This window comes from Mesorhizobium sp. f-mel (assembly GCF_053850215.1).
In genome coordinates, this window is record NZ_JBSPTO010000001.1 from 1 (window position 1) to 113399 (window position 113399).

The following is a 113399-nucleotide window of genomic DNA, read 5'->3' on the forward strand; positions in this document are numbered from 1 at the left end:
CCCACTGGAATGCCGAAACTACATCGAAAACGCCGGATACAAGTCAACCTAAATGCGAAAGGCTCTAAGAGCCGTCGAACTAATAAGTTCGTTAGCGGTATTGATTTCCTTTGACGCTCTCTCCTCAAGGTGCTGCGAATAGACTTCTGCGTAAAACTCTTCATATGAAGTCGATATTGATCCCGTCACAATTTCCGTCACATCCAGTTTTGGACGATCACTGTGACGAGTACCCACAACAGTCATGGACGGGCTAATCGGTAGATAAACCTCATACCAATCACTGGATATCCCGATCAACGGACAAATAGAACCCGACGAAGTAACAGCAAAGGTACCAGCGTCGCCCAGAACAAAATTGCGCTCGTCGCTTGGAACGACATGCCAATGGGCTGGCCTGATACTGTCCGGGCAGTGACCTCCTGAGTCGAGAAACCCACGCAACCCTTCATTGTGACCTTCATCGAATGCTGTGGTATTTTCCACAAACTCCGCCATCCGCTCAAGAGTTACGTTTGCAAGCTGCAGTGCGAAACAACGGGAGTATGCTCGAACCGGCAAGCAACGAGCCTTGGGTGTATGGATCGGCCGGCCACGCGTTGAGTTAAATGCAGCAACCTCGACGCCGTTGGTTTCAACATCGATAGGGGGCATCCACCTTCGCCAACATGTATTCAGCCAGAAGCGTTAGGCCTGCGACAGCAGCCAAGCCCAATGCTGAGCCGATATCGTCAGCGGACACCGAACAGCTTGCTGAGCCACGCCATCTGTTCGCGCTCCTGGTAGCCTTGCCCGCCTTCGTGGTTGTTGAATTCGTATTCGACCATGGTCTTGTCGCCCGCATAAGCGTTAAACGCGCCATAAACCGTAGAGGGCGGGCACACTTCGTCCATCAGGGCCACCGAAAACAGCGCTGCCGCCTTGGACTGCCGGGCGAAATTGACGCAGTCGAAATAGTTGAGCGTCTCAAAGACCTTCGCCTTCTTTTCACGATGCTGGGCCAGAAAACGAACGATTTCCAAATAGGGATCGCGCAGGGCAGTCTGCACGGCGCGCGGAAAGTCACACAGAAACGGCACGTCAGGCATTACGGCCTTGACGCGCGGGTCGATGCCGCCAACGGCGAGCGAAATACCGCCGCCCTGACTGTCTCCGCAAACCGCGATGCGTTCCGGGTCGACGAAGTCCTCCCCTGCGAGAGAATCTATCGCCCGCACTGCGTCGGTGAACAGGCGCCGGTAATAGTAGTCATTCTTATCCAGTACGCCACGCGTCATGAAGCCGGGAGCGGAAGAGGTCGAGCCGACCGGATCGGCGGTCTCGCCCACGCTCCAGTCGCCTCCCTGCCCGCGCGTATCCATTCGGAAGTATGCAAACCCTGACGCCGCCCAATGCAGCTGCTCATGCGCCAAACCGCGGCCGCCGCCATAGCCGATATACTGCACGACGAGAGGCAGCCGCCCCTTGTGATGCGTCGGCAAGATCAGCCATCCTTTGATCGGATGACCGCCAAATCCCGGAAACGTGACGTCGAAGGACTGGATCGCCTTGAGCGTTGTCTGCGCCTGCACGATGCTGACCTCGCCGCCGACCTGGCGGGCCTCGGCGATCGTCGATGTCCAAAACTGGGCAAAGTCGCCCGGCATGGCGACACTGCTGACATAAGCGCCCAATTCGGGCTGGATCAGATCTTGGAACGGCATTGTCCCTCCAGGTGTGAATCAGAAGCAATGCTGGCAATCTACTGTGCGGCGCCCGATTACACGCGCGGCACCCTTGGATCGGGCGGTAGCGGCCACATAGCTGTCCCGCTCAGCTGCCCGTCTTGATCCTGGTCCAGAGGCGGGTGAGGACGCGCTGCTCCTTGTGCCCGTATGGTGAAGTCGTAAACAGCTTTTCGAGCGTTTCCTCGTCCGGATAGACGGATGGGTTCTTGAACACCGCATCGTCGAGCAATTTCTGGGAGGCCAGATTGCCGTTGGCCGTATGCACATAGTTGGACGATTTGGCGATGACCTCCGGCTTCATCAGGTAATTGATGAACGCGTGCGCCTCCTCGACATTCTTTGCATCCGCCGGAATGGCAAGATTGTCGAGCCACATTAAGGTGCCTTCCTTCGGGATCAGATAGTTGATCGTGATTCCGTTATTTGCCTCCTCGGCGCGGTTCTTCGCTTGCAGTATGTCGCCTGACCAGCCGATGGTGATGCAGATGTCGCCATTGGCGAGGCCTTCGATATAGGCCGACGAATTGAAGGTTCGGACATAGGGGCGGATCTTCGCGTAGACCTCGCCGCCGGCCTCTAGGTCTTCGATTTTCTTGCTGTCACCGTCCTTGCCGAGGTAGTTCATGGCGATCGCGAAGAGTTCGTCAGGGGCATCGACGATATTGATGCCGCAGCTTTCCAGTTTGGCTGCATTCTCGGGGTTGAAGAGCACGTCCCAGCTGTCGATCGGCACATCGCCAAGCGCTGCCTTTACCTTGTCGACATTATAGCCAATGCCAGTGGTGCCCCACATATAGTTGACGGCATGTTCGTTGCCGGGATCGTACTTCGCCAGTTGTTTCATGACTTCGGGCCACATGTTCCCAAGGTTCGGCAGCTTGGACTTGTCGAGCTTCTGGAACACGCCGGCTTGAACCTGGCGGGCCAAGAATGGTCCGGCGGGAACCACCACGTCATAGCCGGATCCGCCGGTTAGCAGCTTGGTCTCAAGAATCTCATTCGAATCGAAGACGTCGTAGACGACCTTGATACCGGTCTCCTTGGTGAAATCATCGAGGATGGAAGTGTCGATATAATCGGACCAATTGTAGATGTTTACGACCTTGTTCTGCGCCAACGAGATGCCAGTGGAAATCAGCGCGGCCGTCATCGTGACAGCCAGTCCGAAAAGCTGTTTCTTCATGAAGTTTCTCCTGTCTTGGTTCAGCCTGCCATTCTGCCGGCAGGTCAGGTGTTCCTCTCGAGATCATTCCAGGTGGGACCCGGCAGGGTTCATTGCTGCCTTCCCAAGCTGCCGTCAAAAGCGCTGACAAAAATGTCGACCTCGTTTCGCGACCAGATCAGTGGCGGGCGCAGCTTGAGGGTGTTGGGCGTCGCTTTCCCTATGAGGATGTTTCGGCCAAGCATGTCTTCGATGAGCCGATCCGTCTGCTGAATTGCCGGCTCTTTGGTGAGGCGATCGGTCACCAGCTCGACGCCGGTCATCATCCCACGGCCGCGTATGTCGCCGATGATTTTGTGCCGTTCAGCCAGGCGACGCAGTTCTTGCCGCAGATACTCGCCTGTCTCGGCGCTCCGCCCGATCAGTTTTTCTCGCTCGATGACATCAAGCACGGCCATGCCGGCCGCGCATGCGACGGTGTTGCCGCCAAAGGTGCTGAACAACAGCGGAAAAGTGCCATTGAGGAACTGCTTCATGAGCGCCGAGCCGAGAATGACGACGCCCAGAGGGTGGCCGTTTCCGACCGGTTTACCCATCGTTATGAAGTCAATATTTTCGTCGTTGAGCCCATTTGCCCTGAACCCCCAAAAGGTTCCCATGCGGCCACACCCGGCCTGCACCTCGTCCGCGATGACGAAGCCGCCCGCTGAACGAACCTTTTCCGCAACGAGATTGAAATAGTTTTCAGGCGCCCGCAGCACCCCGCTCGAGCACAAGGCGGTGTCCACCATGAATGCCGCCGGCCTATGGCCTCTTTCGCGTAAGGCGGCTATCGCCCGGTCGGCGTCGGCCGCATATTTCTCTGCTGCTTGAGCGTCGTTGGCGTAAGGGCCGCTGTACATGTCCGGGGCCATCAGAGTTTCGATCCGGTTGGGATGCTCGGGAGGGGGAAGGTGACGCCAGCTTTCATTGGAAAGCGCCGTCGTCAGTTCGGTGCAGCCATGATAGGCCTGGTCGATGATCAGGCCGCCATCGTGCCGGCTGAGCGACATGGCTATCTGCATCGCCAGATCGTTGGCTTCGCTGCCCGAGTTGACGAAGATGCAGGTGTCGAGATGATTGGGCAGGTCGGCGGTAAGGCGCGCTGCGTACTCGACCGCCACGTCGCACATGTACCGCGTATTGGTGTTCAACGCGCTGGCCTGGCGCCAGATCGCCTTCGCCACATGCGGATGGCAATGTCCGATCTGGGGGACGTTGTTGTAGACATCCAGGTACGGAGTGCCATCGGCGGCATACATCCAGGCGCCGCGAGCGCGCGTGATGTGCAGCGGCTTGCTGTAGAAATGCCAGATCGGTCCCAGGTGGGCTTCGCGCTCATGCCTGAGCGCGTCATAGTCCTCCGCGAGACGCTCGCCATCGTTGCGCATGGCGCCATACACCGGAAACCGGCATGCGTGACGCAGCCGGCGGATTGCCTGTGCGCGACCTTGCCGGCTCAGCAACTCCATCATTCGAGGATAATGGCTGGCGTCTTCGATGTGCGCGATGCCGGATTCATCAGTAGCTTCTCTCGCTTCGACGATGACAGTGGCCATCGCGAGACGCAGAAGCATCGCATCGAAGATGAGATCGATCTCATTTTCTTCAAGCGGGCATGTCGAATCGAAGCCTGATGTCACGTCGCAAAGGTAGGCGATCGGATCGTCATCGAATTTCGAGAATGTCTCGGACGCGGTCACAATGTCCGCAACGATGGAATTGTAACCCATATCGCCAAAATCGATGATACCGACCGGCGATGTACTGTCACTTGGATCGACAAGGATATTGCCGCCATGCGAATCCTGATGCACGACTTGCCGTCGTGTCCTCAGCAACTGCGGAACGGTAAAGCGCTCGGCGCGATCGAAAATCGCCTCGCACAAATGCCGAAGCCTGACGTCGGAGATCTTTGCTATCTGCGGGCGCAAGGTGAGGGCACGTGAAATGTCCCAGAGGTGCACATTGCTGCCAGCGTATGGATGAAAGAAATCGCGAAGCGCGTAGGCGAGTCGCCCTACGAGCGCCCCTATGTTGAACCGAGTCCGGGCGGAAAACGCTTCCTCGACCCGCTCCATGACTTCGCCTGAAAGGAACGTAAGCACGCGGATCATATGCCGGGAGCCGTGCTCGTCCTCGATCCATTCATAGGCAGCACCCGCGAGCGAAGGAACAACACGAGGCACCGGAAGAGCCGGATCGCGCTCGGAGATATGGGTCAGGGCTTTGACCTGCATATCCACGACGCCTTCAGGCTCGCTTGCATTCGATATCTTGACGACGACGGCGCGACCATCGGTGCCCTCGATCCGCCACGATAGATCGCGCTCGGAAGCGAGTTGCCTGTACGTCCCCTCGATCCCATAACGGCTTTCGACCACGCGCCTTGTCGCTTCGAGCGAAAAATCGGGAAGGTTGCGAAGCAGCAGAGTATCTGCGCTCATTCCACACCCCTGAAGCCAAGGTCAGACCGCTCGACGCGGAGGCCAAGTCGCTGCTGCACATCCGGCAGGGGCGCCATTTTTGTCCTGCGCATCGCAAGCCGTGCTAGAGCCTAGACCCCCGCCGGCGCGGCAAGAATATCATTCAGAGAACCGATACATTGATTTTTACAAATGCATCCGGTGTGCCTTGATGATCGTGTCGCGGACATAGGCGACGTTGGCAGCCTGTTCACCTGCGCGCGTGGCGACCTCAATGTCGGCGAAATAGGCCTCATCGGCTATGGGAAGTCGACGCAGACGCCGCTGCTGTTCGAACAAACTCGCATAATGTGTCGGCAGAACCCCCAGGTAGGCACCCGACAGAACCATCAAAAGCTGCGCCTCGATATCAGACGTCACGCGGTTTGCCGCAGAGTTGTCGAGACGGCGGCGCCGAATCCCGTGCCAATAGCCTCTATGAACCCAGGGGTAGCCGTAACATTCGGCACTCGTAATCGCCCCTTCTTCTCGGTGAAACAACGGATGCGTTGCTCCGCAAAACACCAAATGTTCCTCCCGATACAGGATCTGATATTGCAGGCTCGCAACTTTGATGTCGGAACCGCCTATTCCGATGTCTATGTCGTTTTCCGCCACTGCCTTTGTTATGGTGTTCGGCCGCATGATCTTGAGATCCAGCTCGATTTCCGGCGCAGCTTTGGAAAGCTCGGAAATTGCGTCAGCAATCCGGAAACTTGGATCGGTCGCCAAGCAGTCGACAACCCCGACGCCGACCTTTCCCGCCAAAGCGCTTCTAACACGCGAAAGCCGGGCCGAACCGGCGTCCAGCATCCCGGTGATTTCCGTACAGATTTCGTAAACCCGCCGCCCCTCCTCCGTCAGCGAAAACCCGCGGCGTCCCCGTTCACACAACTTCACGCCAAGCCGTTGCTCAAGCGCGGTCAGATGGTTGGAGATCGTAGGCTGGCTAAGCGACAGCTCCATCTGTGCTGCGGATATGCCGCCATTGCGCGCCACGCTTTCAAAGACACGAAACAGATGGAGATCGGACCCCGATATCTTCATGCGTGCAGATTGCACCAAACGCACTGGATCGCAAATTCCTGGAGACGTCCGCAGGTAATGGAACTTCGGCGCAAGCCGTCATCCCGGCACGGAGACGGGATCGAGCCAGATTGTCCGGCTAACCTCGATGGAAGCAATACGGCTGAAACAGTGCCCATCCTTGCAGCCGATGATCAGCGACAACACCTTCCGCGCTTCCCATCAATGGACCAAGAACCTCGCATTTGCCACCGCAACTGCGGTGCGACCACGATCACGGCTGCCCGACAATGTTCAAACCATCCAGATCACGAAATGATTGCAAACTCGCGAGCTGGAGGCCGCCGATCCGGCGTTCCTGCCGGCTGCGAACTCGGTTTCACGATATCGATATCGACGGAATGATTCAGGCGGCGCCACGACCGATACTGGCAACCGACCATAACATATGACGGCGGTATTGACGCAGCGTCGAGCTTGGGAATAGATACGTGGATACAAAAATGCATAGGCCACATGCCAGCAGCCTTTTCGTCAGAACCGCGCCCATCCGTCACAGCCGAGGAGGAGGCGTACCGGCATATTCAGCAGGCCCTCCGCCTCGGTCGCTACAAACCGGGCGACAGGCTCATTCCAGAGGAGATTGCAGCCGAGATCGGCATGAGCCGCATGCCAGTGCGAGAAGCCTTTCGGCGCCTGGCCTCCGACGGGCTGGTGGTTCTGCGCCCCAATAGGGGATGTGTCGTCGCGGGCCTGACGGTTGATGAGCTTTACGAGATTTTCGAGATCCGTTCTGTCTTGGAAGGACTCGCCGTCAGACTGGCTATGCCGCGGATCGACGAGGATGAGCTTGAGGACCTCGAGCGCCTGCTCGATCGTATGGAGCGCGCCGGCCGGAGCGGCAGCAGCGACTGGGTAGTCCGCCATCAGGAATTCCATGGCCGCATCTGTGCGCTGAGCCGGAGGCCCAAGCTCATCCACCAGATTTCGGCGCTGCATGTCGCGATCGAGCCTTACATGCGCATCTGGTTCGATGACGTCGAAAAGCCGCTCTCCGCGCGCGAGGAGCATGCGACGGTGATCGCAGCATTGCGTTCGGGCGAGCCTCACCATGCGGAACAGGTGATGCAGGAACACATTCTCGGCACGGCACCTATGCTGGCCGAGTTCGTCACTCCGAGCCGGTGATCAACGCCGGCCGGACCGGAATGGCCTCGAACCGGCGAAGAGACTGGGTGCAGGTCGCAGGAACAACCAGCCATGAAAAGGGGAACCATATGAAAATTCGTCGTTTGGCCGCACTCGCGGCCGCATTCAGCATGTTCGGCTTGATGCACGCCGCACAGGCACAAGAGGCGCCAAAGGCCATCACCATCGCGAGTGAGGGGGCCTACGCTCCCTGGAACTTCACCACCGCCGACGGCAAGCTCGACGGTTTTGAGATCGAACTCGCCAACGATCTGTGCGCCCGGATGAAGGTCGAGTGTACCTTCGTCGCCCAGGACTGGGACGGGCTCATCCCTTCGCTGCAGGTCGGCAAGTTCGACGTGATCATGGCCGGCATGTTCATAACACCGAAGCGGCTAGAGGTCATCGACTTCACGCAGCCTTATGCGATCGATCCGGGCGGGTTTGCGGTCGCCAAGGACAGCGAGCTCGGGAAACTCGGTGTTTCGACTGAAAAATTCAAACTGGACGACGAAGCTGCGTCCAAGGCCGCGATCGACAAGTTGAAGCCGCTGCTGAAGGGCAAGGTGGTCGGCGTCCAGGCGGCGACGAAAATGCTCGATTTCCTGAAGACCTACTTCGCCGACACAGTAGAAATCCGCGAGTACAAGACGACCGAGCAGCATGACCTTGACCTGGCGGCCGGCCGAATCGATGCACTGTTCGCACAGCAGACAGCGCTCGCCGCGACGCTCGCAAAGCCTGAATTCGCCGATTTCACACTTGCCGGGCCGGGCTTCGTCGGCGGCCTGTTCGGCTCCGGAACTGGCGCGGGACTGCGCAAGGAAGACACCAAGCTCAAGGAGATGATGAACGTCGCGATCGACGGGGCAATCTCCGACGGCACCGTCAAGCGCCTGTCGGAAAAATGGCTGAAGGCGGATGTGACACCGGTCAAATAGGTGCATCGGACCTGCCGGCGGAACGGTGCGGGCCGTTTGCGCCGACAGCGCTCTGAAAGGCTTCAGTTCATACTATGGACATCACGCAAATTCTTGCACTGGCGCAGGGAGGCTGGGGGGCCGCCCTGCTCGTCGCATCCGGTGTCACGCTTGCGTTGTCGGTCCTCGGTTTTCTCCTCGGCGCCGTTTTCGGCGCGCTGGCGGCCGTTGGCCGGCTGTCGTCGCGCCGGATCCCCTCCTGGCTCGCGAGCGCCTACGGCACGGTGTTTCGAGGAGTGCCCGATCTACTGACGATCTATCTGCTCTACTACGGCGGCAGCATTGCGCTAACCCAGCTCGGCGAATTCTTCGGCGGCGCGGGCTTCATCGGACTGCCGACTTTTGCAACGGGTGTCCTGGCGCTCGGTATTATTTCCGGCGCGTATCAGGCCGAAGTCTATCGCGGCGCCTACCAGGCCGTGGATAGCGGCCAGTTTGATGCGTCGAAGGCGCTTGGCCTGTCCCGATTTCAATCCATGTACTTCGTCATCATGCCGCAATTGATGCGCCATGCGCTGCCGGGGCTCGGAAATGTCTGGCAGCTGGTGCTCAAGGATTCCGCACTGATTTCGGTCATTGGCCTCGTCGAGCTGATGCGGCAAGCTCAAATCGGCGCCGGATCTACACGAGAGCCGTTCATCTTCTACATAGCTGCTGGGGGGCTCTATTTCGTGATTGCGGCCATGACCGCCTCGGTCTTCCGCTACAGCGAGGCCCGGGCGTGGCGGGGCATGGTCCGCGCGTGATTGACTTCGCCTTCTTTCTGGAGATTGTTCCCACCCTTCTTTCCGGCCTGCCACTGACTTTGCAGCTTGCGGCGTCCTCGATCAGCATCGGCTTCGTCATGGCGCTGCTGCTCGCGCTTGCGCAGCAGAGAAATCACTCGGTCCTGGTCTGGCCTATCCGCGCCTTCGTAGCCGTCTTTCGCGGCACGCCTCTGCTCGTGCAGATTTTCCTTATCTATTACGGCCTCGGCCAGTTCCGTCCGTCGCTCCAGTCGGTCGGGCTCTGGTGGCTATTCCGCGAACCCTATTGGTGCGCGATCCTCGCACTCAGCCTCAATACCGCGGCCTATGGAAGCGAGATCCTGCGCGGCGCGATACAGGGCGTTCCGCGCGGCCTTGTCGAGGCCGCATCGGCTTTCGGCATGTCGCGGCTGCTCACTCTGCGCCTGGTCGTGCTGCCTCTGGCCTTGCGCCAGGCAATCCCAAGCTACAGCAACGAGATCATTCTGATGATCAAGGGCACGTCGCTTGCTTCGATCATCACGCTGCTGGAGGTCACCGGCATCGCGCAGGGGCTCATTTCCCAGACCTATCGCGCCGTCGAGGTCTTCGTGGCCGCCGGCGCGATCTATCTCACGCTCAATTTCACAATCATCTCGGTACTGAACGCGCTGGAAACCTGGCTCACACCCTACCGGGCGCGGGGCTGAGACACGCCTTTCGGCAAGACGAAGAGAATGAACCAATGCGCAACTTCGAGAAGCCAACACGATCCGTGGCCGTGTCGCGCCATACGATGGCGGCGACCTCCCACCCTTCGGCCACTCTCACTGCGCTGCAGATAATGGAAGCCGGCGGCAACGCAATGGATGCGGCCATTGCCGCCTGCGCGGTGCAGTGCGTCGTAGAACCCGGTTCGACCGGCATCGGTGGCGACTGTTTCGCGCTCTATGCGCCCGATGGCTCCGACAAGGTCATCGCCTATAACGGGTCCGGCCGGACGCCGTCGGCACTCACCGCCGACTGGTTCGATGAGCGAGGGCTGGCGGAGGTGCCGCGCCAGTCGCCAGCTGCGGTAACGATTCCCGGAGCGATCGACGCTTGGACACAGCTCCACGCTGATCATGGCCAACTCCCCTTCGCCGAGCTGTTCGTGCCCGCAATCCGCTTTGCCGACGAGGGGTACGCGATCACGCCGCGCGTCCACCGCGACTGGTCCCTCGAACAAGAACTCCTCGCCGCCGACGCCACGGCAGCGCGAATCTTCCTTCCCGGCGGACGGACGCCGAAGATCGGTGAGGTTCACCGGCAGCCGGAGTTGGCGGAAACGCTGAAACGTATTGCTGCCGAGGGACGTAGTGCCTTCTACGAAGGACCGGTCGCCGAGGACATGGTGTCCTATTTGAATTCGCACGGCGGCCTCCACACGCTGGAAGACTTCGCGAGTGCGCGCGGCGAATACGTGGCGCCGGTGACCACCAATTTTCGTGGCTACAGAATCCATGAATGTCCGCCGAACGGCCAGGGAATTATCGCCCTTCTGATCCTCAACATCCTGAGCCGCTTCGAAGCCAAGGGGGATCCGCAATCGCCGGACCGGCTGCATGTAGAGATCGAGGCGACGCGCCTTGCCTATGCCGCCCGTGACGCCTGGATTGCCGATCCGGACAAGGCGAATGTACCGGCGGATGAGTTGCTGTCGAACGCGCTGGCCGACAGGCTTGCCGCGATGATCGATCTGGAGAAGGCCCTGATCGATCTGCCTCCCTTCGAGATGCCCCTTCATCGCGACACCGTCTATATCTCGGTCGTCGACCGAAATCGAAATGCGGTAAGCTTCATCAACTCTATCTTCGACAGTTTCGGCGCCGGCCTCGTCTCGCCTCGCTCGGGCGTCGTGCTGCATAACCGCGGCCAGAGCTTCTCGCTCAAGCCCGGCCATCCGAATCTGATCGGACCGTTGAAGCGCCCGCTTCACACGATCATTCCAGGCATGGTGACGCGCAACGGCAGGGTGGAAATGCCGTTCGGCGTCATGGGCGGCTACTATCAGGCGCTCGGCCATGCCCATCTGATCTCCAAGGTCCTCGACTACGGAATGGACCTGCAGGAGGCGATCGATCTACCGCGCGTGATGCCGGCATCCGACGGAACGACAGTGGAGGCGGAGCACACGTTGGACAGCTCGACGAGAGCTGAGCTCGAGCGGCGAGGCTTCACCGTTTCTCCGGCACAGGATCCTATCGGTGGCGCGCAAGCGATTCGCATTGACTGGGAGAACGGCACTCTGACTGGTGCATCGGAACCAAGGAAAGATGGCGTTGCCCTCGGAGTCTAAGGGGCTTCCGACCCCCAGCAAGGACGGAGTTGCCTCAGCTCATTAGGAGGGAAATGGCATGGCGCGCGCAATCCTCGAGATCGATGTCCAGAAAGTCTATACCGACCCAGCTTCGCTCTTGCATTGTGTCGGCAATGCCGAAGCGATCGCCAACATCAATGCGATCGCGTCCGCGGCGCACGCAGCCGGTGATCTCGTGGTTCATGTATGCCGCGTACACCACGTACACCGTGCTGATGGCTCGGATGCCGGCCGCATGTTCGATTTCAGCGGCGAGGCCGGCGAGCTAGGGTTCGTCGCCGGCACCGAAGAGGTCGAGGACGACGCGAGACTCAAGATACCTGCCGGCGCCCTGACTATCAGCAAGCAGCGCTATTCCTGCTTCGTGGGCACGGGTCTGGAACAGATGCTGCGGGAAAGGTCGATAGACCGGATCGTCGTGACCGGGTTCATGACCAATTTCTGCTGCGAAGCCACCGCGAGGCATGCTCACGATCTCGACTTCTTCGTCGACTTCCCAGTCGATGCCACCGGATGCCCCGACCTGTCGGACACGGCGACGCAGGAAGCGGTCAAGGCGGGGACAGCGGCGACACTTGCGGCCGGCTTCGCAAGGGTCATGACAACCGCAGAATGGCTGGCGGGCTCCTGAGCTCGATTGCCCGCCATCTGAACGCAGGGCTCGCCCCGCGACAGTCACTTCCAATCCAAACGCCTGAGGGTTCGGCCACCATGCTGCTGAGGACTATTAGGGCCGGGCTGAAGCGCGTCGGCCTGGATCGCTACCTGCTCATTCTGATCTTGACGGTGGCCCTTGCCGCACTTGTTCCCGCGCAAGGCGGATTTGCGACGGCGCTTTCAAAGGTGACTTTCTGGGCGGTAGCCTTGCTGTTCTTCCTGTACGGCGCCAGACTGTCGCTGTCCGCAGCGCTCGCCGGCCTGACGAACTGGAAGCTTCAGGCAGCCTGCCGGGCCGCCACCTATATCCTCTTCCCCGTGCTTGCCCTGGGTCTTTTCGGTCTTTCGCATGACTGGTTCCCGGCCGCCGTCGGGCTCGGCTTCATGTATCTCGGTTGCCTGCCGTCCACGGTGCAGAGTTCCATTGCGTTCACATCGTAGCTGGAGGCAATGTTGCCGGGGCAGTGTGCGCGGCTTCACTATCGAATTTGATCGGCGTAGTGATTTGTCCGCTCCTGCTCGCGATAGTGCTCCATACCAGCGCGAGCGAAGGCGAGCCATTAGACGCGGTCTGGAAGATCGCGCAGCAGATTCTCCTGCCCTTCGTGATAGGCCACCTGTTGCGGCCGTTATTGGCGGACTTCCTGAACCGGAATAAGCAGGCGACCATGATCGTCGATCGCGGATCGATCCTGCTGATTGTCTATTCGGCCTTCTCCGCAGGCGTTGTCGCTGGGATCTGGCGCCGCCTTTCCTGGTCCGACATTACCCTCCTGGCCGTTCTTTGTTTTCTGCTGCTCGGTGTCGTGATGGCAGTCGTCTTCATCGTGAGCCGATTTTGCAAGCATCCCGAAGGGCGATCGTCTAGCGCTTCTTTTTTGCGGTTCGACCAAGAGCCTTGCGACAGGCCTGCCTATGGCCGGCATCTTGTTCGACCCAGCTCAAATCGCGCTCATTGTTCTGCCGCTAATTTTGTTTCACCTGATCCAGTTGTCGGTGCTGGCCGTCGTCTCCCAGCGCAGTGTCATCCGCCCCTAGGAAAACCAGGCCTTGCTACCCCATGTAGTGGCAACATCCAGCAGGCGCTTGCGCCCGACAGCGCAACCTGATCGAGCGCTTCTTCTGCAAGCTCAAGCACTTCCGACGGATTGCCACCCGCTTTGATAAGCCGGCTCGAAAACTTCCTAGCCGCCGTTCTGCTTGCCTCAACGCGCCTCTGAATCAGAACTAGACTAAGACTAGAGGAATCGCGACGCAGATTGTTCGCTGTAGTTCTCCTCGCCGCGCGGATATATCTGCTCGTGCAAAAACCGTTTCAAAAACCGTTTCAGATCACCAAATTGAAACGGTGCAGATTAGCTAAGTGTTTGAGATTGTTGGCGCGCCCGAAGAGATTCGAACTCCTGACCCCCAGATTCGTAGTCTAAGGGGAGGGTGCTGGCGGTCGGACGCGAGCCGACAAATCCGTAAGGACCGCGGATTCTAGGTCCGCTGCGGCAAACGGACCGACGAGCGCCACCGTCGTCTTCGGCAATCCGTACTCCAATCGGGCGCGTCGCCCACGCCGAATCGCGATTGGCGCGGAGCGTCGAGGCCAGGAACGCCGCCGCTGCTCGCCATCCGTATCCGGTAGCCAGCATTTTTCTGGAGACAACGCGGAGACAAAGGCGTGGCGCAAAGCGATGTCTCCAACTCGATCGCCCGGACAGATGGATCTATACCCTTGATTTTCCTGAGAAAAATTGGTGCCGCTTGCGTGACTCGAACACGCGACCCCATCATTACGAATGATGTGCTCTACCAACGGAGCTAAAGCGCCGGGGAAGCCAAGTCTTCCCAGATGCGCTGGTGATAGACGCAACGCTACGGAATGCAGTGCTTCTCGATGTCGCGGGCCGTGAACTCTGCTGCGCGTCGCCACGCTTCGTCGGTATCCCCGCGGTAGGTCAGGTATCGATCGCAGACAGGTTTGTTGTCGTTCAAATCCAGCACTGCGAACTTCACCCAGCCAACTAGCGTGCTCATCTTGTGCACCTGACCGATCAGGAGATATTTCGCGCTGACTGTTCTTGCCCGCTTGGAGAGATCGACAAGGCCGGGGTCCTTAATGGTGCACTGTTCTGCCTGACAGGGTAGTGCGACGAGGTCGATCTTCTGGTTGCCCGAAAGACCATCCTGCAACGCAACGCCAAATGCCTTCAGTCGCGCCTCGTGTTCGGCGGTCTGGTCCCTGACTTCGCCGGATGTATCCTTGAACTCGAAATCCGCGACGGCGAGGATCGTGGGCTCGGCATCGGCAAAGGCGGCCGACGCAAGCACGCCAGCGCCGATCAGCGTCAGGAAAAATCGTCCGCACTCAAAAAGTCGAAATCGAACCTCTGCGCATTGCACCTTGAGCATCTCGTTCTCCGAGGTTGGGACGATAGTCATCCCTTTGGCGGTGCCGATTGTCTCGTCGCGTTGTTGGAGGACGCGGAAAGCAAGCGCAAGGCTATCCGGTTACGTCGCAACGTCAACTTTCCGCCCGTTACTGGGTGGACTCCACCTTGGCGACAACGAGCCTGCCTTGGGCGCGCGAGATTTCGAGTGCCTGGCCGGCCCCTGCCAACTCGCCCGGGACCGAGATCACGAACGCCTGGCCCTCAGTGAGCGTCGCGACGAAGCGTACTGGCAAACTTTCTTCGCCCGCCGCCATCGTGGTGACCACCCGGTAGCCGTCAGCCGCCTCCGTGTAGTAGACGACGCCGTGAAAGTTGCCGAGATCGACGCTCCCACCCTGACGGGCCGTGAGTTCGCCGGCAGAAGCGGAACCTGCCACAACGCAAAGCGCTGCAAGAGCTGTGTATCTGAACATCGTTTTCTCCTCTATTTATGATTTGCCGTTCGGCTGGATGGTCGCCTTCGGCTGCATCCAATAAAATCACGCTGCGAGCTGATCCTCGCGGGCAGCCGCGATCATCACATTCGCGAGCAACCCGTAGGCTGCCTCCCAAGCGTCGCGAACAGCCGGTGTAAAAGCCGGACCGAGGCCGACTGCCAGCGTCTCGATGAGCGCTTGCCCGACGATCGGGTAATGACGCTCCTCGACGCCGTAGGTCACGTGACGCTTGGCGAGCACGCGCACCGTCGGGAGGACGGTGTCGGCACGGTCCAATCCGTGCACGACGAAGCCCAAGCTCGCCATCAGCTTGGCGCCTTGCTTGGTCATGTCTCTCACCGGAAACAGCGCGCGAAGGTCCGCGTCGATCGCGAACAGGCGGTCATAGAACAGCGCGGCGGCGGCCACGCGAATCGGGACGACCTCGCGAAAACTGTCCTGGACAAGTCTAATCTGGTCGGGTGTCATCGGCGACGCTCCTGCGTTCCTGGCTTGGGGTGACCATCGCCCCAAAGCGTTTCGCGTGCATGTCGCCTGCGCGCAGATGTGTTTCAGTTGTGCCTCGATGGTTTTTCAGTTCGCGCTCATTTGGCTTTAGGTAGATCGTACTGAGGGTGCCACAGGCCCCGTGCTCATCTCGCTCGATCCGGACCTGGTCACAGTTGAAAACCTAGGCGCGCGCGCCAGCTTGGAACTGCATCGGCAGTCGGTCATTATATCGGGGAGCCGGCGGCTCCTCCCCTATGCCCCCGTTCGGATGGAGAAATCATGCTGCGGATATTCATTGCTTCGTCGTTTCTTCTTGCCTTCGGTGCGCCCTCGACCACGCTCGCGCAGGACGGCAGCATCGAGAGCGAGACCGGCCGCATTGCGGTCGAGACCTTTGCCGAAGGGCTCGAACATCCCTGGGGCGCGACCTACCTGCCCGACGGCGCAATGCTGGTCACCGAGCGTCCGGGGCGCCTGCGGCTCGTCTCGACCGAGGGGGCCGTTTCCGATCCGATCGACGGTGTGCCGGACGTCCTCGCCAGCGGACAAGGTGGTCTGCTGGATGTGGCGCTCGATCCGGACTTTGCCAACAACCGGACGGTTTATCTCTCCTACTCGGAGGAACGCGGCGGCGGCGCGGCCACCTCCGTCGGCCGTGGACGTCTGGATAAGAACGGCAGCGCGCTTTCGAACTTCGAAGTGATCTTCCGGCAGGAACCAGCCGTGTCCAGCCGGCACCACTACGGCTCCCGCCTGGTATTCGCGCCGGACGGCAAGCTCTTCGTCACGCTCGGCGATCGCGGCAAGGCGCAACAGGCTCAGGACGCGAACAATCATCTCGGCACGGTCGTCCGCATCAATCCCGATGGTTCTGTGCCTGACGACAATCCTTTCGTCGGCAAGGACGGCGCCGATGAGATATGGTCCTACGGGCATCGCAATGTGCAAAGCGCAGCGATCCATCCCGAAACCCGCGTGCTCTGGACGGCGGAAATGGGACCGCGCGGCGGCGATGAGCTGAACATTCCGCAAGCGGGCAGGAATCACGGCTGGCCCGCGGTCAGCTGGGGCCGGCATTATTCGGGCGAACGCATCCCCGATCCTTCGACCCGGCCGGAGTTTGCCGACTCCATCCATAGCTGGACGCCGGTCATCTCGCCTTCCGGCATGACCTTCTACACCGGCGACATGTTTGCCGATTGGCGAGGCGACCTCCTGATTGGCGGACTTTCGGCGGAAGGCATCGTTCGTGTCAGGATCGACGGAAAGCAGGTCGCCGGCGAGGAAGTCCTCGCTCTCGGGAGGCGTATCCGAGACGTGGTGCAGGCTCCCGACGGCGCGGTAATGGCGTTGACCGACGAGCCAGCGGGAAGGATATTGCGACTGGCGCCGGCAACATCGCAGTGAGCCCATGCGGGGCGTGACAGACCTCCGATGGAAAGAAGCGCAAAGCCTTGAAAAATGAAATAGTGGTGCCGCTTAGGTGACTCGAACACCTGACCCCATCATTACGAATGATGTGCTCTACCAACTGAGCTAAAGCGGCCCGGGAAGCCGAGGCCTCCAAGATGCGCTGGGTGATAGACGCAACCCATCATAAATTCAAGATGGGTCTTGGCATTTCGTGTGGGCTCATGCCGCGCCTCAAGCGGCGGCCGCGCCGATCCACCATTCGGTGGCGCGATGCCGTACCGGCGGGTTGCGGGACGTCGCGTCGCCGCTGCATCGGGAAATCGGCGAAAAATGTTGATTCCTTTACCGAAAACCGCCGAAATGGGCTTTGGATGCCTCGCCGAGGCAGAATGCGGCCGCTGGCCCGTTGATTGATTGATCGCCTACGGCTAACGATCATGACAATGTGACCGTACGTGCAGAGGGGTCCCGTTTGGACGCGATCGAAAAAGCGATCCGGAATGCCTTCGAGAAAGGCAATGCCGAAGACCGCGCGTTTCGCGAGCGGGTCTATCGATCGGCCTTCGCCGCACTTGACCGTGCCCTGCAGGCCAACCCGGGCGTGACGGTGGAAGTCGCCATCAAGCGCCGCAAGGCGGTGCAAGCCAAGATCACCGAAATCGAATCCGAGTTCCTGCCGGCGGTTTCCGGCGTGGGCCGGCCGACCGATGATGACGCTGCCGCACCGGCGGTGAAGCAGCCGGCTGACAGCGAAGCCGAAGCCGAAGCCGAGGCCGAAGCGGAAACGGATGCCGGCGCCGATGCTGAACCCGCGTCCCCGCCTGACGTCGTTATCGACGGTCCGGTGAAGCCTCCTGCATCCGAAGCGCCCCCTGCATCCTACACGCCCCCTGCTTCCGACGCTCCGCGCTCGCGCGTCTTGCCGGTCGTTCCCGATATCATGCCCGAAGCGGCTTTTCCCGGTGCGCCGGAGATCGACTTGTCGTCCCCTCCATCGACCGGAGACGATGACGCAGAGGTGATGCCCGACCGCGACGACAGGCGGGTGCGAGGCCCCCGCCTGCCTCTCACCGCGATCTTCCTCGGCGTGACGCTGCTCGCAGCTGTCGGTATCGGTCTCTATTTCGCTGCGCAGACCGGCGTCTTCAAGTCAGCGGCCGAACTCGACACGGCCCCGCCGCAAACGGCTCCGACTGTGGAAGACGATGATTTCACGCCACCAGGCGACACGGCCTCGCCGCTGAACCCCGGCGATGTGGAGCGCGACTGGATCAATGTGTTTTCGCCGAGCGACCCGACGCTTGTCAGTGCGCCTTCGGATGCCAAGGCCGAAGTCATGCAGGACGACAGCGGTTCCTTCCTGCGCATCCGGTCGGGCGCCTCCGGTTCGGCGATCAGCTTCGACGTCGGGCAAGGCGTTTTGGAAAAACTCGCCGGCAAGCACGCCACGTTCGACATCATCGCCCGCTCCGAGGAGGGCAAGGAGACGCAGATCTCCGTCGACTGCAATTTCGGCGAACTCGGCGACTGCGGCCGCAAGCGCTATGCGGTCAGCCACGAGCGCAACGAATATCTGTTCGACGTGCGGTTTCCCGACAAGCGTCCGGGTGCTGCCGGCACCATCGCCATCAATTCCGACTTTGACAAACAGGGCAAGTCGGTCGACATCTACGAGATCCGCGTTTCGATTGTTCCGTAGAGCATCGGACCCAAAAGCATGCCCACGGCTGACCCGGGGTGGAAACCGGTTTTGGGAAAATCCGATGCTCAAAACAAAAATTTAACTGTCAAGCAGCGCCTGCAGCGTCTCGATGCGGTCGGCCTCGGCCGCCGGCTTGTCCCAGCGCAGCCGTGAAATGCGGGGAAAGCGCATGGCGACGCCGGATTTGTGCCGTGTCGAGCGGTTGAGCCCTTCGAACGCCACCTCCAGCACGAGGCCTTGTCTGCGGTCGGCCCGCACCGAGCGGACCGGGCCGAAACGCTCGATCGTGTTGTCGCGGACATATTTGTCGATCTGCCTCAGTTCCTCGTCGGTGAAGCCGAAATAGGCTTTCCCCACCGGCACCAGTTCCTCCGATCCTTCCGGGCCGGACCAGACACCGAACGTGTAATCGGAATAGAAACTCGAACGCTTGCCGTGGCCGCGCTGGGCATACATCAGCACGGCGTCGACCGTGTGCGGATCGCGCTTCCATTTGAACCATGGACCTTTGGGCCGGCCGGTGAGATAGGGCGAATCCCAGCGCTTCAGCATTACGCCTTCGATGACCGGATGCAGCGGCTTGCGGCGCAATTCCTCCAACGCCTGCCAGTCGGTGAATTCGACCAGCGGCGAAAGATCGAAGCGGCTCGGATCGAGCGTCTGCACGAAGGCTTCGAGGCGACCGCGCCGCTCGCGGAAAGAGCACGCGCGCAAGTCCTCGTCGCCGATCTGAAGCACGTCGTAGCAGCGCATGAAGGCTGGGTATTGCTGCTGGATCTTCGGTGTCACGCTCTTGCGGTTCAGCCGCTGCTGCAGGTCCGAGAACGAACCGGTCGCCTGCAGGGGATCGCCGACCAGAAGCTCGCCGTCGAGGGTGGCGGAAAAATCCATCGCCTCTGCGAGGTCCGGAAAGGCCCCGGAGACGTCGTCGCCGGTGCGCGAATAGAGCCGGCGAATGCCGCCTTCCGATACGGCCTGGACGCGGATGCCGTCCCATTTCCATTCGGCGGCGTAGTCGGCCGGGTCGAGCTTTTCGAGATCGCCGTCACCGATCGGGTTTGACAGCATCACCGGCCGGAACAGCGCAAGAGCCGTCTTTCTGGGTTTTTCTGCCTTGCCTTCCAGCCAGGCGAACAGCTCGGCATAGGGCGGCGTCAGCCCATGCCAGAGTTCTTCGATTTCGGCGATGTCGACCTTGCCGAGATCGGCCAGCGCCTGCTTGGCCAATCGCGCCGAGACGCCGATGCGCAGCCCGCCGGTGACCAGCTTGATGATGGCGAAACGCGCCGAGATGCTGGCGCTGTCGAGCAGTCTGGCCAGCACCTTCGGCCCGTCGGAACGGCTCGCCGCCTGCAGCTTTGCGACGACCTCGGCGAGCGTCGTCTCATGGTTGGCGATATCTGCGGGCGATTGCGGCCAGACCAGCGACACGGTCTCTGCCAGGTCGCCCACATAATCGTAGGAATAGCCGAACAGCACCGGATCCATGCGCTCCATCACCAGCATGCGAAGCATAGCCGGCTTGACCGCCGCGATGGTCAGGTCGCCGGTGATGGCAGCCAGCGCCAGGCCGCGATCCGGATCCTCGACGCTGCGGAAATAATCGCTCAGCAGCGTCAGCTTGCCGTTACGCGACGGAGTCAGGACAAGGCGATCGAGGAGTTCGGCGAAGCGATTCATGGCGGTGAGAACCGCGTCAGCGCTGCGTTGACGATTGTTCCTTCCATCAGCTCAATCGCCCTCATCCTCGTAGCCGACGAGATGCAGCGGCCGCGCGGCGATGCCTTCGAGTTCGCACCAGCGCACCAGGGCCTCCTCGCGGCCATGCGTCACCCAGATTTCTCCGGCGCCGGTCTCCCTGATCGTGGCGGTCAGCTCGTCCCAGTCGGCGTGGTCGGAAATGATCAGCGGCAGTTCGATGCCGCCCTGCTTGGCGCGCTGGCGGATGCGCATCCAGCCGGACGCAAAGCACGAGATCGGATCGGGAAAGCGTCGCGCCCAGCGGTCGGCGAAGGCCGAGGGCGGGCCAACGACGATGGCCCCAGTGAAGTCGTCCTTGCCACCGCTTTCGACTGTCGCCGGCTCCAGCGTCCCGAGGTCGATGCCCTGGCGCTGATAGTAGTCGCTGAGCTTGGCCAGCGCGCCGTGGATGTAGATTGGCTTGTCGTAGCCGGCGTCGCGCAGCAACCGCATGACGCGCTGCGCCTTGCCGAGCGCATAGGCGCCGACCAGATGCGCGCGTTCGGGAAACTGCGCCGTCGATTTCAGCAGGCGGGCGATCTCTTCGGTATCGGGCGGGTGGCGGAACACCGGCAGGCCGAAAGTCGCCTCGGTGATGAACACGTCGCACTTGACCGGTTCGAACGGCTCGCAAGTCGCGTCCCTATGGCGCTTGTAGTCGCCGGAAGCGACGATGCATGAGCCCTGATGCACGACCTCGATCTGCGCCGAGCCCAGCACATGGCCGGCCGGATGGAAGGTTACGGTGACGCCGTTCAGCGCAATCGCCTCGCCAAGTGCTGCCGCTTGCGTCGTCCCGGCAAAGTCCTCGCCGTAGCGCAGCCCCATAATGTCAAGCGTCTGTTGTGTGGCCAGCACCGAGCGGTGGCCTGAACGGGCATGGTCGGAATGGCCGTGCGTGATCAGCGCCCGGTTGACCGGCCGCACCGGGTCGATGAAGAAATCGCCGGGTGGGCAATAGAGACCCTCGGGCCGGGGATGAAGCAGGTCACTGGCGCGCATGGCTCCAAGATAGTTGCTAATTCCGGCGCGGGAAGCCTGTTGCAAGTGACTGCTGACTCGGCTTACAGGCAACTGTCGGCGGGACGTCTATCGTGAAACCGCATCAGGCCTCGTCGGCGATCATTTTCGTTCACCTGCGCCACACGTGGCGGCGGCTGCGAAAAAAGTCCGATTCGCATGCCCGAAAGGGCAGGACACCGACACGGAGGACGTTGCATGCGCTGGAACTTGGTGGTCTTGGCATCTTGCCTGGCAATAGCCGGTTGCATCGGCACCTCGATTGCCGAGCGACAGGACGCGAATGTCCAGTCCTCGCTGCAATATGACAGCGTGCCCTGCAATCAATTGCTGGCGCAACGCAACCGGCTGGCACAGCAATACCGCCTTCCACAGGATGCCAAGCCGTCCTTCTCCGATACCGGGGTGGGCCTCGGCCCGTTCATGCCGGACGCCCGTTCCAAGGCCCAGCGAGAGGTCGAACAGGCGAGCGGCCGGATCGATGCCATGAACCGGTCGATCGCCCGCCGCGAATGTGGCAAGCCGGCCAAGCAGACCAAGCTTGGCCTGCCGGGTTAGCGCATGATCCCGGAAATCGGAATCGATTTCCGGAAAGGATCATGCGTCGATTCAAAAAATGTTAAAGCGTCCTTTGCGCGTTCAATTGGACGCGCGGCGCTCTAATACCCCGCGTCGCGATCCACCACGTTCTCGAGCTTCCCGCCGCGCTCGAAGGCGGCCATCTGGCGCAGCATAATCGGCACCAGATGCACGGGGTCGGAGGTCGCCGCCGCATGCGGCGTCACGAACACTTTCGGGTGGGTCCACAGCCGGCTGGTCTTCGGCAGCGGCTCGACCTCGAACACGTCGAGGCTGGCTTCCTTGAGTGTGCCGTCCTCCAGCGCACGCAGAATGTCGGCGTCCTTCTGCAACTTGCCGCGCCCGGCATTGATCAGCACCGAGCCGCCGAGGCCGTTGCGTTTCCTCAATTCCTTCAGCACGCCGTAATTGATGACGCCTTGCGTCTGCGGCGTGAGTGGCAAAAGCACCACCAGAATGTCGGTGGCGTTGAGGAAGGGGACCAATCCGGCCTCGCCCGCATAGGTCGAAACGCCGTTCATCGGCCGCTCGCTGCGCGACCAGCCATTGACCGCAAAGCCGAGCGACAAAAGCACCGACGCCGCCGCGCGGCCAAGTGTGCCGAGCCCCATGATTCCGACGGAGATGTCGCCGGCCGGTCGCTGCGGTGGCTCGTGCCAGATCTTCTTTTGCTGCTGCGACCGGTAGAGCATGCCCTGGCGATGGTGATCGAGCACCCGCCAGACGACGTATTCGGTCATGTACTGGGTCAGGTTGTCGGCCACGACCTTGACGATCGGCACGTCGGGCAAAGTGGGATCGGCGAAGATGTGGTCGACGCCGGCGCCGATCGAAAAGACAGCGCGCAGATTGGGCAGCGACGACAGAAGGTTGGGTCGCTGCTGCCACACCACCGCATAGGTGATCGAGGGATCGCTGGCGCCGTCCGGCTCGAGCACCACCTCGCGTTCCGCCGACAAGAGTTCGCGCCAACGGCCTGGATGGATACCGGTGAGGGCAAGCAGGATACGGCCTTTTTCCATTGCGGATTCTATTTCCTTATGCGGTACAGGCTACTCGCTGACGATGCCGACCGGCGCCGTTTCGATCCTGAATGCGGCCGAGATCAGCGCCTTGGTATAGTCGGTCTGCGGCCGTTCGAAAATCTGTTCGGATGGGCCGGCTTCGACGATCCTGCCATTGCGCATGACGATGACGTCGTTGGCAAGCGCGCGGATGACCTTCAGGTCGTGGCTGATGAACAGATAGGCGAGGTCGTGCTTCGCCTGCAGGTTGCGCAGAAGATCGACCACCTGCGCCTGCACGCTCATGTCGAGCGCCGAGGTCGGCTCGTCCAGCATGACGAAGCGCGGGTTGAGCACCATGGCGCGGGCGATGGCGATGCGCTGGCGCTGGCCGCCGGAAAACTCGTGCGGATAGCGATTGCGCGTGGCGGGATCGAGCCCGACTTCCCCGAGCACATCGACGATGCGCTTGTCGCGCTCATCGTGCGACAGCTTCGGCTCGTGGATCTCCAGCCCTTCCTCGATGATCTCGGAGACCGACATGCGCGGGCTCAACGACCCGAACGGATCCTGGAAGACGATCTGCAGCTCGCGCCGCAGCGGCCGCATGGCATTGAATGACAGTTCGTTGATATCGCGCCCGTTGAACCGAATGGTCCCGGTCGACGAGATCATCCTGGCCAGCGCCAGGCCGAGCGTGGTCTTGCCAGAGCCGGATTCGCCGACGACGCCGAGCGTCTGGCCGGCGCGCACGGTGACGTCGATGCCGTCCACCGCCTTCACATTGTCGACGGTGCGCCGGAAAAAGCCCTTCTTGATCGGAAACCAGACTTTTATGTTCTGGCCGGTCATCACAGGCTTGGCGGCAGCGTTGGCGGCGGGCGGTTTGCCCTTCGGTTCGGCGGCCAGCAGATGCCGCGTATAGGTGTGCTGCGGGTTGGCGAAGATATCTTTCGTCGGTCCGGTCTCGACGATCTTGCCCTTGGTCATCACGCAGACCCGGTCGGCGATCTTTCTGACGATGCCGAGATCGTGGGTGATGAACAGCATCGACATGCCCTTGCGGCTCTTCAGCTCCGCAAGCAGTTCGAGGATCTGCGCTTGCACGGTGACGTCGAGTGCCGTCGTCGGTTCGTCGGCGATCAGCAGTTCCGGTTCGTTGGCCAGTGCCATGGCGATCATGACGCGCTGGCGCTGGCCGCCGGAAAGCTGGTGCGGATAGGCGTCGAGCCGCTTCTCCGGCTCGCGGATACCGACCTCGTTGAGCAGCTCCAGGGTGCGCGCCCTGGCTTGGCGGTCGCCCAGGCCCTGGTGCAGCGCCAGCACCTCGATGATCTGCTGCTCGATCGTGTGCAGCGGATTGAGCGAGGTCATCGGCTCCTGGAAGATCATGGTGATCTTGTTGCCGCGCACGCGGCGCAATGCCTTCTCGTTGGTGGCGAGCAGGTCGGCGCCCTGGAACAGGATCTTTCCCGATGGATGGCTGGCAGCCGGATAAGGCAGCAGCTTCAGCACCGAAAGCGCCGAGACCGACTTGCCGGAGCCGGATTCGCCGACCAGCGCCACCGTCTCGCCCTTGGCGATGTCGAAGGAGATGTGGTCGACGGCCATCGACTGGCGGCCTTCCTGCGCGAAGGCGACGCTGAGATCGCGCACGGAGAGGAGAGGGGCTTCGCTCATCTGAACGTCTTGCGCGGATCGAAGGCGTCGCGGGTTGCTTCGCCGACGAAGACCAGCAGCGACAGCATCAGCGAGATGACGACGAAGCCGGAAATGCCCAGCCATGGCGCGTTGAGGTTGCGCTGCGCCTGCTTCAGGAGCTCGCCCAGCGACGCCGAGCCGGGCGGCAGGCCGAAGCCAAGGTAGTCGAGCGAGGTCAGCGTCGAGATCGAGCCGCTGAGCAGAAAGGGCAGGAAGGTCAGTGTCGCCACCATGGCGTTTGGCAACAGATGCCGGAACATGATGGTGCCATTGGGTACGCCGAGCGCGCGGGCGGCGTTGACATATTCGAAGTTGCGGGCGCGCAGGAACTCGGCCCGCACCACGCCGACCAGCGCCACCCACGAGAACAGCAGCATCAGTCCAAGCAGGATGAAGAAGCCGGGCGGCAGGATGGCGGCGACGATCAGCAAGAGATAAAGCACCGGGATCGCCGACCAGATCTCTATGAAGCGCTGGAACAGAAGGTCGGTCCAGCCGCCGAAATAGCCCTGCAATGCCCCGGCAGTCACGCCGATCAGCGCCGAGCCGGCGGTGAGGATCAGGCCGAACAGCACCGAGACCCTGAATCCGTAAATAACGCGCGCCAGCACGTCGCGGGCCTGGTCGTCGGTGCCCAGCCAGTTCCAGTTGCCGACGGCGCAATTGGGGTCGGCGGTACCTTGCGGATACTGGTTGCAGCGTGTCTTGACGTCATAGAGCCAGGACGGCTTGGTTGGCGCCGCCTCGGGGATCGCGTTGTTGACGGTCCGGTAGGAGTAGCGGACCGGCGGCCAGATCATCCAGCCATGGGCATTGATCTCGTCCTGGATGACCGGGTCACGATAGTCGGTGACCGCATAAAAGCCGCCGAACTTCTCCTCGGGATAAGCGACCAGGACCGGAAACAGGATCTCGCCCTTGTAGGAAACGAGGACCGGCTTGTCGTTGGCGATCCATTCGGAAAACAGCGACAGCACGAAAAGCACGAGAAAGATCCACAACGACCAATACCCGCGCCGGTTGGCCCTAAAATTCTGCAGGCGCCGCTGGTTGAGCGGCGACAGCCAGGGCCGGGCAATCCGGTCCGGCGCCGTTTCGGCTGCGGCCCCGGCCATCAGACGTCTCTCCGCTCGAAGTCGATGCGCGGGTCGACCCAGGTATAGATCAGGTCGGACAGGAGCCCGACGATCAGGCCAAGCAGCGAGAAGATGTAGAGATTGGCGAACACCACCGGGTAGTCGCGCTCGACCACCGACCTGAAACCGAGCAGGCCGAGGCCGTCGAGTGAAAAGATGTTCTCGATCAGCAGCGAGCCGGTGAAGAAGGCCGAGATGAAGGCGCCGGGAAAGCCGGCAACGACGATCAGCATGGCGTTGCGGAAGACGTGTCCGTAGAGAACCTGCCGTTCCGACAGGCCCTTGGCGCGAGCGGTCACCACATACTGCTTGCGGATTTCCTCGAGAAACGAATTCTTGGTCAGCAGTGTCGTGGTGGCGAAGGCCGACAACACCAGCGCCGTCAGCGGCAAGGTCATGTGCCAGAGATAGTCGACGATCCGCGCCGGCCAGGACAGCTGGTCCCAATTGTCGGAGGTGATGCCTCGCAGCGGAAACCAGTCGTAGAAGGATCCGCCGGCAAACAGCACCATCAGCAGGATGCCGAACAGGAAGCCCGGAATGGCGTAACCGACAATGACGACGCCGCTGGTCCATACGTCGAATGCCGAGCCGTCCTTGACTGCCTTGCGGATGCCGAGCGGGATCGAGATCAGGTAGGACAGCAGCGTGATCCACAGCCCGATCGAGATCGATACCGGCATCTTCTCCAGGATCAGATCGATCACCGAGATGTCACGGAAATAGCTGTCGCCGAAATCGAACCGGATATAGTTCCACAGCATCATGCCGAAGCGCTCGAGCGGTGGCTTGTCGAAGCCGAACTGCTTTTCCAGCTTGGCGATGAATTCGGGGTCGAGCCCCTGCGCGCCGCGATATTTCGAACCGACGTCGCCGGCCACGTCGAAATTGCTGGCGCCGGCGTCGCCACCGCCACCGCCAAGGCGATCGCTGCCGCCCTGGTTGGTCAGCCTGGCGATGACCTGCTCGACCGGCCCGCCCGGTGCGAACTGGATGACCGCGAAGGACACCGCCATGATGCCGAACAGGGTCGGGATCATCAGCAGGATGCGGCGCAGGATATAGGCGCCCATCAGATGTTGTCTTCCTTGAGGGAGACCATTGTGTCTGGAGATGCCGCCAAGGCAATCGCCTCGAACCAATTTTCGACACTGGCGCCGCCCCTCATTGTCGTGCCGGACATTTCTCCCCGTATAGTGACGGGGAGAAAGGGGCCGGCCGCAATCTCGGCGCTTTTATTGCCACGCTTTTGATTGGCGAAACCCTCGATGGAAGCGCTCCTCTCCCCGTCGCTATACGGGGAGAGGATGCCGGCAGGCAGGTGAGGGGCGGCGCCAACGCCCGCAAGAAATTTAGGCTTTGCCAATCTTTGCCGCCTTGTCCTTGTCGAACCACCACAGCGCCTCGACCGGAAAGCCGAAATCAGGCTTCTGCTCGGGAAAGCCGAACATGTCCCAATAGGCTACTCGGTGATTCGCGAGATAATATGTTGGAATCCAGTCTAGCCGCGCGCGCAAGACCCGATCGAGCGCTTTGAGCGCCGTGACCAGTTCGATCCGGCTTTGCGCCTTGCCGGCTGCCTCGATCAGCGCATCGATGGCCTTGCTTTCCGTACCGGGATAGTTGCGCATTCCCGGCGTTTTCGCCATCCGGGAATCATAGAGTATCTCCAGGCCGTCGGCAGTCGGCGTCGCCCCGATCGACCACGCGAGCAGGCTGAAATCGAAGTCGAAATTGCTCTGCCGCTGTTCATACTGCGTCGAATCGACCTGCCGGATCGAAGCGTCGATGCCGATCGTTTTCATGTTCTCGGCCCACGGCGAGAAAAGCCGAACGATGCCATCGTCCTCGGCCAACATTTCCACCCGCAGCCGCTCGCCCTTTTCATTGACGACAAAATTGCCCGCCCGCTTCCAGCCGGCTTCGGCAAGCAGTCTCGAAGCCGCGCGCAGCAGCTTACGGTCGTGGCCCGAACCGTCGGAGACAGGCTGCATCACCGCTTCGCCGAAGGTTTCCGGCGGCAGCTCGGCTCGAAACGGCTCCAACAGGGCCAATTCCTCGGCCGAGGGCAGGCCCTCGGCCTTGTAATCCGACCGTTCGAAGTTCGATTGCGAGCGCTCGTAGGCGCCGTAAAACAAAACCCGCCTGGTCCATTCGAAATCGAAGCAATTGGCGATCGCTCGTCTGACGCGCACATCGCGGAATTGCGGGCGACGCTGGTTCAGCGCGACAGCCTGCATGGATGGCGTTTTCTCGCCGGGAAATTCGCGTTTGACGACTCTGCCGTCCTTCAGCGCCGGGAAGTCGTAACCGGTCGCCCATACCCGCGAGGTAAATTCCTCGCGAAAATGCGTGTCCCCCTTTTTCAAGGCTTCGAACGCTGCCTGGCGATTGATGTAAAAGTCGATACGGATGCGGTCAAAATTATAGAGGCCGCGGTTCACGGCCAGATCCCTGCCCCAATAGTCGGCGACGCGTTCATATTCGACGGTCTGCCCGGCGGCCACGCGCCCTATTTTATATGGTCCGGAGCTGAGCGGCGGTTTCATCGTCGAGGCATCGAAATCATTGACCGTATAAAAGGCTTTGGACACGATCGGCATTGCGACGATCGCAAGGATATTCTGCGCGGATTGTTTGCCGTTGAAGGTAAGGTCGAGGGTAACCGGATCGACCGCCACCGCTTCCGTCATGTGCCGCAACACCTGGGAGAGGTTCGGGTGGCCCTTGTCCTTGTAAAGCTTCAATGCGAAGGCGACGTCCTCCGCCGTCAGTGGCGAGCCGTCGTGGAAGCGCGCTTGCGGTCGCAGGCTGAAGCGGAAGCCATTGCGGTCCGGCGATAAGGTGACGGACTCGGCAAGCCGGCCATAGACCGCATCCGGCTCATCGAGTGCGCTTGCCATCAGCGAATCGAAACAGAGTTCGGTGCGCGGCGGCGATTCGCCCCTCAACACCAAGGAATTCAGCGTGTTGAACGTCAGGAAGCTCTGATTGAAGATGGAGTTCGGCGGTGCGAAATTCATCTGGCCGCCCTTGGCGGCGTCCGGATTGACATAGTCGAAATGTGTGAAACCTGGGGAATATTTGAGGTCGCCGAAGGCCGACAGGCCGTGCAGCTTTACGCCGGTCGCGATGGCGGCGAAGGCCCGGCCGGGCAGCAAAGCTGCCGCCGTGGCCGCGGCGCCCAGGGCCAGAAAGTCGCGGCGGGCCAGAGGAGCGCGGCGGGGGAGCGCCGTCATCAATTGCCACTCATGTATTTTGCCGCCAGCGCCTTTTCCTTGTCCGGGTCGATCCACCAGGAATTCTGGTCGACGCCGCTATAGGCCGGTTGCTTCTCCGGGATGCCGAATTTGTTCCAGTAGGCGATACGAATTTTTCCCAAGTGCCACTGTGGGATCATGTAGTAGTTCCAGAGCAGCACCCGGTCCAGTGCGTGGGTGGCCGCTACGAGATCGTCCCGATCGGTGGCGAAGATCACCCGGTCGATAAGCGCGTCGACCACCGGGTTCTTGATCCCTGCCAAATTGCGTGCCCCGGGTGTATCGGCTGCAGTGGAGCTGAAAAAATCCCGCTGTTCGTTACCCGGCGAATTGGATTGCTGGAAGCCGGCAACCGCCAGCATGTCGAAATCGAAGGCGCGGGTCCGGTTCGTGTACTGGCTGTCGTCAACGATGCGTAGCGTGGCATCGATGCCGAGACGTCTGAGATTGTCAATCAAGGGCCCCGCGACGCGTTCGTCTACGGGGTCGTTGCCGAGAAATTCGATCCTGAACGGTTCGCCGGTCTTTTCGTTGACGAGCTTGCCGCCGCGATTGACCCAACCCGCTTGCTTGAAGAGGTCATAGGCCTTCCGAAGATTTTCACGCCCCGACTGCGGCGTGGTGTAGACGGGCAGCTTGAACTCCTGGGTAAACAGTTCGGGCGGCAGCTTGTCGCGATAGGGCTCGAGAATTTCCAGCTCCTTGCCCTGCGGCAGGCCGCTTGAGGCTAAATCGCCACCTTCGAAATAACTGTCCGTGCGCGTATAGGCGCCGAAGAAGATGGTGCGATTCATGCTCTCGAAATCATAGGCGTAGGTCAGAGCCTGGCGCACGCGCACGTCCTGAAAGAGCGGCCGGCGCGTGTTCATCACGTAGGCCTGCATGGGTTCCGGCGAGGTCGTGGGATATTCCGCTTTTATGACGTCCCCCGCTTTGATGGCGGGAAAGGTGTACTCGACTGCCCATCTCTGGGCCCGTGACTCAACGCGAAAATCCTCAAAGCCGCCCTTGGTGAAGGCCTGCCAAGAGGCATTGTCGTCGAGAAAGTAGCTGAAACGCTGCCTGTCGAAATTCTCTCGCCCGATCTTCACCGGCAGCTTGGCACCCCAGTAGTCCGGCACGCGCTGCCAGACGATCTCAGTGCCAGGCTTGAAGCTGGCGATCTTGTAGGCGGCCGAGCCGAGCGGCGGCTCCTGCGTCGGCCTGGTGATATCGCGCTTCTTGCCGTTGGCGTCGGTGCCTTCCCACCAGTGCTTCGGCAGCACCACCAGATCGCCGAGGATCTTCGGCAGCTCCCGATTGCCCTTCTGGTCGAAATGGAACTCGACCTCGCGGTCCGAGATCGCGACGGCATCGGTGACATTCTCGAAATAGCGGCTGTACATCGGGCTGTTGGCCTTCAGCACCTGAAACGACCAGATCACATCGTCGCTGGTGATCGGCTTGCCGTCATGCCACTTGGCCCGCGGATCGAGACGATAGGTCGCCGAGGAATAGTCGTCCGGATGTTTGTAGGCGTCGGCGATCAGCGGATGGCTGACGCTGCCTTCGTCGGTCGCTTGCTCCATCAGCGTGTCGTAGAGCAGGCCGCCACCGAAAGGGACGAAGCCGGCGGCGAAGGAACCCTGCACGATATACGGATTGAAGCTGTCGAACGTGCCGAGCACCACCGAATTCAGCGTGCCGCCCTTCGGCGCGTTCGGGTTGACGTAGTCGTAGTGCTGGAAGTTCTCGCCATATTTGGATTCGCCGATCAGCGATGAGGTGGTGCGCCATTCCTGGGCGAAGGCTGTCTGCAGGCCGCCGGCAAAAGCGGCCGCAATCAGCATCGATCTGAGAAACGTTCGACCAACCGTCATGCCTTCTCCTCTGCGCGATAGCTGTCAGCCGACAATCTAGTTCATTTGACGCTCATGAAAACCGCGACAGGTCGCCTTTGTCGCCGCACATGCGCTTTTCCCATTGAAAAAGCCGGGCTGAACCCGGCTTTTTCAAGGAATGTACGATTACAATTGCGTTATTGCGCCGGCGCTGGTGGCGGAGCAGCTGGGGCCGGCGCAGGTGAGGCCGGCGCTGCACCCTCTGCGGGTTTGGCCGGTGCTGCAGTTTCTGCCGGTTTGGCCGGCGCCGCGCCTTCGGCGGGCGCGGCGGCATTCTCGGCCGAAGCGCCGGGTGCCGGCAGCGGCTTTGGACTGTCCGACAGCGTGCGCAGATAGGCGATGACGTTGGCGCGGTCCTCGTCCTTCGGCAGGCCGGCGAAGCCCATCGCCGTGCCCTTCACGAACTTCTTCGGCGAGAGGAGGAAGTGATTGATGTTGTCGTAGGTCCACTTCTCGGCGCCGCCCTTGGAAAAATCCTTCATCCCGGCCGAATAGGCGAAGCCCGCATGCTCGGCGACGGGACGGTCGATGAGGTCCCACAGATCGGGGCCGACCTTGTTCGGTCCGCCCTTCTCGCCGGAGTGGCAGGCCTGGCACTTCTTGAACACGGCGGCACCCGCCTCGACATTGGCGTTGGCCAGGAGGTCGGCGATCGGCTTGGCTTCTGCAGCGGGGGCTGCCGGGCCACCCTCGGCAGGCTCCTCGGTCGCCTCGATGGCGAAGCCGGGTTTTTCCGGTGCGGGGGAGGCGAACAGCGCATCGGACACGATGCCGACCGAGAAGACGACGAACACGGTTCCGAGCAGGCCGCCGATCAGCTTGTTGATTTCGAAAGAGTCCATACGCCCCAGGCTCCCTTTTCCGGCGGACCGATCCGTCCACTCCGTCCGTCGGTAATCGTGAACCACCCCGCGAGGCGGTCAAATCGGGCGGAAACTAGGTCTTTTGCTCTGGCGTTGCAACACCTATAAGGGCGCTTCCAGTGAGACCTTTTGCCACTTTTCCCTTCCTCTTTTTCGGACGCTTCATCACCCGATGTCCACGCTCATTCTCATCCCGGCCCGCATGGCCTCGACCCGCCTGCCGGGCAAGCCGCTGGCCGATATCGCCGGCGTCCCGATGATCGTCCATGTCGCCCGCCGCGCCGCCGAGGCCGGGCTCGGCCGGGTGGTGGTCGCCACCGATACCCAGAGCGTGGCCGAAGCGGTGCGCGCGCACGGTTTCGAGGCGGTGATGACGCGGGTGGGCCACGAATCGGGCTCCGACCGCATCTTCGAGGCGCTGGCCACGCTGGATCCCGGGCGCAAGGTCGAAACGATCGTCAATGTGCAAGGCGACCTGCCGACCATTGATCCCGACATCATCAATGCCGCGCTGAGGCCTTTCGAGGATGCGACGGTCGACATCGCCACGCTCGGTATCGAGATCGTCCGCGACGAGGAAAAGACCAATCCGAATGTCGTCAAGATCGTCGGCTCGCCGCTGTCGGAGACACGGCTGCGGGCGCTCTATTTCACCCGCGCCACGGCACCCTGGGGCGAGGGGCCGCTCTATCATCACATCGGCCTCTATGCCTATCGCCGCGCCGCGCTCGAACGCTTCGTCGCGCTGAAGCCGTCGCCGCTGGAACGGCGCGAGAAGCTCGAGCAGTTGCGCGCGCTGGAGGCCGGCATGCGCATCGACGCCGAGATCGTGCAGTCGGCGCCGTTCGGCGTCGACACGCCGGACGACCTCGAACGCGCCAGAACCATTCTTTCGACCTGATGCATTTGATCAACCTGAGCCATTTGGCATGCCTGAAAAAACCAACAGAATAGCCTTCCAGGGCGAGCCGGGCGCCAATTCCGACACCGCCTGCCGCAACATGTTCCCTGATATGGAGCCGTTGCCGTGCCCGACCTTCGAGGATGCCTTCAATGCGGTCGAGACCGGCAAAGCCGACCTCGCCATGATCCCGATCGAGAACACGATTGCCGGTCGCGTCGCCGACATCCACCATCTCCTGCCGGAATCGAAGCTGCACATCGTTGGCGAATATTTCCTGCCGATCCATTTCCAGCTGATGGTTCTGCCGGGCGTCAGGCGCGACGAGATCAGGACCGTGCACAGCCACATCCATGCGCTCGGCCAGTGCCGCAAATACATCCGCAAGAACGGCTGGAAGCCGGTGGTCGCCGGCGACACGGCGGGCGCCGCCAAGCTGGTCGCCGAGCTGAAGGACCGCACCATGGCGGCGTTGGCGCCGGCCTTGGCCGCGACGCTTTACGGGCTCGACATCATCGAGGAGAATGTCGAGGACACCGACAGCAACGTCACCCGTTTCGTCGTGCTGACCAAGAACAGGCAGTGGGCACAACGCCCTTCCGCCGAAGCCAGGATGATGACGACGTTCATCTTCCGCGTCCGCAACGTGCCGGCCGCGCTCTACAAGGCGATGGGCGGCTTTGCCACCAACGGCATCAACATGACCAAGCTGGAGAGCTACCAGCTCGGCGCATTCACGGCGACCCTGTTCTACGCCGATATCGAGGGCCATCCCGACGATCCGCTGGTAAAACTGGCGCTCGACGAGCTTGCCTTCTTCTCGCGCGAAATGCGGATTCTGGGCGTCTACCCGGCCAGCGAATCGCGCGAGCAATGGAAGGTGGCGGATTAGCTCCCCCTACGGTGTTCGGACCTAGCGCCTTGCCAGGTGACGAGCGTCGGGCGACATTCCTGCGATGTGGCTTCTGAAACTGATGCTCGCAGTCGCTGCATTGTATGCGGCCGTTGTCCCCGTGGTATATGTGCTTCAGTCCTGGCTGATCTTTCCGGCCGGCCTTGCGGCGTTCGGACCCGATCTGCCGGCCGGGGCCCGCCATGTCGAACTGGCGACGAAGGACGGCGAGCGCGTCGTTCTGGTGCGCCTGCCGGCAAGGCAGACGCCGGCCACGCCGCGCCCGCTCCTGCTGGGATTCGCCGGCAATGCCTGGAATGCCGACGCACTTGCCCTCATGCTGCACCAGCTTTTCCCAGAACATCAGGTCGCTGCGCTGCACTACCGCGGATATGCGCCGAGCAGCGGAAGCCCGTCGGCCGCCGCCCTGTTCGAGGACGCCCGACGCGCCCACGACCACCTGGCCACCGATGCCAAAGCCGGCATCGTCGCCATCGGCCTTAGCGTCGGCGCTGCGGTTGCGGTCGATCTGGCGACGGCCCGGCCGTTGCGCGGCATCGTCATGGTTACACCCTTCGATTCGCTGAGAGAACTCGCCGCTCACCACTATCCCTGGCTGCCGGTTCGCCTCTTGCTGCGGCACCGCATGGAGGCGGCAGAATCCCTGCGCGACCTCGATGTGCCCACGGCCGTAATCACCGCCGAAAACGACACCATCGTTCCTGCCGCACGTTCGGCACCTCTGCGCGAGGCTGCCCGTGATCTGCGCAGCCACATCGCCATAGCGGCTGGCCACAACGACCTCTATGGCCATCCCGATTTCGCCGGAGCGGTACGCGCCTCCGTTGCAGCGGTCACGCGCGATTGACGAGCAGTTCCCAGATGTCGGAATTCCGGCTCGACATTCGTCCTTTGGTTGCCACAATCGAAGAAGGGACGCGACGAGATGAGGAAACTGATCTCAATCGACGACGTCGCGCACGATGGCGTCATGCAATCATCCGGAGCCTTCCAATGACCCCCACCATCACCGCCTTTGAACGGTCGCCCGATCGCGGAAGGGGACTGGCGCGTGACATGCGCGTTCGCTGGGCGCTTGAAGAAGTCGGCCAGCCCTACAAGGTTCGTCTTGTTTCGTTCAAAGCGATGAACGAACCCGCGCATCGAGCACTTCATCCTTTCGGACAGATTCCGACCTATGAGGAAGGCGATCTCGCCCTGTTCGAGTCGGGGGCGATCGTATTCCATATCGCCGAGCGCCATGCGGGCCTGTTGCCGGACGATGCGAATGCGCGGGCGCGCGCGATCTCATGGATGTTTGCCGCGCTCAACACGGTGGAGCCGCCGATCCTTGAGCGCCAAACCGCCGTGCTCCTGGAGCGCGACGAGACCTGGCACGAACAGCGCCTGCCTACGGTCGAGGATCGCATCCGTGACCGGCTGGGCGAACTTTCCGATCGCCTGGGCGATGCCGACTGGCTCGACGGTGCGTTCAGCGCGGGGGACCTGATGATGGTGCACGTGCTGCTAAGGTTGAGCGGGTCGGGTATACTGGACGAATATCCGAACCTCTTCGCCTATGTCGCCCGGGGCGAAGCCCGGCCGGCCTACAAGCGTGCTTTCGCCGCTCAGTTGGCGGTTTTCGCTGGGACGTCACCGACCGGCTGATAAGGTCCGCTATGGGGACGAACTTGCTCGTTCAGAACTCTGATCTTAGGACAGCGGCGCGTAGTCGATCTCGAGATACGCCTCGACCTCGGGGATCCAGCGGTCGCGGACGAAGGCGATGTGGTCGGCATGGTCGTTGTAACCTGTATAGGCGGCCTGGTCGGCGAACTCCATCGAGAAGCCGAAACGATAATCGTTCTTCGGGCTTACCTGACGCAGCTGCTCGAACTTTTCGACGCCCGGTATCGCCGCCAGTATTTTCGCATCAGCGAGGAATCTTGCCTCCTCGACTGAGCTGTCCTTGTGCTTCAGCCTGAACACCACTGTGTGACGGATCACTTGCTCCCCCTATGAGTTTTTATGCGCTGTCGGCCCAGGCGCGGATGAGGTTATAGGCGATCGCCCCCTTCGGCGGGGTGACCAGGCCGCCCGGATGCTCGCGGGCCAGCATCGAGAGCACCTCGTCGCGAAAGAACCAGCGGCAGTCTTCGAGTTCGTTGAGGTCGGCCTGGATGTCGTCGTTGAGCGGTTCGCCGAAGCAGCCGATCATCAGCGAATAGGGAAACGGCCAGGGCTGGCTGGCATGGTAGACGACGCGGCCAAGCCGGATGCCGGCTTCCTCCAGCGTTTCACGGCGCACCGCCGCCTCGATCGTCTCGCCGGGTTCGATGAAGCCGGCGAGCGCCGAATACATGCCCGGTGCGAAATGTCGGCCGCGGCCAAGCAGGCATTTTTCGCGGGTCGCCGTCAGCATGATCGCCACCGGGTCGGTGCGCGGAAAATGCTCGGTGGCGCAGGCCGGGCAAAGTCGCTTGTAGCCGCCGGCCCGCATTTCGGCTTCGGTGCCGCATTTGCTGCAGAACCGGTGGCTGGCATGCCAGGCGAGCAGCGCTGCTCCTTGCGCCATCGCGCCGGCCGCCGCCTCGTCGATCAGCCCCTGCATATAGACCGAGCGATAGTCGATGGCCTTGATCGACTCCGGCAATTGTTCGGGATCGAGCCCGGCCGGCACGGCGAGCACCGGGCCGCTGTCGGAAAAACCGAGCAGGACGCCATGGTCGAGCGACACCTGGAGCGGCCGGCTTTCCTCGGCGCCGAACCAGGGGTCGAAGCCACCATCCCTGAGCTTCAGGTAGAGCCGCCCGCAATGCATCAGCAAAAGCCTGGCCGAGGGATCGGCGAGGGCCTTTTCGACGGAATCGTCGGCGCGGTTTTCCGATTGCCGGTCGATCATGTTGCCGGCGAAGCCGACGAATTGGCTCGGCTCGCGTAAGGGCGCGTCAAACAGGCGGAAGCTCATGGGGACTCAACTTCAGGATGGCCACGGGACAGGCTTATAGCGCCGCCTTTATCTTCTGCGCAAACCGGCGGAGGTCCGAGCGCTCGTAGGGCTCGCGCATGCCGTGCCCCCACACCGGGCCCGGCCAGGCGGGATCGCCTTCCGAGCGCGCGACGACATGGACATGCAACTGCCGCACGATATTGCCAAGTGCGCCGCTGTTGATCTTGGTGCAACCGGTCACCGTCTTCAGCGCCTGCGCCACCATGTTTGTCTCGAAGGTCAGCATCGCCTGGTCGAGCGGCGTCAAATCGTGGATTTCCTCCGCGCCCGGCCGCTGCGGCACCAGAAGCAGCCACGGCCAGCGGCGGTCGTTCATCACCCGCAATTCGCACAGGCCGAGCCACATCAACTGCTCGCTGTCCGCCTCCAGACGAGCATCCAGCGTGAATCCGGCCTCAAGGCCCGGCGACATGGCGTTTCCTTCACTTTTGTCGTGTTTTTTAGACTTTTGAACGCTAGAGCGGCTGCCGGTGGCCCGCAAGAGGCGGCAAGCGAATCGTTGCTTTGTGACGGCAGTTATGCTAATGGTTTGGGCATGGTGCTGATTTGCGCCAATGACCCGCCCCGAGGCGGGTTTTCTGTTTCAGCATTCGGCGCCACTCCCGGCTGATTGAATCCTGCGCCCTTGCATTTCATCGCCGGATTGCCGATATGGAAGCGGGAGGTTGGTGGTGGACGGTCCACTCGCCAACCGGGTCAGGTCCGGAAGGAAGCAGCCCTAACGAGCCCGGAACGGGTCATTGTTCCAGCCTCCCACCTCTTCGCCTTTCTCCCGCGACATTGACGGCGCCAAGCCCTGCGGGCGAAACTATGCGCAGGAATCGGCCGCCTGCAGGCGCGGCCCTTGGAGCTTTACGGGCGAATGAGCGAAGCCGGAAATTCGGGAACGGAAAAGGCAGTCGCATATCGCGTTCTGGCGCGCAAATACCGTCCTGCTAATTTTTCCGAACTGATCGGCCAGGAGCCGATGGTTCGCACCCTCACCAATGCTTTCGCCACCGGCCGCATCGCCCAGGCCTGGATGCTGACCGGTGTGCGTGGTGTCGGCAAGACGACGACGGCGCGCATTCTGGCGCGGGCGCTCAACTACAAGACCGCCGCCGTCGACCAGCCTTCGGTCCACCTTGCCGTGCTGGGCGAGCATTGCCAAGCGATCATGGAAGGCCGCCATGTCGACGTCATCGAGATGGACGCCGCCTCGCATACCGGCATCGACGACATCAGAGACATTATCGAGCGCGTGCGTTACGCCCCGGTGTCGGCGCGCTACAAGGTCTACATCATCGACGAAGTGCACATGCTCTCGACCCAGGCCTTCAACGGCCTGCTGAAGACGCTGGAAGAGCCGCCGCCGCACGTCAAATTCATCTTCGCCACCACCGAAATCAGAAAAGTTCCGATCACCGTTCTGTCGCGTTGCCAGCGCTTCGACCTCAGGCGTATCGATGCCGGCACGCTGGTCGCGCATCTGTCCTCGATCGCCGGCAAAGAAGGCATTGCGGTCGACGACGACGCACTGGCGATGATCGCCCGTGCGGCCGAAGGATCGGCGCGCGATTCGCTGTCCATTCTCGACCAGGCGATCGCCCATGGCAGCGGCGCTGTCAGCGCCGAAGCGGTACGCGCCATGCTCGGGCTCGCCGACCGCGCCCGCATTGTCGACCTGTTCGAACATGTCATGAAAGGCGATGTGGCGTCCGCATTGGCCGAGTTCCGCAACCAGTACGATACCGGCGCCGATCCGGCCGCGGTGCTGACCGACTTGGCCGAGTTCAACCACCTCGTCACCCGGTTGCGCTTCGTGCCGACGGCCCTTGAGGACGCGTCGCTGTCGGAGGACGAGCGCCGGCGCGGCGCCGATTTCGCCAAGGCGCTGTCGGTCAGGGTGCTGTCGCGGACCTGGCAAATGCTGTTGAAAGGCATTCCCGAGGTGCAGTCCTCCAACCGGCCGGTCAGTGCCGCCGAAATGGTGCTGATCCGGCTGGCGCATGCCGCCGACCTGCCGACACTGGACGAGGCGCTGAAATCGCTGGACAGCGGAGCGTCGGTGCCCAACGGCGCGCCACGCTCGAATGGTGCGCCCGCAAGCTCTGTCGTCGCAAATCCCGGCCCAGCAAGTCCCGGAAATGGCGGCGCCAGCGCTGTGGCGCAGACGCGGATGCCGACGGCCAATGGCGGCGCGCAGACCATGCGGCTGGTCGAACCCGCGCCGATGCCTGCAGCCTTCGTTCCGGAGCCGGTTGCGGATGCGCCGCCGGTGCCAGTGAAATCGCTGGCCGACATCATCGCGCTTGCCGACGCCCAGCGCGACATGGCCTTCAAGGTGCTGGTGAAGCGCTGCGTGCGCCTGGTGCGCATCGAGCCCGGCCGCGTCGACGTCAGCCTGACCGATGATGCGCCGAAGATGCTGCTCAACGACCTGACCGCCAAATTGCGCGCCTGGACCGGCCGCAGTTGGCTGGTGTCGCTGTCCAAGGAAGAGGGCGGCCAGACGCTGGCCGAGATGGAATCGACCAAACGCGAAAGCGCCCTCCTCGACGCCAAGAGCGACCCGACCGTCGCCGCCATCCTGGCGCGTTTTCCCGGCGCCAAGATCATCGACGTGCGCATCCCCGACGCACCGGAAGCCGATGCGGTGGAGGCAGAGGTTCCGATCGAGCCGGCGACAGACGAAGACGAAACCTAAAGCATGATCCCGAAAAGTGGGAGCCGGTTTTCGGAGAAGATCATGCTCAACCAAAAGACACACGATCAATCGTAGAGGACCAAGCGATGAAAGATCTTCTCGGCCTGATGGGCAAGGCGAAAGAAATGCAGGCCAAGTTCCAGGCCATGCAGGACGAGATCGCCACGCTGGAAGCCACCGGACAGGCCGGCGGCGGCCTGGTCAGCGTGACGCTGACCGGCAAATTCGAGATGAAGGCGCTGAAGATCGACCCGTCTCTGTTCAAGGAGGAGGAGGTCGAGATTCTGGAGGATCTGCTTCTCGCCGCCCACAATGACGCAAGGGCCAAGGTCGAGCAGATGATGCAGGAAAAGACCCAGGCACTGACCGCAGGACTGCCGATACCGCCGGGAATGAAGCTGCCGTTCTAAGGTGTTGATAGCTATGCCGGTCGACTGAACCCATTGCTCGAGCCTTGGGGAAGGCTCCCTGCGGGTATCCTAGGATAGGACCCATGCCGTTATAGTGGCCATGGAGTGCTGTGCCGCGATTCGGCGGTCGCTTGCTCCACCGGTGTGTCCATTCGGCAACTCCGCGCACTTAATAACGCTTTAGCCATCTTTTTGCCTGAAAGTGTCTCATTCTTGCCGCAACCAGGGGCGGGCTGGCGACAGAATGAGGGGATATCTTTGATCGCGACCCGATGGAAGACGCCGTTGTTGCTCGGCGTCATCACCTCTCCGCTGTTCTTGGCCGCTTGCAGTCAGACCACCTCGCACAGCCTGTCGATGGCCAGCCTGACCGATGCCGTCAGATCCCGGCCCTACCGTCACACACTGAAGGACAAGGAGTGCCTCCAGCGCGCGATGTTCTTCGAATCCAACCGGTCGAGCCGTGACGGCATGATTGCCGTCGGCACGGTGGTCATGAACCGGCTGCGTTCCGGCAAGCACGGCAACACCATCTGCCAGGTGGTCGGCGAGCGCGGCCAGTTCGCACCGGGCGTGATGACACGGCAGATGAATTCGAAGGCGATGCCCGACGTCGAGGAGGCCGCCGAGGCGGTGCTCAGGGGCGAGCGCAAGGCCAAGCTGAAGAACACGATGTTCTTTCACACCGCCGGCCTGCGTTTCCCCTACAAGAACATGCACTACACCATGGTTGCCGGCGGCAACGCCTTCTATGAAAAACGCGGCCGGAACTGGAAACCGTTGCCTGACGAGCCGACGGTCGCGGTGGCACAGTCCGCGCCGCGGGCGCCGGCGCGCGCAGCGCCTGTGACGCTCGTGGCCTCCGCCGCTCCGGTCGCCAAGGCAAAATTCGCCAAGGCAACCTATGTGACCGCGGTCGCATCGCAACCCGCAAAGGTGACTCTGGAGAAGGCGACGCCAGAGAAGGCGACGCTTGTGGCGATGCAAGAGCCGATGCAGGAGCCGGACGCGGCCCGTTTCGGCGGCACTGCCGGTGCGCAACCTGTGACGTCATTCCCGGCGGCGTCGGCCGAGCCGACCATGTCGTTTGAATCGACACCCGAGAACACCGATGCCATTGGCGCGATGATCGCCGGCCAGAGCCGGCCGCTGGAAGCCTACTGAGGCAGCAGCATCCTTACGCGTTGAACAGGCCGCTCCCCGCTGGAGTGTTCCAAAGCGTGCGAAAAAATCATAAACCGATGCGATGTCGAAGCGAATCGCCGGTCCCGAGATCGAACGCCTGATCCAGCTTCTGGCCAAGGTGCCGGGGCTTGGGCCCCGTTCGGCCAGGCGCGCAGCGCTTCACCTTATCAAGAAGAAGGAGCAGTTGCTGTCGCCGCTGGCCGCTGCCATGAGCGAGGCGGTCGACAAGGTGCGCATCTGCTCGACCTGCGGCAATGTCGATACATCCGACCCCTGCATGATCTGCACCGATCCGCGCCGCGACGCCGGCACGCTGATCGTCGTCGAGGACGTGGCCGACCTGTGGGCGCTGGAGCGGGCGGCCGCCATGAATGTCCGCTATCACGTGCTCGGCGGCTCGCTGTCGCCGCTTGACGGCATCGGCCCCGAGCAGCTCAACATTCGCTCGCTGGTCGACCGCGTCGCCGGTGGGGAGGTCAAGGAGGTGATCCTTGCCGTCAACGCCACGGTCGAGGGCCAGACCACCGCGCATTATCTCACCGATCAATTGTCCGGCTTCGATATCAAAGTAACGCGGCTGGCCCATGGCGTCCCGGTCGGCGGCGAACTCGACTATCTCGACGAAGGCACGCTGGCCGCCGCGCTGCGCTCGCGGACGGCGTTTTGAGGGAGTTGGGGCCTATTGAGATGATTGCATTCCTTCGCGCCCCCCTCTGTCCTGCCGGACATCTCCCCCACAAGGGGGGAGATCGGCCGTTACGCCGGCTTTCGCCAACCTCCAGCCTTGAAGAAAAGGCGCCGTGGTCAAAGCTGCCAATCTCCCCCCAAGTGGGGGAGATGTCCGGCAGGACAGAGGGGGGCGCGACGGAATGGAAACCTTTCAGATTGGTCCTGCTCTCGCTCTTTGCAGTCCTTGTTGGCCTCCTCCTCGCCACCCCCGCTTCCGCCGCAAAAATCGATGACCAGTTCCACGCCTGGCTCAGCAGCGATCTCTGGCCTGAAGCCAGCGCCAGAGGCATCTCCAGAAAAACCTTCGACGCCGCCTTCGACGGTGTCAAACCGAATCTCAAACTGCCCGACCTGGTGATGCCGGGCAAAAAGGCGAAGACGCCGCAGAAGCAGCATCAGGCGGAGTTCGGTTCGCCCGGCGCCTATTTCGCCGAAAAGACGGTTCGCGCCGTGACCGCCGGTGGCCGCACGCTCAAGGCGGCCAATGCCAGGACGATCGCCGCGATCGAGAAGCGCTACGGCGTGCCGGGCGAGGTGCTGCTGGCGATCTGGGGCCGCGAGAGCGGTTTTGGCGCGGCGAAGATGCCTTACGACGCCTTCGAAGTGCTGGGCACCAAGGCGTTCATGGCGACCAGGAAGGACTTCTTCCGCACCGAGCTTATGGCGGCACTCGAAATCGTCGAGCGTGGGCTGGCCCCGGTCGGCGCGATGAAATCGTCCTGGGCAGGCGCGCTCGGCCAGCCGCAGTTCATGCCGAGTTCGTTCCTCAGACATGCCGTCGATTTCGATGGCGACGGTCGGGCCGACATCTGGAACTCGGTGCCGGATACGCTGGCCTCGATCGCCAACTATCTCGTCCACTATGGCTGGGTGAAAGGCCGCGGCTGGGGCTTCGAGGTGACGGTGCCGGAAGCGGTCTCCTGCTCGCTCGAAGGTCCGGACCAGGGCAAGAGGATTTCCGAATGGGCTGATATGGGCATCATGCGCGTCGCGGCAAGACCATTTCCGGCGCGCGAGTTGAAGGCCGAAGGCTTTCTCTTGATGCCGGCTGGGCGCAGCGGTCCAGCCTTCATCGTCACGCCCAATTTCTACGTGCTGAAGCAATACAACACCAGCGATCTCTACGCCCTGTTCATTGGTCATGGCGCTGACCGCATCGCCCACGGGGACAGCAATTTTTCAGGGCGTTGGGGCGCGGTCGGCGGGCTCCACAGGTCTGATATCGCCACCTTGCAGCGGGCGCTGGAGGCCGAGGGCCACGATGTCGGCAGCGCCGACGGTTTGCCCGGCTTCAAGACGCGCCGGTCGATCGGCAAATGGCAGGCCGGGAACGGTCGCGCCGCCACCTGTTTTCCCGACGCCGACCTGGTCACCGCGTTGAAATAGCTGCACTGCGGGTGTCGCTTTCGGCGGTGGTGGCTGCCTGATCTGGTCCAACAAACAGCTTTGCAAATGCTCGTTGCCGCGCCTGAAACCGCCGGATATGGTGAGGCCGAACTGGATAAAAATCACCAAGACGACCGGTTCAGGGTCACCGTTCGATTTGGCAAATAAATGCCAAAACCCTGAGCCGGGAACTCAGGTCAACAAAAACAGGGAACAGTTAAAAATGATGATGGAAAAGTTTGCTCTACGCTCCCGCATCTTGCTCGCGGGCGCAGCCATGTCCGCGCTGCTTCTGGCCGGTGCGCCGGCCCTTGCCGTCACGCCCGCCGACACGCTGGTCGAGGGTTTGGCGATCGACGACATCATCTCGATGGATCCGGGCGAGGCGTTCGAGTTCTCGACTGCAGAGGTCACCGGCAACACCTACGATCTTCTTGTCCGCCTCGATCTCAGCGATACGTCCAAGGTCAAGGGCGATCTCGCCGAAAGCTGGACTGTCTCCGACGACGGCCTGACCTACACCTTCAGGCTCAAGCCCGGCCTGAAATTTGCCTCGGGCAACCCGATCACCGCAGCGGATGTCGCCTATTCGTTCGAGCGCGCCATCAAGCTCGACAAGAGCCCGGCCTTCATCATCGGGCAGTTCGGCATCAATGGCGACAACGTCACTGAGAAGGCCAAGGCCGTCGATGACACGACGTTCCAGTTCACTGTCGACAAGGCCTATGCGCCGAGCTTCGTCTTGAACTGTCTGTCGGCAACCGTCGCCTCGGTCGTTGACGCCAAGCTGGTCAAGGAACATGTCGCCGCGGTGACGCCGAGTGCCGACTACAAATACGACAATGACTTCGGCAACGCCTGGCTGAAGACCGGCTATGCCGGCTCCGGCGCCTTCAAGCTGCGCGAATGGCGGGCCAACGAGGTCGTCGTCATGGAGCGCAACGACAATTATCACGGCGAAAAGGCCAAGCTTGCCCGCGTCATCTATCGCAACATGAAGGAAAGCTCGGGCCAGCGCCTGGCGCTGGAGGCCGGCGACATCGACGTTGCCCGCAATCTCGAGCCGAACGACCTCGACGCCATCGCCAAGAACGCCGATCTCACCACCACCAGCGCGCCGAAGGGCACGGTCTTTTACATCAGCCTCAATCAGAAGAATCCGAACCTCGCCAAGCCCGAGGTTCGCCAGGCCTTTAAATATCTTGTCGACTACGATGCCTTGAGCTCGACTATCCTCAAGGGCATCGGCGAGATCCACCAGACCTTCCTGCCGAAAGGCGTGCTCGGGGAACTGGACGAGAATCCGTTCAAATTCGATGTCGCCAAGGCCAAGGAACTGCTTGCCAAGGCCGGCCTCGCCGACGGCTTCAGTGTCACCATGGACGTGCGCAGCAGACAGCCGGAGACAGGCATGGCCGAATCGATCCAGCAGACGCTGGGACAGGCCGGCATCAAGCTGGAGATCATCCCCGGCGACGGCAAGCAGACGCTGACCAAATACCGCGCCCGCAATCACGACATCTATATCGGCCAGTGGGGCCAGGACTATTTCGATCCGAACTCCAACGCCCAGACCTTTGCCAGCAACCCGGATAATTCGGATGAAGGCAAGACCAAGACGCTCGCCTGGCGCAACGCCTGGGACATTCCGGACTTGACCAAGGAAACGGAAGCGGCCCTGCTCGAGAAGGATTCGGCCAAGCGCGCCGCAATGTACCAGGATCTGCAGAAGAAGGTCCTCGAAACCAGTCCTTTCATCATCATCCACCAGCAGCTGGAAGTGGCCGGCCTGCGCAAGAACCTCAAGGGCTTTGCGCTCGGCCCGAGCTTCGACACCAATTTCGTCGGTCAGATCTCCAAGGAGTGATTCCCGCGGACGCGCCGCATGAGCACTGTTGAAAGCGAAGCGACGGCAGGGCGCGGTAGCGCCCGTGCTGTCGCTGTCGCGTCGGCGATCGCCCGCTTCCTGGTCATCGCGATAACCACCTATCTCGGTCTTCTTGCGGTGACCTTCTTCATCGGCCGGGTGATCCCGATCGACCCGGTGCTGGCAGTGCTCGGCGACCGGGCGCCTGCCAATGTCGTCGAGCGCACCCGCCGCGAGATGGGTCTCGACCTGCCGCTGGTCGAGCAGTTCTACATCTATGTGAAAAATGCCCTGAACGGCAATTTCGGCACCTCGGTGCTGACCACCAATCCTGTCATGACCGACATTCGCCGCGCCTTTCCGGCGACGATCGAGCTGGCGACGCTGGGAACGCTGATCGGTGCATTCCTTGGTGTGCCGCTCGGCGTGCTGGCTGCGGTCCGGCGCGGCAGCATCATCGACCAGATCGTGCGCATCATCGGCCTGGTCGGCTACTCCGTGCCGATCTTCTGGCTGGGACTGCTGGCGCTTGTGCTGTTCTATGCCAGGCTGCAATGGGTGGCTTTTCCCGGCCGCCTCGATATCGTCTACGAATACACCTTCACGCCGATCACCGGCTTCTATCTTCTGGATGCGCTGTGGCAGCGGCAGTGGGATGTGTTTCGCGACGCCTTTCGCCACATCATCCTGCCGGCCTCGCTGCTTGGCTATTTCTCGCTCGCCTACATCAGCCGGATGACCCGCTCGTTCATGCTGAACGAGCTTGCCCAGGAATATATCGTCGCGGCGCGCGCCAAGGGCCTGTCTGAGACGCGCATCATCTGGGGCCACGCATTGCGTAACGCGGCGGTGCCGATGGTCACCGTGATTGCGCTCTCCTATGCCGGCCTGCTCGAAGGCTCGGTGCTGACCGAGACCGTGTTCTCCTGGCCGGGTATCGGCCTCTACATCACCAATTCCCTGCAGAATGCCGACATGAACGCGGTGCTCGGCGGCACCATCGTCATCGGCTCGGTCTTCATCGGCATCAACCTCCTGTCCGATCTGCTCTACCGGGTGCTCGACCCAAGGACCAAGGTACGATGAGCGTTGAAGCGATACAAAGCCGTCGCGACTGGCTGCTCAGCGAGCGGCCGGCCTCGCGCATGCAGGCAAGGCTCGGCCGCGCCTATGTGGCGTGGCGGCGCTTTTCCGCCAACCGGCTGGCGTTTCTCGGTCTGCTCATCATCATCGCCCTGCTGGTGGTCGCAGCCCTTGCCGATGTGCTGGCGCCCTATTCGCCAACATTCGGCGACCTCAAGGGCTCGCGCCTGCTGGCGCCAAGTGCCGAGCACTGGTTCGGCACCGACGACCTCGGCCGCGACATCCTTTCGCGCGTCATCTTCGGTTCGCGCTGGACGCTCTACGTCGTCATTCTCGTCGCCGTCATTGCCGCCCCTATCGGCCTGCTGGTCGGCACCGTCGCCGGCTATGCCGGCGGCTGGATCGATGCGATCCTGATGCGCATCACCGACATCTTTCTGGCCTTTCCGAAGCTGATCCTGGCGCTGGCCTTTGTCGCGGCACTCGGCCCCGGCATCGAAAACGCGGTGCTCGCCATCGCCATCACCTCCTGGCCGCCCTATGCCCGCATCGCACGTGCCGAAACGCTCACCGTACGCAATTCGGACTACATCAAGGCGGTGCAGTTAATGGGCGCCTCGCCGTTTCGCATCGTGCTGCGCCACATCATGCCGCTCTGCATCTCCTCGCTGATCGTCAGGGTGACGCTCGACATGGCCGGCATCATCCTGACCGCGGCTGGTCTCGGCTTCCTCGGCCTCGGCGCGCAGCCGCCGCTGCCGGAATGGGGAGCGATGATCGCGTCGGGCCGCCGCTTCGTGCTCGACCAGTGGTGGGTGGCTGGCGCACCGGGCTTTGCCATCCTCATAGTCAGCCTCGGCTTCAACCTGCTCGGCGACGGCCTCCGCGACGCGCTCGACCCCCGGAGTGGCGACCAATGAGCGGCGACCCCATGAGCCGTGATCAATGAGCACGCTTCTCGACGTCGACGATCTGCGCGTCACCTTTCCGACGCGTACCGGCCGCATCGAAGCGGTGCGCGGCGTCTCCTTCTCGCTCGGCCGCGAACGGCTCGGCATCGTCGGCGAGAGCGGTTCCGGCAAGTCGCAGACCGGCCGCGCCATCATGGGCTTGACCCCGCCGCAGGCCGAGGTCACCGCCAGGAAACTTGCTTTCGACGGCATCGACCTACTCACGGCCTCGCCTCGCGACCGCCGTGCGTTGCGGGGAAAACGCATCGCCATGATCCTGCAGGATCCGAAATATTCGCTCGACCCGGTGATGAGCATCGGCCGTCAGATCGTCGAGACGCTGCGCACGCATGAGAAGGTCGGCAAGGCCGAAGCCCGCGACCGCGCGCTCGCCATGCTGGAGGCGGTGCAGATCCGCGATCCCGCCCGTGTCTTCGACCTGCATCCGCACGAGGTGTCGGGCGGCATGGGCCAGCGCGCCATGATCGCCATGATGCTGATCGCCGGGCCGGAAATGATGATCGCCGACGAGCCGACCTCGGCGCTCGATGTCACTGTGCAACTCGACGTGCTCGGCATTCTCGACAGGCTGGTCAGCGAGCGCGGCATGGGGCTGATCTTCATCTCGCACGACCTGCGCCTGGTCTCGTCCTTCTGCGACCGGGTGATCGTCATGTATGCCGGCAAGGTCGTCGAGCAGCTGGCGGCGTCGGAACTCGGCCGTGCCCAGCATCCCTATACGCGCGGCCTGCTCAACTGCATGCCCAAGATCGGCGCCGACCGTCACCCGCTGCCGGTGCTCGACCGCAAGCCGGAGTGGGCGGCATGACATCAGCGCTTTCCGTCGACAGGCTGGAGGTGGTCTTCGACCGGTTTCGCGCGCTGAAGGGCGTCAGCCTCGAAGTGCAATCAGGCGAATCCTTCGGCCTGGTCGGCGAATCCGGCTCCGGCAAATCGACGCTGCTGAGGGCAATCGCCGGTCTCGCGCCGATCGCTTCGGGCAGCATCACGGTCAACGGAAAAAAACTCGGCGCGCGCCGCCACAAGGCTTTCTATCGCGAGGTGCAGATGGTCTTTCAGGACCCTTACGGCTCGCTGCATCCGCGCCAGACCGTCGACCGCCTGCTGCAGGAGCCGCTCGCCATCCACGGCTTTGCCGATGGCGAAAAGCGCATCCAGCGGGCGCTGGACGAGGTCGGTTTGGGAACCGGCTTCCGCTTCCGCTATTCGCATCAATTGTCGGGCGGCCAGCGCCAGCGCGTGGCGATTGCGCGCGCCCTGATCCTCGAACCGTCGATCCTGCTGCTCGACGAGCCGACCTCGGCGCTCGACGCGTCGGTGCAGGCCGAAGTGCTTAATCTGCTGGAGGAGATCCGCCGGCGGCGCAAGCTCACCTTCCTGATGGTCAGCCACGACCTCGCCATCATCACCCATATGTGCGAGCGGCTGATGGTGATGCAGAACGGCGAGGCGGTCGAGCACCTCACCGCGGACGACCTCGTCGAGCGTCACGTGACCAAGGATTACACGCGCAATCTCTTGCGGGCCAGCGACGGGTTTGTCAGGACGGCGTGAATCAAATTTCAGCGACGCTAACGGCAGCAGGCCCAACGACCCGGCGGCGGTGCCAACTTGAGGAAAACATGAAATAAGATCAGAACAATTCCCGGCAATCATCCAAACGAGAACGGGCGCCGGCCCGGCGAGGGACATCATGAAGAATTCAGCCATTTCCGAACGCAAGAACCAGTCGATCTCGCGCGGCGTCGGCATGACCACGCAAATCTATGCCGACCGCGCCGAGAACTCGGAAATCTGGGATGTCGAAGGCCGCCGCTACATCGACTTCTCGTCCGGCATCGCCGTCGTCAACACCGGCCATCGTCACCCGAAGGTGATCGAGGCGGTCAAGACGCAGCTCGACCGCTTCACCCACACCTGTCACCAGGTGGTGCCCTATGAAAGCTATGTCAGGCTGGCCGAACGGCTGAACGGCATGCTGCCGGGCAAGTTCGACAAGAAGACCATCTTCGTCACCACCGGCGCCGAGGCGGTGGAGAACGCCGTCAAAATCGCCCGCAACGCCACAGGTCGGCCGGCGGTCATCGCCTTCGCCGGCGGCTTCCATGGCCGCACCTTCATGGGCATGGCGCTGACCGGCAAGGTCGTGCCCTACAAGGTCGGCTTCGGCGCCATGCCGGCCGATGTTTTCCACGCGCCGTTCCCGGTGGCGCTGCACGGGATCTCGGTCGCCGATTCGCTGGCCGCGCTCGACCGCCTGTTCAAGGCCGATGTCGATCCGGCCCGAGTCGCGGCCATCGTCGTCGAGCCGGTGCAGGGCGAGGGCGGCTTCTACGAGGCGCCGCGCGAGTTCATGTCGGCACTGCGCAAGATCTGCGACCAGCACGGCATGCTGTTGATCGCCGACGAGGTGCAGACCGGCTTTGCTCGCACCGGAAAGATGTTCGCCATGGATCACCACGAGGTGGCGCCCGATATCACCACCATGGCCAAAAGCCTCGCCGGCGGCTTCCCGCTGTCGGCGGTCACCGGGCGTGCCGAGATCATGGATGCGCCGAACCCGGGCGGGCTCGGCGGCACCTATGGCGGCAGCCCGATCGGCGTCGCCGCAGCGCATGCGGTCCTCGACGTGATCGATGAGGAAAAACTCTGCGACCGCGCCAACACGCTGGGCGCGCGACTGAAGCAGCGGCTGCAATCGATGCGCGACGACACGCCCGAGATCGTCGATATCAGAGGCTCCGGCTTCATGAACGCGGTCGAGTTCAACGATGTCAAAAAGGGCCTGCCGTCGGCCGAGATCGCCAATGCGCTCCGGCTGAAGGCGCTCGACAAGGGCCTGATCCTGCTCACCTGCGGCGTCTACGGGAACGTCATCCGTTTCCTCGCGCCGATCACCATCCAGGACGGCGTCATGAACGAAGCGCTCGACATCCTGGAAAGCTCGATCCGTGAGGTCCGGGCCGCCTGACCCTCGCCTTCTTGGGATGTGTTGAGATTCAGGTCAGGCCGAGCCGAGAATGTTGGGTCCCGAGAACCGGAACGGAGCGGACATTTGGGTCCGTGAGTACCGGAAGCGCAGGAAACCACCGTTCGCAAGCCGGCATCACCTGAATATCAACATATCCTATTCAGCGGCGCGGACAGGCTCTTCCTTCTGGAAGGCGGCGAGCGCCGCCTTCAGTCCATCCGGCCCCGTCGCAACCATCTGCGGCGTCGGCGAGAAGCCGGCGCCGAGCATCTTGCGGCCAAGCATATGGTCGCCCGGCCGGTTGACCGATTCGATGCCGAGCAGACGATTTCCAGCATAATGGTAGATCGAGAATTTGTTCTCGTTGACGTCGCCCAGCACGACATGGCTGTCGCCGCCCGAAATCAGGCCGACCATCTGCAGCTTCATGTCGCCGATATCGGACCAGAACCATGGCACCGCCGCAAAGGCGTCCGCATGGCCGACGATGGTGCGCGCGGCAAGACGCGCCTGGTCGGTCGCATTCTGCACCGATTCCAGCCGCACATCGCTGCCGGTGAGCCAGTGCCGGTAGGAGGCGGCATCGCCGATGGCGAGGATTTCGGGGACTGACGTGCGCATCTGCTGGTCGACGCGGATGCCGTTGGCGATTGTGATGCCGGCGGCCTGGGCCAGTTCGACATTCGGCACGACGCCGATACCGACGATGACCATCTGCGCCGGCAGGCGCTCGCCGGATGTGGTGATCGCGGCCGAGACATGGCCGTTCTCGCCTTCGAGCCGCGCAATCGTGGTGCCGGTGAGGATGCGCACGCCAATCGCTTCCAGCCGTTGCCGCACGTGCCTCGCGATGACCGGCGCCACTGCCCGGCCGAGCAGCCGGTCGACCGCCTCGACCACGGTGACCTCGCGGCCGGCCGCTTTGAGCGTCGCGGCGATCTCCAGTCCGATGAAGCCGCCGCCGAGGATGACCACATCCTCGCTCTGCGCGCTCAACGCGCGGATCAGCCGCGCGTCGGCGAGCGAGCGCAACGACACCACGCCTGAAAGCTCCGAACCCGGCAGCGGCAGGATTCGCGGCCGCGAACCGGTCGCCAGGATCAGTCGGTCGAAAGGCAGCACGCCGCCACCTGATAGCTCCAGCCTGCGTCCGGCATCGATGCGGTCGACCCTGATGCCCGGCCGGTAGTCGATGGTACTTCCGGTATAAAAGGCCTCGCCGCGCAGCGGCTGCGGTTTGGCCTCTTGATCCTTGATGAAGGTCTTCGACAGCGGCGGCTTGTGATAGGGCAGTTCATTCTCGTCGCCGACGAGGATCACGGGTCCGTCGTAACCGTCCTCGCGCAGGCTGGCGGCCGCTTGCACGCCCGCATGACCCGCACCGATAATGACCACACCGTTGTTCATCGCAGCCCCAATTTCCTCATCCCCAATTCTTCGTCCAAGTCTAGGACGTCTCGCCACGTGGCAATTGTCTGACCCCGCCGCAAGACCACCTTTGCAGGTCGCACCCGGAATGGCGGTCCATCAATAGTGCTGTTAATGACGACAAGCTAAAATGCGGCTAAAGTTGACACTTGCAGTTTAGAATAATTCTAAACTGTTGTTTCGATTGGCTTTTCTCTCTGAAATCGGTTGACTTCCCGCGCCTTCATCGCTTTATGGAACCTTGCGTGTCAAGCGCATCCCTTTGATGTCTGGGCCTTGAACCCTTTCGATTGGAGGCATTTCGATGTCTTTCTTCCGCAAACCGCGCTATGCCGCGGGCTGTTTCTCGGCCAATGGCATGGACCTGCCTTGGTGCCGATTGCCTGCCGACGCGCCTTTGGCGCCGGCATTTCACTGAATTCCGAGGAGATGACAATCATGAGAGCGATGATCACGGCACGATATGGCAGGCTCGCCGCGATCGGCGCCACGGCGGCATTGACGGCGGCGATATTCGTGCTGCCGGCCAAGGCGGAAACCGATGCCAAGGCTGTCATCAAGACCTATTCCGACATTGCGCTCGCCAAATATGAGGATTCGCTGACGGCGGCGCAGGCGCTCGACAAGGCCGTCGACGCGCTGCTTGCCAAGCCTTCGGTGGAAACGCTGACTGCCGCCCGCGAGGCCTGGAAGGCGTCGCGTGTTCCCTATCAGCAGACCGAAGTCTACCGCTTCGGCAACGCCATCGTCGACGACTGGGAAGGCAAGGTGAACGCCTGGCCGCTGGACGAAGGCCTGATCGACTATGTCGCTGCCGGCTACGGCACCGAGTCGGATGCGAATGCGCTCTACACCGCCAATGTGATCGCCAACAAGTCGATTGAGGTCGACGGCAAGAAGATCGACGCCACCAATCTTACTCCGGAGTTCCTCTCCGGCACGCTGCAGGAAGCCGGCGGCATCGAGGCCAATGTGGCGACCGGCTACCACGCTATCGAATTCCTGCTGTGGGGCCAGGACCTGCACGGCACTGGCCCGGGCGCGGGCGAACGGCCCTATACGGACTACGATCTCGCCAACTGCACCAGCGGCAATTGCGATCGTCGGGCGCAGTACCTGAAGTCGGCGAGCGACCTTCTGGTTTCCGATCTGCAGGACATGGTCAACGAGTGGAAGGATGGCGGCGCCGCCCGCAAGAACCTTGTCGATGGCGAGCCGAAAGTAGGCATCTCGACCATCCTCACCGGAATGGGCTCGCTGTCCTATGGCGAACTTGCCGGCGAGCGCATGAAGCTCGGCCTGCTGCTGCACGATCCGGAAGAGGAGCACGACTGCTTCTCCGACAACACCTACGATTCCCATCTCTACGATGCCGTCGGCATTCGTGCCGCCTACCGTGGCAGCTACACGCGCCTCGACGGCACCGTCGTCGAAGGCCCCTCGGTATCCGACATGGTCAAGGAGGCCGATCCGGCGATCGACAAGGAACTGTCGGACAAGCTCGATGTCACTGTCGCCAAGATGGAAGCCATCAAGGCGCGGGCGCTTGGCGGCGAGGCTTATGACCAGCAGATCGGCGAAGGCAACATTGAAGGCAACGCCACAGTCCAGGCGGCGATCGATGCGCTGGTCGACCAGACCAAGTCGATCGAACGCGCCGTCGGCACCCTGAAACTCAATGCCATCGCCTTCGAGGACTCGGACAGCCTCGATGCTCCAGACAAGGTGTTCCAATAAGGCGTCAAGAGCCTCGAGCACGATCCCGAACCGAAGGTCCGCGTAAAAAAGTGGAAAGCGGTTTTCGGTTCGATTGAGAAAATAAGCCACACGGCGCCGAGCACGCGCCGTCAGCCATACAGAGCAAATAATGCTGATCTGCCATTGCAATATCATCACCGAGAAGGAGATTGAGCAGACGATCGTCGGGCTGCTGGATCAGGATCCCTGGCAACTTATCGTGCCGGCGAAGATCTATCATGCCATGCAGAAGCGTGGTCGCTGTTGCGGCTGCTTCCCAAATGTGGTCGAAACGATCATTCGGGTAACCGAAAATTACCACGCCCGCTCGGAGGCGAGCGGCGTGGATGTCGTTTCACACCTGGATCGCGTCAGAGGCCTGCGCGTCCAATACGGGAGCAGAACCGATGAAAGGCGAACAGCAGATCATAGAGCGGCTTAACGAAGCTCTGTTTCTGGAACTTGGAGCGGTCAATCAGTACTGGGTGCATTTCCGGCTGCTGGAAGACTGGGGCTACGCCAAGCTGGCGAAGAAGGAACGCGCGGAATCGATCGAGGAGATGCACCATGCCGACCGGATCGTGGCCCGCATCATCTTCCTTGAAGGTCATCCGAACCTGCAGTCGGTAGCACCGCTGCGTATCGGACAGAATGTCAAGGAAGTGCTCGAATCCGATCTTGCCGGCGAATATGACGCGCGCACTGCCTACAAACGCTCGCGCGAGATTTGTGACGAAGCAGGCGACTACGTGACGATGAAGCTGTTCGAGGATCTGCTGTCCGACGAGGAAGGTCACATCGACTTCCTCGAGACGCAACTCGACCTGCTCGCCTCGATCGGCGAGGAAAAATACGGCCAGCTCAACGCCGCATCGGCCGACGAAGCGGAATAGGGACATGCGGGAATGCGGCGCCGCTTAGATTTCTTGCGCCGCCTGCGGCGGGCCGAGGATTGCGGCCTGCCGTCCCAGCAAAACCCGCGATACAGCTGGCTTCGCGGGCTTTCGCTTGCCGTAGTGGTCCCACTTACGGCCTCGGCGATGGCCGGCGCGCCCGAACCGGCGGGCCTCGCCACCAGTCGTACCGATCTGACGCCGAAGGATCTGGCGCGCGTCATCGCCATCACCCGGCCGGCCAAGGATTTTTCCAAGCCCGAGCAGTTCGAGCCGATGCAGGGTGGCGCCGGCACGTCACGGAAAGATGCTAACAAGGACGCTTTCTCGCAATCTTCCGCCAATATCACCTTCGAGGAAGAAGGCACCTTCAAGCTCGGCAATGCCCTTTTCCGCAAGAACTGGGTTTCGTCGCCCTCGTCGACGCAGGCGTCGGACGGGCTTGGGCCGCTGTTCAACGAGCGGGCGTGCCAGAATTGCCATCTGAAGGACGGTCGCGGCCGTCCGCCGGAAGGCGACAGCGGTTCCACCTCGATGTTCCTGCGGCTGGCGCGGCAGGCGAGCACCGATGAGGAGAGAACAGCGCTGGCCGCCCGCAAGGTGCTCAACTTCCCCGATCCGGTCTACGGCTCGCAATTGCAGGACCTGGCCGTGCCGGGTCTTCGGGGCGAAGGCCGGATGCGTGTCGACTATCAGGAGCAGAAAGTCACGCTGCCGGACGGTACCGTGGTTTGGCTGCGCAAGCCGAGCTATTCGGTCGATGATCTTGCCAACGGGCCGCTCGATCCGCACACGACGCTTTCGCCGCGTATGACGCCGCCGATGATCGGCCTCGGCCTGGTCGAGCAGATCGCACCGGCGGACATTCTCGCCCATGCCGATCCGGACGATCGGAACAGTGACGGCATCTCCGGCAAGCCCAACATCGTGCGCGATGGCCAGAGCGGCGAACTGACGCTCGGCCGCTTCGGCTGGAAGGCGCAGACGCCGTCGATCCGCCAGCAAGCGGCGGACGCATTCGCCGGTGACATCGGCATTTCGACGCCGGAAGTGCCAAACCACTGGGGCGATTGCACCGCGGCCGAAAAGACCTGCCTTGCCATGCCCAACGGCGTGCAGGAGCGCCTCGGCCCGGTCGAGGCGCCGCCGCCGGTCATGGACCTCGTCACCTTCTATTCGCAAAACCTCGCCGTGCCGGCGCGGCGCGATCTCGACGAGCCCGATGTGCTGGCCGGCAAGAAGCTGTTCTACGACATGGGCTGCATTTCCTGCCATACGCCGAAATTCGTCACCCGCCGCGGCACGCCGAACAAGGCGCAGGCCTTCCAGCTTATCTGGCCCTATTCCGATTTTCTGCTGCATGACATGGGGCCGGGTCTCGCCGATGGGCAAGGGGTGGGCGAGGCTACCGGCCGCGAATGGCGCACGCCGCCGCTGTGGGGCAGCGGTCTTACCCAGACCGTCAACGGCAACAGCTTCTTCCTGCATGACGGGCGCGCGCGCACCCTGGCCGAGGCGATCCTGTGGCATGGCGGCGAGGGGCAGAAGGCGCGCGACCGCTTTGCCGCCGCCGATGCGGCCGATCGCGACGCACTGGTCAAATTCCTGGAGTCGTTCTGATGTCGAAGCGTCTTGCGCTTGTCCTGGTTCTCCCGCTGGTCCTCGCCGGCGCGTTGCCGGCATCCGCAGCGGCAAAGGCCTCCGACGTGATCCAGCAGGCCATCGACGGCTTTGTCCGCCCGGCCTATGCACGGCTGCATGAGCATGCGGACAGCCTGACCAAGGCGATGCGCAGGCTTTGCGACGCGCCTTCGCAGGATCATCTCGATGCGGCGCGCGCCGAATTCTCCGGCACCGTGGATGCCTGGTCGGTCGTCGAGATCATCCGCATCGGACCGATCACGCAGAACAACCGGCTGGAGCGCATGCTGTTCTGGCCGGACCGCAAGAGCATCGGCCTGAGGCAGGTCCAGGCGGCGCTGGCTAATAAAGATCGCACCGCCGCCGATCCAGCCCAGCTGGCGACAAAGAGCGTCGCCATGCAAGGGCTCGGCGCGCTGGAGTTCGTGCTTTACGGCGATAGCGCCGAGCGGCTCGCCGGTAAGGACGATCCCTATCGCTGTGCTTACGGCGCGGCCGTCGCTGGCAACATCGAAACGATTGCCGCCGAGGTCAGCGACGCCTGGAACAAGCCCGACGGTTTTGCCGCGCTTTGGGCCAATCCGGGCCCGCAAAACGCGCTCTACCGCGACGGCACCGAAGTGGTGACCGAACTGGTCGGCGTCTTCATCAACGAGCTGGAAATGGTCCGCGACGTGCGCCTAAAGGGCTTTTTGGGCAGCAAGCCGCAAGCCGACAAGCCGAAACAGGCGATCTACTGGCGCTCGCAAAACACCGCGCGCTCGTTGACCGGCAATCTTTCGGGCATGGACGCGCTGTTCCAGGCCTCGCAGCTTGGCGAAGCGCTGTCGCCCGACGCGCGCTGGATGGCAGATTCGATCCACATCCAGCTCGTCAACGGGGTCGCCGACGCCACGGCCATCAGAGGTCCGATCGACAAGGCGCTCGCCGACCCGGCGCTGCGCCAGAAGCTCGACCACTTCTCGCTGGTGACATCCAGCCTGTCGACCCTGATCGGCACCAGGCTGACAGCCGAATTCGGCCTGACCGCCGGTTTCTCGTCGCTCGACGGAGACTGAGCATGATCCCAAAAAGTTGCAGACTTTTTGGACAAGATCATGCGGCAAAGAAACTGAGCATGATCCCAAAAAGCTGCAGACTTTCTGGACAAGATCATGCGGCAAAGAAACCGAGCATGATCCCAAAAAGTTGCAGACTTTTTGGACAAGATCATGCTCGAACGGAGATCGCATCCTGAAGACGCCGCTGTTCGATCGCCGTGATTTCCTCAGGGCCGCCGGGACAGGCTTTGTTGCCGCGATGGCGCCGTCCGCATGGGCGAAGACACTTGCGGCCGACGCCGTCTTCGCCACCGCTTTCGTCAAGCGTGACGGCAGCTATGGCGCGGCCATCCTGTCCGAGGCCGGCAAGGTCCTGCATGCCATCGACCTTCCCGCCCGCGGTCACGACGTCACCTTCGATCCGGTGTCCATGCGCTCCGTGGTCTTTGCCAGGCAGCCCGGCACCTTCGCCGTGGTCTTCGACCACACAGGTCGCGACGAACCACGGACCATTGCCAGCGTCAGTGGACGGCATTTCTTCGGTCACGGCGTGTTTTCGACCGACGGTGCGCTGCTCTACGCCACCGAGAACGATTTCGACAACGCCGCCGGTGTGGTCGGTGTCTATGACGCGCGTGCGAAATTCAAGCGCATCAGTGAGTTCCCGACCTACGGCATGGGTTCGCACGAGCTTCTGTTGTTGGGCGACGGCAGGACGATTGCCGTCGCCAATGGCGGCATCGAGACGCATCCGGATTACGGCCGCGCCGAGCTCAACATCGCGACGATGAAGCCATCCTATGTGCTGGTCGACCGCCTGACCGGCGACCTTCTCGAAAAGCACGAACTGCCGCCGGAGCTGCACCAGCTGTCGATCCGTCACATGGCTGCCGATAAATCCGGCACGGTCTGGTTCGGCTGCCAGTACAGGGGGCCGGGCACCGATCGTCCGCTGCTGGTCGGCCGCGCCGCGCGCGGCAAGGATCTACAACTGCTCGACATGCCGCAGGACGTGCTTTCCGGCTTCAGGAACTACATCGGCTCGGTCGCCGCCAACCTCGCCGCCGGCACCGTCGCCGTGTCCTCGCCGGAAGGGAATTCGCTGGCGGTGATCGATGCGGCCAGCGGCCGGATCGTCGCCATCAGCGCACTGGCCGAGGTCTGCGGCGTGGCGCCCGACGGGCCGAGCTTCATGGCGACGACTGGCACCGGCGAAATCCTCGAAGCCGGCGGCGCGACACGGTCCGAGCCGGGCTATGTCTGGGACAATCACATGCTGCGCATCGAGGAGGCCGAATAGGCGCGTCCGGCACCGGTTCCGTGACGGTTACGTTCGTTAGAAGTTACCGCCTTCAGGCGAGGTCGAAGCAAAGCCGCCAAACGATTTATGCATTATCCCCTTGCGGCGATGAGCCATGGCAGGCACAGGGAAATTGTTTTTCGAACCCCTGCGCCCAAGTGGGTGCTCCAACCGGCCGCCTCATGAAGTTGCTCGCCATCGACTGTGCCGCCAATCTCTGCGCCGCCTGTGTCTACGACGCGGCGGCCGGGAAGGAGCTCGGCCGTTCGGTGTTCGATCTCGGCAAGGGCCATGCCGAGCATCTGATGGCCGTCATCGATGAGGCGTTGAAGACCGGCGGAACCGACTATGCCGGCGTCGGCGCCATCGCTGTCTCCACCGGTCCGGGCTCCTTCACCGGCCTGCGCGTCGGCGTCTCAGCGGCGCGGGGTCTTGCGCTGGCGCTGAAAATCCCGGCAATCGGGGTGACGACGCTGGAAGCGCTGGCGGCGCAAGCCAAAGAGACATTTCCCGGCCGCGCTGTGCTGGCCGCGCTCGACGCCGGGCGCGACGAGATCCATGCCGCGCTTTACGATGAAGAGTCGGTTCTGCGCTATGGTCCGGCCGTGACCACGCTTTCGCAAGCCGTCGCCATGGCGGTAGATCTCTCTCCGGTTCTGGCCGGCACAGCTGCCACGCAAATTGCCGCCTCGGCCGGGCGCGCCTTTGATATCGGCCCGACAAGTGCCACGGCCGACATCGCCGTCTATGCCCGGCTGGCTGCCGCCCAAGCTGCCGGCAAAAAGGCTGAAGGCGAAAAGCCGAAACCGCTCTATCTGCGCGGCGCCGGCGCCAAGCCGCAGGCCGGCTTTATCCTGTCCAGGAAGAAAGCCGGGAAGAAAACCTGATGCGCATTCCTTTCCTCCAGCCGCGCCGCAGGGACTTTGCGCTCGAGCCGCTGACGATTGCCGACAGCGCGGCCATGTCGGTGCTGCATCGCGAGGATTTCGTTCGGCCGTGGACCGACGACGAATTCGCTGCACTGCTCGAGCAGGACGCGGTGTTCGGCTATGCCGCGCGCGAGACCGGACAGGGTGCCAAGCCGCCGGTCGGCTTCGTCCTGGCGCGCCTGGCTGCCGGTGAAGGCGAGATCCTGACTGTCGCGGTGGCGCGCTCCCATCGCCGCCAGGGGCTCGGCTGGCAATTGATGGATGCCGTTCTGCGCGAACTGCACGCGCAACGCGCCGAGGCGCTCTTCCTCGAGGTCGACGAGACCAACGTTGCCGCGATCGCGCTCTACCGGCGGCTGGGATTCCGCGAGGTCGGCAAGCGTCCCAACTATTACAGGTCGCCCGAGCACGGCCCGACCGGCGCGCTTGTCATGCGTCGCGATCTTCGCTAGCGCAGATTCAAAATTGCTAGAGCGTACGTTGTGCGTCCAATTGGACGCACAACGCTCTGGCCATACGTGGGCAGGGCCTGGAGCAAAATGATCGGAAAAATCAGGATTTTCCTGGCACTGGGCCTCGTTGTCGTCGGCTCGTTGATTCTCGTACCGTTGCAGATCCTGTCGATGAAGACCGGGCTCTGGCGCGAGACGTTCGTCCTGAAGATCTGGCACCGGCTCATCATCAGGGCGCTGGGCATGCGCATCCATGTCAAGGGGACGCTGTCCAGCCAGCGCCCTCTATTGGTTGCGTCGAACCACATCTCCTGGACCGACATCATGGTGCTGGGGTCGATGGTCGACGTGAAATTCATCGCCAGGGCTGACATGGCCGGTTGGCCATTGATCGGCATGTTATCGAAGCTGCAGCGCACTGTCTTCATCGAGCGTGAGCGCAAGCGTTCGTCGGCCGACCAGGCGAGCGAGATCGCCAACCGCATGGCCAAGGGCGACGCCATGGTGCTGTTTGCCGAAGGGTCGACCGGCGACGGCAACATGATCTTGCCGTTCAAGAGCACGCTATTCGGCGCCGCCTCGATGGCAATTTCGGAAGGGGCGGCCGAAACGGTCTTCATCCAGCCGGTGGCGATCGTCTATACGCGCCTGCATGGCGTGCCGCTCGGCCGCAGGCACCGGCCGATTGCCGCCTGGATCGGTGACGAGGATTTGATGCCGCATCTAAAGGTGCTGATGGCGGAAGGCGGGCTCGATGTCGAAGTGCATTTCGGTGAGCCGGTCGCCTTTTCAAAGGGCTCCAGCCGCAAGGAAACGGCAAGGCTGATGGAAAGTCAGGTGCGTGATATGGTGCAGGCGGCGCTCGCCGATCCGCGCCCGAGCCGGTAAACCGGAATAGCTACTGCGCCAATCAAGTGCTCCAGCGTCTTGCGCGTCCAAGAGGACACATGGCGCTGCAGGGCAGAATCGTCTGTTTTTTGTCGGCGAAAGGCGTTAGAAGCCGCCAGATGGAATTGAACACGATCGAACGGGACGACATCGAAACTGCGGCCGAAAGTGCGGTCGTACCATCTGCCGCGACCAGGAAGGTCTTCGTCAAGACCTATGGCTGCCAGATGAACGTCTACGATTCGCAGCGCATGACCGATGCGCTGGCCGCCGACGGCTATGTGGCAACGGACGCCATCGGTGAGGCCGATCTGGTGCTGCTCAACACCTGCCATATCCGTGAGAAAGCCGCCGAGAAGGTCTATTCCGAACTTGGCCGCATTCGTGAGATGAAGGCCGAACGGGCTCAGGCCGGCCGCGAGATGCTGGTCGGTGTCGCCGGCTGCGTGGCGCAGGCAGAGGGCTCCGAGATCATCCGCCGCTCGCCGGCCGTCGATCTGGTCATCGGCCCGCAGACTTATCACCGGTTGTCCGACGTGCTGGCACGGGTGCGCCGCGGCGAAAAGATCGTCGAGACCGACTACGCCATCGAGGACAAGTTCGAGCACCTGCCGCAGCCGAAACGCGCCGAGATCATCAAGCGCGGCGTCACCGCGTTCCTGACCGTGCAGGAAGGCTGCGACAAGTTCTGCACCTTCTGCGTCGTGCCTTATACCAGAGGCTCGGAAGTGTCGCGGCCGGTGGCGCAGATCGTCGCCGAGGCCGAGCGGCTGGCGCAAGCCGGCGTGCGCGAGGTGACGCTGCTTGGCCAGAATGTCAATGCCTGGCATGGCGAGGGCGAAAACACCGAGGAATGGGGTCTTGGCCGCCTGCTGTTCCGGCTGGCCGAGATTCCCGGGCTGGCGCGGTTGCGCTACACCACCAGTCACCCGCGCGACATGGACGACGAATTGATCGCCGCCCATCGTGACTTGCCGGCGCTGATGCCCTATCTGCATTTGCCTGTGCAATCCGGCTCCGACCGCATCCTCAAGGCGATGAACCGCAGGCATACGGCAAAGGATTATCTGACGCTGCTCGACCGGATCCGCGCCGCACGGAGCGATATCGCGCTTTCAGGCGACTTCATTGTCGGCTTTCCCGGCGAGACGGATGCGGATTTCGAGGCGACGATGGACCTGGTCCGCCAGGTGAACTATGCCTCGGCCTTCTCGTTCAAATATTCGCCGCGCCCTGGCACGCCGGGCGCGGAAATGGCCGATCATGTGCCGGAAGCCGTCAAGGACGAGCGCCTGCAGCGACTGCAGGCGCTGCTGCTGAAGCAGCAGCAGGATTTCGGCGCGAGCCTGGTCGGCAGCACCATCGACACGCTGATCGAGAAGCCGGGCCGCCAGGCTGGCCAGAAGGTCGGCCGCTCGCCGTGGCTGCAGCCGGTTATTGTTGATGAAAAGTCCGGCGAAATCGGTGAGATTATCCAGGTACGAATCACGAAGACGGGTTACAACAGCCTGTTCGCCGAATTGGCCTGAAGGTCTCGGCAGATGAGGAGAGACGGTTGAGCGCTGCGGAAGTGAAGAACCTGCCCCAGAACCTACCATCGGGGGCTTCGGATATGGCGCACATCGTTCTGACTTTCGACAACAACAAGCTTGCCAGCGCCCTTTATGGCCAGTTCGACGAGAATCTGGCCAGGCTGGAGCAGAAGCTTGGCGTCGATATCCGCTCGCGAGGCAACCAACTGACCATCAAGGGCTCCGCATCGGCCGCCGAGCAGGCGCGCCGCGCCCTGGACAATCTCTACGGCATTCTCCAGAAAGGCGCTGACATCGGCCAGTCGGACGTCGACGGCGCCGTGCGCATGGCGATCGCCGCCGACGACCAGCTGACGCTGCCGACGCTGGAGCGCAAGGGCAAGGTGTCAGCCGCCCAGATATCGACGCGCAAGAAGACGATCTATGCCCGTTCGCTCAACCAGGACGCCTATATGCGCGCCCTGGAGCGGTCTGAACTCGTCTTCGGCATCGGCCCGGCTGGCACGGGAAAAACCTTCCTGGCGGTGGCGCATGCGGCGATGCTGCTCGAACGTGGCATGGTCGAGCGCATCGTGCTGTCGCGGCCGGCAGTCGAGGCCGGCGAACGGCTCGGCTTCCTGCCCGGCGATATGAAGGAGAAGGTCGATCCCTATCTGCGGCCGCTTTACGACGCGCTTTACGAGATGATGCCGGCCGACAAGGTCGAGCGGGCGATAGCCGCCGAGGTGATCGAGATCGCGCCGCTGGCCTTCATGCGCGGCCGCACGCTGGCGCACTCCGCCGTCATCCTCGACGAGGCGCAGAACACCACGCCGATGCAGATGAAGATGTTCCTGACCCGTCTCGGCGAGAACTCTCGCATGATCGTCACCGGCGATCCGACCCAGATCGATCTGCCGCAAAACACCAAATCCGGTCTGGTCGAGGCGCTCAGGATCCTCGACGGCGTCACCGGCATGGTGACGGTGCGCTTCAACGAAGGCGACGTCGTCAGGCATCCGCTGGTCGCCGAGATCGTCAAGGCTTACGACCGCGACGGCAAGCTGGCCCGGGGCCTGGGCGCCGAAGGCTGATGATGCAGCCTTATGGCTGAGGACAAGAAATCCGGAGGCGAGGATCTTCCGGTTCCCGTCGACATCGATATAGCGGTCGATGCGGGCGACTGGCCGGAAGAGGCTGCGCTGACGCGGCTGGTCGATCGCGCCGTTGCCGCTGCGTTTGCCGAAACCGGCGTAGCCGGCCGTTCCGAACTCAGTATCGTCTTTTCTGACGATGCCCATATCCGCAGCCTCAATGCCGGCTGGCGCGGCAAGGACAAACCGACCAACGTCCTGTCTTTCCCGGCTTTTCCGCTCACAACGGGCGGCCCGCTGCCGCCCATGCTGGGCGACATCGTGCTGGCCGCCGAGACGGTTGCGCGGGAAGCCGCACTGGAAGACAAGCCTGTCGACAACCATATCATCCATCTCGTCATCCACGGCCTGCTGCATTTGCTGGGCTACGATCACGAGACCGACGCCGAGGCCGAGGAAATGGAAGCCGTCGAACGCGCAGCACTTGCGAGGCTTGCCATTCCCGATCCCTACGCGTAACTAAAAAGATCAAATGACCGGACGACGATGAACGACAAACCAGAGACTGCCGCCCGCCCAGACGCCGGCAGTGCGACCAAGCCATCCGAACAGACGGAAGAGGGCTCGAGTCCGAGTACCATCACCGGCAGCTTCGCCAGCGAGCCATCGCCTGCCGGTCCTTCCCTGTTCGATCGCGTGCTCGGCCTGTTCAGGCAACGCAACGGCACCAGCCTGCGCGAGGAGATCGCCGACGCGCTTGCCGAAACGGCGAGCGATGCCGGCGCCTTTTCGCCCGGCGAACGGGCCATGCTCAACAACATCCTGCGCCTGCGCGAGGTGCGCGTCGAGGACGTCATGGTGCCTCGCGCCGACATCGAGGCGGTCGAGATCACGACAAACCTGGGCGATCTTCTGGGCCTGTTCGAGCAGTCTGGCCATTCCCGCATGCCGGTCTATTCGGAGACGCTCGACGACCCGCGCGGCATGGTCCACATCCGCGACGTGCTCGCGCACATCACCAAGATCGCCCGCGTCAGGAAGGGCAGGACGACCAGGAAAACCGCCGCCGCCACGCTTCTCGATCTCGCCAAGGTCGATCTCACGCGCACCATAGGCGACCTGACCCTGATCCGCCCGGTGCTTTTCGTGCCGCCGTCGATGCTCGCCTCCGATCTCATGGGGCGGATGCAGGCGATGCGTACCCAGATGGCGCTGGTCATCGACGAATATGGCGGCACCGACGGTCTGGTGTCGCTCGAGGATATCGTCGAGATGGTGGTCGGCGACATCGAGGACGAACATGACGAGGACGAGCCGATGATCACCCAGACCGGCGAGGGCGTGTTCGTCGTCGACGGCAAGGCCGAGATCGACGATGTCGCCAAGATGATCGGCGAGGATTTCGCCGCCGGCGAGCATGGCGAATATGTCGACACGATCGGCGGGATGATCTTCAACACGCTTGGCAGGGTTCCGGCCCGCGGCGAAGTGGTGCAGGCCATCCCTGGCTTTGAATTCCATGTGCTCGACGCCGATCCGCGCCGCGTCAAGCGCGTGCGCATCGTCGAGACCCCGAAAGGCGAGCGCCGCCGGCGCGCCGTCCGCGCCGAGCAGGCGTGAGCAGGTTCCGCAAAAGTGTCTCGCGGTTTTGGGACAAGAACCTGCGACAAGAAAACCTGAAGCACCGCCGCCCGATGACGGTCGACGATCCGTTCAAGCTCTCAACAACGGTATAGGGCGCTCGATCCTGAGGGTCACGTCTGGCCTTCCTCCCAGACCGTACGCACCATTCCACGCGAGGAGGCCGAGCGGCTGGGCGATCTACGGATCGAAGGCTGGCACCGTTAGCATCTCCGTCTCAATCTCAGCGATGGATGGTAGGTGGTCTCGAACTATATGGTTCCGAACCAATTCATCTTGACGCTGTCCTGAATACTGGGAGAATATCTGATGCCGTGGAAACTCGATGAGACCGTCGAAACATCCGCGGGCGCTGTGGCAGCGGGTCGATCTGGCAACGGGCCTGCGCTCGTGCTGGCCCATGGCTGGCCGTGGTCTTCGTTCTCATGGCATCGGATTATTCCAGACCTTGCAAGGCGCTATCGTGTCCACTGGTACGATATGCCCGGATACGGGCGATCCGACAAAGCCGCGGAGCAGCGCACCTCACTCGATGTGCAAGGAAAGGTATTCGCCGAGATGCTTGCGCACTGGCACCTTGAGCGGCCCATGGTCGTTGCCCATGATTTCGGCGGAGCGACGACGCTACGGGCGCATTTGCTGCATGGCTGCGACTTCGAGCGGTATGTTCTGATGAATGTCGTCGCCATGCGCCCGTGGGGATCGGAGTTCTTCGATCACGTCGGTCGTCATGTGGATGCCTTTCTGGGCCTGCCGTCGCACATCCACAGAGCGATCGTGGAGGCCTATATCAAGGGGGCCATCGTCAATGACATCGATTCGGGTGATTTCGAGAAGCTTGTCGAGCCGTGGCTTGCCGAGGAGGGACGAGGAAGCTTCTATCGGCAATTCGCGCAAGCCGACGAAAAGTACACCGCCGAAGTCGAGCAGGTGTTCGGGAATATCAGGTGTCCGGTAAAGATAATCTGGGGCAAGGACGATCCATGGATCCCGCTGGAGCGAGGCAAAGCGCTTCATGCGCTGATCCCGCGGGCGTCGTTCGAAACACTGCCTGGCGTCGGTCACTTGCCTCAGCTCGAAGCCCCGGCCCTCGTTCTGGAGCGGCTGAACGCATTTCTGTCGCGCGACGGCGAAGACTGATGGATGAATTGGAAGGGCGAAGAGTTTTCCCTCGCTGGCCTGGTAACAGCTATTCGGCTTCAAGCCACATGAGCGTGGTTGTCAGAGTCCGGATGTTCCCATCTCGATTGGCTCCCGACCAGCCGGAGAAGCCCGCTTCGCGCAGCTTTCGATATTCAAGATTGTAATCGGGCATTAGCGCATGGTCTTCGATTCCGCGAACTTCCGTTACGGTGGAAAGCGGAAATCAATATCTGCGGAAGAAGTTCTGTTGGCTGATTGGCAACGGGTTAAGGCGGAAAATGTTTCTTGCGTCGCTAGACTGGTGGCATCCCATCCGGCTTTGTTTCTATGGATTTGTGGCTGCGGTGCTCCTCGGGGCGCTCTACTGCGTGGCTCCCTTCGGCGGTGATCCTCACCTTCGGATTTTCAGAGGCCTCTTGGCAATGTATGCAGCGTTCCTCTGCTCCATCGCCATATTCATCCCGAGTCTGCGAAAGCAAGACGAAGCAGCCTACGGCCACTTGATTTCGCGGACCGCACGAATTCGTGGCTTCGATGGGCGGAAGGCGCTCTCTTTCGAAAGAACCTGGTTTGCCGTAACCGCCATTTTCGCCGGGCTGTCATTCCTGGTCCCGCTGTATGCCCTGCCCAAAGCTGTGTTGAGTTGGTCCGAGCTTGGCTGGCGCGATGTGGTCGGCTCCACATCCGGCATGCTGGTTGGGCTGGTTGTCCTGTGCGACTTTCATTTCCTGCTGCGGAGACGGTTAGGCAACAGGTGAACGTCTTGCGCGAGCCCGTCTTCGTCCGCAACGGGTGGAAAAACTGGCCCTTCAAGTCATCGGTGTCGCAATCTTGAATGCCTTCAGGGTTTAGGGGAGGTTAAGCCGATGATAAAGTTGGATACTCCGTTCGCTCTTATGCTGGAGATGCACGCCGTGGTCTTAGGCGTTCCAGTGCTTATTCTGCTGGCATCAGCCGCAATCGTTGCGTTGATACGCCCTTGGCGCTTTTCTTCATCGGTCGGCTTGGCTTGCAAACTGGCTTCAGGAGTTGGCATCATGGCTGTGGCAGTTGTGCTCGCATGGGGAGCATTTCTTGTCGGCTTTGGCACGCTGATAGGGCATCCACGCTATCGTTCTCACTTCGTCTGTGAACCCTGCTTTTGAGTCCGCAAAGGGTCGATTGCCGAAGATTCAACCCGGCACGCCGGCTGAAGCGGTGGCCGTTTGGAGCGTGGACCGCAGCCTGATAAATCTTGCTCGGTGATTCGCACGACTCGGAAGAATTTATGAAACGCCTGGCCGGCCAGATAATTCTGCTGTGGGGTTGGCGCCGCGCGCTTGTGGCGTTTCTTGCTGGCGCGCTGGCGGTTCTTGCCCAAGCGCCTTACGATTTCTTTGCCGTCTGTTTTATTTCGTTTCCGCTGCTGGTCTGGCTCCTCGACGGCGCGACCGGCGAAGCCTCCGATGGCTGGTTCTGGCGTTTGCGGCCGGCTTTCGCCATCGGCTGGTGGTTCGGCTTCGGCTATTTTCTCGCCGGCCTGTGCTGGATCGGCTCGGCACTTCTGGTCGAGGCCGACAGTTTCGCCTGGGCGCTTCCCTTCGCAGTGGTCGGAATTCCGCTGGCGCTCGCCTTTTTCTACGGCTTCGCAACAGCGGTTGCCCGGCTGCTGTGGAGCAACGACATCGGCCGCATCGCTGCCCTTGCCTTCGGTTTTGGCCTGGCGGAATGGCTGCGCGATTTTCTGTTCACCGGGTTCCCGTGGAATGCCGTCGGCTACGCGGCGATGCCGGTGCCTTTGCTTATGCAGAGCGTGTCGGTGACCGGCATGGTCGGCATGAACGCGCTGGCGGTCTTCGTCTTTGCATTGCCGGCCCTGCTTGCGGCGCGCCGGCATGTCCGCCTGGGAGCTGCACTGCTTGCCGTTCTCGTCGCGGCCCATGTCGGCTTCGGCTATATCCGGCTTGCTATTCCCGAGAAGCCGGCGGAGCGCAGCCTCGACGTCCGCATTGTGCAGCCGGCTGTCGACCTCAGCGAGAAGTGGGACGCTTCGGTGCCCGACCGGATCTTCGCTACGCTGATGGGGCTTTCGGCCAAGGCGCCGGAGGCCGGCCATGACAAGCCGCAATTGATCCTGTGGCCGGAAACCTCCGTGCCGTTTTTTTTCGCCGAACGTCCCGATGCGCTGACCGCGCTGGGAGAGATGCTTGACGACGGCCAGATGCTGATCGCCGGCGTCGTCCGGGAGGAGGGCGGCTCGGCGGCAGATGCCGACAGGCGGTACTACAATTCGGTGGTGGCGATCGACGACAAGGGCGAAATCGCAGATGCTGTCGACAAGGTTCATCTGGTGCCCTTTGGCGAGTATCTGCCTTTTGCCGACCTGCTTGGCCGCTTCGGGCTCAAACAGCTCGTCGCCGGGCCGACGACCTACGCGGCCGGCAATGAGCGGCATCCGATCGCGCTGTCCGGCGGCATCCGCGTGCTTCCGTTCATTTGCTATGAAGTCATCTTTCCCGATCTGGTGGCGATTGACGCTACGTCAGCCGAGCTTATTGTGAATGTCACGAACGACGCGTGGTTCGGTGACACGCCGGGTCCGTACCAGCATTTCAGGCAGGCGCAGATTCGTGCTGTGGAGAACGGGGTGCCCTTGTTGCGCGCAGCCAATAACGGCATCTCCGCTGTCGTCGATCCGCGCGGGCGCATCCTCGACGCGCTGGCGATCGACGCACGCGGAGCCATCGATGTACATGTGCCGATTTCCGATCAAGCCATCGCTTCTTCCCGCCAAAGACGCATTAACGGACTGATGATCTTGTTGCTGTTTGCCCTGGCCGCTTTCACATCGAATGTAAGGCAAAAGCTACGGGCGAATTGACAGTCGACACATTAGAAACTCATACTGTAACGGCCTGAAATTTCTCGAAGTCGGTACGTCTTTGTGTTGGGCACCGGCCGCCGGCTTCGTTTGGGCAGAAAAACACAAAAAGCCGGAAAAATTCGGCGAGGAAAAAATGGCAGAAGAAAACAAGAAGAAGCCGAATCCTATCGACATCCATGTCGGAAGTCGCATCAGGCTTCGTCGCAATATGTTGGGAATGAGTCAGGAGAAGCTGGGCGAGAACCTCGGAATAACTTTTCAGCAGATACAGAAATACGAAAAGGGGACTAATCGCGTTGGTGCCAGCCGTTTGCAGGCAATCGCCTCGATACTCGGCGTTCCTGTCGCTTTCTTTTTCGAGGACGCGCCGGGCCAGGAGACCGTGGGCAACCGCGGATTTGCCGAGGATACATCAATGGCTTTTGCCGTCGAATTCTGCGGCAGTCCTGAAGGTCTTCAACTCAACCGGGCCTTCGTCAAGATCGCCGACGTGAAGATACGCCGCAAGATCATCGAGCTTGTGAAGGCCCTTTCCACCGACGAAGTCGATTGATTGGGCAGATTGATTTGGCCGTTGAAAACCCGGAAATGGCGAGGCCGTCATAGCGGGGCAGGCAATTTCCGCGATCTCGCGCACCGTGGAATTTACATCCCATAGGCATGCCGGAGAGCGGATCGATTTTACTCGACACCCATGCTCAAAGTCTTTTTCATCAACGTGCTGAAGCAAAGCAACGTGTTGGAGCTAAGCGCGCTTGCGGCATCCTGCCGCCGGTCACAGTGGTACAAGATAATAGCGCGATTTTCATACCAGAATGGCCGCACCGCTTGACGAGCGCCGCCCGGCACAGCTAACACGTGGCGCGCCAATCGGCAGCGTGCCGATGTTTTTTCAAGAGGGGACACCCGTGACGCGGCAAAACTATCTATTCACCTCGGAATCCGTTGCCGAGGGTCATCCCGACAAGGTCTGCGACCGTATCTCCGACGAGATCGTCGATCTGGTCTATCGCGAGGCCAGAAAGACCGGCATGGACCCCTGGAAGGTCCGCGTCGCCTGTGAGACGCTGGCGACCACGAATCGCGTCGTGATCGCCGGCGAGGTCCGCGTCCCCGAGACCCTGCTCAAGAAGGACAAGGCCGGCAACATCCTGATGGATGCCGCCGGTCATCCGCTCGTCAATCCGGCGAAGTTCAAGTCGGCCGCCCGCAAGGCGATCCGCGAGATCGGCTATGAGCAGGCCGGTTTCCACTGGAAGACAGCAAAGATCGAGGTTCTGCTGCACGGCCAGTCGCCGGATATCGGGCAAGGCGTCGACAACGCCTCCGACCGGCAAGGCGAGGAAGGCGCCGGCGACCAGGGCATCATGTTCGGCTATGCCTGCCGCGAGACGCCGGATCTGATGCCGGCGCCGATCTACTACAGCCACAAGATCCTCGAATTGCTGTCCGCCGCGCGCCATGAGGGCAACGGCGATGCCGGCCGGCTCGGGCCGGACGCCAAGAGCCAGGTGACCGTCCGTTATATCGACGGCAAGGCGGCGGAAGTGACGCAAATCGTGCTGTCCACCCAGCATCTCGACGCCAGCTGGGATTCGAAGAAGGTCCGCAATGTCGTCGAACCCTATATTCGCGAGGCGCTCGGCGAGCTGAAGATCGCCGACAGCTGCAACTGGTACATAAACCCGACGGGCAAGTTCGTCATCGGCGGGCCAGACGGCGACGCCGGCCTGACCGGGCGCAAGATCATCGTCGACACTTACGGCGGTGCTGCGCCCCATGGCGGCGGTGCTTTTTCCGGCAAGGACACCACCAAAGTCGACCGTTCCGCAGCCTATGCGGCACGCTATCTCGCCAAGAATGTGGTGGCCGCCAAGCTCGCCGATCGCTGCACCATCCAGCTTTCCTATGCCATTGGCGTCGCCCAGCCGCTGTCTGTCTATGTTGACCTGCACGGCACCGGCAAGGTCGATGAGGCAAAACTCGAGCAGGCGCTGCGCACCGTGATGGACCTGTCGCCGTCCGGCATCCGCCGCCACCTCGATCTCAACAAGCCGATCTACGCGAAGACGTCGTCCTATGGCCATTTCGGCCGCAAGGCCGGCCGTGACGGGTCCTTCTCCTGGGAAAAGACCGACCTCGCCAAGGCGCTCAAGGATGCACTCGCCGAAGCGCCCGCCGAAGCAGTCGCGGCCTAGCCGCGGCGTCCATGCATCCGAAAGACCGGCCAAGCCGTGCGACCGAAGCATTTTTCGGTCGCCGGCGCGGCAAGACCATCCGTCCGCAGCAGGCGGCGGCACTGGAAAGCGGCTTCAGCACCTACCGGCTCGATCTGACGGCCGGACCGCCGGCCGAATTCCGCAGCCTGTTCGAAGCCGATGTCTGCGCCATTCATCTCGAAATTGGTTTCGGCGGCGGCGAACACCTGCTGCATCGGGCGACGGCGGCTCCTGAAACCGGTTTTGTCGGCGTCGAACCTTTCGTCAACGGCATGGCCAAGATGATGATGGCCGTCAGGGAACGGCCGCTTGCCAATCTTCGCGTCTATGACAACGACGCCACGCGCCTGCTCGACTGGCTCCCGCAAGCCTCGCTCGACGGCATCGACCTTCTCTATCCCGATCCCTGGCCGAAGAAGAAACACTGGAAGCGACGCTTCGTCAGTTCGGTCAATCTCGACCGTTTCGCGCGCGTCCTGAAGTCAGGCGGAAAATTCCGCTTTGCTTCCGATATCGATAGCTATGTGAACTGGACGCTGCTGCATTGCCGGGTACATGATGCGTTTGCGTGGCAGGCTGAAGAGGCCGCCGACTGGCATCGGCCTTATGAGGGTTGGCCGGGTACGCGCTACGAGGCGAAGGCCATTCGCGAAGGCCGGCGGCCGGCCTATCTCACCTTCGTCCGGAGATAGTCCTACTCAGCAGCGCGCGTCGCGCGCTTTGCCGTCGACGAGGACCAAAGATGTCGTCGCGCTGCGTCGCCGGTCTTAGAAGCGGCCGATCTTGTTGAAGGCGGCCGGATCCATGCCGAGATTGCGCAGATCGCGCGCGCGTGGCTTGCGGCCGGCTTCGACCGCGTGCGACGCGGCGACGGCGCTGCCGAACACGGTGAAGAAATCGCCGATGGCCGAGAAAACTTTGCGGTTGGTCATGATTATGCCCTTTCGCCTGCTGCGATGCGGATTGAATTTGTGCAGCGCAACAAAGATAGGCGCTTTCGCCTGATATCACAGGGACGTTGCCGCATGGCCGCCATGCGCCCTATGCAACGCTGCCCCCGGCACTTTCACCATACCCTGCATGCGGACTTGAAACGCCGGCCGCGATCGTCTATATCAAGCTCAAATTCTTGGTCGGTATGGCGAAGAGTGGGTCCACCCGGTCCCGCTCTTTTTTGTTACCTTCCGACCGCCGATGAAGCGACAGGAATCGAATGACTGCAACGGTACCCGACAGCGACGACCGCATCATCCGCGAAAGCGGCATCGATGCGCGCATCGCGCTGATCGTGCAGCCGGTGTTGCGTGCCATCGGCTTCCGCCTAGTCAGGGTGCATCTGACGGGCCAGAACGGGCTGACGCTGCAGATCATGGCCGAGCGCGAGGACGGGACCATGACCGTCGAGGATTGCGAAGAGGTCAGCCGGGCGGTATCGCCTGCGCTCGATGTCGATGATCCGATCGAAAAGGCATATCATCTCGAAGTTTCGTCGCCGGGTATCGACCGGCCGTTGGTCCGCAAGTCGGATTTCGCGACCTGGACGGGTCATTTGGTGAAGATGGAAACCTCGGTCCTTGTCGCCGACCGCAAGCGCTTCAAGGGCAAGATCGCCGAGAGCGACGCGGACGGCGTGCTGATCGAGCGCGACAAGGCGGCCTATGGCGAAGAGCCGACGGTGCGTGTGCCCTACGATGCGATTGCCGAGGCACGGCTGATCCTGACCGATGACCTTATCCGCGACGCGCTGTCGAAAGACAACAGGGCGCGCAAGGAAGCCAAGAAGCGCCGCGGCGAACCCGAAGACGCGCCAGAGGGCGCAGAAGCGGGCGCGGAAGATGAAACCGAACAGGAAATGTGATTGGGCTGCCGGCGCAAAGGCTCGGCAACAAGCTCGGGAGAAAAACGATGGTTGTAAGCGCCAACAGGCTTGAACTGCTGCAGATCGCCGACGCGGTCGCGCGTGAAAAGTCGATCGACAAGTCGATCGTCATCGCCGCCATGGCCGATGCGATCCAGAAGGCTGCGCGCTCGCGCTATGGCCAGGAAACCAACATCCGTGCCGACATCAATCCGAATACCGGCGAGATGAAGCTGCAGCGGCTGATGGAAGTGGTCGAGAAAGTCGACGACTATGCGACGCAGATCGCCATTTCCTCCGCGCGCGAGCGCAATCCCGACGCCCAGCTCGGCGACTTCATTGCCGAACAGCTGCCGCCGATGGATTTCGGCCGCATCGCCGCCCAGTCGGCCAAGCAGGTCATCGTGCAGAAGGTGCGCGAGGCCGAGCGCGACCGCCAGTATGACGAGTACAAGGACCGCATCGGCGAGATCGTCAACGGCACCGTCAAGCGCGTCGAATACGGCAACGTCATCGTCGATCTCGGCCGCGGCGAGGCGATCATCCGCCGCGACGAGCTGATCCCGCGCGAGAACTACAAATATGGCGATCGCGTCCGCGCCTATGTCTACGACGTGCGCCGCGAGCAGCGTGGTCCGCAGATATTCCTGTCGCGCACCCATCCGCAGTTCATGGCGAAGCTGTTCACCATGGAAGTGCCGGAAATCTACGACGGCATCATCGAGATCAAGTCGGTCGCCCGCGATCCGGGTTCGCGCGCCAAGATCGCCGTCATCTCGCGTGACAGTTCCATCGATCCTGTCGGCGCCTGCGTCGGCATGCGTGGCAGCCGCGTTCAGGCGGTGGTCGGCGAATTGCAGGGCGAGAAGATCGACATCATTCCGTGGTCGCCTTCGGCTGCTTCCTTCATCGTCAACGCGCTGCAGCCAGCGGAAGTCGCCAAGGTCGTGCTTGACGAGGATGCCGAACGCATCGAAGTCGTGGTGCCAGACGACCAGCTGTCGCTGGCCATCGGCCGCCGTGGCCAGAACGTCCGGCTCGCCTCGCAGCTCACCGGCTGGGATATCGATATCCTGACCGAGCAGGAAGAGAGCGAGCGCCGCCAGAAGGAGTTCGTCGAACGCTCGGCGCTGTTCATGGATGCGCTCAACGTCGACGAGATGGTCGGCCAGGTGCTCGCCTCCGAAGGCTTTACCAGCGTCGAGGAAGTCGCCTATGTCGATGCCGACGAGATCGCGTCGATCGACGGCTTCGACGAGGACACCGCCTCGGAAATCCAGGCCCGCGCCCGCGAGTATCTGGAGAAGATCGAAGCCGAGCATGACGAGAAGCGCAAGGCGCTGGGCGTCAAGGACGAGTTGCGTGAGATTCCTGGCGTGACCACCGCCATGATGGTGACGCTCGGCGAGGACGGCGTGAAGACGATCGAGGATTTCGCCGGCTATGCGGCCGATGACCTGACCGGCTGGAAAGAACGCAAGGACGGCGAGACGAAGGTGTTCCCCGGCGTGCTCGCCAGTCACGGCGTGTCGCGCGCCGATGCCGAGCAGATGGTTCTGGCCGCCCGCCTCAAGGCCGGCTGGATCACCGAAGACGAGCTTGCAGCCGAAGACGTGCCGGCTGACGAAGCCGTTGGTGCGTGAGGTGAAACCGCATCGCACACAACCCGCCCTTGGACGAGATGAACGATCGCACTTGCATCGTCACGCGCAGACAGGCCGAACCGGATGAATTGATCCGCTTCGTCGTCGGCCCGGATTCGGCCGTCGTTCCGGATATCAAGAAAAACCTGCCCGGCCGCGGTTGCTGGGTGACGGCCGACCGCCTACATATCGACAAGGCGGCAGCGAAAAACCTGTTCGCTCGCGCCTTCAAGGCGCAGGTGACTGTGCCGACCGATCTCGGCGGCATGGTTGACGGGCTGCTTTCCAGATCCGCTCTGGGCATGCTCGGTCTTGCCCGCAAGGCAGGTGCGATCGCGCTCGGCGCCATCAAGGTCGAGAGCGCGGTGCGTGGTGGGCTGGCGCTTTTCGTGTTGCATGCGACCGAAGCGTCAGATGACGGCGTCCGCAAGATCCGCCAGGCGCGACGGGCAACCGTCCACCTTGGCGGCCCCGCCATCCTCGCCTACAAACTTTTCTCCGAGGCCGAGTTGAGCTTGGCATTGGGGGGTACAAATGTGATACATGCTGCCGTTCTCGCGGGAGACGCGGGCAGGGCGGTCCAGAAGCGCATGGTTGCGCTCGACCGGTATCGGGGCGGTTCCCCGGACGATCTGGCAATGCTTGCGGCCGTTGCTGACGAAGATGATGCCGCAGAGGATATGGAATGAGCGATACGAAATCGGGCGACGACAAGACGTTGAGTGTGACGCCGAAGAAGACCTTGACGCTGAAGCGCCCCGGTACGGAACAGGGCACCGTGCGCCAAAGCTTCTCGCATGGCCGCACCAAGGCGGTCGTGGTCGAGACTAAGAAGCGCAAGTTCTCGCTGCCCGGCGACAAGCCGGAGCCGGCCGCTGCCCCTGTGTCCGTGTTCACGCCGAAGCCGCCGGTCGCGGCAGCGCCCGTTGTGCAGCAAGCGCCCAAGGCGCCGCCGCCTCCGCCGCCGGTCGAACGCGGCGGCATGGTGCTGAACGAATTGTCGCGCAATGAGATGGAGGCGCGCCGCCGGGCCCTTGAGGGTTCGAAGGTGCGCGATGTCGAGGATCGCCAGCGCGCCATCGACGAGGCCAAGCGCCGCGCCGAGGATGAAGAGCGCCGCCGTCGCGAGCGCGAAGAATCCGCGCGCCGCCAGGCCGAGGAAGAAGCCCGGCTGCAGGCCGAGGCCGAGTCCCGCCGGCGTGCCGAGGAAGAGGCGCGTCGCCGCGCGCCGCTGGCCGCCGAACTGGCGACAGTCGACGACGAGGACATCAAGCCGAAGCGGACCGGCGCCGGTGCCCCGGTGCGCCGTCCGGTCACGCCCGAAGTGGCACGCCCGGCTAAGCCGACCAAAGGCGAGGAAGATCGCCGCCGCGGCAAGCTGACGCTGAATGCCGCACTTTCCGATGAGGATGCGCGTGCGCGTTCGCTGTCGTCGATGCGTCGGCGCCAGGAGAAATTCAAGCGCGCGCTGCATAACGAACCGCGCGAGAAAGTCATGCGCGAAGTGATACTGCCCGAAACCATCACCATCCAGGAACTGGCGCAGCGCATGTCCGAGCGCGCCGTCGATGTGGTCAAGTTCTTCATGAAACAGGGCCAGATCCTGAAGCCGGGCGACGTCATCGACGCCGACACGGCCGAACTGGTCGCCACCGAATTCGGCCACACGGTTCGCCGCGTCGCCGAGTCCGACATTGAGGAAGGCCTCTTCAACATCGCCGATCGTCCCGAAGATCTCGAGCCGCGTCCGCCGGTGGTGACCATCATGGGCCATGTCGACCACGGCAAGACGTCCCTGCTCGATGCCATCCGTAATGCAAATGTCGTGTCCGGCGAGGCCGGCGGCATCACCCAACATATCGGCGCCTATCAGGTCGAGAAGAACGGTCACAAGATCACCTTCATCGACACGCCCGGCCACGCCGCCTTCACGGCGATGCGCGCCCGCGGCGCTCAGGCTACAGACATCGCCATCCTCGTGGTGGCGGCCGACGATAGCGTGATGCCGCAGACGATCGAATCGATCAGCCATGCCAAGGCGGCCGGCGTTCCGATCATCGTGGCGATCAACAAGATCGACAAGCATGACGCCGACCCGCAGAAGGTGCGCTCGGAACTGCTGCGCCACGAAGTCTTCGTCGAATCGATGGGTGGCGAGGTGCTGGACGTCGAAGTGTCGGCGACCAAGGGCACCAATCTCGACAAGCTGCTCGAAGCGATCCTGCTGCAGGCCGAAATCCTCGACCTGAAGGCCAATCCGGACCGCACCGCCGAGGGCGTCGTCATCGAAGCCCAGCTCGACAAGGGCCGCGGCCCCGTCGCCACCGTGCTGGTCCAGACCGGCACGCTGATGCCCGGCGATATCCTCGTTGCCGGCAACGAATGGGGCCGGGTGCGCGCGCTGGTCAACGACCGCGGCGGGCAAATCAAGGAAGCGCCGCCGGCGATGCCGGTGGAGGTGCTCGGTCTGCAGGGAACCCCGCAGGCCGGCGACCGCTTCGCCGTGGTCAACAATGAAGCCCGCGCCCGCGAGATCACCGAATATCGTCAGCGTCTGGCGCGCGAGAAGGCGGTGGCCAAGCATGCCGGCCAGCGTGGCTCGCTCGAACAGATGATGTCGCAACTGCAGACGAGCGGGCTGAAGGAATTCCCGCTGGTCATCAAGGGCGACGTGCAGGGCTCGATCGAGGCGATCAACGCGGCGCTGGACAAGCTCGGCACCGACGAGGTGCGTGCGCGCATCGTCCATGCGGGCGCCGGCGGCATCACCGAAAGCGATGTGTCGCTGGCGGAAACCTCGGGTGCCGCAATCATCGGCTTCAACGTCCGCGCCAATGTGCAGGCGCGCGCGGCTGCCGCGGCGGCAGGAATCGAGATCCGCTACTACTCGATCATCTACAATCTCGTGGATGACGTGAAGGCGGCGCTGTCGGGCCTGCTGTCGCCGGAGCGTCGCGAGACCTTCATCGGCAATGCGGAGATCCTCGAGATCTTCGACATCACCAAGGTCGGCAAGATCGCCGGCTGCCGTGTCACCGAAGGCAAGGTCGAGCGCGGTGCGGGCGTTCGCCTGATCCGCGACAATGTCGTCATCCACGAAGGCACGCTGAAGACCCTGAAGCGCTTCAAGGACGAAGTGGCGGAGGTCCCGGGTGGCCAGGAATGCGGCATGGCCTTCCAGAACTACGAGGACATGCGCGTCGGCGACGTCATCGAGTGCTTCCGCGTCGAGATGGTGACCAGGACGCTCTGAGTTCGAGCGTCTTGAGTTGAGCATCTACTGAGACCGGGCGGTGGTCGAAAGGCTGCCGCCCAAAGCATATGAGACATGCGGCGCGGTCCCATCCCGTGCCTCACGATTTCAGGATAGAGAAAAATGCCCCGTTCAACCACGTCAGGTCCATCCCAGCGCATGCTGCGCGTCGGCGAACAAGTGCGCCATGCGCTGTCCGAAACCTTGCAGCGTGGCGAGATCCTGGATCCGTTGATCGAGAACGCAGTGGTTTCGGTCTCGGAAGTGCGCATGTCGCCCGATCTGAAGATCGCTACCGCCTTCGTCTCGCCGCTCGGCGCTGGCGATGCCGATGCGGTGGTCGAGGCGCTCAACAAGCACGCGAAATTCGTGCGCGGCCGCGTTTCCGGCGCGCTTCGGCAGATGAAGTACATGCCCGAGTTCCGCTTCCGGCTCGACACCAGCTACGACAATTTCCAGAAGATCAACGAATTGCTGCACTCGCCCGAAGTGGCGCGCGATCTCGGCCCAGACGCCCAGATTGGCGACCAGAACAAAGGCAACTACAAGGACGAAAAATAGTGGCGCGTCGCGGCAAGAAGAAGGGTCGGCCGATCTCCGGCTGGCTAGTGCTGGACAAGCCGGTCGGCATGGGTTCGACCGAGGCTGTCTCCAAGATCAAATGGTTGTTCCAGGCGGAAAAGGCCGGCCATGCCGGCACGCTCGACCCGCTCGCTTCCGGCATGCTGCCGATTGCGCTCGGTGAAGCGACCAAGACGGTGCCCTATGTCCAGGATGGCGCCAAGGTCTACCGCTTCACGGTTGCCTGGGGTGAGGAGCGTTCGACCGATGACCTCGAAGGGCCGGTGACGAAAAGCTCCGACCGGCGTCCGGCTGAAGCCGATGTGTTTTTGCTGATGCCGAAATACACCGGCGTCATCATGCAGACGCCGCCGCAGTTTTCGGCCATCAAGATCGCAGGCGAGCGCGCCTATGACCTTGCCCGCGACGGCGCGACGGTTGACATCCCGGCGCGGGAAGTCGAGATCGGCCGTCTCGACCTGATCGAGCACAATGCTGATCGCACCATTTTCGAGGTCGAATGCGGCAAGGGCACCTATGTGCGCTCGCTGGCCCGCGACATGGGCCGCGACCTCGGCTGTTTCGGTCACATCGCCGAACTGCGCCGAATCGAAGTCGAGCCGTTCACGCAGGAAGACTTCGTCACCATCGCCGAGCTGGAAACCGCGCGCTTCGGCGAGCAGGGCGATGAACGTTCGGATTCAGCGGACACGGTGCCGGTCGATTTCGACGCCATCGACGCGCTTCTGGTCGACACATCAGCCGCGCTCGACTGCCTGCCGCAGATCGCGATCAGCGACGACGCTGCAACAAAAATCCGCCTCGGCAATCCGGTCATCATCCGTGGCCGCGACGCGCCAGTGGAAGCCGAGGAAGCCTGCGCTACGGCGCGCGGCAAGCTGGTCGCCATCGGCGCCATCGAGCAAGGCATGTTCAAGCCGAAGCGGGTCTTTGCCGGGTGAGTCCCGTCGTCTAATCTCGATCAGACGCAGCATCCGAGGGGCACATGGCAAAGGCCGAGACAATCAAGAAGCGGGCGCCGGTGACTGCAAGGCGGCCGCCGGTCGGCGCATCACCCGGCACACTAATCGCCGACCCGGCGGCGCGGCGCAGCGAACTGCGACTGACACTGATGTCGCCCGACAAATTCGAGACAATCGAAAATGCCAGCATCGACGACGTCAACGCTCATTGCCACGCATGGCCGGTCATTTGGCTCGATTGCACCGGTCTCGCCAACATCCCGCTGATTGAGGAGATCGGCCGGATTTTCAGCCTGCATCCGCTGGCGCTGGAAGACGTCGTCAACACCGGCCAGAGGCCGAAGGTGGATTTCTTTGAGGACCATGCCTTCGTCGTCGTCAGGATGATCGACGACGTCACCGCGCATCGTTACGAGCAGATCGCGGTCTTCTTCGGCAGGAACTTCGTCGTCACCTTCCAGGAGCGCGAAGGCGATCCGTTCGATCCCGTGCGCAAGCGCATCGAAAGCTCGATGCCCAACCGGCTGCGCGCACGCGACGCTGACTATCTCGCCTATGCGCTGATCGACGCCATTGTCGACAGCTATTTCCCGCCGATCGAGACTGCCGGCGAATTGGTCGACAGCATCGAGGACCAGATGCTGCGCGCGGCGGACAAGCACCAGATGCGGCGGCTTCACGAGTTGCGGCGCGACGCCAATGTGCTGAAGGGGGTACTTTGGCCGATGCGCGATGCGCTGGCGACGCTGATCCGCAACGACGTGTCCTACGTGAGGCCCGAGACCAAGATCTTCCTGAACGACACGCTCGATCACTCGCTTCGGCTCATCGAACTGGTCGAGACCCAGCGCGACATGCTGACCGGTCTGATCGAGATGCATGTCTCGCTGAGCCAGGCACGCACCAGCGATGTCATCAGCTATCTGACGATCGTCTCGGTGATCTTCATCCCGCTCACCTTTCTCGCTGGCGTGTGGGGCATGAACTTCGATCCCGAAACCTCGCCATGGAACATGCCGGAGCTGAAGGCACAATACGGCTATCCGGCGGCGCTCGTGTTCATGGCCGTTGTCGCGCTCGGGCTCGTCGCTTTCTTCAGATGGAAGAAGTGGCTTTAGCCGAAGGGAAATCTTCGTTTATGCAGCAAAAAGCCGGCTTGTGAATTGGGCTGGTGTTTTTGCCTGAATTGCAGTATATGCGCCGCAGCATCGTGCAATGACACCTTGCTTGCACCGGCCCCTGCTGGACGACATCCCGGCCGAGGGCGTCCCGTTTCCTCAAACAGATAAGGAAAAACACGATGTCGATTACTGCCGAGCGCAAGAAGGAATTGATGGGTGAATTCGCAACCGCCAAGGGCGATACCGGGTCTCCGGAAGTTCAGGTGGCCATCCTTTCCGAGCGCATCAAGAACCTGACCGACCATTTCAAGGACCACAAGAAGGATAACCATTCCCGCCGTGGTCTGCTCGCTCTCGTCTCCCAGCGCCGCAGCCTGCTTGATTATCTCAAGCGCAAGGATGACGCGCGCTATCAGACGCTGATCGAGAAGCTCGGTCTGCGCCGTTGACCAATTGGCCGGCGGGTTCTTTCGAGAGCCCGCCGGTCGCGCATTGGAGCAGTCCATTGCTCTAATGAAGAAAGTAGAGCGCCGCGCATCGATTTGGACGCGCAAATAGGACGCTCTGAAACTTTGAATTTGTGCAAGGCATTTTCCGAGAGCCGCGGTTTTCGGGGCCACGCGCAAGGTCAGTCGAATCGACTGGCCAGACCCGGTTTCGAGATAGCACAGGGGCCATTCGAAACCGCCCATGGACGGTCATGGGGCAGGATTGCAGGACGCTCGCCCGGCAGCCGCGCCGGATTTACCCGAGCTTCCCGTTGTCTTGCCCGTGGCTGCCCGAGAAACGAAGCCAAGGGAAAGGGGCACTCGCGCACGGTGAAACGGCGCGGCCTTTTCCGCATATGAAGGACAAGACATGTTCAATCACCACAAAGTGGAAATCGAATGGGGCGGCCGTCCGCTCATCCTCGAAACTGGCAAGATTGCGCGCCAGGCTGACGGCGCGGTGCTCGCCACCTACGGCGAAACCAAGGTTCTCGCCACCGTTGTTTCGATGAAGGAGCCGAAGCCCGGCCTCGATTTCTTCCCGCTGACCGTCAACTACCAGGAAAAGACCTATGCCGCCGGCAAGATCCCGGGCGGCTATTTCAAGCGCGAAGGCCGCCCGAGCGAAAAGGAAACGCTGGTCTCCCGTCTCATCGACCGTCCGATCCGGCCGCTCTTCGCTGACGGTTACAAGAACGACACGCAGATCGTTATCACCGTCGTCCAGCATGATCTCGAAAACGATCCGGATATCCTGTCGATCGTCGCCACCTCGGCGGCCTTGACGCTGTCCGGCGTCCCCTTCATGGGCCCGATCGGCGGCGCCCGCGTCGGCTACATCAACGGCGAATACGTGCTCAATCCGCATGTCGACGAGATGCAGGAATCAAAGCTTGACCTGATCGTTGCCGGCACCTCTGACGCCGTGCTGATGGTCGAGTCCGAAGCCAAGGAGCTCGGCGAGGATCTGATGCTCGGCGCCGTCATGTTCGGCCATCGCGGCTTCCAGCCGGTGATCGACGCAATCATCAAGCTGGCCGAGGTCGCCGCCAAGGACCCGCGCGATTTCACCGCGCCAGACTATTCGGCGCTTGAAGCCGAGATGCTGAAGATCGTCGAAGGCGAGCTTCGCGACGCCTACAAGATCACCGACAAACAGAAGCGCTATGCCGCCGTGGACGCCGTGAAGGCGAAGGTCAAGGCTGCGTTCGCACCCGCAGAAGGCGAAGAAGCAAAATACACGTCCGAGCAGATCGGCACCGTGTTCAAGGAGCTCCAGGCCAAGGTTGTGCGCTGGAACATCCTCGACACCGGTTCGCGCATCGACGGCCGCGATCTGAAGACGGTCCGCAAGATCGTCTCCGAAGTCGGCGTCCTGCCGCGTACCCATGGCTCGGCGCTGTTCACCCGGGGCGAGACCCAGGCGCTGGTCGTCGCCACGCTCGGCACCGGCGAAGACGAGCAGTACGTCGATTCGCTGACCGGCATGTATAAGGAGAAGTTCCTCCTGCACTACAACTTCCCTCCCTATTCGGTCGGCGAAACCGGTCGCATGGGTTCGCCCGGCCGCCGCGAAATCGGCCACGGCAAGCTGGCTTGGCGCGCGATCCGCCCGATGCTGCCGACATCAGACCAGTTCCCCTACACGCTGCGCGTCGTCTCGGAGATCACCGAGTCCAACGGTTCGTCGTCGATGGCCACCGTCTGTGGCACCTCGCTGGCGCTGATGGATGCCGGCGTGCCGCTGGCCAAGCCGGTCGCCGGCATTGCCATGGGTCTGATCAAGGAAGGCGAGCGCTTCGCGGTGCTCTCCGACATTCTCGGCGACGAGGATCATCTCGGCGACATGGACTTCAAGGTTGCCGGCACCGCCAACGGCATCACCTCGCTGCAGATGGACATCAAGATCGAAGGCATCACCGAGGAGATCATGAAGATCGCGCTGGACCAGGCCAAGGATGGCCGCCAGCATATCCTCGGCGAAATGGGCCATGCGCTCTCCGGCGCGCGTTCCGAACTCGGCGAATTCGCGCCGCGCATCGAGGTCATGCACATCCCGACCGACAAGATCCGCGACGTGATCGGCTCGGGCGGCAAGGTCATCCGCGAGATCGTCGAAAAGACCGGCGCCAAGATCAACATCGAGGACGACGGCACGGTCAAGATCGCTTCGTCCAACGCCAAGGAGATCGAGGCGGCCAAGAAGTGGATCCACACTATCGTCGCCGAGCCGGAAGTCGGCGAGATCTACGAGGGCACGGTCGTCAAGACCGCCGACTTCGGCGCTTTCGTAAACTTCTTCGGTCCGCGTGACGGCCTCGTCCACATCTCGCAGCTCGCCAATGACCGCGTCGCCAAGACTTCTGACGTCGTCAAGGAAGGCGACAAGGTCTGGGTCAAGCTGATGGGCTTCGACGAGCGCGGCAAGGTCCGCCTGTCGATGAAGGTCGTTGACCAGGCCACCGGCAAGGAAATCGCCCGCGACAAGAAGGCCGAAGGCGAAGAAGACGCCGCCTGAGCGATCTGACGGTACAATCGAAGCGGGCGCGGCGGATGTCGCGCCCGTTTTCATTTTCAAAGCAAGCAGCACTTCTGGATCGAAGAATGTCCGCCGAGCCGCTGAAGACACTGTTCCATCCGTTCGAGGCCGAGGCTGTCTCCCTGCCGCGTAAGGGCGAGCGTGTCCTCTTTCTCGGCGCCGAACCGGGTTTCCGCCTGCCAGAAGGCTTCGATGCAGCACTGCATCTGGTGCAAGGCTTCCGCCAGCATTTTCGCGTGCTGCAGGGGTCGGGCTTCACGGTCACGCCGCGCCTGGAGGGCGAAGGTTTCGATGCGGCACTGGTGCTTGCCGGCCGTCATCGCGGGCAAAACGAATTGCGCATCGCCGAGGCGATAGAGCGTGTCAGGCCGGACGGATCGATTGTCGTCGCCGGCGCCAAGGACGATGGCATTGCCAGCCTGCGCAAGCGCATCGGCGAGCTTGTGCCGCTCGACGGCCATTTGCCGAAGCATCACGGCATCGCCTTCTGGTTCCGTCGACCGGCCAACGCCGCGGTAGCGGCAGCGCTTCGCGCCGCCAATCCAACCCTTCTGCTCGAGGCCCGGTTCCGCACCGCGCCAGGCATGTTCTCTTTCGACAAGATCGATACAGGTTCGAAATTGCTGGTGGACAACCTGCCTAACGATCTGCGTGGCAGCGTTGCCGATTTCTGCGCCGGCTGGGGCTATGTGGCGGCCGAGGTCGTCGCCCGCTCACGTGGCATATCGGCGCTCGATCTCTACGAGGCCGAGTTCGATGCGCTGGAGGCGGCGAAAGGCAATATCGGCAATACAGCGGCGGAACCCAATTTCTTTTGGATCGATCTTTTGAGCGAGCCGGTCGAGCGGCGCTATGACGCCATCGTCATGAACCCGCCCTTCCATCGCAGCCGGGCGGCCGAGCCGGAGATCGGTGCCGGCATGATCCGCGCCGCGGCAAAGGCGCTGAAGCCGGGTGGGCGGCTGTTCATGGTGGCGAACCGTCAGCTTCCCTACGAGCCGGTGCTGGCGGCCGCCTTCTCCAGCCATGCCGAGATCGCCCGCGACGGGATGTTCAAGGTTCTCGCGGCGCGCCGCTGAAGCGGAGTTCAGGTGCAGATTGGCAAGGCGTGGTTCGCGAATCGATGGCCGCGCTCTTCGACCAGTCTGCTTGCCGGCAAGGCCGCCGCATTTTTACGGGCCGAATTAATCTCGTACGTTGTCGGTCCGCTTCAGCTCGTCGAGCGCCGGCATCGAGACGATGTGGTAGCCGGAATCGACATAGTGGATTTCGCCGGTGACGCCCGACGACAGGTCGGAGAGGAGGTAGAGCGCGGAACCACCGACTTCGTCGATGGTCACTGTACGGCGCAGCGGCGAGTTGCGCTGCTGGTAGGAAAACATGTGGCGCGCATCGGAAATCCCGGCGCCCGCCAGCGTCCGCACCGGTCCCGCCGATATGCCGTTCACCCTGATGCCGCGCGGGCCGTAGTCGTTGGCGAGATAGCGGACGCTGGCTTCCAGCCCGGCCTTGGCCACGCCCATGACGTTATAGTTCGGCATGACACGGACGGAACCGGCATAGGTCAGCGTGATCATCGAGCCGCTGCCCTTCATCAGCGGGGCGGCATGACGGGCGACCTCGGTGAAGGAGTAGCAGGAGATGACCATGGTGCGGACGAAATTGTCGCGGCTGGTGTCGGCGTAAAGGCCCTTCAGCTCGTTCTTGTCGGAAAAGCCGATGGCGTGGACGACGAAGTCCAGCCCGCCCCAGGCCTCGCCTAAGGTCTCGAAGGTAGCGGCAACCGATGCGCTGTCCTCGACGTCGCAAGGGACGACCAGCGAGGAGCCGAGCTTGTCGGCGAGCGGCTTGACCCGGCGCCCGAAGGCTTCGCCCTGATAAGTGAAGGCGAGTTCTGCCCCATGTTCGGACAGTTTCCGGGCGATGCCCCAGGCGATCGAATGGTCGTTGGCGACACCCATGACAAGCCCGCGCTTGCCCTTCATCAATCCGTCCATAATCGGCAATCCTTATGCGGAATAGCGCTGGAAAATCAGCGTTGCGTTGGTGCCGCCGAAACCGAACGAGTTGGACAAAACGGTGTCGATCCTGGCATCGTCGATGCGATCACGCACGATCGGCATGCCCTCGAATTCCGGATCGAGCTGCTCGATATGGGCGCTCTCGCCGATGAAGCCGCCTTGCATCATCAGGATCGAGTAGATCGATTCCTGCACGCCGGCCGCACCCAGCGAATGGCCAGTCAGTGATTTCGTCGAGGTGATGAAAGGCATGTTTTCGCCGAACACCTCGCGGATCGCGCCCATTTCCCTGGAGTCGCCGACCGGCGTCGAGGTGCCGTGCGTGTTGATGTAGTCGACCGGCGAAGAGACGGTCGCCAGCGCCTGCCGCATGCAGCGCACCGCGCCTTCGCCCGAGGGCGCCACCATGTCGTAGCCGTCGGAGGTCGCGCCATAGCCGACGACCTCGGCGTAGATCTTGGCGCCGCGCGCCTTGGCGTGCTCGAGCTCTTCCAGGACCAGCACGCCGGCGCCGCCGGCAATGACGAAGCCGTCGCGATCGACGTCATAGGCGCGGGAGGCGGCCGATGCCCGGTCGTTGAACTTGGAGGACATGGCGCCCATCGCGTCGAACAGGTCCGACATCGTCCAGTCGAGATCCTCATGACCGCCGGCGAAGACCATGTCCTGCTTGCCCCACTGGATCAGTTCGTAGCCATTGCCGATGCAATGCGCCGAGGTCGAGCAGGCCGAAGAGATCGAATAGTTGACGCCGTGGATCTTGAACCAGGTGGCGAGTGTCGCCGAAGCGGTCGACGACATCGCCTTCGGCACGGCGAACGGGCCGATGCGCTTGGGGCTGCCATTCTTGAGCGTGGTTTCGGCGGCTTCGACGATGGTTCGGGTCGATGGTCCGCCCGATCCCATGACGATACCCGTGCGCTCATTGGTGATGTCGTTCTCGCCAAGTCCAGCGTCCACGATAGCCTGGTCCATGGCGACATGATTCCAGGCCGCACCTTGCGACAAGAAGCGCATGGCGCGACGATCGATCAGCGCGGAGGGGTCGAGCGTCGGCGCCCCCCAGACTTGGCAGCGGAAACCGTGTTCGGCGAAGGAATCGGAGAAGCTGATGCCGGATCTGGCATCGTGGAGCGAGGCCTGCACCTCGTTGGCATTGTTGCCGATCGACGACACGATGCCGAGGCCTGTTACTACGACCCGTCTCATTCGCAACTCCTTCCAGCGCATGACCCGAAACTTGTCGGACAAGGATCATGCGCAAATTAAGTTCTACAGCTTCCTTTGCGCGTGCCGCGGACTCGCGGCGCTGTGGAGGCGCCGGTCAGGCGGCGGCCGATTGCTTGGACAGACCCACCTTGAGATCCGTTGCTGCGTATATGGGTTCACCATCCGCCTTCAGCCAGCCATCGGCGATACCAAGCACCAGCCGCCCGCGCATCACGCGCTTGAAGTCCACGCCATATTCCACCTTCTTGACCGACGGCGTCACCATGCCTTTGAATTTCACTTCGCCGGTCGAGAGCGCCATGCCCTTGCCCGGCTCGCCGAGCCAGCCGAGGTAGAATCCCGTCAATTGCCACATGGCGTCGAGGCCCAGGCATCCCGGCATGATGGGATTGCCGATGAAATGGCAGGCGAAAAACCACAGGTCCGGCTTGATGTCGAATTCCGCGCGAATGAAGCCCTTGTCGAAGGCACCGCCCGTCTCGCTGATTTCGGTGATGCGGTCGAACATCAGCATCGGCGGATAGGGGAGCTGGGCGTTTCCAGATCCGAACAGCTCGCCGCGGGCGCAGGCAAGCAGTTCTTCGTAATCATAGCTGGATTTCGAAACCGCCATCAATCTCGTCCCCGTAATCGTCCGGGCGGTAGCGCGCCCTTGTCGTTGGTTTCCTAACACAATCTATTTCAGGCCGGAAACCGGCGTTTGCGCTTAACCTGCCCGTCTGCCTGGGTCAATGCGCGCTATTGATCGTATTCGGCCGACAGAATATATGTCGGGGGTGCCCAGTTTCGGTCGATGTTCGTTTTTTGCCATTCTGTGCATGTCTTGAGGCGAAACTGTGAGCTTGGACGGATAGATGGATCTGGGCTGCCGAAAGGAAAATGTTGCTGTGGACAAGCGGGTTCGCGAAGCTGGCCTGAGGCCGACGCGTCAGCGCATTGCGCTGGCCGATCTGCTTTTCGCCAAGGGCGACCGCCATCTGTCGGCTGAGGAACTGCACGAGGAGGCGATCGCCGCCGGCGTGCCGGTGTCGCTCGCCACCGTTTACAACGCCCTTCATCAATTCACCCAGGCGGGCCTTCTGCGCATCCTGGCCGTCGAGGGGTCGAAGACCTACTTCGACACCAACACCTCCGATCATCACCATTTCTACATTGAAGGTGAAAACAGGATCTTCGATATCGCCAGCGGTCCTGTCACGGTTTCCAACCTGCCGGAGCCGCCGGAAGGCATGGAGATCGCCAATGTCGACATCGTGGTGAGACTGCGCCCCAAACGCCGCGACTGATTGGCGCTTCATGAGGCCGTGAGATACCGTCTCGGCTGTACCTGCCTCTCGACCGTGATCCCGAACCGCCAAGAAGAGGTTAGTTCTTGACCCGTTCGCCCGGATAGGCGCCCCAGACAAGCGACTGGGCGAGCCAGCCGGTGTGGCCGTTGAAGGTCATCTCGCACCACTGGCCGTCACAGGACTTGATCGTGCCCATGGCGCCCGGCTCGATGATCGCGACGATGCTGGCATCCTTTTCCGGGTCGTCGAGAAGGTTGACTCGGGCATCTTTGCCCCGCTGCCAGGGTGCTACGATCGCCGTGCGGCGGCCTGAAAGCAGCGACTGGTTGATCCAGCCTTCCGAGCCGTCGGCATCGCGCACACGACGCCAGGTGTCGAATTCCTGGATGATCTCCATCGGCAGGCCGGGCTTCATATACATCCAGTCGACGGAATAGTTGACGCCTGGTCCGACGCGGGAGTTGACGCGGCCCGCTTTCAGGCTGACGAAACGCGGCAGCGGCAGGCCGCTCGGCCCGAGCGTTGCGCTCTGGGCGGGTGCTGCTGCATTCTGTGCCGCCACATGAGGGGAATAAAGGAGAGCGCCGAGAAATGCTGCGCTGAGGGCCAGGCGGAGCGACGCGAAACCAGACACTTTCATTCCTTTCGGCGCCGGCTCATCGGCCTTTGCGCCCCTTTTTCTTTGTCTTCGGCGGAACCTCTTGTTACATGGAGAACTGGCACCGCGACCGGCCTGCAGTTTCGCCTGTCTTGGTTAAAGAGGTCTCAACGAGGTCGGGTTTCGAGGAAACAATGGTAGGCAGAAAAAGGCCCCTCGTCGTCATCACGCGCAAGCTGCCCGACCCGGTCGAGACCCGTATGCGTGAGCTGTTCGACGCCCGGCTGAATGTCGAAGACAGGCCGATGACGCAGCCGGAACTGGTCGCGGCGGTCAAGGAAGCCGACGTGCTGGTGCCGACCATAACCGATCATATCGACGCAGCGCTGATCGCTCAGGCTGGCGACAACCTCAAGCTGATCGCCAATTTCGGCAACGGCGTCGACAAGATCGATGTGGCGGCAGCAGCGAAGAAGGGCATTTCCGTCACCAACACGCCGAACGTGTTGACCGAGGATACGGCCGACATGACCATGGCGCTAATGCTGGCGGTGCCGCGGCGGCTGGCGGAAGGCGCCAATGTGCTGACCGGCGACAAGAAATGGGCCGGCTGGTCGCCGACCTGGATGCTCGGCCGACGTATCTGGGGCAAACGCCTCGGCATTGTAGGCATGGGCCGCATCGGCACCGCCGTCGCCCGGCGGGCCAAGGCCTTTGGCCTGTCGATCCACTATCACAACCGCCATCGCGTGCTGCCGGCGGTCGAGGATGAGCTGGAGGCGACCTACTGGGAAAGCCTCGACCAGATGCTTGCCCGCATGGACATCATATCGGTCAATTGTCCGTCGACGCCGGCGACCTTCCATCTGCTTTCGGCGCGGCGGCTGGCGCTTCTGCAACCGTCCGCTTACATCGTCAACACAGCGCGCGGCGACATCATCGACGAGGACTCTCTGGTCAAGCTGATCCAGGACGGCAAGATCGCCGGCGCCGGCCTCGATGTCTACGAGCATGAGCCGGCGCTGAACAGCAAATTGCTGAAGCTCGCGGCCAAGGGCAAGGTCGTGCTGTTGCCGCATATGGGGTCGGCGACGCTCGAAGGCCGCATCGACATGGGCGAGAAGGTGATCATCAACATCCGCGCCTTCTTCGATGGCCACCGGCCGCCGGATCGCGTACTGCCGCTACGGACGTGACGAGGTTCCATCTTAAGTCAGCGAGGGCTTACGAGAGCACCTTGCGCATGGTGATCGAGGTCGGACGGTCGTAGCCCTTGTGCGCCGTCCTTTCCGTTTCGCGAAAGCCGAGGCGGGCAAAGGCGGCGTGATTTCCGGTCAGTTCGATCCGCGTCTGAAGCTCGATCGCAGGCTTGCCGCGGTTGCGGGCGAGATCCTCGACCGCTTGCATCAACTGCCTGCCAATGCCTTGTCCCTGAAAGCCCGGTTCAACCGCGAGCTTTCCGACATAGAAATCATTGGCCCGCTCCAGAACAAAAACGCAGCCGACGATCCTGCCGTCCTTCAGCGCCGCAAAGCCCGTCTCTTGCCGGGCCTTGTCCCGAAGATTCTCGACCGTGAGCCGATGCGCCGAGGATGGTGGATCGATGAGGCCGTCCATCGAGGCGAAGGCGCGCATGATCAGCGCCAGCACCTCGTCCCAACGATCGAAATCGGCCGGAAGCTGCTCGGCGGAAACCAGGCTGCCCAAGATCTAGTTTCTCTTGTAGCGGATCGTGTCGAAGCGCGCGGTCAATGCATCGTAAAGCAGCAGCCGGCCGACCAGCGGCTCGCCGATGCCGGCGATCAGCTTGATCGTCTCCATCGCCTGCAGCGTCCCGATGACGCCGGTCAGCACGCCGAGTACGCCGGCGACGGCACAGGACGGTACCAGGCCCGCCGGCGGTGGATCCGGAAAAAGATCGCGATAATTTGGATTCGGGTTGCCGTCTGTGCCGGTCTCGAACGGTTTCAGCACCGTCACCGAGCCGTCGAAGCGGCCGACGGCGGCATGCACCAATGGTCGCCTTTCCGCGGCGCAGGCCTCGGCCACCGCATAACGTGTTTCGAAATTGTCGGAGCCGTCGACGACGATGTCATAGCGGGCGACGAGGGCTGGGGCGTTGTCCGCTGTCAGCCTGAGATTGTGCAGTTCCACGGCGACGTGGGGATTGATGCGGGCGATCGCCGCTTTGGCACTGTCGGTCTTCGCCATGCCGACAGTGTCGGTGTCGTGGATCACCTGTCTTTGAAGGTTTGATAGCGAGACGCTGTCGTCGTCGACGATGCCGAGTGTGCCGACGCCGGCGGCCGCAAGATATTCGAGCACCGGAGCCCCCAGCCCGCCGGCGCCGATGACCAGGACCCGCGCACGCTTCAGTCGCTGCTGGCCGGCGCCGCCGATTTCGGGCAGCACGATGTGGCGGGCGTAGCGTTCGAGTTCTTCGTCGGTTAGCGTGGTGGTGATCATCGCCGGACCATATAGCGGAAGAAAAACCTTGTCAGGCGTCAATTCACGTCACCCGCAAAGCCTGCCCTCGGGCTTGGCCAGAGGGTGCGCAGCAGTCTTGGGATAACGATATCCAAGAAGTCAAATGGTTGGGCTAACCATGCCATGATCGACGGTCAGGAACTGCGCGCGTCCCTTGAGACTGGAAAACAGCGCCGCATCGGTCCCGGTCATGAAAGCCTGGCAGTTCAGCTCTTCGAGGATCGAGAACAGCGCCGCACGCCGGCCGCCGTCGAGATGGGCGGCGATCTCGTCGAGCAGCAGGATCGGCGTCATGCCCGACATCTCGCCGGTCAGCCGGGCATGCGACAGGACCATGCCGACCAGCAGCGCCTTCTGCTCGCCGGTCGAACAGAGTTCGGCCGGCATCGCCTTGGGCCGGTGCCGCACCACGAGATCCGAACGGTGCGGGCCGTCGAGGGTGCGCCCGGCGGCGCGGTCGCGATCGCGGCCTTCGGCAAGCGCTTGGCGGAACCGCTCCTCGACATCGACAGCCGCGGTGGTGCCGACTTCGCTTTCCAACGTGCCCGACAGGCCGATGTCGGCTTGCGGAAACGGGCCGGCGCTTGGCAGCCTGTCGATCATGGCTGCGAGCAGGCGCACCAGTTCGGCACGCGCCGCGGCAATCGCTACACCGGTTTCGGCCATTTGCGTCTCGATCGCATCGAACCAGGCTCCGTCACGCGAGCCTTCGGCGAACAGCCGATTGCGGCCGCGCATCGCTTTTTCGTAGTCTAGCGCGCGCTGGCCGTGGCCCGGATCGATCGCCAGCACCTGTCGGTCGAGAAAGCGCCGGCGGTCTGCGGCCGGCCCGGTGAACAATGCATCCATCGCCGGTGTCAGCCAGACGACGCGCAGCCATTCCAGCATGTCCTCCGCCGAGCGCGCTGCCGCGCCATTGATCCGCACCCGCCGGCCGCCCTCGCCGGCGGCATCGCCGCCTGCAATGCCGGTGCCGATCTCGATCGGTCCGTCCGGCCCATCGAGCCGGACATGGATGGCAAAGCCGCCGTCCCCGCCTTCACGCGCCACGTCGGCATAAGGTGCACGGCGCAGGCCGCGACCCGGCGTCAGCAGGGAAATCGCTTCCAGCAGGTTGGTTTTGCCGGCGCCATTGTCACCGGAAAAAACCACGGCGCCGGGGTCGAGGTCGATCGACAGTGCTGCGTAATTGCGGAAGTTCGTAAGTGACAGCTTACTTATATGAGTCTGCTGGTCGCGCTCAGACTGCTTCGCAACTCCGGTCATGACAACAAGATGGCCTCGTTCGGGCCTATACCCGCATCGGCATCAGCACGTAGAGCGTGGTTTCGTCGGCCATGTCGTGGATCAGCGTCGGCGAACCGGCGTCCGCCAGCATGAATTTTGCCTCAGTGCCGGTCAACTGGGCTGCGACGTCAAGCAGATATTTGGCGTTAAAGCCGATTTCGATCGCGTCGGACGAATAGTCCGCGGCCAGTTCCTCTGTGGCGCTGCCCGAATCCGGATTGTTGACCGCAAGCGTGACCTGGCCTTCTCCAATCGAAAGCTTCACTGCCCGGCCGCGTTCCGACGAAATGGTCGAGACGCGGTCGACGGCGGCGGCGAAACTCTGGCGGTCGATGATCAGCTTCTTGTCGTTGCCGGTCGGGATGACCCGCTGATAATCCGGGAAGGTGCCGTCGATCAGCTTCGAGGTCAAAACGACACTGCCGATGGTGAAACGGATTTTGGTGTCGGACAATTCGGTGGTCACGGCGACGTCCGGGTCATCGACAAGCTTTTGCAGCTCGCTGACCGTCTTGCGCGGAATGATGATGCCCGGCATGCCTTCGGATCCTGCCGGCGCGTCGATCTCGGCGCGCGCCAGCCGATGGCCGTCGGTCGCTACCGAGCGCAGCTTCAGCTTGCCGTCGGCGTCATGCGTGTGCAGGTAGATGCCGTTCAGGTAGTAACGCGTCTCTTCGGTGGAGATGGCAAATTGGGTCTTCTCGATAAGGCCCTTGAGCGCGACCGAATCGAGCCGGAAGATATGCGAGAACGATCCGGCCGAAAGCGCCGGGAAATCGGATTGCGGCAGACATTGGAGACGGAAGCTCGAGCGGCCCGACGTCACCGTCATGGCGTTGCCGTCCTCGTCGGTCTTCAGCATGACCTCCGCGCCGTCGGCGAGCTTGCGCACGATGTCGTAGAGCAGATGCGCCGGAACCGTCGTCGCCCCGCCGCGCTCCACCTTGGCGGGCGTGGCTTCGGTCACCTCCAGATCGAGGTCGGTCGCCTTCATTTCGAGGGTGGCGCCTTCGGCGCTCAGCAGCACGTTCGACAGGATCGGTATGGTGTTGCGCCGCTCGACCACGCGATGAACGTGGTTGAGCGACTTCAGGAGATTTGACCGTTCCAGGATAACACGCATGACGAAACAGGCTCGCTTGAATGAATGAGCGGGTCTCCGGCAAGCGGCAACCCGCGAAAGGTCTGAACAGGCTCAGAAACTGACAGGAAAAAACCCGTAAACGCAAGCCCGCGCTACCGGTTCGGACCGGTTACTCGGGCTTTCTGGGGATAAAACTGGCGAAGTCCGCGAGCTGGCGTTTTTCGGGCCGATCAGGCCTGATCGTTGATCAGTCTTCTCAGCAATTCGAGCTCCTGCGCCAGCGTGTTGTCGACGCCTGAAAGATCCTCGATCTTGCGCACCGCATGCAGCACCGTCGTGTGGTCGCGGCCACCGAAACGCCGTCCGATCTCCGGCAAGGAGCGCGGTGTCATCACCTTCGACAGGTACATGGCGACCTGCCGCGGCTTGACGATCGTACGCGTGCGCCGGTTGGACAGAAGTTCTGTCTTCGACACATTGTAGTGGCGCGCGACGATGCGCTGGATGTCCTCGATGCGCACCCGCTTCGGCTCGCCCGAACGATAGATGTGGCCGAGGATCTCGTCGATGCGGTCGATGGTGATCTGCGGTTCGAACGACTGGCGAAACAGAAGCTGGTTGAACGCACCTTCGAGTTCGCGCCCGCTGCCGGTCACCGTGCGAGCGACATGGTTGAGGATCTCGTCCGAGATGTCGAGCGACGCATCATCGGCCTTGGCGGTAGCAAGGCGCAGCTTGAGCATGCCGATGCGCATGGCGAAATCCGGCGCCGACATTTCGAGCGCGACGCCGCCGTTGAGGCGCGAGCGGACGCGGGGCTCCAGTGATTCCAGTTCCGACGGCGGCCGGTCGGCTGCGACCACCACCTGCTTGGCGCTGTCGAGCAGCATGTTGATCAGATGGCAGAATTCATGCTGGATCGACTTGCCTTGCAGGAACTGCATGTCGTCGATGATGAGAAGGTCGATGTCGCGTAGCTGTTCCTTCAGCGTCAGCGCGTTGTTGTCGCGGATCGCGGTGGCAAACCGCCACATGAAATATTCGGCCGTGAGATAGACGACACGCGACTTCGGATTTTGCTTCAGCGATTCCGCCGCGATCGCCTGCAGCAGGTGCGTCTTGCCCAGCCCCACCGTCGCGTGAAGAAAGAGCGGATTGAAGCGTACGGCGCTCGACTGCGATTCCGCCACCGCTTTGGCGGCGGCAAACGCCACCCGGTTCGACGGTCCCTCGATAAAGGAGCCGAACGTGTAGCGCGGGTCAAGCGGCGAACCGAGCACATTGTGCCGGAACTCGGTCTCTGCAGGCGTTCCCGGGCGAGGTGCCGGTACCCGCTCCAGCCTGCCGGGGCTTGCTGTTCCCGCGGCCAGCGCCGTTTGCGCTTGCCTGGTCATCTTGCGCGTCGGGGCCACTTCGGGCTCGACGCCGTTGCGCCCCGGGCGGGTAGCGGTGCGCACGACGATCTCGACCTTGAGGATTTCAGGATCCTCGTGTTTCCAGAGCTCGGCGATGAGGTCGAGATAGTGGCCGTTGATCCACGAGCGCAGGAAGGCGGTGGGAACCGAGATGCGGACAATGCCCCGGGACGCCTCGGCGACCTTCATGCGTCCGAACCAGCTCGAATAGACTTCGGTTCCAAGACGCGCCTTCAACTGGGCCTTGACCCGGTCGAACTTTTGTTCCGCGTCGATGGAAGCCGACATATCGTCCCCTTCGGTTAAGGTTCCAGGGAATGGGAGGTCGCCCGTAAGCTCCCTTTCGATGCCGCTCTGCATGATCGAGTTCCTTGTCCTTTTGTACCTTTTCCGCCGGGAATGCGCCTCCTGCATCCATGTTTCCGGCGACCGTGTCCTCGCTGCGACACCATCGCCGCCGCCGGCAAATGATGTCGCCTCATTGTCAGGGAACCGGCGCCGCCTCATCAGAGCCAGCCCGCTTTGGTCATGTCAGGGCATACAACTCCCTCCGGCGAAAACGCCGGCGCGTTATTGATCTGCCATGTACAATTACGCCAATCCCCTACCGTATCGAAAAGACAAACCAAGCCCGTACGCGGAAATGATCCACGTCACGAATTCTGCCATTTTTTGCTGGCCGATTCAGGCTGGGTTAAGGGCCAACGGCCCGTCCCTCTCGATAGACCGACATTAACGAAATCGCTGTGGATAGGGCAAGGCCACGCCTAACGGATTTTTAAGGAATGTGGTTAGCGCAGACGGGTTCGGAGCCTGCGTTGCACTGGCATGTTTTGACAAAGCCATTGTGATTCAAACCCTTTTCCGGCGAATATGAAAAAGGCCGCATCGCGCGAAATTTTCTGAAATAATTTTCTTGACAGGCAAATGTTCCCCATCCCCCGCGCCCGATGTGAACAAGCTGTGGATGACCGTCAATAACATATTGAAAAATATAGCTGATTTTTGACAGCCGATATCTTCGCCGTGAACGCTTTCAGCGGCTGCGCCTATCAGCAGGCATGTATATGCCGGCAAAGCATTTCGAACATTGAAATCGTGCGGAGTGTCCGTTTGCGAGATTTCTTTTTAAGTAGTTGCCGGCAAACGAAAAAACCCGGCACGAGCGGCCGGGCTTGAAGAGGACAAGATCAGTAAAGGTATATTAGGCCGACAGCACCTTGAGTCGCTGCGCCAGGCGCGAGACCTTGCGGGACGCCGTATTCTTGTGCACCACGCCCTTGGTCGCGGCGCGCATCAATTCCGGCTCCGCCACCTTGAAAGCAGCCTGCGCGGCAGCCTTATCGCCCGAGGCGAGCGCCTCTTCGACCTGGCGGATGTAGGTCCGCACGCGCGAGCGGCGGTTCTTGTTGATCGCCGTGCGACGGGCGATCTTGCGCGTTGCCTTTTTGGCCGAGGAGGTATTGGCCATGATGCCTCTCTTCTGATCTGGTGAGCGCATGCGGGATGCCGCAGGGCGCAAAAACAAACGGGCAGCCACAGGGCCGCCTCGGTTGGTGCGGCTTATAGTTCAGCTTTTCCGGCGCGTCAACGCTGCTTCGCCTTCTTTTTGGCCGCTGCTGTCGCTCGCTTCTGGCCGCTGTCGTCACGATCTATCGGTTCGTGAAATTTGGCTTCCGCTTCTCGGCAAAGGCCGCCATGCCTTCCTTCTGGTCATCGAGCGCAAACAGCGAGTGAAACAGCCGGCGCTCGAACCGCAGCCCTTCGGCCAGTGTCGTTTCATAGGCGCGGTTGACGGCCTCTTTCGCCATCATCACCGACGGCAGCGAAAAATCGGCTATCTTGGCCGCCGCCTTCAACGCCTCCTCGAGCAGCTCGACGGCGGGCACCACACGCGACACCAGACCGCAACGCTCGGCTTCCGCCGCATCCATCATCCGTCCGGTCAGGCACATGTCCATCGCCTTCGATTTGCCGACGAAGCGGGTGAGGCGCTGCGATCCGCCCATGCCCGGCATGACGCCGAGCGTGATCTCGGGCTGGCCGAACTTGGCGTTGTCGGCGGCGATGATGAAATCGCACATCATCGCCAGTTCGCAGCCGCCGCCGAGCGCATAGCCGGCCACCGCCGCGATAACAGGCTTGCGCGCCCGGGTGAACTCTTCCCAGCCGACAAAGAAGTCCTGCACATAAGCGTCGACAAAGGAGATCGCCTGCATTTCCTTGATGTCCGCACCTGCCGCGAAGGCTTTTTCGGAGCCGGTGATGACCATCGCGCCGATGTCGGCATTCGCGCAGAAGCCATTCACGGCCGCTACCATTTCCGCCAGGACCTGGGAGTTCAGCGCATTGAGCGCCTTCGGCCGGTTCAGCGTGATCAGCCCGACCTTGCCGCGGGTTTCCACGATGATCGTTTCATAGGCCATGACTGTATCTCCTCACTCGGTCATCTAACTTACATCTGGCGTCCAGCTCATACTCGGCATCTAGGTCACACCAGGCACCTAGCTCACACCCGGCACCTAGCTCACAACTGACAGGTCCGGCAATAGAAGGTGGAACGCCCGCTTTGCACGATGCGCTCTATATGGCCGCCGCAGCCGTGCTTGGAGCAGGGTTCGCCCTCGCGATCGTAGACCGCGAACGAATGCTGGAAATAGCCCAGAGACCCGTCGGTCTGCATATAGTCGCGCAACGACGATCCGCCGGCGGCGATCGCGTCGGCGATCACCGCGCGGATGGCTTCGGCCAGGGCGTCGCGCTGCTGTTTGGCCTTCTTTCCAGGTTTTGCTATGGTGCCCGCCTCGCGCAACGGCGACAGACCGGCGCGCCACAGGGCCTCCGACACATAGATATTGCCGAGCCCGGCGATCAGCCGCTGATCGAGAAGTGCTGCCTTCAGCGGCGACTTCCGGCCTTTCAGCAGCGAGGCGACCAACTCGCCGTCCAACGCATTGCCTGTCGGCTCGACGCCCAGCCCCGCGAGCATCGGATGCGTGTCGGGTGCCCCTTCGGAAAACAGCATGAAGCCGAAACGGCGCGGATCGTTGAAGGTCACGCGGGACCGGGTGCCTTCGGGAGAGACGATATGGAAGACGACATGGTCGTGTACCGCGCTTTTCGAGCGCTCGTGATAAAACGCACCCAACATTTCGCTGCTATCGGGCATTTCGCTGTCATCGGACGTTTCGATGCGGAACGAACCCGACATGCCGAGATGGCAGATCAGCACCGGACCGCCTTTCAGGTGCATCGTCAGGTATTTGGCCCGGCGGCCGAGCGCTGTAATTGTCTTGCCGGTCAGCCTCTCCAAGAATTTTTCGGGAAACGGAAAGCGCAGGTCGGGCCGGCGTGCCTCGACGCGGGCGATACGGGCGCCTTCCAGAACCGGCTGCAGGCCCCGCCGCACCGTTTCGACCTCAGGCAACTCAGGCATGGCCGCATATCGATGCATAGAAGGAGGTGCCGTGACGGCCGCGTGCCAGACCAAGATGCTCGGCGACGGTTTCACCGATGTCGGCGAACGTCGTTCTGAGCCCAATGTCGCCGCCAAAACCTGGTCCCGTGCCGATCACCGGAATGCGTTCGCGTGTATGATCGGTGCCGTGCCAGGTCGGATCGTTACCATGGTCTGCCGTGAGGATGAGAAGGTCGCCTTGCCTCAGCCGTGCAAGCGCCTCCGGCAGCCGCCGGTCGAAGGCCTCGAGCGCGGCGGCATAGCCGGCAACATCGCGCCGATGGCCGAACTCTGTGTCGAAATCGACGAAATTGGCGAAGACGAGATCGCCGTCGCCCGCGTCAGCCATCGCGCCGAGCGCCTTGTCGAACATCGCCATGTTGCCGGCGGCCTTACGCACTTCCGAAATGCCGCGATGGGCGAAGATGTCGCCGATCTTGCCGACCGCGATGACCCGGCTGCCGCGCGCCGTCAACCGGTCGAGCAGGGTCGGTTCAGGCGGCGGCACCGAATAGTCCCGGCGGCTGTGCGTCCGTTCGAAGCTGGCGGCGGTTTCCCCAATGAAGGGCCGCGCGATCACCCGTCCGATGTTCAGCGGATCGACCAGCCTGCGCACCACCTTGCAGAATTCGTAGAGCCGTTCCAGGCCGAAGTGAACTTCATGCGCGGCGATCTGCAGGACGGAGTCGACCGAAGTGTAGCAGATCGGCTTGCCGGTGCGGATATGCTCCTCCCCGAAACGCTCGATGATCTCAGTGCCCGGGGCATGGCAATTGCCGAGAATGCCCGGCACCTCTCCTTCGCGGATGATCGCTTCGGTCAGTTCGGCTGGAAAGGCGGGAACCGTGTCCGGGAAATAGCCCCAGTCGAAGCGAACCGGCAAGGCGGCGATTTCCCAATGGCCTGATGGCGTGTCCTTGCCGCTCGAAATCTCCTGCGCCGCGCCATGGAAGGCGGAGGCGAGATGGGCCTCGCCGCCGCTGTCGATGCTGAATCCTGTCGCGGTTTTCGCTGCGTGGCCCAGGCCGAGCGAGAGCATGTTGGGTATGAAAAGCGGGCCTTTGCGCAGCCCCTCGCGATCCGCCCGGCCTTCGGCGCAGGCTCTAGCGATGTGCCCAAACGTGTTGGAACCGGTGTCGCCATAGCGCTCAGCGTCGGCCGCGCCGCCGATGCCGAAGGAATCGAGAACAAAAAGGAAGGCGCGCGCCATTGCAGGGATTCATTATTATCGTTTGTCTGTCCGCCCAGACATAGGGGGCCGCGCCGCCATTGGCAATTCGGAAGCAGACGGCTTGGCGCGATAGTTGAGATGTGTCGAAATGCCGGCATCGGCGTGGATCGACGAAAACCAGCAGGGAACTCAGGCATGCCTTGAAGGCCTCCGCAGCCATCATGACGCTGCTGGGTGCGGCCTGGTCAAACCCGGTGCGCGCCGATTGGCGGGATGACATCGGCACGTTTCGTGTCGGCATCGTCGCCGAACCCGGCGCCGGCAACACCGTTCCGCGTCTGGCGCTGTTGACGGACGCCTACACCAAGGCGCTCGGCATGAAGGTGGAGTTTGTCGTTTCCGCGACTACGCGGCGCTGATCGAGGCGCAAGCCAACGTCCACATCGAATATGCGGTCTATTCGGCGACCGCCTACGCCATCGCATCCGAACGTTGCGAATGCGTCGAGCCTCTTGTGGCGCCTGTCGATTCCGACGGCGTGATCGGCATCCGATCCGTCTTGCTGACGCGGGACGGCAAGGTCCCAGATCTGGCCGCGATGGAGGCACATCGGGTCGCCATGGTGCCTCCGGACAGTGTCGGCGGTTCTCTTGCCGCTTGCCGGGCTGGCCGCCGAAGGCGTCAAGATCGCCGAGGATGCGCCATTTCTGACGCACGCCAATTCGGCTGCGGCGGCTGAAACGATGCTGGTCGATGGCGAGGCCGATGCCATCTTCGGCTGGATGCCGGCGGTGGCCGATGGCCAGCCGGATGTTGCGGGCGGCACGTCGCCAGGCTGGAAATGACAGGGCTTTCGAAAGCAGCACTTCAGGTCGTGTGGACGTCCGGCCTGCTGCGGTATGGTCCCCATGCCGTCCGCAGCGATTTCGGTCCCGAAGCCAAACGGCGGCTCACCGTGTTTCTCATGAATCTCAGATCGATGTCGCCGGATGTCTACGATCTTCTGGAATCGAAACATTCCGGCGGCTTCGCCGTCGCTGGCCCGAAGGATTACGCGATGGCTGCAGCCATCGTGCGCCTGGTGTCAGGCAACGGCCGATAGCCATGGCGGCCGGAGTGGGGCGCGGTCGTTTCAGCAGGTGCTGCAGGGAATCGTCGGGCTCCTGCGGGGCCTGAGATAATAGGTTTCGCCCATCGATATCGAGTCGAAAGCCGAACTCAATCCGAGCCGCTTCTCACTGTCCACCGACCAGGTGATGATCGGCTGGTATGCGAGATTACTTTCGACGCGAATGAGAAAGGTGCCCTTGATCTCGAGCGCCGGTGGAACCTTGGTGATTGAGTTTTTGGCGGTGGCGGCGCTGAAGGCGCTACCGACCATCTTGCGTGACCACACGACCAGCACCTTCGGCGTCGTTTCGTCCGTGACCTGTATTGCGGTGATGATGATTTCCGGGGTCGATCGGTTGTACGGCCGAAGGGTGGAGTTGCCGATCTGCATGATCGCATCGAGATCGGCTGCCGTGATGGTCTGCTGCTGGGTAACGAGATCCGCCACCATGCTGCCGATGCGACTGACCTTTTTGCTGGTCTCGATGGCTTGTGAGGCTTCCATGGTCATGAAGTACATGATCAGCAGGACGGGCACGATGAAGGCAAACTCAACGGCCGCGACACCGCGGCGATCGGAGCAGAACCGGATGGTTTTCGTGCATATCCCAGCGATCCTCATATGTGCCCCCGCACGCCCCATGCCTCCGTCCTTTTCCCACCCACGCAACGGTGCGTTTTCAATTGTCGAACGGCTCGTTCTGCCAGGTCACCGATGCGAAATGCAACGTGTTGCCGTCGTTCAGATTGGCCATCGACTTGGCCATGAAATCGGTCATGACGGGCCATTTGTAAAAAACCCGCAGCATGTTTATTGATTCAGCCAAGCCCGGGGATACCGTAAAAGCCGCGGGGTCCGTGCCGGTCAGAACGATTTCGCGGTCTTGGATCTTGAAGCCCGCCTGGGCCGCGGCGGCGAAGGTCGGATACTCGCGCAGGTCCACCTCCAATCCCGGGCAGTCCTTGGCGACCATGATCTCCAGTCGGCTGCAGATCATGGTCTTCAGCGTGGCCTCGGTCACATCGGCCTGCCTTACCTGGCCCGTCCGTAGCTGGCGCGCGACATCGTCGGTGATGTTGGCCATCACCTCTTGCCCGGCAAATGAAATGCAGCTTTCCATTATGGCAAAGATGAGGAGCGCAAATGGCACGGCAAGCATCGCGAACTCCAAAGCCGTGCTGCCGCGCCGGTCGCCAAGGAAGCGCGCGGAAAAGCCTGCGAGTCCTGCTCTGATCATGTCCCGTGTCTGCCGATCCTGAAGGGGTGTCGGAGGGAATATTAGCGGAAACCCATTGAAGTGCGGTTTGTATGATCGTTAAATTCGAGGGAAAGGTTTTAACAGGCCGATAACCGAAGCGGCATTTCAGCGGGGTGAGAACAATCCGCTCGTTACCGGCCGGCGCTCATCTCGGCTTCCGAGGCCTTCTCCGCATCGCTTTTATACGAGCTTTCGCAATACGGCGTGCAGGACATGGTCTGTATTTCGGCACGCCGATAGATGCGCACCGACGACGCGTCCTGCCGCACGACAGTGATCTGCTCGTCGACGATCGGACGGCCCTCTTGATCGAGGACGACGAGGTTGGTTACGCCGAAGCCTTTGCCCGTCAGCACGATCGTCGAAGCATCCTGCACGGAGGCGTCGGCGATCGCCGGGTTGCCGACGACGATCGTATCGGCGGCGCTCGACAGTTTGACGATCTTCGCCTGGTTCATCGTGACCTCGATGCCGGCGCCAGCCTTGACCGGCACGACAAAGGCCGTGGCGGCAAGGAGCGCGGCAATCGGAAAGGACGATCTCGGCCCGGTCATTGAAGCGCTCCACGGCGGCAAACTGCTCAATGGAACATGAACGAGATTGGTGAACCAACGGTTAATCGGAGAAGTGCCGTGATGATGTCGAGATCGGAATCGTGATCGCCTGCAGCGGGCCGCCCTTATCCCAAATCGCTAAATTGCGCCTTTCGCGGCCCTTGACGTGCCTGTCGGGCCATAGCGTCACTTAGTTTACGGTTAACCACGCAATGTCTTCGAAGCCGGAAAGGAATCGGTAAGGCTGTTTATTAAGCCGATCGAAAGAGCTTCTCCGTAGATTGGCAGTATCCGATCAGCCGCCAAGAGAAGTTGACGGAACTGCTGTAACACGTGGAGTAGGAGCTCTCGAATGTCTAATCTCATTGCACGTTTTGTGAAGGACGAATCCGGCGCGACCGCTATCGAATACGGTCTGATCGCCGCTCTCATCGCGCTCGCCATCATGGTCGGCGCCGGCTCGCTGGGCAACGCGCTGAACGCGAAGTTCAACGGGATCGCCACTTCGGTCAACGCTTCGTAACAGATCACGACGTCCTGTCGTTTTCCAGAACAGGGCCGCCTCACTGGCGGCCCTGTTTCGTCGTACGCAGATTTTCAGCTCGCAGTCTCATCAATCGTTAATCGAACATGTCTAAGCTGGGCTAGGCATAGTTGACCATAGGCCCGCGCAGATGCTTGAAGCCCTGATCTTCGTAGTCTTTCCGTTCTGCATGCTTTTCGCCGCGATCTCCGACATGCTGTCGATGACGATCGCCAATCGCGTGCCGGTGCTGCTTGTGGCAGTCTTCGCCCTGGTCGCGCCGCTGACGGGAATGGACTGGGCAACCTATGGCTGGCATTTCGCCGCCGGTGGCCTGGTTCTCGCCGTGACCTTCGGTCTGTTCGCGCTCGGCGGCATGGGAGGCGGCGACGCCAAGCTGCTGGCCGCCACTGCCGTGTGGATGGGACTCAATGTCCATCTCATCCAATATCTCGTGGTCTCGACATTCATCGGTGGCCTGCTGACGCTCGCAATCCTCGTCTATCGGAAATCGCCGCTTGCCGCCGTTACAAGCCATAATCCGTTTTTACGCCATTTCGCCGACGAGACATCAGGCGTTCCCTATGGCATCGCGCTGGGCATCGGCGGCCTGCTCACCTTTCCGAATTCGCCCTTGATGGCGTGGGCACTTGCAAGGCTGGCGGTCTGATTCTCGCCGCCAACATTTTCTCGTCAGACCATGCCTACAATTCTTCGATTTGGCGTTGAAGCAGGCAGCTTGGCAGCCTTTTTTTTGCGGTACGGAGCGATGCCTCAAATTTATGTAAACGTTAAATTAATCACGATCGTAAGTATTAAATTAACCTTGTTTTGACGATTGCCGCTGCAAGGTCCGGCTTGGTTACGTGGTTTGCCAAGGCGAGGTTCGGACAGATGCCAGCATCCCGACTGATCATTCTAGGCGTGGCGGTGGCCGCGGCGGGTGGCGCAGGATATGTTGCAAAAAACATGGTGGCGGCTCCGCCGCCTCAAATCGTCGATTCCGGCCCCGCGGCGCCGGCAATCGCGCTGCAGGACGTGCTTGTCCTGACAGGCGACGTTCCGATGGGCAGCCCGCTCGAGAACAACATCAGCTGGCAGTCCTGGCCGGCCGACGGCGTCAACGCAAATTTCATCACCCGCGCCGCGGAGCCCGATGCGCTTGAGAAGCTGAAAGGCGGCGTCGCCCGTGTCGCGATGTATGCCGGCGAGCCACTGCGGCGGTCCAAGCTGATCGGCGAGGGACAGAGCTTCATGTCGTCGATCCTGCCCTCCGGCATGCGGGCCGTCGCCACAGCCGTATCGGCCGACACTTCGGCCGGCGGCTTCATTCTTCCCAATGATTTCGTCGATGTCATCATGACCCGCAGAGCCGATGCCGCGGGCGGCGGCAGCGGTTTTACGACCGAAACCATCCTCAAGAACATACGCGTCCTGGCGATCGACCAGACCATCCAGGAGGACGAGGAAGGCAAGAGGACCAGGGTCGGCCAGACCGCGACGCTGGAGCTGACACCGCAGCAGGCGGAAATCATCACCGTCGCCCAGCAGATGGCGGATCGCCTGACGTTGGCGCTGCGGTCGATCAGCGACACCCAGGAGAAGAATCTGGGCGAGGCCGATTATCTCGTGTCCGGCAATGGGCGGCGCGGAACAGTACGATTGATCAAGTCAGGCGAAGTTTCCGAAGTGGGGGCAAGGCAATGAGGCTAAACGCTAGACTGCCGGTCGCCCTGGCTGCGGCTATCGGCCTGTTCCTCCTTGGGACGAATGCGCAAGGCCCCGTCGAGGCGAATGCGGCAGGCAGGAAGGCCGAGGTGTCGGCTACGACAGCCACCCAGCGCGTCAAGCTCGGCCTCAACAAATCGGTGGTCATCGACCTGCCGAGCGATGCCTATGATATTCTCGTCGCCAACCCGGCGGTCGCCGATGCGGTGACCCGCACCGCCAGGCGCATCTATCTGTTCGGAAAGGCGGTGGGCGACACCAACATCTTCGTCTTCGGCCCCAATGGCGAACAGATCGTCAGCCTGGATCTGGCAGTCGAACGCGACGTCGCCGGATTGGAAGACTATATCAGGCGCTTCATCCCATCATCGACCATCACTGTCGAATTGCTGAACGACAACGTCGTCCTGACCGGAACCGTGGACACTCCCCTGGATGCCAAGCGCGCGGTCGATCTGGCCACCATCTTCGTGTCCGGCGGCGAAGCGACCACGGGACAATATTCGCAGACCGCCTCTGGCGGCTCGGCCGAAGCCGGTGTCGACATCGACAATCCGGATTCCGAGCGTCGTGTCAGCAAGATCGTCAACCTCTTGCAGATCATCGGTGACGACCAGGTGACGCTAAAGGTGACGGTCGCGGAAGTCAGCCGCTCGGTGATGAAGCAGCTTGGCGTCAACCTGATCGGAAACGGCGACAGCAATGGCATCAGTTGGAGCGCATTGACCAGCCCCGCATACGGACTGGGAAAACCCCTGTCGCAATTTTCGGGACTTTCAATCGGCACCTCGGCGCTTCAAGCGTACATCAACGCCATGGAGCAAAGCGGTGTCATGAAGACGCTGGCCGAACCGACACTGACCGCGGTCTCGGGAGAGAAAGCGACGTTCAAAGTCGGCGGTGAATTCAATCTAATCACAAGCCGAACGAACAACGTTTCAAGCGACAATCAAACGGGCCAGGTTACTTACACTAACGAAAAGCTCGAATATGGAATTGGCCTCGAATTCCAGCCTGTCGTGCTCTCGGCCGGCCGCATCAGCCTTAAAGTGAGGACGTCGGTTTCGGAGCCTACGACGGAAGGCGCCACAGTGCTCGAAGCGGCCGGTGATTTGCCCGGCACCACTTTGCTGTCGATCCGCAAGCGGCTGGCCGACACCACCGTTGAACTGCCTTCCGGAGGTTCGATGATGATCGCCGGCTTGGTTCGTGACGACATCCGGCAGGCGGTCGCCGGGCTGCCCGGGCTGACCAAGATCCCAGTGCTTGGCACGCTGTTCCGTAGCCGGGACTTCGTCCGCAACGAGACTGAGCTCGTCATCATCATCACGCCCTACCTGGTGAAGCCGGTGACGCGGAACGCTCTTGCCAAGCCGGACGACAATTTCAACGCCGCCAGCGATGGCGCCGGCATGTTCCTTGGCCGTGTCAATCGCGTCTACGGCACCATGCAGACCGACAAGCCCAACGGCCGTTACCACGGCGTTGTCGGCTTCATCTACAAGTAAGCGGGGAAGCGGACATGTCTCAGTCAGCGTTGAAGGCAAGGACGAACACCGCAGCGATGCGGTCCGGCCGTTCGCGTATCTACAGGCCAGCCATTCCGGTCCTGGCGGTTGCGGTCGCGGCATTGCTGGCTGGCTGCGCCGATCTCAAGCGGGACAGCATCACGGTCGGCGCCGTTCCGGACGATTATCGCACCACCCATCCGATCGTGATTGCTGAGAAGAACCTGAAGATCGACCTTCCGGTCGGCGCCGGCGATCGCGGCATGACCGGCTCTCAGCGCGACACCCTTCTGGGCTTCCTGGATGGCTACGACAAGAGCGCCGCTCCGACCCTTACGATTTCGATCCCGAGCGGTTCGGCCAACGAGATCGCCGCGATCGCGGCCGGTCGCGATTTCGCCAGACTTGCGATTGCCAGCGGCATCAGCCGGAACCGGATCGTCATGACCACCTACCAGTCGGTTTCGGCCGAAGCGTCCGCGCCGATCCGCGTCGCCTATGTCTCGGTGAAGGCGCAGACCGACAGATGCGGACGCTGGCCCGAAGACCTGCTGCAGACATCGGAAAACAAGCACTACGCCGATTTCGGCTGCTCGTATCAGAACAATCTTGCTGCCCAGATGGCTAATCCGGCCGATCTGATCGGGCCGCGCAAACAATCCGATATCGACGCGGAAAATCGCGGCGCGGTGATCGACGTCTACCGCCAGAGAGGCATTTCGGAAGAGTTCTTCGGCAATTCGGAAGTTGAGTATTGAGCTTGAGCCGCGCAAGTCACGGAAAGAAATGACGATGAGCAATCTTGCCTACGACACTCCTGTAGATGGCGGCGAAACCTCGCAGCAGGACATCGCCGCGATGCAGGCGTTGCGGCCGATTCCGCGCATTTCGATTCAGGCATTTTGCGAGACCGAGGGCGTTGCCAACCCGGTCGAGCGCGCCGCCGAGGATCGTCGCATGGCGAAGGCCCATCTGAAGGTCCATATGGGTGGCATCGCCACCGCCATCGAATTCTACCAATCGGCGCCGACACCGAACCTGATCCTGCTGGAATCGCGCAGCGAGCCGACGCAATTGCTCGAGCAGCTAACGCAGCTCTCGGAATATTGCGATCCGACCTCGAAGGTCGTGGTCATCGGCCACTACAATGACGTCGGGCTTTATCGCGAGCTCATCCGCTCCGGCATTTCCGAATATGTCATCGCGCCGGTGTCGATGGCCGATATCGTCAGCGTGATATCGACGATTTTCGTTGATCCGGAAGCCGAGCCGATCGGCCGCTCGATCGCCTTCATCGGCGCCAAGGGTGGCGTCGGCTCCTCGACCCTTGCCCACAATGTGGCTTGGGCGATGTCGTCGCTGTTCAAGTCCGAAGTGGTTGTCGCCGATCTCGACCTGGCTTTCGGAACGGCCAACATCAATTTCGATCAGGATCCCGCGCAAGGCATTGCCGAAGCCGTTTTCTCACCGGAGCGCCTCGACGAGGTCTATCTTGATCGGCTGCTTGCCCAGTGCGCCCAGCATCTGTCGCTGCTTGCAGCGCCTTCAACGCTCGAGCGGGTCTATGATTTCGATCCCGACGCTTTCACGCAGCTTATCGACACGGCGCAGCGCAGCGTGCCGCTTCTGGTGCTCGATGTTCCGCACGTCTGGACGGGATGGACCAAGAACATACTGGTCAAGGCCGACGAGATCGTGATCACGGCGACGCCGGAGCTGGCCAATCTGCGCAACACCAAGAATCTGGTCGACATGTTCAAACGGCTTCGCCCGAACGATCCGCCGCCGAAGCTGATCATCAATCAGGCCGGCGTGCCAAAGCGTCCGGAGATTTCGTCATCCGACTTCGCCGATTCGCTCGGCCTGTCCCCGATGTCGGTCATTGCTTTCGAACCGCTGCTGTTCGGAAACGCCGCCAACAACGGGCGCATGCTCGGCGAAATGGATGCCAAGAACCCGGTTGTCGGCACGGTCAACGAGATTGCGCATGTGCTGACCGGTCGCAGCGAAATCAAGGCAAGAAAGAAAGCTGGCCTCGGCAATTTCCTTGGCAAGCTCTCGCGCAGCAAGAAGTGATGCTTCCGGAGCGGAATTGGTAATCGATCATGTTTGGTAAAAGAGGCAGCGACGACGGCAGCCGGTTCACCCCGGAATTCCGTCAGCCGGCACCTGCGCCTGCCGCGCCGGCGGCAAACCCTGCGGAAACGGCGGTTCTTGCCAGGCCCGCACCGCCGCCGTCGCTTGGCGCGTCTGCCGCGCCGCCGCCCGTGCGCCGTGCGGTCGAGGCGCCGCCATTGGCGCCGGAGCCGAAAAAGGTTCAGCGCCAAAAGAGCGAAACCTACTATGACACCAAGAGCCAGGTCTTTGCCGCGCTCATCGACACCATCGACCTGTCGCAACTCGCCAAGCTCGATCCCGAAAGCGCACGCGAGGAAATCCGCGACATCGTCAACGACATCATCGCGATCAAGAATTTCGCGATGTCGATTGCCGAGCAGGAAGAACTGCTCGAGGACATCTGCAATGACGTGCTGGGTTACGGGCCGCTAGAGCCATTGCTCGCTCGCGACGACATCGCCGACATCATGGTCAACGGTTCCAAGAACGTCTACATCGAGGTCAACGGCAAGGTCGAGCAGACCGGCATTCGTTTCCGCGACAACCAGCAGCTCCTCAACATCTGTCAGCGCATCGTCAGCCAGGTTGGCCGCCGCGTCGATGAATCGAGCCCGATCTGCGACGCGCGTCTTCCCGATGGTTCCCGCGTCAACGTCATCGCGCCGCCGCTCGCCATCGACGGCACAGCGCTCACCATCCGCAAGTTCAAGAAGGACAAGCTGACGCTCGATCAGCTGGTCAAGTTCGGCGCCATTTCGCCGCACGGCGCCGAGATTCTCAAGATTATCGGCCGCGTCCGCTGCAACATCGTCATTTCAGGCGGCACCGGCTCGGGCAAGACGACGCTGCTCAACTGCCTGACCAACTATATCGACCGCGAGGAGCGCGTCATCACCTGCGAGGACTCGGCCGAGCTGCAACTGCAGCAGCCGCATGTCGTGCGTCTGGAAACCCGCCCGCCCAACCTCGAGGGCGAGGGCGAGGTGACGATGCGCGACCTGGTAAAGAACTGCCTGCGCATGCGGCCCGAGCGCATCATCGTCGGCGAAGTGCGCGGACCTGAAGTGTTCGATCTTCTGCAGGCGATGAACACCGGCCATGACGGCTCGATGGGCACGATCCACTCGAACAGCCCGCGCGAATGCCTGAACCGTATGGAATCGATGATCGCTATGGGCGGCTACACGCTGCCGCAGAAAACCGTGCGTGAGATCGTGGTTGGTTCGGTGGACGTGATCATCCAGGCTGCACGCCTGCGCGACGGATCACGTCGCATCACCCACATCACCGAGGTGATTGGAATGGAGGGCGACGTCATCATCACGCAGGACATCGTCCTCTACAACATAAAGGGCGAAGACGCGAACGGCAGGCTGCTGGGTGAGCACGTGTCGACAGGTATTGGTCGCCCGCACTTCTGGGAGCGCGCCCGCTATTATGGCGAGGAACAGCGCCTCGCCAATGCGCTCGAGGCGATGGAGAAACGCGCTGACTGATGTGTCTGGAAGCGTAAGGGCCGGAATCGATGTTCGGAATTGACGGCACCGTATTGGCATTCATTGTGCTCGCCGGCTTCAGCGCCGGCGCGGTCACCTATGCTTTTCTGTTCAATCGGATCAGCACCGAGAAGCAAGTCGGCAGGCGGCTTGAAACGATCAAGACCGCCGAGACGGATGGTGCCGTCGTCAAGGCCTCGCGCGATCGCATGGCGGAAGCGGCCAAGCGGCGAAAATCGGTCCAGGATTCGCTGAAGGATCTCGAACAGAAGCAAAAAACCAACCAGAGCATCGTCAAAAAGCCGCCACTGAAGGCTCAGATCCGTCAGGCGGGCATGAAGTTCTCACTTGAGCGCTTCTATCTCTACTCGGCGGTTTGTGGCGTCGCCCTGACGTTTCTTGCCTATTTCATCGGCGCGCCGTTGTTTGTCTTGCCGGGTGCGCTGCTGGTCGGTGCTCTCGGCCTGCCACGCTGGTTCGTCTCGTTTTGCCGCGCCCGCCGGGTCAAGGCATTCCTCAACGAATTTCCGAACGCGCTCGACATCATCGTGCGTGCTGTCAAATCCGGCCTGCCGCTAAACGACGCCGTCCGCCTGATCGCCAACGAATCCCCTGAACCGGTCAAGACCGAGTTCCGCCGCATCGTCGATTCGCAGCAGATGGGCCTGTCGATCCCCGACGCCAGCATGCGCATGGCTGAGACAATGCCGTGCACGGAAGCGAGCTTCTTCGGCATCGTCATCCAGATCCAGTCCCAGGCCGGCGGCAATCTTTCCGAGGCGCTGGGCAATCTTTCGCGCGTGCTTCGCGACCGCAAGAAAATGAAGGCCAAGGTCCAGGCGCTGTCCATGGAAGCGAAGGCGTCCGCCGTGATCATCGGCGCGTTGCCTTTCGTCGTCGCCTTTCTCGTCTACCTGACAAGCCCGAACTACATCATGCCTCTGTTTACCACCAACGCCGGCAATCTGATCCTCGGCTGCTCGGCGGTCTGGATGGGGATCGGCATCCTGGTGATGCGCAAGATGATGAACTTCGAAGTTTAGGATTTCGAGCGCATGACTGAGAACGTCGTCAAAACCCTTACCGACCCGGCGTTCCTGATTGCCTTGCTGGTTGGCATCGCGGTGTTTGCGACCGTCTTTACGCTGCTGCCTGCCTTTGGCGGAAACCAGCTCAAGGCGCGCATGAAATCCGTGGCGCTGGAGCGCGACGAATTGCGCGCCAAGCAGCGTGCGCGGCTTGCGATCGAGGCCGATCGCCGCCGCAAGGGCCTGCGTGAGGAACAGTCGATCGGCATGCGCAACATTGTCGACCGGCTGGACCTGAGGCGCGCCCTGGCCGATGAAGGCACCTTGCAGAAACTCAAGGTGGCGGGCTTTCGCGGGCAGAATCCGCTGACGCGGTTTCTTTTCTTCCGTCTGGTCCTGCCCTTTGTCGGCTTTGCGCTGGCCGCGATGTATCTGTTCGTGCTCGGGGGGTTGCCGGAGCAGCCGCCTGTCATCAAATTGTTCGTCTGTATCGTCGTCGCCTATGCGGGTTTTTACGCGCCGGTGCTCTATGTCAACAACCGCGCCACCAAACGCAAGCAGTCGATCCAGATGGCGTGGCCGGACGCACTCGATCTGATGCTGATCTGCGTCGAATCCGGCATGTCCGTGGAGGCGGCGTTTCGTAAGGTCGCGGACGAGATCGGCGCGCAATCGGTGGCACTTGCCGAAGAGTTCATCCTGACCAATGCCGAGCTTTCCTACTTGCAGGAACGCAAGCAGGCTTACGAAAACCTTGCAAGCCGCACCGGCCTGGAGTCGGTCAAGTCGGTGTCACAGGCGCTGGTGCAGGCCGAGCGCTACGGCACGCCGGTGGCGCATGCGCTGCGCGTGCTTGCCGGCGAAAGCCGCGACATGCGCATGAACGCCGCCGAGAAGAAAGCCGCGGCTTTGCCGCCGAAGCTCACCGTGCCGATGATCCTGTTCTTCCTGCCGGTGCTGTTTGCCATCATTCTAGGCCCCGCCGGCATCCAGGTGAGCCAGCGCGGCATCTTCGGCGACCAGCCGACGTCGAGCAGCCAATAGCCTCGCCAAGGCGACAACACATGCGAAAGCCGCGGTGCTGATGCAACGCGGCTTTGTGTTTCAAGCATATCGATGAGCTGAGGGAACTGGCAGGTTTGAGCAAAGCCGGCGTGGTCAATTGGTGGCAGGCTTTGCCTTGTCTTGGTCCTTGAGCTGGCTCCAGGCATTCTGCTGGGCGAGCATCTGGCGAAGGTAAGTCACGTTCGCCTGCGCCTGTTCGGCCGAAAGCTCCTGGGAGGCGATCTTCTCGGCTTCGTCGAAGCGGCCCTGCAGGCCGACGACCAACGCCAGGTTCTGGCGGACGCGGCTGTCGGCGTTCGGCTGCTGGGCGGCCGAGCGCATATAGGTTTCGGCCGTGCGCAGATCACCTTCCAGCACATAGGACATGCCGAGATTTGAAAGGATTGAAGGTTCGTTCGGCTTGAGGTCAAGCGCCTTGCGGTAATTCTGGCGCGCCTCGTCTCTCTGGCCAAGCTGGTCGAGAATCGCGGCTTCCGCCGATACCAGCTTCCAGTCGGGATATTCCGGTGTCTGCGCGCGGCGCACCGCGTCGAGCGCCGGCTCGAACTGCCCGTTGGCGGCCAGTGCCTTGCCGTAGGCGGCGAGCACGTCGCGGTCCTTCGGCAGGGCGATCGCCAGTTTGCGCATCACAGCGAGCGATTGGTCGACGTCGCCATCCATTTGCAGCGCCGCGGCATAATTCGTCGCGATCCGCTTGTCGTTGGGGTTCTTGGCGTAGGACTGACCGAGCGCGATCGTCGCCTTGTGCAACTCGCCGGCCGACATGGTTTCCAGTGGTTTTCCGCTGGTGCGTCCGATCGAGCCGGTCGTCAGCTTGCTGGTCCCGCAGCCTGCAACGCTTGCAGCGAGCGCTATTATGAACGCCGTGGTGATCAGCCGCTTCCCCGTGGCGTTCGTCATGCGGTTGGTCGGCATCTGCACCAGGGCCTCCATTCGTAAACGTGGCCGTTACGTGGCCATCTTCCCTCCCGCAGAAATATTCTGTTAACCCTAACGGACAGTTAAAAAGCGCCGACTCGGAAGCCGGAGACCATCGAATGCCAGTCGAACTCATCGGGAGAAAACTGAAGACCGCGCTGCCGGTTCACCTGGTGGCGAAGGATAGGCTGGATGCAGCGGATTTTGCCTCGTCCACGCTCGCCTGGGCCAAGGCCAACGGCTTTTCCGGTGAGGCCGGCAGGACGCTGCTCATACCCGGCGAAAACGGCGCGCTTGCCGGAGCACTGTTCGGCACGGGCGATGGCGAAGGCGCGCTTGCCATCGGCGGGCTGGCGAGAGCCTTGCCCGAAGGCGACTGGCATTTCGCCTCGGCACCCGCCGAACCGGAACTGGCGTCCATCGCACTGGCGCTCGGCGGCTATGTCTTCACCCGCTACGGCAAAAAGCCCGGCAAGGCACTGCGTTTTTCGCTGCCGTCCGGCGCCGACGCGGCGCGTGTTCGCCGCATCGCCGATGGCGTCTTCCTGACGCGCGATCTGGTCAACACGCCGACCAGCGACATGGGACCGGACGAGCTGGAGAAGGCGGTTCGGACGCTGGCCGGGAGGCACAAGGCCGAAATGTCGGTGACCAAGGGCGACGAGCTGCTCAAGAAGAATTTCCCGATGATCCATGCGGTCGGCCGCGCATCGGTCGGCGCGCCGCGTCTGATTGACATGATTT

106 protein-coding genes, 3 tRNA genes, 1 other RNA gene and 4 pseudogenes (1 of these 114 running past the window's edge) are annotated in these 113399 nt (G+C 62.1%); 70 read left to right on the plus strand and 44 right to left on the minus strand.

Annotated elements, in window-relative coordinates; genetic code table 11:
• Positions 1-48: 48 nt before the first annotated feature.
• The 6 genes and pseudogenes from ACWUKX_RS00005 to ACWUKX_RS00030 form a co-directional block, all read right to left on the minus strand.
• Positions 49-654, minus strand: coding sequence for a hypothetical protein (locus ACWUKX_RS00005; protein WP_456002763.1), 606 nt, complete (start codon positions 652-654; stop codon positions 49-51).
• 77 nt (positions 655-731) lie between these two features.
• Entirely contained in the window at positions 732-1703 is a 972-nt protein-coding gene (locus tag ACWUKX_RS00010; protein WP_456002766.1) for an acetylxylan esterase, read from the minus strand.
• Positions 1704-1812: 109 nt separating this feature from the next.
• On the minus strand, positions 1813-2877 hold the full coding sequence (locus tag ACWUKX_RS00015; RefSeq protein WP_456004028.1) for a polyamine ABC transporter substrate-binding protein: 1065 nt from the start codon (positions 2875-2877) through the stop codon (positions 1813-1815).
• 122 nt (positions 2878-2999) lie between these two features.
• Positions 3000-4571 (minus strand): aminotransferase class III-fold pyridoxal phosphate-dependent enzyme, encoded by a 1572-nt coding sequence (locus ACWUKX_RS00020; RefSeq protein WP_456004030.1) that lies wholly within the window; start codon positions 4569-4571, stop codon positions 3000-3002.
• 18 nt (positions 4572-4589) lie between these two features.
• Positions 4590-5375 (minus strand): annotated as a pseudogene (locus ACWUKX_RS00025) (phosphotransferase); the annotation flags it as partial.
• A gap of 165 nt (positions 5376-5540) precedes the next feature.
• Entirely contained in the window at positions 5541-6440 is a 900-nt protein-coding gene (locus ACWUKX_RS00030) for a LysR family transcriptional regulator (protein ID WP_456002769.1), read from the minus strand.
• Positions 6441-6935: 495 nt separating this feature from the next.
• On the opposite strand from ACWUKX_RS00030, the gene ACWUKX_RS00035 reads away from it, so the two are divergent.
• From ACWUKX_RS00035 to ACWUKX_RS00070, 8 genes and pseudogenes are all read left to right on the plus strand, one after another.
• Entirely contained in the window at positions 6936-7607 is a 672-nt protein-coding gene (locus ACWUKX_RS00035) for a GntR family transcriptional regulator (RefSeq protein ID WP_456002772.1), read from the plus strand.
• 89 nt (positions 7608-7696) lie between these two features.
• The gene (locus ACWUKX_RS00040; RefSeq protein ID WP_456002775.1) at positions 7697-8548 is read left to right on the plus strand and encodes a transporter substrate-binding domain-containing protein; all 852 of its coding nucleotides are present in this window, start codon (positions 7697-7699) and stop codon (positions 8546-8548) included.
• A gap of 74 nt (positions 8549-8622) precedes the next feature.
• The gene (locus ACWUKX_RS00045; RefSeq protein ID WP_456002778.1) at positions 8623-9333 is read left to right on the plus strand and encodes an ABC transporter permease; all 711 of its coding nucleotides are present in this window, start codon (positions 8623-8625) and stop codon (positions 9331-9333) included.
• Positions 9330-10022, plus strand: coding sequence for an ABC transporter permease (locus tag ACWUKX_RS00050; protein ID WP_456002781.1), 693 nt, complete (start codon positions 9330-9332; stop codon positions 10020-10022). The genes ACWUKX_RS00045 and ACWUKX_RS00050 overlap by 4 nt, the downstream gene beginning before the upstream one ends.
• 35 nt (positions 10023-10057) lie before the next feature.
• A complete protein-coding gene (gene ggt, locus ACWUKX_RS00055) occupies positions 10058-11650 on the plus strand; it encodes a gamma-glutamyltransferase (protein WP_456002784.1) in 1593 nt (530 codons plus the stop codon).
• Positions 11651-11708: 58 nt separating this feature from the next.
• A complete protein-coding gene (locus tag ACWUKX_RS00060; RefSeq protein ID WP_456002786.1) occupies positions 11709-12302 on the plus strand; it encodes a cysteine hydrolase family protein in 594 nt (197 codons plus the stop codon).
• 80 nt (positions 12303-12382) lie between these two features.
• A pseudogene (locus tag ACWUKX_RS00065) lies at positions 12383-13437 on the plus strand (bile acid:sodium symporter family protein).
• Positions 13422-13548: pseudogene (locus ACWUKX_RS00070) on the plus strand (IS5/IS1182 family transposase); the annotation flags it as partial. The pseudogenes ACWUKX_RS00065 and ACWUKX_RS00070, both read left to right, overlap by 16 nt.
• Before the next feature lie 157 nt (positions 13549-13705).
• On the opposite strand, the gene ACWUKX_RS00075 reads toward ACWUKX_RS00070, so the two are convergent.
• The 5 genes from ACWUKX_RS00075 to ACWUKX_RS00095 all read right to left on the minus strand — a co-directional run bounded on the left by ACWUKX_RS00075 (position 13706) and on the right by ACWUKX_RS00095 (position 15674).
• A tRNA-Arg gene (locus ACWUKX_RS00075) sits at positions 13706-13844 on the minus strand.
• Between the two features lie 227 nt (positions 13845-14071).
• Positions 14072-14147 (minus strand) — tRNA-Thr (locus ACWUKX_RS00080).
• A 44-nt stretch (positions 14148-14191) separates the two neighbouring features.
• The gene (locus ACWUKX_RS00085) at positions 14192-14728 is read right to left on the minus strand and encodes a DUF2380 domain-containing protein (protein WP_456002788.1); all 537 of its coding nucleotides are present in this window, start codon (positions 14726-14728) and stop codon (positions 14192-14194) included.
• Positions 14729-14855: 127 nt separating this feature from the next.
• Complete coding sequence (locus ACWUKX_RS00090; protein WP_456002790.1) at positions 14856-15182, minus strand: hypothetical protein; 327 nt, start codon at positions 15180-15182, stop codon at positions 14856-14858.
• Between the two features lie 66 nt (positions 15183-15248).
• Positions 15249-15674, minus strand: coding sequence for a globin family protein (locus ACWUKX_RS00095; protein WP_456002792.1), 426 nt, complete (start codon positions 15672-15674; stop codon positions 15249-15251).
• 300 nt (positions 15675-15974) lie between these two features.
• Between ACWUKX_RS00095 and ACWUKX_RS00100 the strand changes: the two genes are divergently transcribed.
• Complete coding sequence (locus ACWUKX_RS00100) at positions 15975-17102, plus strand: PQQ-dependent sugar dehydrogenase (protein WP_456002794.1); 1128 nt, start codon at positions 15975-15977, stop codon at positions 17100-17102.
• A 63-nt stretch (positions 17103-17165) separates the two neighbouring features.
• Here ACWUKX_RS00100 and ACWUKX_RS00105 read toward each other — a convergent pair.
• A tRNA-Thr gene (locus tag ACWUKX_RS00105) sits at positions 17166-17241 on the minus strand.
• A gap of 339 nt (positions 17242-17580) precedes the next feature.
• Here ACWUKX_RS00105 and ACWUKX_RS00110 point away from each other — a divergent pair.
• Positions 17581-18807, plus strand: a complete 1227-nt coding sequence (locus ACWUKX_RS00110) for a hypothetical protein (protein WP_456002796.1) — start codon at positions 17581-17583, stop codon at positions 18805-18807.
• 81 nt (positions 18808-18888) lie between these two features.
• Here ACWUKX_RS00110 and ACWUKX_RS00115 read toward each other — a convergent pair whose 3' ends face one another.
• Together ACWUKX_RS00115 and ACWUKX_RS00120 are read right to left on the minus strand one after the other, a co-directional pair.
• A complete protein-coding gene (locus tag ACWUKX_RS00115) occupies positions 18889-20490 on the minus strand; it encodes a cisplatin damage response ATP-dependent DNA ligase (protein ID WP_456002798.1) in 1602 nt (533 codons plus the stop codon).
• Between the two features lie 51 nt (positions 20491-20541).
• Positions 20542-21552 carry a ligase-associated DNA damage response exonuclease gene (locus tag ACWUKX_RS00120; RefSeq protein ID WP_456002800.1) on the minus strand — a complete coding sequence of 337 codons (1011 nt, stop codon included), beginning with the start codon at positions 21550-21552 and terminating at the stop codon, positions 20542-20544.
• Positions 21553-21768: 216 nt separating this feature from the next.
• On the opposite strand from ACWUKX_RS00120, the gene ACWUKX_RS00125 reads away from it, so the two are divergent.
• Positions 21769-22128: a hypothetical protein gene (locus tag ACWUKX_RS00125; RefSeq protein ID WP_455849708.1), complete on the plus strand. Its 360-nt coding sequence runs from the start codon at positions 21769-21771 to the stop codon at positions 22126-22128.
• A 101-nt stretch (positions 22129-22229) separates the two neighbouring features.
• On the opposite strand, the gene ACWUKX_RS00130 is transcribed toward ACWUKX_RS00125, so the two are convergent.
• From ACWUKX_RS00130 to ACWUKX_RS00165, 8 genes are all read right to left on the minus strand, one after another.
• Positions 22230-23171, minus strand: coding sequence for a 2-hydroxyacid dehydrogenase (locus ACWUKX_RS00130; protein ID WP_456002802.1), 942 nt, complete (start codon positions 23169-23171; stop codon positions 22230-22232).
• A gap of 30 nt (positions 23172-23201) precedes the next feature.
• A complete protein-coding gene (locus tag ACWUKX_RS00135) occupies positions 23202-24833 on the minus strand; it encodes an ABC transporter ATP-binding protein (protein WP_456002804.1) in 1632 nt (543 codons plus the stop codon).
• Positions 24830-25969 carry an ABC transporter permease gene (locus ACWUKX_RS00140; protein WP_029356996.1) on the minus strand — a complete coding sequence of 380 codons (1140 nt, stop codon included), beginning with the start codon at positions 25967-25969 and terminating at the stop codon, positions 24830-24832. The genes ACWUKX_RS00135 and ACWUKX_RS00140 overlap by 4 nt, the downstream gene beginning before the upstream one ends.
• Positions 25969-27063 (minus strand): microcin C ABC transporter permease YejB, encoded by a 1095-nt coding sequence (locus ACWUKX_RS00145; RefSeq protein WP_065005922.1) that lies wholly within the window; start codon positions 27061-27063, stop codon positions 25969-25971. The genes ACWUKX_RS00140 and ACWUKX_RS00145 overlap by 1 nt, the downstream gene beginning before the upstream one ends.
• On the minus strand, positions 27063-27356 hold the full coding sequence (locus ACWUKX_RS00150; protein ID WP_456002806.1) for a hypothetical protein: 294 nt from the start codon (positions 27354-27356) through the stop codon (positions 27063-27065). Before ACWUKX_RS00150 ends, ACWUKX_RS00145 begins: the two co-directional genes overlap by 1 nt.
• Positions 27343-29229, minus strand: a complete 1887-nt coding sequence (locus ACWUKX_RS00155; protein ID WP_456002808.1) for an extracellular solute-binding protein — start codon at positions 29227-29229, stop codon at positions 27343-27345. The genes ACWUKX_RS00150 and ACWUKX_RS00155 overlap by 14 nt, the downstream gene beginning before the upstream one ends.
• A complete protein-coding gene (locus tag ACWUKX_RS00160) occupies positions 29229-31109 on the minus strand; it encodes an extracellular solute-binding protein (RefSeq protein WP_456002810.1) in 1881 nt (626 codons plus the stop codon). Before ACWUKX_RS00160 ends, ACWUKX_RS00155 begins: the two co-directional genes overlap by 1 nt.
• A 158-nt stretch (positions 31110-31267) precedes the next feature.
• Positions 31268-31972, minus strand: a complete 705-nt coding sequence (locus tag ACWUKX_RS00165) for a c-type cytochrome (protein WP_456002812.1) — start codon at positions 31970-31972, stop codon at positions 31268-31270.
• A 193-nt stretch (positions 31973-32165) separates the two neighbouring features.
• On the opposite strand from ACWUKX_RS00165, the gene ACWUKX_RS00170 reads away from it, so the two are divergent.
• From ACWUKX_RS00170 to ACWUKX_RS00185, 4 genes are all read left to right on the plus strand, one after another.
• A complete protein-coding gene (locus ACWUKX_RS00170) occupies positions 32166-32894 on the plus strand; it encodes a 3-deoxy-manno-octulosonate cytidylyltransferase (protein WP_456002814.1) in 729 nt (242 codons plus the stop codon).
• 28 nt (positions 32895-32922) lie between these two features.
• A complete protein-coding gene (locus ACWUKX_RS00175; RefSeq protein ID WP_456002816.1) occupies positions 32923-33786 on the plus strand; it encodes a prephenate dehydratase in 864 nt (287 codons plus the stop codon).
• 64 nt (positions 33787-33850) lie between these two features.
• Positions 33851-34654 (plus strand): alpha/beta hydrolase, encoded by an 804-nt coding sequence (locus tag ACWUKX_RS00180; RefSeq protein WP_456002818.1) that lies wholly within the window; start codon positions 33851-33853, stop codon positions 34652-34654.
• 146 nt (positions 34655-34800) lie between these two features.
• A complete protein-coding gene (locus ACWUKX_RS00185) occupies positions 34801-35454 on the plus strand; it encodes a glutathione S-transferase family protein (RefSeq protein WP_287092971.1) in 654 nt (217 codons plus the stop codon).
• A gap of 45 nt (positions 35455-35499) precedes the next feature.
• Here the strand turns inward: ACWUKX_RS00185 and ACWUKX_RS00190 are convergent, their stop codons facing one another.
• Genes ACWUKX_RS00190 through ACWUKX_RS00200 form a run of 3 tightly spaced genes read right to left on the minus strand, consistent with a single transcriptional unit; the run spans position 35500 to position 37208 of the window.
• Positions 35500-35793, minus strand: coding sequence for a Dabb family protein (locus ACWUKX_RS00190; protein WP_456002820.1), 294 nt, complete (start codon positions 35791-35793; stop codon positions 35500-35502).
• A 19-nt stretch (positions 35794-35812) separates the two neighbouring features.
• Entirely contained in the window at positions 35813-36754 is a 942-nt protein-coding gene (nudC, locus tag ACWUKX_RS00195) for an NAD(+) diphosphatase (protein WP_456002822.1), read from the minus strand.
• Between the two features lie 34 nt (positions 36755-36788).
• Positions 36789-37208, minus strand: a complete 420-nt coding sequence (locus ACWUKX_RS00200) for an HIT domain-containing protein (RefSeq protein ID WP_456002824.1) — start codon at positions 37206-37208, stop codon at positions 36789-36791.
• Positions 37209-37456: 248 nt separating this feature from the next.
• Between ACWUKX_RS00200 and ffs the strand changes: the two genes are divergently transcribed.
• The 12 genes from ffs (at position 37457) to ACWUKX_RS00260 (ending at position 50084) form a co-directional block, all read left to right on the plus strand.
• Positions 37457-37553: signal recognition particle sRNA small type (gene ffs, locus ACWUKX_RS00205), an RNA gene on the plus strand.
• A 105-nt stretch (positions 37554-37658) separates the two neighbouring features.
• A complete protein-coding gene (locus ACWUKX_RS00210) occupies positions 37659-39482 on the plus strand; it encodes a DNA polymerase III subunit gamma/tau (protein WP_456002826.1) in 1824 nt (607 codons plus the stop codon).
• An 86-nt stretch (positions 39483-39568) separates the two neighbouring features.
• Positions 39569-39892 (plus strand): YbaB/EbfC family nucleoid-associated protein, encoded by a 324-nt coding sequence (locus ACWUKX_RS00215; RefSeq protein ID WP_029356983.1) that lies wholly within the window; start codon positions 39569-39571, stop codon positions 39890-39892.
• A gap of 258 nt (positions 39893-40150) precedes the next feature.
• Positions 40151-41056, plus strand: a complete 906-nt coding sequence (locus ACWUKX_RS00220) for a cell wall hydrolase (RefSeq protein WP_456002828.1) — start codon at positions 40151-40153, stop codon at positions 41054-41056.
• An 82-nt stretch (positions 41057-41138) separates the two neighbouring features.
• Positions 41139-41744 (plus strand): recombination mediator RecR, encoded by a 606-nt coding sequence (gene recR, locus ACWUKX_RS00225; RefSeq protein ID WP_023802085.1) that lies wholly within the window; start codon positions 41139-41141, stop codon positions 41742-41744.
• A 170-nt stretch (positions 41745-41914) separates the two neighbouring features.
• On the plus strand, positions 41915-43192 hold the full coding sequence (locus ACWUKX_RS00230; RefSeq protein ID WP_456002830.1) for a lytic murein transglycosylase: 1278 nt from the start codon (positions 41915-41917) through the stop codon (positions 43190-43192).
• 223 nt (positions 43193-43415) lie between these two features.
• Positions 43416-45059, plus strand: coding sequence for an ABC transporter substrate-binding protein (locus ACWUKX_RS00235; protein ID WP_456002832.1), 1644 nt, complete (start codon positions 43416-43418; stop codon positions 45057-45059).
• An 18-nt stretch (positions 45060-45077) separates the two neighbouring features.
• Complete coding sequence (locus tag ACWUKX_RS00240) at positions 45078-46145, plus strand: ABC transporter permease (protein ID WP_456002834.1); 1068 nt, start codon at positions 45078-45080, stop codon at positions 46143-46145.
• Positions 46142-47062: a nickel transporter permease gene (nikC, locus tag ACWUKX_RS00245; RefSeq protein ID WP_456002836.1), complete on the plus strand. Its 921-nt coding sequence runs from the start codon at positions 46142-46144 to the stop codon at positions 47060-47062. Before ACWUKX_RS00240 ends, nikC begins: the two co-directional genes overlap by 4 nt.
• Before the next feature lie 25 nt (positions 47063-47087).
• Entirely contained in the window at positions 47088-47921 is an 834-nt protein-coding gene (locus ACWUKX_RS00250; RefSeq protein WP_287335680.1) for an ABC transporter ATP-binding protein, read from the plus strand.
• A complete protein-coding gene (locus ACWUKX_RS00255) occupies positions 47918-48667 on the plus strand; it encodes an ABC transporter ATP-binding protein (RefSeq protein WP_455838364.1) in 750 nt (249 codons plus the stop codon). The genes ACWUKX_RS00250 and ACWUKX_RS00255 overlap by 4 nt, the downstream gene beginning before the upstream one ends.
• A 139-nt stretch (positions 48668-48806) precedes the next feature.
• Complete coding sequence (locus tag ACWUKX_RS00260) at positions 48807-50084, plus strand: 4-aminobutyrate--2-oxoglutarate transaminase (protein WP_456002838.1); 1278 nt, start codon at positions 48807-48809, stop codon at positions 50082-50084.
• 156 nt (positions 50085-50240) lie between these two features.
• On the opposite strand, the gene ACWUKX_RS00265 is transcribed toward ACWUKX_RS00260, so the two are convergent.
• Entirely contained in the window at positions 50241-51491 is a 1251-nt protein-coding gene (locus tag ACWUKX_RS00265; protein ID WP_456002840.1) for an NAD(P)/FAD-dependent oxidoreductase, read from the minus strand.
• Positions 51492-51959: 468 nt separating this feature from the next.
• Between ACWUKX_RS00265 and ACWUKX_RS00270 the strand changes: the two genes are divergently transcribed.
• The 20 genes from ACWUKX_RS00270 (at position 51960) to trmB (ending at position 71555) form a co-directional block, all read left to right on the plus strand.
• Positions 51960-53249 carry an imelysin family protein gene (locus ACWUKX_RS00270; protein WP_456004032.1) on the plus strand — a complete coding sequence of 430 codons (1290 nt, stop codon included), beginning with the start codon at positions 51960-51962 and terminating at the stop codon, positions 53247-53249.
• Positions 53250-53379: 130 nt separating this feature from the next.
• Positions 53380-53691: a (2Fe-2S)-binding protein gene (locus tag ACWUKX_RS00275; protein ID WP_456002842.1), complete on the plus strand. Its 312-nt coding sequence runs from the start codon at positions 53380-53382 to the stop codon at positions 53689-53691.
• The gene (gene bfr, locus ACWUKX_RS00280) at positions 53657-54142 is read left to right on the plus strand and encodes a bacterioferritin (RefSeq protein WP_065005900.1); all 486 of its coding nucleotides are present in this window, start codon (positions 53657-53659) and stop codon (positions 54140-54142) included. Before ACWUKX_RS00275 ends, bfr begins: the two co-directional genes overlap by 35 nt.
• 12 nt (positions 54143-54154) lie before the next feature.
• The gene (locus tag ACWUKX_RS00285) at positions 54155-55762 is read left to right on the plus strand and encodes a di-heme oxidoreductase family protein (protein ID WP_456002844.1); all 1608 of its coding nucleotides are present in this window, start codon (positions 54155-54157) and stop codon (positions 55760-55762) included.
• Positions 55762-56841 carry an imelysin family protein gene (locus ACWUKX_RS00290; protein ID WP_456002846.1) on the plus strand — a complete coding sequence of 360 codons (1080 nt, stop codon included), beginning with the start codon at positions 55762-55764 and terminating at the stop codon, positions 56839-56841. The genes ACWUKX_RS00285 and ACWUKX_RS00290 overlap by 1 nt, the downstream gene beginning before the upstream one ends.
• Positions 56842-57016: 175 nt before the next feature.
• A complete protein-coding gene (locus ACWUKX_RS00295) occupies positions 57017-58123 on the plus strand; it encodes a DUF1513 domain-containing protein (RefSeq protein ID WP_456004034.1) in 1107 nt (368 codons plus the stop codon).
• Between the two features lie 182 nt (positions 58124-58305).
• A complete protein-coding gene (gene tsaB / locus ACWUKX_RS00300) occupies positions 58306-59010 on the plus strand; it encodes a tRNA (adenosine(37)-N6)-threonylcarbamoyltransferase complex dimerization subunit type 1 TsaB (RefSeq protein ID WP_456002848.1) in 705 nt (234 codons plus the stop codon).
• Positions 59010-59504 (plus strand): ribosomal protein S18-alanine N-acetyltransferase, encoded by a 495-nt coding sequence (gene rimI, locus ACWUKX_RS00305; protein ID WP_065005897.1) that lies wholly within the window; start codon positions 59010-59012, stop codon positions 59502-59504. Before tsaB ends, rimI begins: the two co-directional genes overlap by 1 nt.
• Before the next feature lie 87 nt (positions 59505-59591).
• Positions 59592-60392, plus strand: coding sequence for a lysophospholipid acyltransferase family protein (locus tag ACWUKX_RS00310; RefSeq protein WP_456002850.1), 801 nt, complete (start codon positions 59592-59594; stop codon positions 60390-60392).
• 119 nt (positions 60393-60511) lie between these two features.
• Positions 60512-61921, plus strand: coding sequence for a tRNA (N6-isopentenyl adenosine(37)-C2)-methylthiotransferase MiaB (gene miaB / locus ACWUKX_RS00315; protein WP_456002852.1), 1410 nt, complete (start codon positions 60512-60514; stop codon positions 61919-61921).
• 83 nt (positions 61922-62004) lie between these two features.
• Positions 62005-62997, plus strand: a complete 993-nt coding sequence (locus tag ACWUKX_RS00320; RefSeq protein ID WP_287305617.1) for a PhoH family protein — start codon at positions 62005-62007, stop codon at positions 62995-62997.
• Positions 62998-63009: 12 nt separating this feature from the next.
• On the plus strand, positions 63010-63516 hold the full coding sequence (gene ybeY / locus ACWUKX_RS00325) for an rRNA maturation RNase YbeY (RefSeq protein ID WP_456002854.1): 507 nt from the start codon (positions 63010-63012) through the stop codon (positions 63514-63516).
• A gap of 27 nt (positions 63517-63543) precedes the next feature.
• Positions 63544-64617 carry a hemolysin family protein gene (locus ACWUKX_RS00330; RefSeq protein WP_127315691.1) on the plus strand — a complete coding sequence of 358 codons (1074 nt, stop codon included), beginning with the start codon at positions 63544-63546 and terminating at the stop codon, positions 64615-64617.
• A 330-nt stretch (positions 64618-64947) separates the two neighbouring features.
• On the plus strand, positions 64948-65778 hold the full coding sequence (locus tag ACWUKX_RS00335; protein WP_456002856.1) for an alpha/beta fold hydrolase: 831 nt from the start codon (positions 64948-64950) through the stop codon (positions 65776-65778).
• Positions 65779-65990: 212 nt separating this feature from the next.
• Positions 65991-66539 (plus strand): hypothetical protein, encoded by a 549-nt coding sequence (locus ACWUKX_RS00340; protein ID WP_456002858.1) that lies wholly within the window; start codon positions 65991-65993, stop codon positions 66537-66539.
• A 108-nt stretch (positions 66540-66647) separates the two neighbouring features.
• Complete coding sequence (locus ACWUKX_RS00345; protein WP_456002860.1) at positions 66648-66926, plus strand: hypothetical protein; 279 nt, start codon at positions 66648-66650, stop codon at positions 66924-66926.
• 122 nt (positions 66927-67048) lie between these two features.
• Positions 67049-68641, plus strand: coding sequence for an apolipoprotein N-acyltransferase (gene lnt, locus ACWUKX_RS00350; RefSeq protein ID WP_456002862.1), 1593 nt, complete (start codon positions 67049-67051; stop codon positions 68639-68641).
• Positions 68642-68777: 136 nt separating this feature from the next.
• On the plus strand, positions 68778-69197 hold the full coding sequence (locus ACWUKX_RS00355) for a helix-turn-helix domain-containing protein (RefSeq protein WP_029356958.1): 420 nt from the start codon (positions 68778-68780) through the stop codon (positions 69195-69197).
• A gap of 331 nt (positions 69198-69528) precedes the next feature.
• Entirely contained in the window at positions 69529-70842 is a 1314-nt protein-coding gene (gene metK / locus ACWUKX_RS00360; protein WP_456004036.1) for a methionine adenosyltransferase, read from the plus strand.
• Between the two features lie 11 nt (positions 70843-70853).
• Positions 70854-71555 carry a tRNA (guanine(46)-N(7))-methyltransferase TrmB gene (gene trmB / locus ACWUKX_RS00365; RefSeq protein ID WP_456002864.1) on the plus strand — a complete coding sequence of 234 codons (702 nt, stop codon included), beginning with the start codon at positions 70854-70856 and terminating at the stop codon, positions 71553-71555.
• Positions 71556-71630: 75 nt separating this feature from the next.
• Here trmB and ACWUKX_RS00370 read toward each other — a convergent pair whose 3' ends face one another.
• Entirely contained in the window at positions 71631-71795 is a 165-nt protein-coding gene (locus tag ACWUKX_RS00370) for a hypothetical protein (RefSeq protein ID WP_095517012.1), read from the minus strand.
• Positions 71796-72076: 281 nt separating this feature from the next.
• Here ACWUKX_RS00370 and rimP point away from each other — a divergent pair, with 281 nt between their 5' ends.
• From rimP to ACWUKX_RS00420, 10 genes are all read left to right on the plus strand, one after another.
• Complete coding sequence (gene rimP, locus ACWUKX_RS00375; protein WP_127315683.1) at positions 72077-72721, plus strand: ribosome maturation factor RimP; 645 nt, start codon at positions 72077-72079, stop codon at positions 72719-72721.
• A gap of 47 nt (positions 72722-72768) precedes the next feature.
• Complete coding sequence (nusA, locus tag ACWUKX_RS00380) at positions 72769-74364, plus strand: transcription termination factor NusA (protein WP_029356954.1); 1596 nt, start codon at positions 72769-72771, stop codon at positions 74362-74364.
• A gap of 38 nt (positions 74365-74402) precedes the next feature.
• Positions 74403-75053 (plus strand): RNA-binding protein, encoded by a 651-nt coding sequence (locus ACWUKX_RS00385; protein WP_456002867.1) that lies wholly within the window; start codon positions 74403-74405, stop codon positions 75051-75053.
• Positions 75050-77617, plus strand: coding sequence for a translation initiation factor IF-2 (gene infB, locus ACWUKX_RS00390; protein ID WP_029356952.1), 2568 nt, complete (start codon positions 75050-75052; stop codon positions 77615-77617). The genes ACWUKX_RS00385 and infB overlap by 4 nt, the downstream gene beginning before the upstream one ends.
• Positions 77618-77740: 123 nt before the next feature.
• Positions 77741-78178 (plus strand): 30S ribosome-binding factor RbfA, encoded by a 438-nt coding sequence (rbfA, locus tag ACWUKX_RS00395; protein ID WP_029356951.1) that lies wholly within the window; start codon positions 77741-77743, stop codon positions 78176-78178.
• Positions 78178-79140 (plus strand): tRNA pseudouridine(55) synthase TruB, encoded by a 963-nt coding sequence (truB, locus tag ACWUKX_RS00400; protein WP_456002869.1) that lies wholly within the window; start codon positions 78178-78180, stop codon positions 79138-79140. The genes rbfA and truB overlap by 1 nt, the downstream gene beginning before the upstream one ends.
• 44 nt (positions 79141-79184) lie before the next feature.
• Complete coding sequence (gene corA / locus ACWUKX_RS00405) at positions 79185-80279, plus strand: magnesium/cobalt transporter CorA (protein WP_456002871.1); 1095 nt, start codon at positions 79185-79187, stop codon at positions 80277-80279.
• 167 nt (positions 80280-80446) lie between these two features.
• Positions 80447-80731: a 30S ribosomal protein S15 gene (gene rpsO, locus ACWUKX_RS00410; RefSeq protein ID WP_407660271.1), complete on the plus strand. Its 285-nt coding sequence runs from the start codon at positions 80447-80449 to the stop codon at positions 80729-80731.
• A 409-nt stretch (positions 80732-81140) separates the two neighbouring features.
• Positions 81141-83288 (plus strand): polyribonucleotide nucleotidyltransferase, encoded by a 2148-nt coding sequence (pnp, locus tag ACWUKX_RS00415; protein ID WP_456002873.1) that lies wholly within the window; start codon positions 81141-81143, stop codon positions 83286-83288.
• An 86-nt stretch (positions 83289-83374) separates the two neighbouring features.
• On the plus strand, positions 83375-84388 hold the full coding sequence (locus ACWUKX_RS00420; RefSeq protein ID WP_456002875.1) for a class I SAM-dependent methyltransferase: 1014 nt from the start codon (positions 83375-83377) through the stop codon (positions 84386-84388).
• Between the two features lie 105 nt (positions 84389-84493).
• Here ACWUKX_RS00420 and fabI read toward each other — a convergent pair whose 3' ends face one another.
• The 3 genes from fabI to fabA form a co-directional block, all read right to left on the minus strand.
• The gene (gene fabI / locus ACWUKX_RS00425) at positions 84494-85306 is read right to left on the minus strand and encodes an enoyl-ACP reductase FabI (RefSeq protein ID WP_456002877.1); all 813 of its coding nucleotides are present in this window, start codon (positions 85304-85306) and stop codon (positions 84494-84496) included.
• A 12-nt stretch (positions 85307-85318) separates the two neighbouring features.
• Positions 85319-86539 (minus strand): beta-ketoacyl-ACP synthase I, encoded by a 1221-nt coding sequence (gene fabB, locus ACWUKX_RS00430; protein ID WP_287159772.1) that lies wholly within the window; start codon positions 86537-86539, stop codon positions 85319-85321.
• 115 nt (positions 86540-86654) lie between these two features.
• The gene (gene fabA, locus ACWUKX_RS00435; protein ID WP_456002879.1) at positions 86655-87173 is read right to left on the minus strand and encodes a 3-hydroxyacyl-[acyl-carrier-protein] dehydratase FabA; all 519 of its coding nucleotides are present in this window, start codon (positions 87171-87173) and stop codon (positions 86655-86657) included.
• A 241-nt stretch (positions 87174-87414) separates the two neighbouring features.
• On the opposite strand from fabA, the gene irrA reads away from it, so the two are divergent.
• Positions 87415-87846, plus strand: a complete 432-nt coding sequence (gene irrA / locus ACWUKX_RS00440; protein ID WP_029356934.1) for an iron response transcriptional regulator IrrA — start codon at positions 87415-87417, stop codon at positions 87844-87846.
• 79 nt (positions 87847-87925) lie between these two features.
• Here irrA and ACWUKX_RS00445 read toward each other — a convergent pair whose 3' ends face one another.
• Positions 87926-88483, minus strand: a complete 558-nt coding sequence (locus ACWUKX_RS00445; protein WP_029356932.1) for an SH3 domain-containing protein — start codon at positions 88481-88483, stop codon at positions 87926-87928.
• Between the two features lie 158 nt (positions 88484-88641).
• Here ACWUKX_RS00445 and ACWUKX_RS00450 point away from each other — a divergent pair, with 158 nt between their 5' ends.
• Positions 88642-89643, plus strand: coding sequence for a 2-hydroxyacid dehydrogenase (locus ACWUKX_RS00450; RefSeq protein ID WP_029356930.1), 1002 nt, complete (start codon positions 88642-88644; stop codon positions 89641-89643).
• 28 nt (positions 89644-89671) lie between these two features.
• On the opposite strand, the gene ACWUKX_RS00455 is transcribed toward ACWUKX_RS00450, so the two are convergent.
• The 9 genes from ACWUKX_RS00455 to ACWUKX_RS00495 form a co-directional block, all read right to left on the minus strand.
• Positions 89672-90154 carry a GNAT family N-acetyltransferase gene (locus ACWUKX_RS00455; protein ID WP_456002881.1) on the minus strand — a complete coding sequence of 161 codons (483 nt, stop codon included), beginning with the start codon at positions 90152-90154 and terminating at the stop codon, positions 89672-89674.
• A 3-nt stretch (positions 90155-90157) separates the two neighbouring features.
• Positions 90158-90913, minus strand: coding sequence for a molybdopterin-synthase adenylyltransferase MoeB (locus ACWUKX_RS00460; protein ID WP_456004038.1), 756 nt, complete (start codon positions 90911-90913; stop codon positions 90158-90160).
• Positions 90914-91033: 120 nt separating this feature from the next.
• Positions 91034-92200: a DNA replication/repair protein RecF gene (gene recF, locus ACWUKX_RS00465; RefSeq protein WP_456002883.1), complete on the minus strand. Its 1167-nt coding sequence runs from the start codon at positions 92198-92200 to the stop codon at positions 91034-91036.
• A gap of 25 nt (positions 92201-92225) precedes the next feature.
• A complete protein-coding gene (gene dnaN / locus ACWUKX_RS00470) occupies positions 92226-93344 on the minus strand; it encodes a DNA polymerase III subunit beta (RefSeq protein ID WP_065005876.1) in 1119 nt (372 codons plus the stop codon).
• Between the two features lie 191 nt (positions 93345-93535).
• A complete protein-coding gene (dnaA, locus tag ACWUKX_RS00475; RefSeq protein WP_456002885.1) occupies positions 93536-95008 on the minus strand; it encodes a chromosomal replication initiator protein DnaA in 1473 nt (490 codons plus the stop codon).
• Between the two features lie 916 nt (positions 95009-95924).
• Positions 95925-96191, minus strand: coding sequence for a 30S ribosomal protein S20 (gene rpsT / locus ACWUKX_RS00480; protein ID WP_029356919.1), 267 nt, complete (start codon positions 96189-96191; stop codon positions 95925-95927).
• Between the two features lie 181 nt (positions 96192-96372).
• Entirely contained in the window at positions 96373-97146 is a 774-nt protein-coding gene (locus ACWUKX_RS00485) for an enoyl-CoA hydratase (protein ID WP_127211873.1), read from the minus strand.
• A gap of 101 nt (positions 97147-97247) precedes the next feature.
• Positions 97248-98156, minus strand: coding sequence for a bifunctional DNA-formamidopyrimidine glycosylase/DNA-(apurinic or apyrimidinic site) lyase (gene mutM, locus ACWUKX_RS00490; RefSeq protein ID WP_456002887.1), 909 nt, complete (start codon positions 98154-98156; stop codon positions 97248-97250).
• On the minus strand, positions 98149-99387 hold the full coding sequence (locus tag ACWUKX_RS00495) for a phosphopentomutase (protein ID WP_456002889.1): 1239 nt from the start codon (positions 99385-99387) through the stop codon (positions 98149-98151). The genes mutM and ACWUKX_RS00495 overlap by 8 nt, the downstream gene beginning before the upstream one ends.
• Before the next feature lie 182 nt (positions 99388-99569).
• On the opposite strand from ACWUKX_RS00495, the pseudogene ACWUKX_RS00500 reads away from it, so the two are divergent.
• A pseudogene (locus ACWUKX_RS00500) lies at positions 99570-100529 on the plus strand (phosphate/phosphite/phosphonate ABC transporter substrate-binding protein).
• On the opposite strand, the gene ACWUKX_RS00505 reads toward ACWUKX_RS00500, so the two are convergent.
• From ACWUKX_RS00505 to ACWUKX_RS00515, 3 genes are all read right to left on the minus strand, one after another.
• On the minus strand, positions 100481-101101 hold the full coding sequence (locus ACWUKX_RS00505; protein WP_456002891.1) for a TadE/TadG family type IV pilus assembly protein: 621 nt from the start codon (positions 101099-101101) through the stop codon (positions 100481-100483). The pseudogene ACWUKX_RS00500 and the gene ACWUKX_RS00505 overlap by 49 nt on opposite strands.
• 37 nt (positions 101102-101138) lie before the next feature.
• Entirely contained in the window at positions 101139-101696 is a 558-nt protein-coding gene (locus ACWUKX_RS00510) for a TadE/TadG family type IV pilus assembly protein (RefSeq protein WP_456002893.1), read from the minus strand.
• 152 nt (positions 101697-101848) lie between these two features.
• Positions 101849-102271: a pilus assembly protein N-terminal domain-containing protein gene (locus ACWUKX_RS00515; protein WP_456002895.1), complete on the minus strand. Its 423-nt coding sequence runs from the start codon at positions 102269-102271 to the stop codon at positions 101849-101851.
• A gap of 352 nt (positions 102272-102623) precedes the next feature.
• Here ACWUKX_RS00515 and ACWUKX_RS00520 point away from each other — a divergent pair, with 352 nt between their 5' ends.
• The 9 genes from ACWUKX_RS00520 (at position 102624) to ACWUKX_RS00560 (ending at position 111716) form a co-directional block, all read left to right on the plus strand.
• Positions 102624-102794, plus strand: a complete 171-nt coding sequence (locus tag ACWUKX_RS00520) for a Flp family type IVb pilin (protein ID WP_456002897.1) — start codon at positions 102624-102626, stop codon at positions 102792-102794.
• 151 nt (positions 102795-102945) lie between these two features.
• Complete coding sequence (locus ACWUKX_RS00525; protein ID WP_456002899.1) at positions 102946-103464, plus strand: A24 family peptidase; 519 nt, start codon at positions 102946-102948, stop codon at positions 103462-103464.
• 224 nt (positions 103465-103688) lie between these two features.
• Positions 103689-104501, plus strand: coding sequence for a Flp pilus assembly protein CpaB (gene cpaB / locus ACWUKX_RS00530; RefSeq protein WP_455838386.1), 813 nt, complete (start codon positions 103689-103691; stop codon positions 104499-104501).
• Positions 104498-106030: a type II and III secretion system protein family protein gene (locus tag ACWUKX_RS00535; protein ID WP_456002901.1), complete on the plus strand. Its 1533-nt coding sequence runs from the start codon at positions 104498-104500 to the stop codon at positions 106028-106030. The genes cpaB and ACWUKX_RS00535 overlap by 4 nt, the downstream gene beginning before the upstream one ends.
• Before the next feature lie 14 nt (positions 106031-106044).
• Positions 106045-106788, plus strand: a complete 744-nt coding sequence (locus ACWUKX_RS00540; RefSeq protein WP_456002903.1) for a CpaD family pilus assembly protein — start codon at positions 106045-106047, stop codon at positions 106786-106788.
• 34 nt (positions 106789-106822) lie between these two features.
• Entirely contained in the window at positions 106823-108106 is a 1284-nt protein-coding gene (locus tag ACWUKX_RS00545; RefSeq protein WP_456002905.1) for an AAA family ATPase, read from the plus strand.
• Positions 108107-108135: 29 nt separating this feature from the next.
• Positions 108136-109644, plus strand: coding sequence for a CpaF family protein (locus tag ACWUKX_RS00550; protein ID WP_456002907.1), 1509 nt, complete (start codon positions 108136-108138; stop codon positions 109642-109644).
• Between the two features lie 29 nt (positions 109645-109673).
• Positions 109674-110687, plus strand: a complete 1014-nt coding sequence (locus ACWUKX_RS00555; protein WP_456002909.1) for a type II secretion system F family protein — start codon at positions 109674-109676, stop codon at positions 110685-110687.
• Positions 110688-110699: 12 nt separating this feature from the next.
• Positions 110700-111716 (plus strand): type II secretion system F family protein, encoded by a 1017-nt coding sequence (locus ACWUKX_RS00560; protein ID WP_456002911.1) that lies wholly within the window; start codon positions 110700-110702, stop codon positions 111714-111716.
• A gap of 114 nt (positions 111717-111830) precedes the next feature.
• On the opposite strand, the gene ACWUKX_RS00565 is transcribed toward ACWUKX_RS00560, so the two are convergent.
• Entirely contained in the window at positions 111831-112652 is an 822-nt protein-coding gene (locus ACWUKX_RS00565) for a tetratricopeptide repeat protein (protein ID WP_095517160.1), read from the minus strand.
• 122 nt (positions 112653-112774) lie between these two features.
• Here ACWUKX_RS00565 and ACWUKX_RS00570 point away from each other — a divergent pair, with 122 nt between their 5' ends.
• A protein-coding gene (locus ACWUKX_RS00570; protein ID WP_456002913.1) for a leucyl aminopeptidase family protein crosses the window boundary here: on the plus strand, positions 112775-113399 show its start. It continues 740 nt past the right edge of the window; 625 of the gene's 1365 nt are visible here — the first part of the coding sequence; the start codon lies at positions 112775-112777; its stop codon lies off the right edge, out of view.

What these genes read in the sequence shown, in the direction of transcription:
- ACWUKX_RS00240 (WP_456002834.1), top strand. Translation starts at nt 45,078, where the DNA reads ATGAGCACTGTTGAAAGCGAAGCGACGGCAGGGCGCGGTAGCGCCCGT.
- ACWUKX_RS00275 (WP_456002842.1), top strand. Translation starts at nt 53,380, where the DNA reads ATGCTGATCTGCCATTGCAATATCATCACCGAGAAGGAGATTGAGCAG.
- ACWUKX_RS00120 (WP_456002800.1), bottom strand. Translation starts at nt 21,552, where the DNA reads ATGCGCGCCAGTGACCTGCTTCATCCCCGGCCCGAGGGTCTCTATTGC.
- nikC (WP_456002836.1), top strand. Translation starts at nt 46,142, where the DNA reads ATGAGCGTTGAAGCGATACAAAGCCGTCGCGACTGGCTGCTCAGCGAG.
- ACWUKX_RS00505 (WP_456002891.1), bottom strand. Translation starts at nt 101,101, where the DNA reads ATGGGGCGTGCGGGGGCACATATGAGGATCGCTGGGATATGCACGAAA.
- dnaN (WP_065005876.1), bottom strand. Translation starts at nt 93,344, where the DNA reads ATGCGTGTTATCCTGGAACGGTCAAATCTCCTGAAGTCGCTCAACCAC.
- ACWUKX_RS00540 (WP_456002903.1), top strand. Translation starts at nt 106,045, where the DNA reads ATGTCTCAGTCAGCGTTGAAGGCAAGGACGAACACCGCAGCGATGCGG.
- ACWUKX_RS00330 (WP_127315691.1), top strand. Translation starts at nt 63,544, where the DNA reads ATGAACGACAAACCAGAGACTGCCGCCCGCCCAGACGCCGGCAGTGCG.
- rbfA (WP_029356951.1), top strand. Translation starts at nt 77,741, where the DNA reads ATGCCCCGTTCAACCACGTCAGGTCCATCCCAGCGCATGCTGCGCGTC.
- ACWUKX_RS00125 (WP_455849708.1), top strand. Translation starts at nt 21,769, where the DNA reads ATGCGCTGGAACTTGGTGGTCTTGGCATCTTGCCTGGCAATAGCCGGT.
- ACWUKX_RS00285 (WP_456002844.1), top strand. Translation starts at nt 54,155, where the DNA reads ATGCGGCGCCGCTTAGATTTCTTGCGCCGCCTGCGGCGGGCCGAGGAT.
- ACWUKX_RS00185 (WP_287092971.1), top strand. Translation starts at nt 34,801, where the DNA reads ATGACCCCCACCATCACCGCCTTTGAACGGTCGCCCGATCGCGGAAGG.
- ACWUKX_RS00370 (WP_095517012.1), bottom strand. Translation starts at nt 71,795, where the DNA reads ATGACCAACCGCAAAGTTTTCTCGGCCATCGGCGATTTCTTCACCGTG.
- ACWUKX_RS00060 (WP_456002786.1), top strand. Translation starts at nt 11,709, where the DNA reads ATGGCGCGCGCAATCCTCGAGATCGATGTCCAGAAAGTCTATACCGAC.
- ACWUKX_RS00140 (WP_029356996.1), bottom strand. Translation starts at nt 25,969, where the DNA reads ATGGCCGGGGCCGCAGCCGAAACGGCGCCGGACCGGATTGCCCGGCCC.
- ACWUKX_RS00045 (WP_456002778.1), top strand. Translation starts at nt 8,623, where the DNA reads ATGGACATCACGCAAATTCTTGCACTGGCGCAGGGAGGCTGGGGGGCC.
- recR (WP_023802085.1), top strand. Translation starts at nt 41,139, where the DNA reads ATGTCGAAGCGAATCGCCGGTCCCGAGATCGAACGCCTGATCCAGCTT.
- nudC (WP_456002822.1), bottom strand. Translation starts at nt 36,754, where the DNA reads ATGAGCTTCCGCCTGTTTGACGCGCCCTTACGCGAGCCGAGCCAATTC.
- ACWUKX_RS00565 (WP_095517160.1), bottom strand. Translation starts at nt 112,652, where the DNA reads ATGCCGACCAACCGCATGACGAACGCCACGGGGAAGCGGCTGATCACC.
- ACWUKX_RS00495 (WP_456002889.1), bottom strand. Translation starts at nt 99,387, where the DNA reads ATGGCGCGCGCCTTCCTTTTTGTTCTCGATTCCTTCGGCATCGGCGGC.
- ggt (WP_456002784.1), top strand. Translation starts at nt 10,058, where the DNA reads ATGCGCAACTTCGAGAAGCCAACACGATCCGTGGCCGTGTCGCGCCAT.
- ACWUKX_RS00510 (WP_456002893.1), bottom strand. Translation starts at nt 101,696, where the DNA reads ATGATCAGAGCAGGACTCGCAGGCTTTTCCGCGCGCTTCCTTGGCGAC.
- ACWUKX_RS00085 (WP_456002788.1), bottom strand. Translation starts at nt 14,728, where the DNA reads ATGCTCAAGGTGCAATGCGCAGAGGTTCGATTTCGACTTTTTGAGTGC.
- ACWUKX_RS00165 (WP_456002812.1), bottom strand. Translation starts at nt 31,972, where the DNA reads ATGGACTCTTTCGAAATCAACAAGCTGATCGGCGGCCTGCTCGGAACC.
- ACWUKX_RS00145 (WP_065005922.1), bottom strand. Translation starts at nt 27,063, where the DNA reads ATGGGCGCCTATATCCTGCGCCGCATCCTGCTGATGATCCCGACCCTG.
- ACWUKX_RS00345 (WP_456002860.1), top strand. Translation starts at nt 66,648, where the DNA reads ATGATAAAGTTGGATACTCCGTTCGCTCTTATGCTGGAGATGCACGCC.
- cpaB (WP_455838386.1), top strand. Translation starts at nt 103,689, where the DNA reads ATGCCAGCATCCCGACTGATCATTCTAGGCGTGGCGGTGGCCGCGGCG.
- ACWUKX_RS00560 (WP_456002911.1), top strand. Translation starts at nt 110,700, where the DNA reads ATGACTGAGAACGTCGTCAAAACCCTTACCGACCCGGCGTTCCTGATT.
- ACWUKX_RS00310 (WP_456002850.1), top strand. Translation starts at nt 59,592, where the DNA reads ATGATCGGAAAAATCAGGATTTTCCTGGCACTGGGCCTCGTTGTCGTC.
- metK (WP_456004036.1), top strand. Translation starts at nt 69,529, where the DNA reads ATGTTTTTTCAAGAGGGGACACCCGTGACGCGGCAAAACTATCTATTC.
- dnaA (WP_456002885.1), bottom strand. Translation starts at nt 95,008, where the DNA reads ATGTCGGCTTCCATCGACGCGGAACAAAAGTTCGACCGGGTCAAGGCC.
- bfr (WP_065005900.1), top strand. Translation starts at nt 53,657, where the DNA reads ATGAAAGGCGAACAGCAGATCATAGAGCGGCTTAACGAAGCTCTGTTT.
- ACWUKX_RS00460 (WP_456004038.1), bottom strand. Translation starts at nt 90,913, where the DNA reads ATGATCACCACCACGCTAACCGACGAAGAACTCGAACGCTACGCCCGC.
- ACWUKX_RS00155 (WP_456002808.1), bottom strand. Translation starts at nt 29,229, where the DNA reads ATGACGGCGCTCCCCCGCCGCGCTCCTCTGGCCCGCCGCGACTTTCTG.
- ACWUKX_RS00485 (WP_127211873.1), bottom strand. Translation starts at nt 97,146, where the DNA reads ATGGCCTATGAAACGATCATCGTGGAAACCCGCGGCAAGGTCGGGCTG.
- ACWUKX_RS00420 (WP_456002875.1), top strand. Translation starts at nt 83,375, where the DNA reads ATGTCCGCCGAGCCGCTGAAGACACTGTTCCATCCGTTCGAGGCCGAG.
- ACWUKX_RS00255 (WP_455838364.1), top strand. Translation starts at nt 47,918, where the DNA reads ATGACATCAGCGCTTTCCGTCGACAGGCTGGAGGTGGTCTTCGACCGG.
- fabB (WP_287159772.1), bottom strand. Translation starts at nt 86,539, where the DNA reads ATGAGACGGGTCGTAGTAACAGGCCTCGGCATCGTGTCGTCGATCGGC.
- fabI (WP_456002877.1), bottom strand. Translation starts at nt 85,306, where the DNA reads ATGGACGGATTGATGAAGGGCAAGCGCGGGCTTGTCATGGGTGTCGCC.
- ACWUKX_RS00450 (WP_029356930.1), top strand. Translation starts at nt 88,642, where the DNA reads ATGGTAGGCAGAAAAAGGCCCCTCGTCGTCATCACGCGCAAGCTGCCC.
- ACWUKX_RS00160 (WP_456002810.1), bottom strand. Translation starts at nt 31,109, where the DNA reads ATGACGGTTGGTCGAACGTTTCTCAGATCGATGCTGATTGCGGCCGCT.
- ACWUKX_RS00180 (WP_456002818.1), top strand. Translation starts at nt 33,851, where the DNA reads ATGTGGCTTCTGAAACTGATGCTCGCAGTCGCTGCATTGTATGCGGCC.
- miaB (WP_456002852.1), top strand. Translation starts at nt 60,512, where the DNA reads ATGGAATTGAACACGATCGAACGGGACGACATCGAAACTGCGGCCGAA.
- ACWUKX_RS00385 (WP_456002867.1), top strand. Translation starts at nt 74,403, where the DNA reads ATGAACGATCGCACTTGCATCGTCACGCGCAGACAGGCCGAACCGGAT.
- ACWUKX_RS00035 (WP_456002772.1), top strand. Translation starts at nt 6,936, where the DNA reads ATGCCAGCAGCCTTTTCGTCAGAACCGCGCCCATCCGTCACAGCCGAG.
- ACWUKX_RS00215 (WP_029356983.1), top strand. Translation starts at nt 39,569, where the DNA reads ATGAAAGATCTTCTCGGCCTGATGGGCAAGGCGAAAGAAATGCAGGCC.
- ybeY (WP_456002854.1), top strand. Translation starts at nt 63,010, where the DNA reads ATGGCTGAGGACAAGAAATCCGGAGGCGAGGATCTTCCGGTTCCCGTC.
- ACWUKX_RS00355 (WP_029356958.1), top strand. Translation starts at nt 68,778, where the DNA reads ATGGCAGAAGAAAACAAGAAGAAGCCGAATCCTATCGACATCCATGTC.
- ACWUKX_RS00130 (WP_456002802.1), bottom strand. Translation starts at nt 23,171, where the DNA reads ATGGAAAAAGGCCGTATCCTGCTTGCCCTCACCGGTATCCATCCAGGC.
- irrA (WP_029356934.1), top strand. Translation starts at nt 87,415, where the DNA reads ATGGATCTGGGCTGCCGAAAGGAAAATGTTGCTGTGGACAAGCGGGTT.
- ACWUKX_RS00260 (WP_456002838.1), top strand. Translation starts at nt 48,807, where the DNA reads ATGAAGAATTCAGCCATTTCCGAACGCAAGAACCAGTCGATCTCGCGC.
- ACWUKX_RS00335 (WP_456002856.1), top strand. Translation starts at nt 64,948, where the DNA reads ATGCCGTGGAAACTCGATGAGACCGTCGAAACATCCGCGGGCGCTGTG.
- ACWUKX_RS00115 (WP_456002798.1), bottom strand. Translation starts at nt 20,490, where the DNA reads ATGAATCGCTTCGCCGAACTCCTCGATCGCCTTGTCCTGACTCCGTCG.
- trmB (WP_456002864.1), top strand. Translation starts at nt 70,854, where the DNA reads ATGCATCCGAAAGACCGGCCAAGCCGTGCGACCGAAGCATTTTTCGGT.
- ACWUKX_RS00550 (WP_456002907.1), top strand. Translation starts at nt 108,136, where the DNA reads ATGTTTGGTAAAAGAGGCAGCGACGACGGCAGCCGGTTCACCCCGGAA.
- ACWUKX_RS00265 (WP_456002840.1), bottom strand. Translation starts at nt 51,491, where the DNA reads ATGAACAACGGTGTGGTCATTATCGGTGCGGGTCATGCGGGCGTGCAA.
- ACWUKX_RS00535 (WP_456002901.1), top strand. Translation starts at nt 104,498, where the DNA reads ATGAGGCTAAACGCTAGACTGCCGGTCGCCCTGGCTGCGGCTATCGGC.
- ACWUKX_RS00095 (WP_456002792.1), bottom strand. Translation starts at nt 15,674, where the DNA reads ATGACACCCGACCAGATTAGACTTGTCCAGGACAGTTTTCGCGAGGTC.
- ACWUKX_RS00320 (WP_287305617.1), top strand. Translation starts at nt 62,005, where the DNA reads ATGGCGCACATCGTTCTGACTTTCGACAACAACAAGCTTGCCAGCGCC.
- ACWUKX_RS00230 (WP_456002830.1), top strand. Translation starts at nt 41,915, where the DNA reads ATGTCCGGCAGGACAGAGGGGGGCGCGACGGAATGGAAACCTTTCAGA.
- ACWUKX_RS00235 (WP_456002832.1), top strand. Translation starts at nt 43,416, where the DNA reads ATGATGATGGAAAAGTTTGCTCTACGCTCCCGCATCTTGCTCGCGGGC.
- rimP (WP_127315683.1), top strand. Translation starts at nt 72,077, where the DNA reads ATGACTGCAACGGTACCCGACAGCGACGACCGCATCATCCGCGAAAGC.
- pnp (WP_456002873.1), top strand. Translation starts at nt 81,141, where the DNA reads ATGTTCAATCACCACAAAGTGGAAATCGAATGGGGCGGCCGTCCGCTC.
- mutM (WP_456002887.1), bottom strand. Translation starts at nt 98,156, where the DNA reads ATGCCTGAGTTGCCTGAGGTCGAAACGGTGCGGCGGGGCCTGCAGCCG.
- ACWUKX_RS00175 (WP_456002816.1), top strand. Translation starts at nt 32,923, where the DNA reads ATGCCTGAAAAAACCAACAGAATAGCCTTCCAGGGCGAGCCGGGCGCC.
- rpsT (WP_029356919.1), bottom strand. Translation starts at nt 96,191, where the DNA reads ATGGCCAATACCTCCTCGGCCAAAAAGGCAACGCGCAAGATCGCCCGT.
- tsaB (WP_456002848.1), top strand. Translation starts at nt 58,306, where the DNA reads ATGAAGTTGCTCGCCATCGACTGTGCCGCCAATCTCTGCGCCGCCTGT.
- ACWUKX_RS00100 (WP_456002794.1), top strand. Translation starts at nt 15,975, where the DNA reads ATGCTGCGGATATTCATTGCTTCGTCGTTTCTTCTTGCCTTCGGTGCG.
- lnt (WP_456002862.1), top strand. Translation starts at nt 67,049, where the DNA reads ATGAAACGCCTGGCCGGCCAGATAATTCTGCTGTGGGGTTGGCGCCGC.
- ACWUKX_RS00170 (WP_456002814.1), top strand. Translation starts at nt 32,166, where the DNA reads ATGTCCACGCTCATTCTCATCCCGGCCCGCATGGCCTCGACCCGCCTG.
- infB (WP_029356952.1), top strand. Translation starts at nt 75,050, where the DNA reads ATGAGCGATACGAAATCGGGCGACGACAAGACGTTGAGTGTGACGCCG.
- ACWUKX_RS00090 (WP_456002790.1), bottom strand. Translation starts at nt 15,182, where the DNA reads ATGTTCAGATACACAGCTCTTGCAGCGCTTTGCGTTGTGGCAGGTTCC.
- ACWUKX_RS00515 (WP_456002895.1), bottom strand. Translation starts at nt 102,271, where the DNA reads ATGACCGGGCCGAGATCGTCCTTTCCGATTGCCGCGCTCCTTGCCGCC.
- ACWUKX_RS00135 (WP_456002804.1), bottom strand. Translation starts at nt 24,833, where the DNA reads ATGAGCGAAGCCCCTCTCCTCTCCGTGCGCGATCTCAGCGTCGCCTTC.
- recF (WP_456002883.1), bottom strand. Translation starts at nt 92,200, where the DNA reads ATGACCGGAGTTGCGAAGCAGTCTGAGCGCGACCAGCAGACTCATATA.
- fabA (WP_456002879.1), bottom strand. Translation starts at nt 87,173, where the DNA reads ATGGCGGTTTCGAAATCCAGCTATGATTACGAAGAACTGCTTGCCTGC.
- ACWUKX_RS00030 (WP_456002769.1), bottom strand. Translation starts at nt 6,440, where the DNA reads ATGAAGATATCGGGGTCCGATCTCCATCTGTTTCGTGTCTTTGAAAGC.
- ACWUKX_RS00555 (WP_456002909.1), top strand. Translation starts at nt 109,674, where the DNA reads ATGTTCGGAATTGACGGCACCGTATTGGCATTCATTGTGCTCGCCGGC.
- rimI (WP_065005897.1), top strand. Translation starts at nt 59,010, where the DNA reads ATGCGCATTCCTTTCCTCCAGCCGCGCCGCAGGGACTTTGCGCTCGAG.
- corA (WP_456002871.1), top strand. Translation starts at nt 79,185, where the DNA reads ATGGCAAAGGCCGAGACAATCAAGAAGCGGGCGCCGGTGACTGCAAGG.
- ACWUKX_RS00040 (WP_456002775.1), top strand. Translation starts at nt 7,697, where the DNA reads ATGAAAATTCGTCGTTTGGCCGCACTCGCGGCCGCATTCAGCATGTTC.
- ACWUKX_RS00520 (WP_456002897.1), top strand. Translation starts at nt 102,624, where the DNA reads ATGTCTAATCTCATTGCACGTTTTGTGAAGGACGAATCCGGCGCGACC.
- ACWUKX_RS00010 (WP_456002766.1), bottom strand. Translation starts at nt 1,703, where the DNA reads ATGCCGTTCCAAGATCTGATCCAGCCCGAATTGGGCGCTTATGTCAGC.
- nusA (WP_029356954.1), top strand. Translation starts at nt 72,769, where the DNA reads ATGGTTGTAAGCGCCAACAGGCTTGAACTGCTGCAGATCGCCGACGCG.
- ACWUKX_RS00015 (WP_456004028.1), bottom strand. Translation starts at nt 2,877, where the DNA reads ATGACGGCCGCGCTGATTTCCACTGGCATCTCGTTGGCGCAGAACAAG.
- ACWUKX_RS00270 (WP_456004032.1), top strand. Translation starts at nt 51,960, where the DNA reads ATGATCACGGCACGATATGGCAGGCTCGCCGCGATCGGCGCCACGGCG.
- ACWUKX_RS00210 (WP_456002826.1), top strand. Translation starts at nt 37,659, where the DNA reads ATGAGCGAAGCCGGAAATTCGGGAACGGAAAAGGCAGTCGCATATCGC.
- ACWUKX_RS00290 (WP_456002846.1), top strand. Translation starts at nt 55,762, where the DNA reads ATGTCGAAGCGTCTTGCGCTTGTCCTGGTTCTCCCGCTGGTCCTCGCC.
- ACWUKX_RS00005 (WP_456002763.1), bottom strand. Translation starts at nt 654, where the DNA reads ATGCCCCCTATCGATGTTGAAACCAACGGCGTCGAGGTTGCTGCATTT.
- ACWUKX_RS00545 (WP_456002905.1), top strand. Translation starts at nt 106,823, where the DNA reads ATGAGCAATCTTGCCTACGACACTCCTGTAGATGGCGGCGAAACCTCG.
- ACWUKX_RS00200 (WP_456002824.1), bottom strand. Translation starts at nt 37,208, where the DNA reads ATGTCGCCGGGCCTTGAGGCCGGATTCACGCTGGATGCTCGTCTGGAG.
- ACWUKX_RS00250 (WP_287335680.1), top strand. Translation starts at nt 47,088, where the DNA reads ATGAGCACGCTTCTCGACGTCGACGATCTGCGCGTCACCTTTCCGACG.
- ACWUKX_RS00525 (WP_456002899.1), top strand. Translation starts at nt 102,946, where the DNA reads ATGCTTGAAGCCCTGATCTTCGTAGTCTTTCCGTTCTGCATGCTTTTC.